This is a genomic window from Thioalkalivibrio sp. ALMg13-2, assembly GCF_000381185.1.
Classification (GTDB): Bacteria; Pseudomonadota; Gammaproteobacteria; order Ectothiorhodospirales; family Ectothiorhodospiraceae; genus Thioalkalivibrio; species Thioalkalivibrio versutus.
This window is the reverse complement of the sequence record NZ_KB906112.1, coordinates 1-83,740: the sequence shown is the minus strand read 5'-3', so window position 1 is coordinate 83,740 and position 83,740 is coordinate 1. Positions and strand designations below refer to the sequence as shown.

The following is an 83,740-nucleotide window of genomic DNA, read 5'->3' as shown; positions in this document are numbered from 1 at the left end:
TGCTGGCGCGTCAGGTCGGTGTTCCGTACATCGTGGTGTTCCTGAACAAGGCCGACATGGTCGATGATCCGGAGCTGCTGGAGCTGGTCGAGATGGAAGTACGCGACCTGCTGTCCTCGTACGATTTCCCGGGTGACGACACCCCGGTCATCACCGGTTCCGCGCTGAAGGCGCTGGAAGGTGACGAGAGCGAAGTAGGCGCCCCGGCGATCTACAAGCTGGTCGAGGCGATGGACACCTGGATTCCGGAGCCGGAGCGTGCCGTGGACGGCGCGTACCTGATGCCGGTGGAAGACGTGTTCTCGATCTCCGGTCGCGGCACCGTGGTGACCGGTCGTATCGAGCGCGGCGTGGTTAAGGTGGGCGAAGAGATCGAGATCGTCGGTATTCGCGACACGCAGAAGACCACCGTCACCGGTGTCGAGATGTTCCGCAAGCTGCTCGATCAGGGCGAAGCGGGCGACAACGTCGGCATTCTGCTGCGCGGCACCAAGCGTGACGACGTCCAGCGTGGTCAGGTGCTGTGCAAGCCGGGTTCGATTACCCCGCACACGCACTTCGAAGCCGAGGTGTACATCCTGGGCAAGGAAGAGGGCGGTCGTCACACGCCGTTCTTCAACGGGTACCGTCCGCAGTTCTACTTCCGCACGACGGACGTGACGGGCTCGGTGGAGCTTCCGGAGGGCACCGAGATGGTGATGCCGGGTGACAACGTGAAGATGACGGTGTCCCTGATCAATCCGATCGCGATGGAAGACGGTCTGCGCTTTGCGATCCGCGAAGGCGGCCGCACTGTGGGCGCCGGCGTCGTCTCCAAGATTATTGAGTGAACCAGATGGCTAACCAGCGCATTCGAATTCGTCTGAAGGCCTTTGATCATCGACTGATCGACCGTTCCGCGGCCGAGATCGTCGAGACTGCGAAGCGGACCGGTGCCCGAGTCAAGGGCCCGATCCCCCTGCCGACCAAGAGCGAGGCGTACACCGTCCTGGTTTCGCCGCACGTCAACAAGGACGCGCGGGACCAGTACGAGCTGCGCACGCACAAGCGACTGATGGATATCCTCGATCCGACCGACAAGACCGTGGATGCCCTGATGAAGCTGGATCTGGCTGCAGGCGTAAATGTTCAGATCAGGCTTAACTAACGTTAAATTTTCTGCCATACTATTGGGCTTTCCGTGGCCCGGCGGAATTTTCGCCGGGCCACGGCTTTAGGGCGCTTGTTAGCGCCGTCTGATACGGAAGGGGTTTTGTAATGGCTCTTGGACTCATCGGTCGCAAGCTCGGCATGTCGCGCGTCTTTACGGACGATGGCGTCTCTGTGCCGGTTACGGTGCTACAGGTGGACAACAATCGCGTGGTCCAGATCAAGCGCACCGAAGGCGACGGCTACAACGCGGTCCAGGTGACGGCGGGTTCGCGCAAGCCGTCCCGGGTAAGCAAGCCGGAGGCTGGGCACTACGCCGCGGCGTCGGTGGAGCCCGGGCGCGGTCTGTGGGAGTTTCGCGTCGACGAGACCGACCTCGAAGGCCTGGCTGCCGGTGATGCAATCACCGTCGACCGGTTCGAGGAGGGGCAGATCGTGGATGTGACCGCTCAGAGCAAGGGCAAGGGTTTCCAGGGTGCCGTGAAGCGTCACAACTTCCGCACCCAGGACGCGACCCATGGCAACTCGCTGGCGCATCGCGCTCCGGGTTCCATTGGTCAGAACCAGAGCCCGGGCCGTGTGTTCAAGGGCAAGAAGATGGCCGGGCACATGGGCGCCGAGCGCAAAACCATCCAGAACCTCAAGGTGGTACGCGTGGACGCTGATCGCAGCCTGGTCCTGGTTCAGGGTGCCGTGCCGGGCGCGCCGAGTACCGACGTGATGATTCGTCCGGCCGTGAAGGCGAAGGGTTAAAACAATGCAAGTTACGACTGCCGATACCGGGGCCAGCGTGGAGCTGTCCGCCACCTGCTTTGAGCGGGATTTCAATGAACCGCTGGTGCATCAGAGCGTCGTCGCTCAGCTGGCCGGCGCCCGCAGCGGGACCCGTGCCCAGAAGACCCGGGCCCAGGTCAGTGGCGGCGGCATCAAGCCGTTCCGCCAGAAAGGGACTGGGCGCGCTCGCGCTGGTACGATTCGCAGCCCGCTGTGGACGGGTGGCGGCAAGGTGTTCGCTGCGCGCACTCAGGATTTCTCGCAGAAGCTGAACAAGAAGATGTACCGCGCCGCTATGGCGTCCATCCTCTCCGAACTGCTGCGGCAGGATCGCCTGAAAGTGGTCGCTGCATTCGCCGTAGAGTCGGGCAAGACCCGTGACGGCATTGCCAAGCTCGGCGAGCTCGGCCTGGAGCGGGGGCTGGTGGTGCTGGCCGAGGATGACGCGATGACCGAACGTGCGTTGAGCAACGTCCCGCACGTGGATGTGATCGATGTGAGCGGTGTCAATCCCGCCAACCTGGTCGGGGCCGATACGGTCGTGATTACGGAAGGCGCCATCCGCAAGCTTGAGGAGTGGCTGGCATGAATTCGCGTCTGATGCAGATTATTCAGGGTCCGGTGGTGTCGGAGAAGTCGACCAACGCCGGCGAAGTGGGGCAATACGTGTTCCGTGTGCTGCCGGGTGCGGACAAGGCCGAGATCAAGGCCGCGATCGAGAAGCTGTTCGAGGTTCGGGTGGAGCACGTGCGCACATTGAACCAGCAGGGCAAGAACAAGCGCTTCGGTCGCATGTTCGGGCGTCGCAACCACTGGAAAAAGGCCTATGTGGCCCTCGCTGAAGGCGAGAGCATCGACATGGGTGAAGGAGAACAGGTCTAGTCATGGCGATTATCAAGACCAATCCGACCTCTGCCGGGCGCCGTCACGCGGTGAAGATCCGCGGCGAGGGTCTGCACAAGGGGGCGCCGCACGCGGCGCTGCTCGAAAAGCAGACTCGCTCGGGCGGCCGCAACAACGCTGGCCGCATTACCACGCGGCACGTCGGTGGTGGCCACAAGCAGCGCTACCGCATCGTTGACTTCAAGCGGAACAAGGACGGCGTGCCAGGCAAGGTCGAGCGGCTGGAGTATGATCCGAACCGCAGCGCTCATTTGGCGTTAGTACTGTACTCTGACGGCGAACGCCGGTACATTGTTGCGCCCCGCGGGCTGAAGCAGGGTGATGCCGTGACGAGCGGCTCGCAGGCCCCGATTCGCGTGGGTAACGCGATGCCGCTGCGCTCCATTCCGGTGGGCACGGTGATTCACTGCATCGAGATGAAGCCGGGGAAGGGAGCGCAGATTGCGCGGTCCGCCGGTGCCTCGGCCCAGGTCGTGGCACGAGAAGGCGCGCACGCGACGATTCGCCTGCGCTCCGGTGAGATGCGCCGCATCCAGTCCGAGTGCCGGGCCACGATCGGCGAAGTCGGTCACAGCGAGCACAGCCTCAAGAAATTCGGGAAGGCCGGTGCCAAACGCTGGATGGGTGTCCGCCCAACCGTGCGTGGCACCGCGATGAACCCGGTCGACCACCCGCATGGTGGTGGTGAAGGTCGCAACTTCGGGCGTCACCCGGTGACCCCGTGGGGCCGCCCGACCAAGGGTTACAAAACCCGCAACAACAAACGTACCGACGGCATGATCGTGCGTCGGCGCAAGAAGTAACGGAGTGCCAGCATGCCGCGTTCACTGAAGAAAGGCCCGTTCGTCGATCATCACCTTCGCAAGAAGGTGGATGAGGCGCTCGAGAAGAACGATCGGCGTCCGATCAAGACCTGGTCGCGCCGCTCGATGATCATCCCGCAGATGGTGGGTCTCACCCTCGCGGTACACAACGGGCGTCAGCATATTCCGGTGCTGGTCAACGAAAACATGGTCGGCCACAAGCTGGGCGAGTTTGCGTTGACGCGGACCTTCAAGGGTCACATCGCCAACAAGAAGTCGCGCTGAGGACGAACGATGGAGACGATTGCAAAACTGCGCTACGCGCGCATCTCGCCGCAGAAGACGCGGCTGGTCGCCGACCAGGTTCGTGGCATGCGGGTGGAAGAGGCTCTGAACGAGTTGACTTTCAGCCCCAAAAAGCCGGCAGCGATTGTAAAAAAGGTGCTGGAGTCCGCGATTGCCAATGCGGAGAACAATGACGGTGCAGACATCGACGAGCTGCGCATCTCGCGCATCCAGATCGACGAAGGCCCGGTTCTCAAGCGCATGCAGGCGCGAGCCAAGGGTCGCGGCAACCGCATCATGAAGCGCACTAGCCACATTGTAGTGGGCGTGAGCGAGAAGGGAGCGAACTAACCATGGGTCAGAAAGTACATCCAACCGGCATCCGGCTGGGCATTTCTCGCCCGTGGTCGGCGACCTGGTACGCGGACGGTCGCGAGTTTGGTGAAACGCTGAACAACGACATCAAGCTGCGCACGTTTCTGCAGAAGAAACTTGCCCACGCGTCGGTCAGCCGAATCACCATCGAGCGTCCCGCCAAGGCCGCGCACATCACGATTCACACGGCACGTCCGGGGATTGTGATTGGCAAGAAGGGCGAGGACATCGAGAAGCTGCGCCGCGAAGTGGCAGCCGAGACGGGCCTGGAGCAGGGCAACGTCAAGATCAATATCGAAGAGGTGCGCAAGCCCGAGATCGAAGCCCAGCTGGTCGCGGAAGGTATCGCCCAGCAGCTTGAACGCCGGATTATGTTCCGTCGTGCGATGAAGCGCGCCGTGGGTAATGCGATGCGCCTGGGTGCCCAGGGCATCAAGGTGCACGTGGCCGGTCGTCTCAATGGCGCCGAGATCGCGCGTTCCGAGTGGTACCGCGAAGGCCGCGTGCCGCTGCACACCCTGCGTGCGGACATCGACTACGGTTTCGCCGAGGCGCGTACGACCTACGGGATCATCGGCGTCAAGGTGTGGATCTTCAAGGGCGAAGTTTTCGGCCTGGAACCGGTCGAAGGGACGCGCGCTGCGGCCAACGCGAGCTAGGACATAGACCATGTTGCAGCCAAAAAGAACCAAATTCCGCAAGCAGTTCAAGGGCCGGAACCGGGGCATGGCCTCCACCGGCGCCAAGGTCAGCTTCGGCGAGTACGGCCTTCAGGCCGTGGAACGCGGTCGCATTACCGCGCGCCAGATCGAGGCGGCGCGGCGTGCGATGGTGCGTCACATCAAGCGTGGCGGGAAGATCTGGATCCGGGTGTTCCCGGACGTCCCGGTCACCAAGAAGCCGCTTGAAGTGCGCATGGGCAAGGGCAAGGGCGGTGTCGAGTACTGGGTCTGCAAGATCCAGCCCGGGCGCGTGCTCTACGAGATGGAAGGTGTGCATGAAGACGTTGCGCGTGAGGCAATGCGTCTGGCCGCCGCCAAGCTCCCGGTCAAGACGGTGTTTACCCGTCGGCAGGTGATGTGATGAAAGCAGAAGAGCTCAGAAAGAAGTCGGACGGCGATCTGGACCAGGAGCTGGAAGCGCTCTACAAGGAACAGTTCGGCCTTCGCATGCAGAAGTCGGTTGGGCAGCTTGCGCGCCCGGATCGTGTCGGCAAGGTGCGGCGCGAGATCGCGCAGATCAAGACGCTGATGAATGAACGTAGAAGGGCAGGTTAAGACAATGACCGAAGAAGGTTCCAGGACTCAGCGTTCCGTCGTCGGGCGCGTGATTAGCGACAAGACGGACAAGACCCGCACGGTTCTTGTCGAGCGTCGCGTCCGTCATCCGCTGTACGGGAAGTTCATTCGTCGCAGCACGAAACTGCACGTCCATGACGAAGAAAATGTATCGCGCATGGGCGATCGGGTTCGTATCCGTGAATGCCGGCCGATTTCCAAGCAGAAGCATCATGCCCTGATCGAAGTGGTCGGGCAGGACGCTCTCTGAATCGGCTGCCAGGAGATAAGTCATGATTCAAATGCAGACCGTGCTCGAGGCCGCCGATAACAGCGGTGCCCGACGCATCCAGTGCATCAAGGTGCTGGGCGGGTCGCACCGCCGGTACGCCCGGGTGGGCGACGTCATCAAGGTGAGCGTCAAGGATGCGATCCCGCGTGGCAAGGTGAAGAAGGGCGATGTCTATGACGCCGTCGTGGTGCGCACGGCCGCGGGCGTGCGCCGTGCGGATGGATCGCTGATCCGCTTCGACCGCAACGCCGCGGTCCTGCTGAACAACCAGCACCAGCCGATCGGCACCCGTATCTTCGGGCCGGTGACGCGTGAACTGCGAGGGGAGAAGTACATGAAGATTATCTCCCTCGCCCCGGAAGTGCTGTGAGGACGTGATGAACAAGATTCGCAAAGGCGACGATGTCGTCGTGATTTCTGGCAAGGACAAGGGTCGCCGGGGCACCATTATCAAGGTCCTCGATGGCAAGGTTCTGGTTCAGAACATCAACATGGTGAAGAAGCATCAGAAGCCGAACCCGCAACAGGGCGTCGGCGGTGGGATCATCGAGAAGGAAATGCCGATCGATGTGTCCAACGTGATGGTCTTCAACCCAGCAACCGACAAGGGTGATCGCGTGTCGTTCAAGACCCTGGAAGACGGCCGTAAGGTGCGGGTCTTCCGCTCGAACGGCGAAGTCGTGGACGCATAACGCGGGACGGACGGTTTTATGGAACGCTTGAGAGAAGAATACGAATCCACGGTGAAGCAGGCCCTGCGCGAGCAGTTCAGCTATGCCAACGTGATGGAAATCCCGCGTGTCACCAAGGTGACCCTGAATATGGGTCTGGGTGATGCCGTCGCGGACAAGAAGGTGATCGAGCACGCGGTCAGCGACATGACGGCCATTGCCGGGCAGAAGCCGGTCGTGACCAAGGCGCGCAAGTCGATCGCCGGGTTCAAGATCCGCGATGACTATCCGATCGGCTGCAAGGTCACCTTGCGCCGGCGGCAGATGTACGAGTTCCTGGATCGCCTGATCAGCGTAGCGCTGCCGCGCGTGCGGGACTTCCGCGGGTTTTCCGCGAAAGCCTTCGATGGGCGTGGCAACTACAGCATGGGCATCAAGGAACAGATCATCTTCCCGGAGATCGATTACGACCGTGTCGACAAATTGCGCGGCATGGACATCACGATTACCACCAGTGCAAGAACGGACGCGGAAGCCAAGGCCCTTTTGGAGGCCTTCCGATTCCCGTTCCGGCAGTAACCGAGGTAGGCGCACATGGCAAAGACATCGATGCTCGAACGCGAGAAAAAGCGCGAGCGACTGGTCAACAAGTACGCGGCCAAGCGGGCCGAACTGAAGGCGATCCTGGTCGACGAGACCAAGTCGTCCGAAGAACGCCTGGCGGCCATGCATGCGCTGCAAAAGCTGCCGCGTGATTCCGCGCGCGTTCGGCAGACGAACCGGTGCGGCGTCACTGGTCGGCCGAAAGGGTATTACCGCCGGTTTGGCCTGGGGCGCAACAAGCTGCGCGAACACGCCATGAAGGGCGAGATTCCGGGCCTGCGCAAGGCGAGCTGGTAAGGAGATTTGAACCGATGATGACCGATCCGATTTCCGACATGCTCACCCGTGTTCGCAACGCCCAGCGTGCGAACAAGGAGCAGGTCGCCATTCCTTTCAGCAAGGCCAAGGAGCGTATCCTTAAGGTCTTCGCCGACGAGGGTTTCGTAGGCGACATCCAGGTCGAGGGTGAAGTTGCCCAGAAGAAACTGGTGGTGAAGCTGAAGTACTTCGAGGGACGGCCGGTCATCGAGACCGTCGAGCGCATCTCGCGTCCGGGCCTGCGGATTTATCGCGGCAAGGACGAGCTGCCGCGAATTAACGCCGGTCTCGGGGTTGCCGTGGTCTCCACGCCACAGGGTGTCATGAGTGACCGCGCTGCCCGGGCCGCAGGCCAGGGCGGCGAAGTCCTCTGCAAGATTTACTGAGGAATCAGCCATGTCGCGCATTGCAAATCTGCCGATCAAGCTGCCGAACGGCGTCTCCGTCGAGCAGTCGGAAAGCGAGATCAAGATCAAGGGTCCGAAGGGCGAGCTACAGCTCACCTGCCCCGAAGCCGTGATCGTTACCGTCGAGGACGGGGTGGTTCGAGTGAAGGCCACGGAGAACGCGAAGAATGTCGCGTTGGCGGGTACTATTCGGGCACTCCTGGGCAATCATGTCCACGGGGTGAGCGAAGGGTTCGTCCGGGCGCTGGAGTTGGTCGGCGTCGGCTATCGCGCCCAAATGCAGGGCGCGAAGCTGAACCTGACGCTCGGGTACTCGCATCCGATCGACTTCGACATTCCGGAAGGCGTGACGGTGGAGACACCGACCCCGACCGAGGTCGTGGTCAAGGGAACGGATCGCCAGAAGGTGGGCCAGGTGGCAGCGAACATTCGCGCCTTCCGCCCGCCGGAGCCCTACAAGGGCAAGGGCGTGAAGTACAAAGACGAGCGCATCGTGCGCAAAGAAGCCAAGAAGAAGTAGGTAGGCACCAGTGGACAAGAAAGAGGCCAGACTTAAGAGGGCGCGGCGCGCACGGTTCAAGATCCGTGAGCTGGGGGTGCATCGTCTCTGTATCCACCGGACGCCGCGCCACATGTACGCGCAGATCATTGCCCCCTCGGGCGACGCGGTGCTTGCCGCGGCGTCGACCGTGGAGAAGGATCTGAAGAATGCCGGGGGTTCCACCGGCAACGCCGAGGCCGCCGCCCGCGTGGGCCAGGCCATCGCGGAGCGTGCGCGCAAAGCAGGGATCGAACAGGTCGCGTTTGACCGCGCGGGTTTTCGTTATCACGGACGGGTGAAGGCACTTGCCGACGCCGCCCGTGAAAGCGGCCTGCAGTTCTAGTCAAACGCGATCGAGCGGAGAGAGAAATGGCACGTAACGATGTAAGCGAAGCGCAGGACGGCCTCCAGGAAAAGCTGATTGGCGTCAACCGCGTTGCGAAGGTGGTCAAGGGCGGCCGGCAGTTCCGGTTTGCCGCACTGACCGTCGTCGGTGATGGCGAGGGACGAGTTGGATACGGGTACGCGAAGGCGCGCGAAGTGCCGGCGGCCATTCAGAAGGCAATGCAGCAGGCGCGCATGGAAATGCGCAATGTGTCGCTGAACGAAGGCACGCTGCACTATGCGGTGAACGGGCATCATGGCGCGGCCAACGTCTACATGCAGCCGGCTTCTGAGGGTACCGGGATCATCGCCGGGGGCGCGATGCGCGCAGTGCTCGAAGTAGCGGGCGTACGTAACGTGCTGGCCAAGTGTGTCGGTTCGCGCAACCCTATCAACGTCGTGCAGGCGACCATCGACGGGCTCACCATGGTGAACTCGCCGGAACGGGTTGCGGCCAAGCGCGGCAAGTCCGTCGACGAAGTGAAGAGCTAAGCCATGAGCAAGCTGAAACTGACACTGGTACGCAGCACCGCCGGCCGTATCGCCACGCACAAGGCGTGCGTGCGTGGACTCGGGCTGCGCAAGACCCACAGCAGCGCGATCATCGAGGCCACGCCCGAAAACATGGGCATGGTCAAGAAGGTCTCGTACCTGCTGAAGGTAGAGGAAGTCTAATCATGCGACTGAATAACATTTCCAGCCCCGACGGTGCCCGCAAGCCGGCGAAGCGCGTCGGTCGGGGGATTGGCTCCGGTCTGGGCAAGACCGGCGGCCGCGGCCACAAGGGCCAGAAGTCTCGCTCGGGTGGTTACACGAAGGTGGGGTTCGAGGGCGGCCAGATGCCGCTGCAGCGTCGCCTGCCCAAGGTGGGCTTCCGCTCCCGCAAGCAACAGTATTCGGCCGAAGTGCGTCTCAGCGAACTGGCCAAGGTCGACGGCGACGTGACCCTGGACACCCTGAAGGCTGCGGGCGTCGTGCGCAGCGATGCGCAGAGCGCCAAGATCTTCGCCTCCGGTGAAGTCTCGAAGGCCTGTGCCGTGAAAGGCGTGGGCGTCACCAAGGGCGCGCGGGCGGCGATCGAAGCCGCTGGCGGGAGCGTTGAGGCCTAAATAATGGCACGTGGAGCGACAGCACGTTCCGGTGGCGGGCTCACCGGTTTTACCGAGTTACGCCAACGCCTGCTGTTCGTTCTGGGTGCCCTGGTGGTGTACCGGATCGGTACATTCATTCCGGTGCCCGGTATTAACCCGGTGGCCGTCTCGCAGTTCTTCGAACAGCAAAGCGGGACCATCCTGGACATGTTCAACATGTTTTCCGGGGGGGCGCTGGAGCGCCTGTCGATCTTTGCGCTAGGGGTGATGCCGTACATCTCGGCCGCCATCATCATGCAGCTTCTGGCCGCGACCGTACCGGCGCTCCAGCAATTGAAGAAAGAGGGCGAACAGGGACGGCGCAAGATTACGCAGTACACGCGCTACGGGACCGTGGCGCTGGCGCTGTTCCAGAGTATCGGGATCGGGATTGCCTTGAATGGTCAGACCATCCAGGGGATGCCGATGGCCCTCAACCCGGGCCCGATCTTTATCTTCACCGTGGTGGTCTCGCTGGTGACGGGGACGCTGTTCCTGATGTGGCTGGGTGAGCAGATTACGGAACGCGGCATTGGCAACGGGATCTCGATCATCATCTTCGCCGGTATCGTCGCAGGGCTTCCGGGCGCGATTGGCGGAACCCTGGAGCTGGCCCGCACCGGAGAACTGGCGGCAGCATTCGTGGTGATTCTGATCGTCCTGGCCCTGGCGGTGACCGCCTTCGTGGTGTTCGTCGAGCGCGGGCAACGCCGAGTGACGATCAATTACGCCAAACGCCAGGTGGGAAGGAAGATGGTCGGTGGCCAGTCCTCGCACCTGCCGCTGAAGCTGAACATGGCCGGGGTGATCCCGCCGATCTTCGCATCGAGTATCATTCTGTTCCCGTCGACGTTGGGGCAGTGGTTCGGCCAGGCTGAAGGGATGGACTGGCTGCGGGAGATCTCGACGACGCTGGCGCCGGGACAGCCGCTGTACGTGATGTTCTATGCGGCTGCGATTATTTTCTTCTGCTTCTTCTATACCGCGCTGGTGTTCAACTCACGCGATACGGCGGAAAATCTGAAGAAGCAGGGCGCCTTCATTCCGGGGATCCGGCCAGGTGTCCAGACCGAAAGATTCATTGACGGGGTCATGACTCGGCTGACGGCGGTTGGGGCGGTGTACATCACCGCAGTGTGCCTGCTGCCGGAGTTCCTGATCCTGTATTGGAACGTGCCCTTCTACTTTGGCGGGACCTCGCTTCTGATCATCGTGATCGTGGTGATGGATTTCATGGCACAGTTGCAGTCGCATCTGGTGTCCCACCAGTACGAAGGCTTGATGAAGAAAGCGAATCTGAAGGGTTTCGGCGGGACCGGGATCCGCTAGACCAGGAGATAGACCATGAAGGTACGTGCATCTGTAAAGCCGATGTGCCGGAACTGCAAAGTCATTCGGCGTAATGGCGTGGTCCGGGTGATCTGTTCCGACGCCCGCCACAAGCAGCGTCAGGGCTGAAGCTTGGCGTAACGCATAATCATTGCTACTATAGCCGGCTTTGCCGGATTTTGATGGAGAAGTTGGATGGCTCGCGTCGCTGGAATCAATATTCCTGACCAGAAGCACACGGTAATCGCGCTGACCGCGATCTATGGCATTGGCCCGACTCGGGCCGGCCTGATCTGCGATGGGGCGGGTGTGCGTCGGGACATCAAGGTGCGGGATCTGACGGATGCCGAAGTGGATGCGCTGCGCGCCCAGATCGACAAGATCCCCGTGGAAGGGGATCTGCGCCGGGAAGTCAGCATGAACATCAAGCGATTGATGGATCTGGGCTGCTACCGTGGCGTGCGCCACCGTCGCGGCCTGCCGCTGCGCGGTCAGCAGACGCAGACGAATGCACGCACCCGAAAGGGCCCGCGTCGCCCGATTCGCAAGTAATCAGACTGGGATCTCAGGTACATGGCACAAGCGCAAACACGGACCAAGAAAAAGGTCCGCAAAAATATCGCCGAGGGCGTGGCTCATGTGTACGCCACGTTCAACAACACGATCATCACGATCACCGACCGGCAGGGGAACACGATAAGCTGGGCCACCTCCGGTGGTTCGGGCTTCCGTGGTTCCCGCAAGTCGACGCCGTTCGCCGCGCAGATCGCGGCCGAGCGCGCCGGGACGACTGCGGCCGAACACGGCGTGAAGAATCTCGACGTGATGGTGCGGGGCCCGGGTCCGGGTCGCGAGTCGGCGGTACGTGCGCTGAACAATGCCGGGTTCAAGATCACGAACATCAGTGATGTAACCCCGATCCCTCACAACGGCTGCCGGCCGCCCAAGAAACGCCGCGTTTAAGGCTGGAGTTGAAGAATGGCTCGTTACATTGGACCGAAATGCAAGTTGAGTCGCCGTGAAGGCGTGGACCTGGGCCTGAAGAGCGGGGTCCGTGCGCTTGAAACAAAGTGCAAGCTCGACAAGCCGCCGGGTCAGCACGGTGAACGCCGTACTCGCCTGTCGGACTACGCCGTGCAGCTGCGCGAGAAGCAGAAGCTTCGCCGCATCTACGGCGTGCTGGAAAAGCAGTTCCGCAACTATTACAAGAAGGCCGCTCAGCGCAAGGGCTCGACGGGTGAGAACCTGCTGAAGCTGCTGGAAGGTCGTCTGGATAACGTGGTGTACCGCATGGGCTTCGGCTCCACCCGCTCCGAAGCGCGCCAGCTGGTTGCGCATCGTGCGATCCAGGTGAACGGGCAGGTGGTCAACATCGCGGCCTACCAGGTGCAGCCGTCCGACGTGGTTACGGTCCGGGAGAAGGCGCGCAAGCAGGTGCGCATCCAGGACTCGATGACGCTGGCCGAGCAGACCGGGTTCCCGAGCTGGATCGAAGTGGACACCAGCAAGTTCGAGGGTACGTTCAAGGCGGTCCCGGATCGTTCGGATCTGCCTGCGGACATCAACGAGTCGCTCGTCGTCGAGCTGTACTCGAAGTAATCGTTTTTCGGCCTGGCGCCAGGAGTCACAATGCAGTCGAACGAACTGGTCAAGAAACAGCAGATCGAGGTCGAGGCCGAGAATCGGAATCAGGCCAAGGTCGCCCTCGAGCCGCTGGAACGCGGCTTCGGCCACACCCTGGGCAATGCCCTGCGACGTGTGTTGCTGTCGTCCATCCCGGGTGCCGCCATTGTCGAGGCCCGGATTGAAGGCGTGCTGCACGAGTACACCACCATCGAAGGGGTACAGGAAGATGTCGTCGACATCCTGCTGAACCTGAAGGGTGTTGCGCTGCGGATGCACAGCCGCGACGAGTCCACGCTGACCCTGAGGAAGAAGGGTCCGAGCGTGGTGACGGCCGGCGACATTCAGGTCGACCATGACGTCGAGGTGGTGAACCCGGAACACGTGATCGCGACGATCACCAAGAACGTGGATCTGGACATCACTCTGACGGCGCGCGCGGGTCGCGGGTACGAACCCGTCAGCACGCGTCGGCAAGCCGAGGGTGGGGATGACACGGGTATTGGTCGACTGTTGCTGGACGCCAGCTTCAGCCCGATTCGCCGCGTGTCCTATCGCGTCGAAAGCGCGCGTCTGGCCCAGCGGACCGATATGGATCGCCTGGTGCTCGAGCTCGAAACCAATGGTGCGATCGCCCCGGATGACGCCGTGCGGCAAGCCGCGACGATCCTCCAGGGCCAGCTGGCGCCGTTCGTGGACTTGCAAGAAGAGTCGGCCGAAGTGGCGGGTGCCGTGGGTGGCGCGATCGACCCGGTGCTGCTGCGTCCGGTGGACGAGCTGGAACTGACGGTGCGTTCGGCCAACTGCCTGAAGGCCGAGAACCTGTACTACATTGGGGATCTCGTCCAGCGCACCGAGGTCGAGCTGCTGCGTGCGCCGAACCTCGGCAAGAAGTCGCTGACTGAAATCAAGGACACGCTGGCGACCCACGGGCTGTCGCTCGGCATGCGTCTCGAGAACTGGCCGCCGCCGGGTCTGCGCGACGACAACGAGTAATCACGGCGCCCCGCGCCCATCGTTTTTTAGAGGAAGCCTCTCATGCGTCATCGTCATTCCGGCCGTCAGCTTGGCCGCAACAGCTCGCACCGCAAGGCCACGTTTCAGGCCATGTCCGTGGCCCTGTTCCGGCACGAACTGATCAAGACCACGCTGCCCAAGGCGAAAGAGCTGCGTCGCGTCGCCGAACCGCTGATCACGCTGGCCAAGGAAGACAGCGTTCACGGCCGTCGGCTGGCGTTTGCCCGTCTTCGTGACAAGGAGATTGTGGGAAAGCTGTTCGCCGAACTGGGTCCGCGCTACCAGGCGCGGCCCGGTGGCTACCTGCGGATCCTGAAGTGCGGCAACCGCGCGGGTGATAATGCCCCGATGGCCTACGTTGAACTCGTGGATCGTCCCGAACTGGATGCCGGAGAAGGCGAAGCCGCCTGAGGGTCCGTCGCCAGAGGAAAGCGCGCTCGCAGGTTGAGCGCTCGGAAAGCCGGCCTTGGGCCGGCTTTCTTGCGTCTGGGTAACGGCGAATTTAGAAAGAGAGAGGGAAGCGCGGTCTGTGGGGACGGTGCGCAGGCGCGCAGCCCGTGGAGATGGAAAGGGCCGCGGGTCGTTAACCGTTGGCGGCGTGAGAAGAGCTTGCGGCGGGGAGCAGCGGTGCAAGGAACTGCCCGGTGTGGCTGTGGGCTGCGGCGGCCACCGCTTCGGGAGTGCCTGCCACGAGGAGTTCACCGCCGCCGCTACCGCCTTCCGGGCCGATATCGATCAGCCAGTCGGCGGTCTTGATGACGTCGAGGTTGTGCTCGATCACGACGATGGTATTGCCATGGTCGCGGAGGCGGTGGAGCACGCGCAGGAGCTGGGCGATATCCTCGAAATGGAGGCCGGTGGTCGGCTCGTCGAGGATGTAGAGCGTACGACCGGTATCGCGCTTGGAGAGCTCCCGGGCGAGCTTGATGCGCTGGGCCTCGCCACCGGAAAGGGTGGTGGCATTCTGCCCCAGCTGGATGTAGGACAGGCCCACCTCCATCAGCATCTCGAGCTTGCGGTGGATCACCGGTACCGGCTGGAAGAAGTCGAGGGCCTCTTCGACGGTCATCTCCAGGACTTCGTGGATATTCTTGCCCTTGTAGCGCACGTCCAGGGTCTCGCGGTTATAGCGTTGGCCCTTGCAGACGTCGCAGGGGACGAAGACGTCCGGCAGGAAGTGCATTTCCACCTTGATCACGCCATCGCCCTGGCAGGCCTCGCAGCGCCCGCCACGGACGTTGAACGAGAAGCGCCCGGGCTTGTAGCCGCGCGAGCGCGCCTCGCCGGTTGCGGCAAACAGTTCGCGTATGGGCGTAAACAGGCCGGTATAGGTGGCCGGGTTGGAGCGCGGGGTACGCCCGATCGGGCTCTGGTCGATGTCGACCACTTTGTCGATCAACTCCATGCCGTCGATGCGGTCGTGATCCTCGATGTGGTGGCGCCCGCCATGGAGGGCGGTGGCGACGGCCGGGTACAGGGTGTTGTTGACCAGGGTGGACTTGCCGGAGCCCGAGACCCCGGTCACGCAGGTGAACAGCCCGGTGGGGAAGGCGAAATCACCGCCCTTCAGGTTGTTGCCACGCGCGCCGATTACGCGGATCTCGCGCTCCGCGTCGGGCGGCGTCCGCTGGTCCGGCACCGGGATGCAGCGGGTGCCGCGCAGGTATGCGCCGGTGAGGGAATCCGGATGATTCGCGACCGCCTCCGGGGTGCCCGACGCCACAATGTGGCCGCCGTGGCGACCCGCGCCGGGGCCGATATCCACGACATAATCGGCTTGTCGGATGGCATCCTCGTCATGCTCCACCACGATGACCGTGTTGCCGAGGTCGCGCAGGTGGCTCAGGGTCTTCAGCAGGCGTGCGTTGTCGCGCTGGTGCAGGCCGATTGATGGCTCGTCGAGGATGTACATCACCCCGACCAGGGCCGAGCCGATCTGCGAGGCCAGGCGGATACGCTGGGCCTCGCCGCCGGAAAGGGTGTCGGCGGAGCGGTCCAGGGTCAGGTAGTCGAGGCCGACATCGTTGAGGAACCCCAGGCGCGCGGAGATCTCGCGCACGATCTTCTCGGCGATCTGGGCGAAGCGTCCCGGCAGGCGGAGGTCGTCGAAAAAGGCCTGCGCGTTGGCCACGCTCATGTGCGTGACCTCGGGCAGGGTCATGTCGCTGACAAAGACGTTGCGTGCGGCCGAGTTGAGGCGCGTGCCGTGGCAGTCGGGGCAGGGCTGTTCCGCCTGGTAGCGGCCCAGTTCCTCGCGCACTGCCGCGGAGTCGGTCTCGCGGTAGCGCCGCTCCAGGTTCGGGATCACACCCTCGAACACGCGTTCGTCGGTGCGCAGTTGGCCGTTGGCGGCCGGGGTCGACAGCTTGACCTTCTCCGTGCCCGAACCATGCAGGACCACCGCACGGACCTCGGCCGGCAATTCCTGCCAGGGGGCCTCCACGTCGAAGTCGTAATGCCGGGCGAGACTGGTCAGCAGGCTGAAGTACCAGGCGTTGCGCCGATCCCAGCCCCGCACGGCCCCGCCACCGAGGCTTAGCTCGGGCTGCGACACGACCCGTTCGGGGTCGAAGAACTGGTGCACACCGAGGCCGTCGCAGGTGGGGCAGGCGCCTGCCGGGTTGTTGAACGAGAACAGCCGGGGCTCCAGCTCGCGCAGGGCATAGCCGCAAATCGGACAGGCGTAGCGCGCCGAGAAGATCATCGGCTCGCGTTCCGGCTCGTCCATCCACGCGATCAGCGCCAGGCCATCGGCCAGTTCGGTGGCGGTTTCGAAGGACTCGGCCAGGCGCTGGCGCAGGTCCTCGCGCACGCGGAAGCGGTCGATCACGATCTCGATGTTGTGCTTGCGCTTGGGGTCCAGCGCCGGCAGGGCGTCGAGGTCGTGGATCTCGCCATTGATACGCGCGCGCAGGTAGCCCTGGGAGCGCATGGCCTCGAGCATCTTGTGGTGTTCGCCCTTGCGGCCGCGGACCACCGGCGACAGCAGCATGACCTTGTCGCCCTCCGGCAGATCGAGTACCTGGTCGACCATCTGCGAGATGGTCTGGGCGGCCAGGGTCTCGCCGTGTTCCGGGCAGCGCGGCTCGCCGGCGCGCGCGAACAGCAGGCGCAGGTAGTCGTAGATCTCGGTGATGGTCCCGACGGTGGACCGCGGGTTGTGCGAGGTACTCTTCTGCTCGATGGAGATCGCCGGCGACAGACCCTCGATCTGGTCGACGTCGGGCTTTTCCATCATCGACAGGAACTGCCGGGCGTAGGTCGACAGGCTCTCCACGTAGCGGCGCTGGCCCTCGGCGAACAGGGTGTCGAAGGCCAGCGAGGATTTGCCCGAACCGGAAACGCCGGTAATCACGATCAGCCGTTCGCGCGGCAGGTCGAGGTCCACGTTCTTCAGGTTATGGGTGCGGGCGCCGCGAATGCTGATGCTGTCCATGGGGCTGGATCGACTCCACTGGGTTACGTCGCGCGGCGCGCTGGCGAAAACACGGATCAGTGTTTCCATTGGGGCGCCGCAAACCATCCATGGTAACACCCGGGCCGCGCTCGCCATGGTTTCCCCGCCGCGCTTGCCGGTAAACTCCCCGGACATGAAGAGCTCTTCTTGCCCGCGTCGGTCGCGGACGCCATGAATCCCCGCGAGCTGCGCGCCACCACTGGGCTGGCGGCGATTTATGGCGTGCGCATGGCCGGCCTGTTCATGGTCCTGCCGGTGTTCATGCTGCATGCCGACCGTATCCCCGGCGCAACCCCGCTGCTGATGGGCCTGGCGCTCGGGATCTACGGACTCACCCAGGCCGTGCTGCAGATCCCGTTCGGTCTCTTGTCGGACCGGGTCGGCCGCAAGCCGCTGATCCTCGCCGGGCTGTTGCTGTTCGTTGCTGGCAGTGTGCTCGCCGCGGTCGCCGAGACCATCCACGGCATCATTCTCGGGCGGGCCCTGCAGGGGTCGGGCGCGGTGGCGGCGGTGGTCCTGGCGTTGACCGCGGATCTGGTTGGCGAGGAGCGGCGCATGCGGGCGCTCGCCGTGATCGGGCTGACCATCGGCCTGACCTTCACCGCAGCGATGGCCCTGGGCCCGGTGGTGGACCAGGCGGCGGGATTGTCCGGGATCTTCGGCCTGTCGGCGCTGCTCGGGCTGGTCGCGATTGTGATCCTGTTCCTTTGGGTGCCAACGCCGGCACGGGCGCGGGCACACCCGGACATGGTGCCGGTCTGGTCGGCACTGCCCCGCGTGCTGCGCGCCCCGGACCTGTTGCGCCTGAACCTCGGCATCTTCGTGCTGCACCTGGTCCTGGCCGCGAACTTTCTGGTTATCCCGGTGCTGCTGGTGGAGACGCTCGGGCTAGCGGGTGCCAGCCACTGGAAGTTCTATGTGCCGGTGCTGCTGGCGGGGTTCGCGCTGATGCTCCCGGGGATCATCTTCGGCGAGCGCCGCCGGCGCGTGCACAGCGTGCTGCGCGGGGCGATCGCCCTGCTGGCCGGGGTGCAGATCCTGCTGGCCCTGCTGGTGCTCGACGGCGGCGGTCTGTGGACGCTGGCGGCGCTGATGGTCCTGTTCTTTGCCGCCTTCAACCTGCTTGAGGCGGGACTGCCGTCGCTGGTTGCGCGCGTGGCGCCGGTCGCCCACAAGGGCACGGCGATGGGCGGCTTTGCCACCGCGCAGTTCCTTGGGATTTTCGCCGGCGGCGTGCTGGGAGGTGTCCTGCTGACACTGGTCGGGCCGGTCGGGGTGTTCCTTGCCGGGGTGCCGTTGCTGCTGGCCTGGTGGTGGATCGCCCGCGGGATGCATCCGCGCTACCGGTCGAACCGGGTGGTCGCGGTACCCGATCACTGGTCCGGTCGTGACGCGGAACTGCTGCGGGCGCTTGCCGCATGGCCCGGCGTGCACGAGGCGGACCTGTCGCCGGATGCCGGTTCCTTGTACCTGAAGGTGGAGCCAGGAGGCCCGGACACCCCCGAGCTGACGGCCTGGTTGGCGCGCAAGCCAGGCGCGTAGAACGCGCGCAATGCCTCCCCGACTGGCCGCGCGAATCTGTCCACATCCCGGACCGGTGCACTGTCGCGGCCGGGGTGGGCTGCTACACTACCGAATCTGTTTCTCCATGCTGGACACAAGGAGGCCCCATGGCCCGCGGCGTCAACAAAGTCATCCTGCTCGGCAACCTCGGGGCCGACCCGGAAAAGCGCGAGACCCCGAACGGGGTTACCGTCACCAATCTGCGTCTGGCGACGTCGGAGCAGTGGACCGACAAGAACTCCGGCGAGAAGCGCGAGAACACCGAATGGCACCGGGTGGTGATGTTCGGGCGCCTGGCGGATATCGCCGCGCAGTACCTGTCCAAGGGCTCGCAGGTCTATGTCGAAGGCAAGATCCAGACCCGCAAATGGCAGGACCAATCCGGTAACGATCGTTACAGCACCGAGGTCGTGGCCAACGAGATGCAGCTGATCGGCGGCCGCGGTGGCAGCGGCGGCGGTGGTGGTTTCGACCAGGACCCGGGTTATGGCGGCGGCAATGCCTACGGCGGCGGTGGCCAGCAAGGCGGCAACCGCAGCAACGCGCCGGCCTCCGGCGGCGGCTTCGATGACGACGACGTCCCGTTTTAACGTCCATATAAGCCACTGTTCACCCACTAGCGAAGTACCGAGAGCATGATCCGCAAGGTCTACATCCAGACGCACGGCTGTCAGATGAACGAGTACGACTCCGATCGCATGCTCGACGCACTGCGTGAGCTGCACGGGGCGGAGCGTACCGATGATCCGGAGCAGGCCGACCTGCTGCTGATGAACACCTGCTCCATTCGCGAGAAGGCGCAGGAGAAGGTCTTCTCGCTACTGGGGCGCTGGCGGCAGATCAAGGAACGCCGGCCGGAGGTGATCATCGGTGTGGGCGGTTGTGTTGCCAGTCAGGAGGGCGATGCCCTGCGCGCCCGGGCCCCGTACGTGGATCTGGTATTCGGCCCGCAGACCCTGCATCGCCTGCCGGCCATGATCCAGTCGGTGCGCCGTGAGCGCGCCCCGGTGGTGGATATTTCCTTCCCCGAGATCGAGAAATTCGACCGCCTGCCGGAGCCGAAGGCCGACGGTCCGAGTGCGTTCGTCTCGGTGATGGAAGGCTGCTCCAAGTACTGCAGCTTCTGCGTGGTGCCCTACACGCGCGGCGACGAGATCAGCCGCCCGTTCGACGACGTGATTGCCGAGGTGGTCGCGCTGGCCGCGCAGGGGGTCAGGGAGATCAACCTGCTGGGGCAGAACGTGAATGCCTACCGCGGGCCAATGGATGACGGCGACACTGCGGACCTGGCCCTGCTGATCCACTATGTTGCGGCGGTCGACGGGATCGAGCGCATCCGCTTCACTACCTCGCACCCGGTGGAGTTTTCCGATTCGCTGATCCAGGCCTTTGCCGACGAACCGAAGCTGGTCAGTCACCTGCACCTGCCGGTGCAAAGCGGCTCCGACCGCATCCTGGCGCAGATGAAACGCGGCCACACGATCCTGGAATACAAGTCCAAGATCCGCCGCCTGCGCGAGGCGCGCCCGGACCTGGATCTCTCCTCGGACTTCATCGTCGGCTTCCCCGGCGAGACCGACGCCGACCACGCCGCGACGATGAAGCTGATCGAGGAGCTGCATTTTGATTTCTCCTTCAGCTTTATCTACAGCGCGCGTCCGGGCACCCCGGCCGCATCGCTGCCGGATGACGTGCCGATGGCGACCAAGAAGGCCCGTCTGGCCGAGTTGCAGGCCCTGATCGAGCAGAACGGCCGCGCGCGAAACGAGTCCATGGTGGGCAACATCGAGCCGGTACTGGTAGAAGGTCCGGCCAAGCGCAACCCCGGCGAACTGGCCGCGCGCACGGCGAACAACCGCATCGTCAACTTCGCCGGGGACCCCGGCCTGATCGGGCAGTTGATCCCGGTCGAGATTACCGAGGCCCTGGCACATTCCCTGCGCGGGCGCACGGTGGAGCGGACAATGCCCGCCGCCGTCGGCGCCTAGGGAAACCGACTCATGGCCAATCGTCTGGATTTCACCCTGGAGCCTGGTGACCAGGAGACGCTCGCGCGGATCTCCGGGCCGCTGGATGCCCACCTGCGCCTGATCGAGTCGCGCCTGGGCGTGGCGGTGCACAATCGCGGGCCGCGCTTCAATCTCACCGGGCCGGGCGGTGCCGTGAAGGCGGCCGGGGCCTTGATCCACGACCTGCACCGGATGGCGCAGGAAGAACCGGTCAGCCTGGAGCAGGTGCATACCGCGCTGCAGACCGCCCATGTTGAGGGGCTGGCGGAGCCCGAGGGCACGGGCGACGATCCCGCGTTGCGGCTCAAACGCGCGGTGATCCGTGGTCGCGGCCCGCGTCAGGCGAAATACCTGTCCGCGATCGCGCGGCACGATCTCAGTTTTGGCATCGGCCCGGCCGGGACCGGCAAGACCTACCTTGCGGTGGCCGCCGCGGTCGCCGCACTGGAGCAGGACCGCGTGCAGCGCCTGGTGCTCGTGCGTCCGGCGGTGGAGGCCGGCGAGCGCCTGGGCTTCTTGCCCGGCGATCTGGCGCAGAAGATCGACCCTTACCTGCGGCCGATGTACGACGCACTGTACGAACTGATGGGCTTCGATCAGACCGCACGCTTGATGGAACGCCAGGTGATCGAAGTCGCGCCGCTGGCCTACATGCGCGGGCGCACCCTGAACGAGGCCTTCATCATCCTCGACGAGGCGCAGAACACCACCCTCGAGCAGATGAAGATGTTCCTGACCCGCATCGGCTTCGGCTCCACTGCGGTGGTCAACGGCGACATCACCCAGGTTGACCTGCCGCGGGGGCAGGGATCGGGCCTCAAGCACGCGATGCAGATCCTGCAGGGCGTGGAGGGGGTGCATATCACCCGTTTCCAGGCCGGTGACGTGGTGCGCCACCCGCTGGTGCAGCGCATCGTCGAGGCCTACGAGGCCCACGACCATGCGTCTGGCAAGCCGGCTGGGGAGTCGGAGCCCGGTTCCGGGCGGGGTGCCGATGGCGCTTGAAATCGCGGTGCAATACGCTGTTCCGCGTGCCGGTCTGCCCGGTCCCACCACCTTGCACCGGGCGGCCCGCGCCGCCTGGCGCGGGGCGGGCGCGGCCACAGTCACTCTGCGCCTGGTGGAGGCCGAGGAGGGACAGTCGCTGAATCACACCTTCCGGGGACGCGACTACGCGACCAATGTGCTGTCATTCCCGGCGCCGGCGCTGCCGCCGGGCTTGCCGCCCGAGGCGAGCGCCTATCTCGGTGATGTCGTCCTGTGCGTGCCGGTGCTGGCGCGCGAGGCGGCGGAACAGGGCAAGACGCTGGCGGCCCATTACCACCACATGGTGGTGCACGGGATGTTGCACCTGCAGGGCATGGATCACCAGACGCCGGACGAGGCCGCGCGGATGGAGGCAATTGAGTCCTCGATCCTGGCCGGGTTAGGCTATCCCAACCCCTACGATGCCGACCCTCCGGCCCGCGTCCTGTCGCCGCATCCTGCCGGAACCGCCCCCGATGCCTGAACCCGAACCCGACGAACAACCGATCTGGCGGCGCTGGCTGATCCGCGCCGGCGAGATCCTGCGCCCGCGCCGCGAGCCGGCGACCCGACACGAGCTGATCGAGTGCCTGCGCGGTGCCCACGCCCGCGAGCTGGTCGATCCCGAGGCCCTGACCATGCTGGAGGGGGTGCTCAACGTCGCGGACATGCAGGTGCGCGACATCATGATCCCGCGCGCGCAGATGGAAGTGGTGCGCCGCGACGCCGGGCTCTCCGAGTTCCTCCCGGACGTGGTCGCTTCCGCGCATTCGCGCCTGCCGGTGGTGGGGGATCACCGCGACGAGGTGGTCGGCGTCCTGCTCGCCAAGGACCTGCTGCGCTTCTTTGGCGAGCCGGACGATGCCGCCTTCGATATGCAGGAGATCCTGCGCCCGGCGGTGTTCGTGCCGGAGAGCAAGCGGCTGAACGTGTTGCTGAAGGAATTTCGCCTGAGCCGCAACCACATGGCGATCGTGGTGGACGAGTATGGCGGCGTGGCCGGCCTGGTGACCATCGAGGACGTTCTGGAGCAGATCGTCGGCGAGATCGAGGACGAGCACGATGTCGAGGACTACCTGACCCAGATCATGCAGCACCCCGGCGGGCGTTACACCATCAAGGCGCTGACCCCGATGGAGGAGTTCAACGCCTACTTCCAGACCGCCTACAGCGAGGACGACTTCGACACCATCGGGGGCCTGGTGCTGTCGCATTTCGGTCATGTCCCGCGTCGTGGCGAACAGATCGTCGTGGATGGTATGCAGTTCCGCGTCCTGCGCGCTGACAACCGGCGCCTGCACCTGCTGGAGATGCGCCTGCCGGAGCCGGACATGCAGGCCGCCACCGGTGAGGGCTCGCAGCCGTTCGATGGTCCGGCCCGGGAGCCGGACGACCGCCACATCCCCTGATCGGCATGCAGACCCTCGTCGAACGCCTGCCGCCCTGGGCCTCCGGGCTCGTTGCCCTGCTGGCCGGGGCGGGTGCAACCCTGGCCTTTGCCCCGGTTGGCTGGTTCCTGGCCGCCCCGTTGGCCCTGGCCGTGTGGTTCGCCCTGTTGTCGGGTGCCCGACCGCGCCGTGCCGCCTGGGCTGGCTATGCCTTCGGCCTCGGATTCTTCGGGATGGGGGTGAGCTGGATCTTCAATAGCCTGTTGGTGTTCGGGCAGGCGCCACTGGTGGTTGCCTCGCTGATTACCGTGCTATTCGTACTGGCCCTGGCGGGCTATCCGGCGTTGCTGGCCGGGTTGGCGGCGCGCTTCCTGCCACTGGGGCGTCCGGCCGGGTTGCTGGCGCTGGCCGGTGGCCTGGTGCTGATGGAGCTGGCGCGTTCCTGGCTGTTCTCCGGCTTTCCCTGGCTGCTGTTCGGCCACACCGTGCTCGACACGCCGCTGCAGCCCTGGCTGCCACTGGTCGGCGAGCTGGGGGCGGGGCTGGTGGTGGCCCTGCTGGCCGTGGCGCTGGTCCTGGTGTTTCTGACCCGGCAGCGCTGGCTGGGCGCGGGCCTGGTGGGGGCCCTGGTGATCGCCTCATTGTCGCTGGGGCTCGCGCGCTGGGTGGAGCCGGGCGGCGAGACGATCTCGGTGGCCATGGTCCAGGGCAACATCGATCAGGCGCGCAAGTGGGATGCCGATGGCATCGAATATTCGCTGGGGGTCTACGAGGAACTGACCCGCGAGGCGGGTGAGGTGGACCTGGTGGTCTGGCCGGAGACCGCGATCCCCGCGTTCTATGTCGAGGTCCAGCAGCCACTCGGGCAGCTCGCCCAGTCGCTGGCGGAGCATGACAGCGAACTGGTGACTGGGGTCTTCGACCATGCGTCGGCCGGACGCCATGTGTACAACTCGGTGGTCAACGTGACCACCGGGGCCGGCTACAACAAGCGCCAGCTGGTCCCCTTCGGCGAGTACATCCCGTTGCGCGGCCAGCTCGACTGGCTGGACCGGTTGCTGGCGATCCCGATGTCCGATCTTTCCCCGGGCACCGGCGACGGGCGCATGCGGGTGGCCGGTCAGACCGCCGGGGTCAGCATCTGCTACGAAGCGGCATATTCGCGCCACATCCGCGCCGCGCTGCCGGAGGCCGGGTTCCTGGTCAACGTCTCCAACGACGCCTGGTTTGGCGACAGCCTCGCCCCGGCCCAGCATCTGCAGATTGCCCGGGTACGGGCGGTGGAGACCGGGCGCCCGATGATCCGGGCAACCAATACCGGCATCTCGGCCCTGATTGATGCCGATGGCCGGATACTCGAGCGTTCGGGGATCTTCACCCGCGAGGTGGTCACGGGCACGCTGCAGCCTCGCCACGGCGTGACGCCGGCAACCGCCACCGGGGCGGGGCCGGCCGTGCTGGCCGCGCTGGTGCTGGTGGTTGCCGGTGCCGCGGTCGGCCGTCGCCGCCGACGCTGACGGGTTATTCGGCCTCGGTCCCGCCGGGGCCGCGACGGAACGTCGTGTTGTGGCAGTTGGAGCACGGCGGGATGCGGCCGACCTTCGTCATGTGCACGGGATGGCCGCATTGCTTGCAGAGCAATTCGCCGGGGCCGGTGATCTCGCCGGTGTGCCACTCGCCCATCACCTGGGCGCGCGCGGTCAGTTCGGTGATCTCGACCCGGGTGCGGTCGGCGATGCGTTCCAGGGCGTTCTTGATGCTGGCCTCGATCAGACCCAGATCGATCTGTAGCCAGCCACGCCAGTCGGAGCTGCGGTTGTCGAGGTAGGCGCCCAGATCCTGCAGGTCGCGGCGCAGGTAATCCATCACCTCGTGAGCCTCTTCGCGGGTCAGGTCACTGGCCTGCTGCACGCGGTCGCGGGCGTTCTCCAGAGCCTCGGTGATCGCCTTGCTGGTCTTGTCCTCCAGCTTTTCGAGATCCTCGGTGACCTCGTTCAGCATGCGGTGGTACGCATCGCTCAGGCGCGATTCGCGCTGCTCATCCTGTTCCTTCCGTTCCTCGCTCATCGGCCTATTATCCTTCGCGGTTGCAGGTCTCGGTTTTCAGGGGCGGCCTGTGACGCCGTCTCCCCAAGGTTCAACGTTAGCACGAGCGCACGCACCCGGAGCAGGGGCGCTCCGGGTGCGTGAATCGGGCCGTGTTTCCTCGGGAGTATCGGAGCCGCTGCCGGGATTGCGGGGGGTCAGGGCATTGGGACCAGATCCCGGTAGGCGTGCCACATGGCAAAGCCCAGCCAGGGGAAGATCACGATCAGGGCCAGCAGGGCGGTCGCCACCGAAACCATGAACAGCGCGGTGATGATCAGGCCCCACAGGATCAGCGTACCCGGGTTGTGACTGAAGGCCTTCAGGCTGACCCCGATCGATTCGATCAGGCTCTTTTGCGGGGCGTCATCGCGGATCCGGTGATCCAGCAGGGCCGGGATCGTGACCAGGCTGAGGGCGAATACCGCGAGGCCGAACACGATGGCGGCCACCACCACCCCGACCAGCGAGATGATGCCGGCACCGCTGCTGAGCATCGCGCCCACCAGGTGGTGCAACTGTCCCATGACCGCGATTTCGCCGATGTTAAGCACCGCGATCCACATCCAGACAAAGCTGGCCCAGATCACGAACAGGATGGCCAGCAGCGCGGCAAAGGCCCAGATCGAGCCACCCATCGGCCCCAGCCAGCCGAGACCGGAACCGCCCGGTTCGCCGCGCTCTTTCTGCAGCGCGAGGTAGTTCACACCGACGGCGAGTACGGGTCCGAGGAGCAGGATGCCGGCCAGAAGCGAGAAGGCCATCCACGGCTGATTCCAGGACAGGCCCAGCAGGATCAGCGCGGCCAGGGTGATCACCAGGCCGTGCACCAGGGCCACTGGCATCTGCCAGAGGTCTCGCCAGCCCTTGCCGAGCCAGGTGCCCAGGTCCTCCGTCGCGACCTCGCGGATGGCCGGGGAATCCGTCTCCGGCGTGTGTTCGGGGACCGTTTCCCCCAAGTCCTCGGGATAGGCGCGCTGCAGCATGGGGACCACGTCTTTCTCTTCACTCATAACCTGCCTCCTGAGAACGTTCGGCCAACCGCTTTCTTTGAATGTAGGTCTTGTGGCAGTCAGGTAGGGGTACTGTTCCCGGCGTTGCGTGACGGATATCACATCGAAGACGTGTGGCGAGGGGTGGCCGGGCGGTTTCCCAGTCGCTTGGAGGGGGTGGGGGCGACTGGTATTCTGCGCAGTTCTTTGTTTCACGCGAACACACAGGGCAGGTGGGCCACATGCAGGAGCAGTATTCCCCGGAGATGATCGAGGCGCAGGTGCAGCGCCAGTGGGAGGAGGCCGACTGCTTCCGGGCGCGCGAGGATGCCGCCGGCGAGCCGTTCTACTGCCTGTCCATGTTCCCGTATCCCTCGGGCAAGCTGCACATGGGCCATGTGCGCAACTACACCATCGGCGACGTGATCGCGCGCTTCCAGCGCATGCAGGGGCGGAGTGTGCTGCAGCCGATGGGCTGGGACGCCTTCGGCCTGCCGGCCGAGAACGCGGCGATGCAGAACCACGTGCCGCCGGCGGCCTGGACGCGGCAGAACATCGAGCAGATGCGCACCCAGCTCAAGCGCCTTGGGTTTGCCTACGACTGGTCGCGCGAGTTCGCCACCTGTGATGCCGATTACTACCGCTGGGAACAGTGGCTGTTCGTGCGCCTGCTGAAGAAAGGCCTGGTCTATCGCAAGAAGGCGACCGTGAACTGGGACCCGGTGGATCAGACCGTGCTTGCCAACGAACAGGTGATCGAGGGCCGAGGCTGGCGCTCCGGGGCGGTCGTCGAGCGCCGCGAGATGCCGCAGTGGTTCCTGCGCATCACCGACTACGCCGACGAGCTGCTGGGGGCCCTGGACGAGCTGGACGGCTGGCCGGACCAGGTGCGCACCATGCAGCGCAACTGGATCGGGCGTTCCGAGGGCGTGGAGCTCGAGTTCGCGGTGGACGGTGGCGAGGCGCTGGCCGTCTACACCACGCGCCCGGATACCCTGTTCGGCGTCTCCTACATGGCGCTGGCGCCGGAGCACCCACGGGTGCAGGCGCTGGCGGAGCAGGACGCCGAGCTGGCCGCGTTCGTCGCCGACTGCGCGCAGGGCGGGGTGGCCGAGGCGGACCTGGCCACGATGGAGAAGAAGGGCCGCGCGCTGGGTTTCACCGCCCGCCACCCGCTGACCGGCGAGGATGTCCCGGTCTGGGTCGCCAACTTCGTGCTGATGGAATACGGCACCGGCGCGGTGATGGCCGTGCCCGCGCATGACGAGCGCGACCACGAGTTCGCGACGAAATATGGCCTGCCGATCCGCCAGGTGATCGCCCCGGCGGATGGCGCCACGGCCGATGTGCAGCAGGCCGCGTTCACCGAGGCCGGCGTGCTGGTGAACTCCGGTGATTTCGACGGCCAGGCATCGGAGGCGGCCAAGGCGGCGATCGCCGAGCACTTGGAGCAGACCGGCATCGGCCGGCGCCGGCGCAACTACCGCCTGCGCGACTGGGGTATCTCGCGCCAGCGCTACTGGGGCTGTCCGATTCCGGTGATCCACTGCGACGCCTGCGGTGCAGTGCCGGTGCCGGAAGAACACCTGCCGGTGCGCTTGCCGGAGGACGTGATCCCCGACGGGGCCGGCTCGCCGCTGGCGCGCATGCCCGAATTCTTCGAGACCCCGTGCCCGGAATGCGGGAAGCCGGCGCGGCGCGAGACCGATACCTTCGACACCTTCTTCGAATCCAGCTGGTACTTCGCCCGCTACGCCGGTGCCGACAACGACACGGCCATGCTGGATGCGCGCGCCGACCACTGGCTGCCGGTGGATCAATACGTCGGCGGCATCGAGCACGCCGTGCTGCACCTGCTGTACGCGCGCTTCTTCCACAAGCTGCTGCGCGACGAGGGCCTGCTGGCCTCCGACGAGCCGTTCACCCGGTTGCTGACCCAGGGCATGGTGATCGCACCGACCTTCTTCCGCGAGCGTGCTGACGGCGGGAAGGACTGGATCAACCCGGCGGACGTCGAACTGGAACGCGCCGAGGACGGTTCGGTGAAGGCCGCGCGCCACCGCGAGGACGGGGCGCCGGTCGTGGTCGGCGGCATGGAGAAGATGTCCAAGTCGAAGAACAACGGCGTGGACCCGCAGGCCCTGATCGAGCGCTTCGGCGCGGATACCGCGCGGCTGTTCACCATGTTCGCGGCCCCGCCGGACCTGTCGCTGGAATGGTCCGACTCCGGCGTGGAGGGCGCGCATCGCTTCATCAAGCGGCTGTGGCGCGCGGTCCACGAGCACGTGGGCGGCGAGTCGCCCGGGGCGCTGGACACGGACGCGCTGGACGATGCTGGGCGCGAGCTGCGGCGCAAGCTGCACGACACCATCGCCAAGGTCACTGACGACATCGGCCGGCGCCAGACCTTCAACACCGCGGTGGCCGCGAACATGGAACTGCTGAACGACCTCGGCAAGTTCCCGCAGGACGCCGCCGGGGCCCCGGCCGTGCGCCAGGAGGCGCTGGAGGGCATCGTGCGCATGCTGGCCCCGATCATCCCGCACGTGACCGAAACGCTGTGGCGGACCCTGGGTCACGACGAGCTGGTGGCCGCCACGCAATGGCCGCAGGTCGACGAGGCCGCACGCCAGGCCGCGCAGGAGACCCTGGCGGTGCAGGTGAACGGCAAGCGCCGTGCCGAGATCGCGGTCCCGTCCGGGGCCGACAAGGACGCGATCGAGACCGTTGCGCGCAACGACGAGAACGTGCAGCGCCATATCGAGGGGCAGGATGTGATCAAGGTGATTGTCGTTCCCGGCCGTCTGGTCAATTTCGTGGTGAAGCCGCAATGAGCGCCCTTTTGCGCGCGGGTCTGGTACTGGTCCTGGTGGCCGCGCTGGCCGCCTGCGGCTTTCAGCTGCGTGGCGGTAGCGAGTGGCCGGAGACACTGAATCCGGTGCAGATCACTGGCATCAATGCGCGCGACTCGCTGTACCGCGAACTGGCCGTGACCCTGGGCTCCTCGGGCGTGGACGTCGTGCGCCAGCGCCCGGAGGGCCAGGGTGCGATCCTGGAGATCCGTTCGGTCAACGATCAGCGCCGCACGCTGTCGGTGACCGAGGCCGCGCGGGTGTCCGAGTACGAACTGGTGCGCACGGTCGACGCGCGCCTGCGCCCGGTGGACGGCGAGGCGGTCGACCTGGGGCCACTGCGCGCCTCGCGCATCTATCTGTTCGATGGCACCGCGGTGCTCAGCCGGGGCGAGCGCGAATCCACCCTGCGCGAGGCGATGGACCGCGACATCGTCAGCCAGCTGCAGCGCCGGATCGCCGCACTGATCGAGCCGGACGGCAGCCTGCGCGAAGCCGCGGAGGACCCGGCCCCGTAATGGCGCTGGATATCGCCCGCCTGGAGCAGGATCTGGCGCGCGGGCTCGCGCCGATCTACCTGTTGCTGGCCGAGGAGCCGTTGCAGGCGATCGAGGCGGCCGATGCGATCCGCGCTGCCGCCCGCGAGCAGGGCTTCCTGGAGCGCACGGTGCTGGACCTGACCGCGCAATCGGACTGGGGCCCGTTCGAGGCCGCGATCCGCGACCGGTCGCTGTTTGCCGAGCGCACGGTGCTGGACGTGCGCCTGGCGACCGGCAAGCCGGGCAAGACCGGTGGCGACCACCTGAAGGCCTACGCCGGCGACCCGCAGGCTGACCTGGTTCTGCTGCTGCAGTTGCCGCGGCCGGATCGCGACATGCGGCGGGCGGCCTGGTTCAAGGCCCTGGAGAACCGTGCGGTGGTGATCCACGCGCGCCCGGTGCCGCCGGCCCAGCTGGGTAGCTGGATCCGTGCGCGGCTGCAGAGGAACGGTCTGCGCATCACCGACCCGGCGCTGGCGTTGCTGGTCGCGCGGGTGGAGGGCAACCTGCTGGCCGCGCGCCAGGAGATCGAGAAGCTGGCGCTGGCCGGCGTGACCGAGATCGACGAGTCCGTGCTGGCGGAGGCCACCACGGATTCCGCGCGCTTCGAGCTGTTTGCCCTGGCCCCGACCGCGCTGCGCGGCGATGTCCGCCACGCCCTGCGCATGCTGGAGGGGCTGCTGGACGAGGGGCAGGCCGAGCCGCTGATCCTGTGGGCGCTGGCGCGCGAGTGCCGGCTGCTGGTGCAGGCGATGGAGCGCAAGGCGGCCGGCGCGCCCGACCGCGAGGCCTTCCAGGGCAGCTTTGGCGACGGCCAGAAGGCCCTGCGCCAGGCAATGTCGCGCCTGGACCTGAGCGCGGCGCGGGGCCTGCTGGGCGAGGCCGCGCGCGTGGATCGGGTCATCAAGGGTCAGGAAAACGGCAATGCCAGGCAGGGGTTGCTAGACTTGGTGGCCCGTATGGCGGGGCGGCCGCTGACCCGACCCGAACCCGCACTGAATTCTCAACGAGTCTGACTGCATGAACGCTGCCGTGAACCCCACTGAATCCACCGCTACCAGCGGCGTGGTCGCCCAGGTCGAGGCGCTCGGCCGCGCTGCGCGCGCCGCATCGCGGCGTATGGCCGAGGCCGAGCCGGGGGCGAAGAACGCCGCACTGCATGCGATCGCCGAGGGCATCGTCGCGCGCCGCGCCGAGCTGAATGAGGCCAACAGCCGTGACCTGGAGGCCGGGCGCGAGCGCGGCCTGGACGCCGCGATGCTGGATCGCCTGGCGCTGACCGATGCCCGCATCGACACCATGATCGAGGGCTGCCGCCAGGTAGCCGGGCTGCCCGACCCGGTGGGCACGATCTCCGATATGGCCTACCAGCCGAGCGGTATCCAGGTCGGCCAGATGCGCGTACCGCTGGGCGTGATCGGGATCATCTACGAGTCGCGGCCGAACGTGACCATCGACGCCGCCGCGCTGTGCCTGAAGTCCGGCAATGCGGCGATCCTGCGTGGCGGCTCCGAGTCGCTGCATTCCAATCAGGCCCTGGCCGCGATTATCCAGGCCGGGCTGGAGCAGGCGGGGTTGCCGCGCGAGGCGGTGCAGGTGGTGCCGACCACCGACCGCGCGGCGGTCGGCGCGCTGCTGCGCATGCCGCAGTACGTCGACGTGATCGTCCCGCGCGGCGGCAAGGGCCTGATCGAGCGCGTCAGCAACGAGTCGCAGATCCCGGTGATCAAGCACCTGGACGGCGTCTGCCACGTGTACGTGGATGGCGGTGCGGATGCCGACAAGGCGCTGGCCGTCGCGGTGAACGCGAAGACCCAGCGCTACGGGACCTGCAACACCATGGAGACGCTGCTGGTGCACGCGGACCAGGCCGAGGCCTTCCTGCCGCGCCTGGCCACGGTCCTGGGCGAGCACCAGGTGAGCCTGCGCGGCTGCGCGCGCACCCGCGCCATCCTCGCCGATAGCGGGGCCGACATCGCGGAAGCCACCGAGGACGACTGGGTGGCCGAATACCTGGGGCCGATTCTCGCGATCCGCGTGGTCGACGACCTCGATATGGCGATCGATCACATCAATACCTATGGCTCGCACCACACCGACAGCATCGTGACCGAGGACTACACCCGCGCCCGGCGTTTCCTGCGCGCGGTGGACTCCAGCTCGGTCATGGTGAATGCCTCCACCCGCTTCGCCGACGGCTTCGAGTACGGCCTGGGCGCGGAGATCGGCATCTCCACCGACAAGTTGCATGCCCGGGGCCCGGTGGGCCTGCACGGGCTGACCACGCTCAAGTACGTGGTGTTCGGCGACGGCCATGTACGTGGCTAAGGGAGACGCGCGATTGAATCAGCGTCTCCCTGGGGCGATCCCCGCGTGATCGGGATCCTCGGCGGCACCTTCGACCCGATCCACTTCGGCCACCTGCGCCCGGCGCTGGAGATCCAGCAGCACCTGGGGCTGGAGCGCGTGCACTTCATCCCCTGCCACGTACCGCCGCATCGTGCGAGCCCCGGAACCGGCAGCGACGACCGCCTGGCGATGGTGGAGCAGGCGATTGCGGACGTACCGGGATTCGTCGCCGACCGTCGCGAGCTGGATCGTCAGGGGCCGTCCTACACCGTGGATACCCTGCTCAGTTTCCGCGAGGAGCTGGGGCCGGACGCGCCGTTGGTGCTGATCATGGGCATGGATGCCTTCGCCGGGCTGCCATCGTGGAACCGCTGGCAGCAGATCTTCGAGTTGGCGCATATCGTGGTCTCGCACCGCCCCGGCAGCCCGGCCTCCCACGATCTGGGCGGCTGGCTGGGGAACGCCGCGACGCACGACCCGGCGGCGCTGCGCAAGGCGCCCGGGGGGCTGGTCTACTTCCAGCCGGTGACCCAGCTCGACATCTCCGCCACCGCCATCCGGGACGAGCTGCAGGCCGGGCGCAGCCCGCGCTTCCTGCTCCCCGGGGCCGTCAATCGCTACATCCAGGACCACGGTCTGTACCGGGCCGGGTCGAACCGCAATCACGGGACATGACCGACACAATGAACAGCGAACAACTCCTGGAGCTGGTGACCACCGCTCTGGACGACATGAAGGCACAGAACATCCGCACCATCGACGTGCGTGGCAAGACCACGCTGACGGATTTCATGGTGATCGCCTCCGGGACCTCGGGGCGTCACGTGCAGTCCACCGCCGAGTCGGTGGCCACCGAGGCCAAGCAGGCCGGTATCCCGCCGTTGGGGGTCGAGGGTCAGGAGAGCCAGGAGTGGGTGCTGGTGGACCTGAACGATGTGATCGTTCACGTGATGCTCCCGGAGACCCGCGACTTCTACAACCTGGAGAAGCTCTGGATGGCGGAGGAGGCCGCGGACACCGAAAAGGCCGCCCCCGAGGACCCCAGCCTGGAGCGGGTCCGGCGCCTGCGGCGCTGAACGCCGAGCGAGGCCTCGCCCGATGCGCCTGGACCTGATCGCGATCGGCAAGCGCATGCCCGACTGGGTGGCGGACGGCTTCGCCGAATACGCCGGGCGCCTGCCGCGCGAGCTGGAGCTGAACCTGCAAGCGCTGGCGGGCCCCTCGGGCGCGAAGTCGATGGACACCACCACGCTCCTGCGCCGCGAGGGCGAGATCCTGCTGAAGGCGATCCCCGAGGGTGCGCGCGTGATCCTGCTGGATGAGCGCGGCAAGGCGGTCGACACCAAGGGCGTGGCGAAGCGCCTGGAGGACTGGCAAGCGGACGGTCGCGACGTCGCGCTGGTGATTGGCGGGGCCGCCGGGCTGGACGAGGCCGTGCGCGCCCGCGCCGAGTGGGCCTGGTCGTTGTCGCCGCTGACCTTCCCGCACATGCTGGTGCGGGTGCTGGTCGCCGAGCAGCTCTACCGCGCCTGGTCGCTGCTCAACAACCACCCCTATCACCGCGCCTGAGTCCCGCATGAGCCTGACGCCGCCGCTGTTGCTCGCCTCCGCCTCGCCGCGTCGGCGGGAACTGCTGGAACAGATCCAGCTTGCCTTCGAGGTGGCGCCGATGGACGTGGACGAGAGCGCGCGGCCCGGCGAGACCCCGGAGGCCCTGGTCGAGCGCCTGGCCGTCGCCAAGGCGGAGGCGGCGCGCGAGCACCTGGCGCCCGGCCAGTGGGTGCTGGCGGCCGACACCGTGGTGGCCATGGACGACGACGCACTGGGCAAGCCCGCAGATTTCGCTGACGCCGCGGCGATGCTCGGGCGGCTGTCCGGGCGCGAGCATCGGGTGGTCTCCGGCATGGCCCTGTGGCGCCCCGGCGAGGCCATGCGCGCCCGTCACGTGACGACCCGGGTAGGCCTGCGCGAGCTGAGCCCGGCCGATATCGAGGCCTACTGGGCGACCGGCGAGCCGCGCGGCAAGGCCGGTGCCTACGCCATCCAGGGCCGCGGCGCCGCCTTTGTCGAGTGGATCGAGGGCTCCTACACCAACGTGGTCGGGTTGCCGTTGTTCGAGCTGGAGGCCTGGCTGCGCGAGATCCCCGACCCGCCGCCGCGTGTCGGATCGGCGTCTCCCGCGGTCGTTACTGGATCTTGTGGTGTTCCAGCGGGTAGCCGCGCTCCTTGAAGAAGCGGTAGCGGCTCCGGCCGGCCTCGCGCCCCGTCTCGTCGCCACCGACGATGTCGGCGACCCGTTCGAAACGCCCACAGTACTCCGGCACCTCGGGGGCGAGGTTGATCAGCACGTCGCAACGATCCGACGGCGCATGCGCCTCGTGCAGGGAGACCGGGACATCCGTGTCGCGCACGTCGGTGCTGTGCGGCAGAAAGGCCGTGTCCTCGAAGGTCCACAACCATTCATCCAGGGTGCGCGTCAGCTCCGGCGAGCCGGTATGGATATGTACTCGATGCCCCTGCCCGCTGGCCTTCTTTGCCAGACGGCAGACGAAGCGCAGGCGTGCCTCCGGGGCCGGGTCCTCGAGCAGGTAGAAGCTGACGTGGGTCATGCCCGCCGGACCGCGATCAGGCCTGGTCGAGCAGGTAGCGCATCAGCATCGGCACCGGGCGCCCGGTCGCGCCCTTTTCCTTGCCGCTCTTCCAGGCCACGCCGGCGATGTCGACATGCGCCCAGGTGTAGTCCTCGGTATAGCGCGAGAGGAAGCAGGCGGCGGTGATGGTGCCGGCCGGGCGCCCGCCGATGTTGGCCATGTCGGCGAAATTGCTCTTCAGCTGTTCCTGGTACTCCGGCCACAGCGGGAGCTGCCAGGCGCGATCCCCGCTCTCCTCGCCGGCGGCCAGCAGGCCCTTGGCCAGACGCTCGTTGTTGCCGAGCACGGCCGCGCCCTGGTGCCCCAGCGCGATGATGCAGGCACCGGTCAGGGTGGCGATGTCGATCACCGCCTTCGGTTTGTAGCGCTCGACCCAGGTCAGGGCGTCGGCCAGGACCAGGCGGCCCTCGGCGTCGGTGTTCAGGATCTCCACCGTCTGCCCGGACAGGGTAGTGATGATATCGCCGGGGCGGGTCGCGCGGCCGTCGGGCATGTTCTCGGCGCTGGTCACCACGCCGATCACATTGATCGGCAGTTCCAGTTCGCAGCAGGCCTCGATCACGCCGAACACGCTGGCCGCGCCACACATGTCGTATTTCATCTCGTCCATCTCGGCACCGGGCTTGAGCGAGATGCCGCCGGTGTCGAAGGTGATGCCCTTGCCGACCAGGACCACCGGGGCGTCGCCCTTGGTGCCGCCGGAGTATTCCATGGCGATCAGGCGCGGCGGGCGCTCGGAGCCCTTGCCTACGGCCAGGATTGCGCCGGCGCCGAGTTTCTCCAGGTCCTTCTCGTCCAGCACCGTGGTCTTCAGCTTCTTGTTCTGCTTCGCCATTTCGCGCGCGGTGTCGGCCAGGCTCTCCGGGTAGCAGACATTCGGCGGGGTATTGCCCAGGTCCTTGGCGCGATTGACGCCGGTGGCGATCGCCGCAGCCTCGCTGCAGGCGCGCTTCGCCGCCTCGGCCTCGTCGCGCTCCACGCTGAGCTGGATCTTCTCCAGCTTCACCGGGGTGGTCTTCTCCTTGCCCTTGAACGGGGTGAAGCGGTAGGCGGCATCCGAGATCGCCGCCACCAGGGTATGCACCGTCCAGGCGATGTCCTTGCCGCGCGGCTGGAAGTCCGCCACCGCGATCACCGCGCTGGTGGCGGGGCGCTCGACCAGGGCGGCCGCCAGGGTCTGCGCGGCCTTGCGTGCGGCGCGGGCATCGAAGTCTTTCTTCGCGCCCAGGCCGATCAGGAGTGCGTTACCCTTGCCTCCACCGGTAGGCAGCAACAGCCGGCTGCCGGCCTCGCCGTCCATCTCGCCGGCCTTCAGCAGGGCGGTGATCTCGCCATCGCGCGCGGCATCCAGGGCGGTGGCGCCCGCGGCCGGCTTGCGCTTGTGGGCGATCCCGGCGGCGCGGATGCCGGCGCGGGGTTTGTCGAGGGTCGAGGTGGTGACGGAGAATTGCATGAATGCCTCCCGAAAATGAGTTCGATCATGGTACCAGCGCCAAGCGGCGCCCGGCCACGCGCCGCGCGGGCCGCGGGGTAATGCGCGCATGATCCTGCGCCGCGCCGAGCGTCTTATCGCCCGCGAGCTGCTGGTCACGCAGACCGCGGTCACCGTCGTGCTGTTGCTGGTGATCATCGGCGGCGTGTTGGGGCGGGTGCTGCGCGATGTCGCCGAGGGCAGTATCCCCGTGGATTTCCTGCCGGGCATGGTCGCCTTCGGCGCGTTCAAGGGCATTGTGTTCCTTTGGCCGGTGGCTCTGTTCCTGGCCTTCATGCTGGTGCTGGGCCGGTTGCAGCGCGACAGCGAGCTGGTGGCGCTGCAGGCCAGCGGCATGTCCTTCGCCGCGTTTTATCGCGCGCTGTTCTGGGTGGCTGCGCCGGCTACGCTGCTGTTGCTGGTGCTGATGACGCTGGTGGTGCCACGCACCGAGGCCCAGATCGATCAACTGCGCGACCTCGCCGAGACACGCTCCGATCTGGTCGGCATCACGCCCGGGCGCTTCCTGCGCTCGCGGGTTGGCGAGCAGGTCTTCTTCGCCGAGCGCTTGAGCGAGGACCGCGAGGCCCTGCTGGAGGTGTTCATCTACCGAGAGGTCGACGGCGAGGCGCAGGTGACCGTAGCCGAGCGCGCGATTCCCGACCCGGGGGCCGAGGGTAGTGGTTTCCTGATCCTCGAGAACGGCTATCGCCATGTCGGCGTGCCCGGCGAGGGCAGCTTCCGCATGCTCGAGTTCGAGCGACTGCGGACCCAGATCACCGAACCGGATGCCGGGGCCGGGCGGCGCTCGCTGAACGCGATGTCGACGCTCCAACTGTGGGCGGAGCGTGATCGGCCGGAACACCGTGCGGAGCTCGAATGGCGCATTGCGATGCCACTGTCCATCCTGGTGCTGACCCTGATTGCACTGCCGCTGGCCCAGGTGCCGCCCCGTTCCGGGCGTTATGCCCGCATCCCGGCGGCCATCGGGGTCTACGTGCTGTACGCGAACTTCCTGATCCTGGGTCAGGGGCAGCTGGCGGATGGCCGTACGCCACTGGCCCTGGGGCTCTGGTGGACGCACGGGCTGATGCTGGTTTTCTGGCTATGGCTGGCCTGGCGCAAGGGCATGCTGGGCCTTGGCCGGGGAGCGGGTGGCGGCCCTCGCCGCGTGGAGCGTGACGAGGTGGCTTCGTGACGACCGTACTGGGTCGCTACATCATGCGTCAGGTCCTGATCGGGACGGCGCTGGCCGTGGTCCTGCTGGTGGCGCTGGATGCGGTCTTCGCGCTGATTGACGAGCTGCGTGACACCGGGCGTGGCAACTATGGCCTGACCGAGGCGCTGCTGTATGTGGCGCTGACCCTGCCGCGGCGGATGTACGACATGCTGCCCCCGGCGGCGCTGCTGGGCGGACTGCTGTGGCTGGGCAATCTGGCTGCCAACAGCGAGCTGACCGCGATGCGGGCCGCCGGGATGACGCTTGGGCGCTTCATCGGCTGGGTGATGCAGGCCGGGCTGGTGGTCGTGGTGGTGATGGTGGTGGTCGGCGAGTTCTTCGCTCCTGCGGCCGAGAGTCGTGCACAGAACCTGAAGGCCAGCGCCTTCGATGAACAGCTGAGTGTGAGCCCCATCGGGCTCTGGGCGCGCGATGGCCAGCGTATGGTGCAGGCGGATGCGGTGCTGCCGGGCAACCGCCTGATCAGCGTGCGCATCATCGAGGTGGATGCGAACCGCGAGCCGCGCGAGATTACGCGTGCGCAGAGCGCGCAGTACGTGGACGGGGCCTGGCGGCTGCAGGGCGTGGAGCGTTCGCGGCTGTCGCTGGAGCGCGTCGAGCCCGAACGCCTGGAGGAGGAGGTCATCGAGCGCCTGATCGCGCCGGAGTACTTCGACATTCTGGTGGTCGAGCCCAGCCAGATGGCGGCGCAGAACCTGGCACGCTACATCGACTACCTGCAGGAAAATCGCCTGGACTCGGCCCCCTACGAGGTCGCGTTCTGGCAGCGACTGACCCTGCCGGCCAGCACCTTCGTGATGCTGCTGCTGGCGATCCCGTTCCTGTTCGGCTCGCAGCGCGAGGGTGGTGCCGGGCGGCGCCTGTTCATCGGTATCGCCATCGGCGTGTCGTTCGCCATCGTGATGCGCGCGATGACCCATTTGGGGCTGGTCTACAACCTGCCGCCGGTGGTTGCGGCGAGCTTGCCGGTGGTGCTGTTCCTGATTTTCGCGCTGGTGGCGCTGCAACGCATGGGACGTCAGACATGAGGGTTTGGCTGCGCGGCGGGTTCCTGATCGTGCTGGCGGCCCTGCTGGCGGCCTGTGGTGGCGCGGGCCCGGGCGACTTCGAGCCACTCCCGCGCCAGGCCACGGTGCTCGCCTTCGGCGACAGCGTGACCCACGGGACCGGGGCGGGTTCGGGCGAGGACTATCCGGCGCGGCTGGCGGCGATCACCGGCTGGACACTCATCAATGACGGGGTGCCGGGCGACCGCGCCAGCAGCGCCCGCGGGCGCCTGGAGCCCAGCCTGCGCGAACACCAGCCGGACCTGGTGCTGATCTGGCTGGGCGGCAACGACTTTCTGCGCCAGCGCGATCCCGCCGCGGTCAAGGAGGATTTGCGCGCCCTGGTGGCAGCGGTGCATGAACACGGGGCCGAGCCATTGCTGCTGGGGGTGCCGCGGGCCTCGGCCCTGGGGGCCGCCACCGGGCGCCTGCGGGACGATCCGATCTATCGCGAACTCGCCCGCGAGGAACAGGTGGCCCTGATCGAGGGCGTGCTCTCCGGCGTGTTGTCCGAGCGCGAGCTGCGCGCCGACCCCGTGCACCCCAACGCCCGTGGTTACCGTCGCATCGCCGACGAGATTGCCGAGGCCCTGGACGACCTCGGCCTCTGGCTCGCCCCCTGAGGGTTGTTCAATTAGCAACGAGCTTCAGCCCATTGCAGGGAACGTTCTCCCAAAGGCAGGCTCCTTCCGCCGCGGTAGGGTGCTGTTGAGCGCAGCGAAACGCACCATTTCCCGCGTTGTGCCCGTTCCTTGATGGGATTCGCTGCGCTCATCCCATCCTACGCCCCTACGATCCGGCGGCTGGTTGAACGTGATCGCTCATCAGGACGGCTTTTGACCTTGCCCGTCTTCGTGTGCTTCGTGGTGAAACAAACAACCGGTCCGAGATCAGCTCTTGCGGTTCTGTTTCCAGCGCGGCTTGGCGAGACCCTGGATGCGTACCAGTTCGGTGCTGGAGAGCCAGTCGTGCAGCATCCAGCGGCGCGGGTGGAACTGCGACAGGCCGAGCGCGAACAGCGCCGCCGCCGTGACCACGGTGATCGCCACGGCGCCGTGCTCGCGCACCGCCCAGATGGCCATCAGGATCACCAGCCACTGGGCGACCGCGACCAGGTAGCGCAGCGTCGCCTGCCAGGCATTGACTGCGTGGCCCCCCTCGATGCGCAGCTGGATGTTCCAGGCCTGCATGCCAAGCGTCTGTCCGGTGCGGGTCCAGAACCAGTAGAAGAAGCCCCAGGCCACGATCAGGTTGAGCACGAAGTGCACACGCGGCGAGTACAGCCCGGTGGTATTGCCGAGGACAACCACCAGCAGGCCAAGGACCATCCAGATCGCCACCAGCAGCAGGGCATCGTAGACGATGGCGGCCAGGCGGCGGAGCAGGCTGGTCGGCTGGCCGTCGACGGACGAGGCGGCGGTTTCGGTCATGGGATTCCCGGATGGTTCTGGATTTGGCCGCAGGCGCGGAGTGGGCGTAGTCTTGCCGTATGGAGCGACGCTTTCAACGTATCCCTCTGGAATTTCCGGCTACCCTGCTCACCGACGGCGGGGACTGCGCGGTTCGCGTGGAGGATATCTCCCTGAAGGGGGTGCTGCTGGAGGGCGCGGATCTTCCGGTCCTGGCCGATGGGGACGAGGTCAGCGTCGATATCCCGCTCAGCGGCGAGGCGCGCATCACCGTCGAGGGCCGCGTGTGCTGGCACGAAGGCCTGTGGCTGGGCGTGGAGATCGAGGCGATGCCGCTCGAATCCGCCTCGCACCTGCGGCGCCTGGTCGAGCTCAACCTGGGTGACGAGGCCCTGCTGGAGCGGGAATTCGCCGCGCTCGTCCAGTCCCCCTGAGCGCGGCCGGCAACCCGGATCACACCTCCGGGAAGATCTCCCGGAACGGCAGCACCTCCACCCAGTCCCCCGCCCGGGCCCCGCTGGACTCGCGGGGCAAAACCACGTAGGCGTTGGCCTCGCTCATCGCACGCAGCTGGTGCGAGCCCTGGCCGCCGGCGGCGCGGACCACCCAGCCGCGGTCGTCAGTCTCGAGTAACGCGCGCTGGAAGTCCTTGCGGCCCGGGGTCTTGTACAGATCCTCCAGCAGGCGGGCGTTCAGGGTCTGCGGCTCGGTCGCGTCGCGCCCGGCCAGCTGCAGCAAGGCCGGGCGTACCAGCAGGGCGAAGGTGGTCATCACCGCCACCGGGTTGCCGGGCAGGCCGAAGAAATGCGCGCGGCCGAACTGTCCGAATGCCAGTGGCCGTCCGGGCTTGATCGCCAGCTTCCAGAAACCGACTTGTCCCGAGGCCTGCAGTACGCGGGTCACGTGATCGGCATCGCCCACCGAGACGCCCCCGGTGGTGATGATCATGTCCGCGTCCGCACCGGCCCGGGTCAGGGCTCGTGAGACCTCCGCCTCGGTGTCGCGGATCACGCCGTAGTCCAGTACCTCCACCGGATAGGCGCTCAGCAGCGCGCGCAGGGTGTGGCGGTTGCTGTCGTGGATTTGTCCCGGGCCCAGCGGTTGATCGACGGGGACCAGTTCGTCCCCGGTCGAGAAGAAGGCCACGCGCGGCCGGCGCAGCACGCTTACCCGGGCGATACCCTGACTGGCCAGGACCCCGATCTCGGCGGCGCCGATGCGCTGCCCGGAAGCATATAGCGGGCTGCCGGCGGCGGTGTCACTGCCCGGTCCACGGATGTTGTGTCCCGTTGTCAGGCCGCCGTTTTGCAGGGTGATCGATTCCCCGTCCCGCTGCACCTGCTCCTGCATGATGACCAGTTCGGCCCCGGCCGGGACGACCGCGCCGGTCAGGATGCGCAGGCACTGGCCGGGCTGCAGCTCGCCATCCCAGGGATGCCCGGCCGCCGATGTGCCCACCAGTGCGAGACAGGCCCCGTCCGTTGCGTCCGCGGCGCGCAGGGCGTAGCCATCCATGGCCGAGACCGCCGCCGGTGGCACGTCGATGCGTGCGTGAATCGGCTGGGCCAGGGTGCGCCCGAGGGCCTCTTCCAGCGTGACCTGTTCGCTCTGGGTGATCGTCCGGCAGGCCTCCAGGATCGCGGCACGGGCCTGTTCCAGGGTCTTGGCGCTGGGGTCGAATTCGTCGCAACCGGGGGCAGCCTCGGGCATGGGATGTCTCCGCTTCAGGGATGGATATTCAGGTAGTCGATGATGAAGGCAGCCACTGCGTCGGGGTCGTTGACCGGCAGCAGTGGGCCGTCGAAGTCCAGGATCGGGGCATCGGTGGCCACCGCGATCACCCCGGCGACCTCGCGGTACAGCGGCGGCTTGCCGACCGACGGGCGGTGCACCTCGATCTTCGGCAGGTCCCACTGCTTGAAGCCCTCGACCAGGATCAGGTCGGAGCGTCGCGGGTCCAGCCGCGCGCACAGCATGTCGAGATCCGGCACGCGGCCGTCGTCGGTCTCCGGCGTCTCCACCATCAGGGCGTAGCGTCGCCCGGAGGCGACCAGCATCTGGTCCGCCCCGGAGTGGCGCAGCTCAAAGCTGTCCTTGCCCGGCTTATCCACGTCGAACTCGTGGTGGGCGTGCTTGATCATTGCCGGGCGCAGGCCACGGGCGCGCAGGGCCGGGATCACGCCCTTGAGCAGGGTGGTCTTGCCGCTGCCGCTCCAGGCGGCGAAGGCGATGCGGGGCAGGGGCGAGGGGATGGTCGGTTGGGTCATGGGCGTCGTTCCCGGGCACTGCGGTTCGGGATCGAGAGTATAGCGATCATGATCAGTCCCTCCCCAGGTCATCCGGTGTGTTGATGTTGGCGAACGCCTGCGGCTGATCGGAGAAATCGACGGGGATTGCCCCCATGTCGCGAAACCAGCGTCCTGCGGCCAGGGACCCGCGCTCCAGGTCGTCCAGCAGGGCCTGCGCCAGGGTCGGGCGCAGCAGCGCGAACAGCGGCTGCAGCCGTTCGCCGTCGTGGGCGACCGCGGCCGGGGCGTGTTCCCGGTCCACGGCCTGTTGCAGGCGTTCGCCGAGATCCCGCGGGCAATGCGGGGCGTCCACCGGGGCGCACAGGAGGTTCTGGCCGGGGAAGGCTGCGAAGGCCGCCGCGATCCCGGCCAGCGGGCCGCGGTAATCCGGGTGCCGATCGCACAGACAGGGAAACCCCAGCGCCCGATAGCGGTCGATATCGGTATTGCTGCTGATGGCCAGCTGTGCGGCCTGGGGCTGCAGGCGCTCGATCGCGTGTTCGATCAGCGGGCGCCCGTGGTACTCGACCCAGCCCTTGTTGCACCCGCCCATGCGGCGGCCCTGGCCGCCGGCCAGGATCACGGCGGTGAGGGTTTCGGGCGGGGTCTGCATTGCCTGCGTTTCCATGCGGGTCTGCGGGTTCGGCGCCGGTCCGGGCTTTGGTTTATCGTGGTGGTGTCGGCTGTCGCGTGTGCGCACGCAGTGTACGACGAATCCATCCTGACGGGAGAGGAAGCCCATGCGGGTTCCATTCGGGCGCAACGCGGGACAGGGCGGATGGCGCCCTTGGCGACATCTGTTGTGGCTGGCCTTGCTGGTGCTCGGTGCGGGCTGGCTGGTCGCGGCGAGTATGGCCGATACCGGGGATCGCCACGGCCTAATGCTGACCGTGGAGGACGCCATCGGCCCGGCCACCGGCGATTACATCCGTCGCGGCATTGAACGCGCGGAGGCGGAAGACGCCGAGATCCTGATCCTGATGCTGGATACCCCCGGCGGACTGGATTCCAGTATGCGCAGCATCATCAAGAACATCCTGCAATCGGACGTGCCGGTGGTGACGTATGTCCACCCGGCCGGCTCGCGCGCGGCCAGTGCCGGGACCTACATGCTCTATGGGTCGCATGTTGCGGCCATGACCCCGGCCACTAATCTGGGGTCGGCCACGCCGGTGCAGATGGGGGGCGGTGGGCTCCCGGGCATGGATCCGCCGGAAGCGGGCGAGGACGCCCGCGACGACGAGGACGCCGACGAGGCCCGTGGCGACGAACGCAGCGACGACGATGCGGACGAGGCGCAAGCGGGCGAAAACGGAGCGCCTGACGGCGAGGTGGAGCCGGCCAGCGAGGAAGAGCTGCTGGAGGACGAGGCGGCCCCGCGGCGTGGCGACGACGCGATGGGGCGGAAGGTGCTGGAGGACGCGGTCTCGTACATCCGCGGTCTGGCCGAGCGTTATGATCGCAACGCCGACTGGGCGGAGGAGACGGTACGCGAGGGTTCCAACCTGACCGCCTCCGCGGCGCTGGAGCAGAACGTCATCGACTTTGTGGCGGACAACCTGGACGACCTGCTCGCCCAGATCGACGGGCATACCGTGCGCATGCACGACGGTGAGCGCACACTCTCCACCGAGGGACTGGAGATCGTGCGCATGGACCCGGACTGGCGCACCCAGTTGCTGTCCGTGATCACCAACCCGAACATTGCCTATATCCTGATGCTGCTGGGGATCTACGGCATCATCTTCGAGCTGGCCAATCCGGGCGCGATCTATCCCGGCGTGATTGGCTCGATCGCGCTGATCCTGGCGTTCTTCGCGCTGCAGGTGATGCCGGTGAACTATGCGGGTCTGGCGCTGATGCTGCTGGGGATGATCTTTATGGTCGCGGAGGCCTTTGTGCCCAGTTTCGGGGCCCTGGGCATAGGAGGAATCGTGGCGTTTACAACCGGTTCGATCATTCTGTGGGACGACCCCAACCTGAATGTGGCCCTGCCGCTGGTGATCGGCACGGCCATCGCCATCGGCATCCTGTCGGTCTGGGTGTTGGGCCGGTTGTTCAAGCTGCGTGGAAAGAAGCCCGCCACCGGTTATGAAGAGATGATCGGCATGGTCGGCGAGGCACGCGAGGACTTTGAACGCAGTGGCCGGGTCTGGGTCCACAGCGAGCAGTGGAACGCGGAGACCTCGGCACCCGTGCGCGAGGGGCAGAAGGTGCGGGTGACCGCCATCGACGGACTCAAGTTGCAGGTCGAACCCGCGACCGAAGAGGACACTCCGGGCACTGCATCGACCGGCTGACCGGCCGGTGCAGTACTCACAACGTAGAAGGAGCAGGACATGAACGATCTCGGTTTCTTTGTCGTTCCGCTAGTCATCCTGATCGCCATCATCGTGATGTCGATCAAGGTGCTGCGCGAGTACGAGCGTGGCGTCATCTTCTTTCTGGGGCGGTTCCAGGCAGTCAAGGGTCCGGGCCTGATCATCGTCATCCCGGGCATCCAGCAGATCGTGCGGATCGACCTGCGCATCATCACCCTCGACGTACCCAGTCAGGACGTGATCTCCCAGGACAACGTGACGGTACGGGTCAACGCGGTGCTGTACTTCCGCGTGGTGGATTCGGCCAAGTCGGTGATCCAGGTGGAAGACTACTACGCCGCGACCAGCCAGCTCGCGCAGACCACATTGCGCTCGGTCCTCGGCAAGCATGATCTCGACGAGATGCTCTCCGAGCGCGACAAGCTGAACAACGACATCCAGGAGATCCTGGACTCGCAGACCGACGCCTGGGGCATCAAGGTCACCAACGTCGAGATCAAGCACGTCGACCTGGACGACTCGATGATCCGCGCGATCGCCCGCCAGGCCGAGGCCGAGCGCGAACGCCGCGCCAAGGTCATCCACGCCGAGGGCGAACTGCAGGCGGCCGAGAAGCTGGTGCAGGCCGCGCAGAAGATGGAAGCGAGCCCGGCCGCGCTGCAGCTGCGCTACCTGCAGACCATGGCCGACATGTCGACCAACGGCACCGCCAACAGCATCTTCTTCCCGCTGCCGCTGGAACTGACCAAGGTGTTCGAGAGCCTGGCCGGAAAATTCCGCGCCGAGACCCCGGGGGCACCGGGCAATCCGGGCAATCCCGGGGGCGGCCAGCCGTAACGCGTGACCAGCGCCGAGACGACCTCGTCGCCCCTCGATCGTTTCCTGGACGAGCTCTGGGCGGTCGAGGGGCTCTCCGATCACACCCTGGCGGCGTACCGCCGCGACCTGGAGGGCCTGGCGCACTGGCTGGAGCCCAGGGGCGTGGACCTGGAGACCGCCGGGGCGCCCGACCTGCTGGGGTACATCAGCGCGCGCATGCAGGCCGGGGCCCGGCCGAAGTCCATTACCCGGGCGCTGTCCAGCATCCGGCGTTTCTATCGCTATCGGGTCTATCAGGGCGAGCGCGAGGATGACCCCAGTGCCGGGATCGAATCGCCCCGCGCCGGACGCCCGTTGCCGGCCAGTCTGTCCGAGGCCCAGGTGGACGCCCTGTTGCAGGCGCCCGATCTCGAGACTGCGGTGGGCCTGCGTGACCGCGCGATGCTGGAGCTGATGTACGCCACTGGCCTGCGCGTGTCGGAACTGGTGGGCCTGGAGCAGTCGGAGGTGAACAGCCGTCAGGGCGTGGTGCGCATCACCGGCAAGGGCGACAAGGAACGCCTGGTGCCGCTGGGCGAGGAGGCGGCGCACTGGCTGGCCCGTTTCCAGCGCGAGGCGCGGCCGGACCTGATGGATGGCCACCCGCCCTGCGAGGCGGTGTTTGTCACCCGCCGCGGGCGCGGGCTGACGCGCCAGGCCTTCTGGTACCGTATCAAGGCTCATGCACGGAGTGCCGGCATCGAATCGCCATTGTCGCCGCATACCCTGCGCCACGCCTTCGCGACCCACCTGCTCGATCACGGGGCGGACCTGCGCGTGGTGCAGATGCTGCTGGGCCACAGCAGCCTCTCGACCACGCAAATCTATACCCACGTCGCACGCGCCCGTCTGCAAAGCCTGCATGCGGAACATCATCCCCGCGGCTGACGTCTATTACGCACTCTTGCCAGCTTTCGCAGGTTCCCCGCGTGGGGGCTGCTAGACTGGCTCTGTTTTCTGTACTGACACGAGAGAATCCATGCTCCTGAAACGCGTTCTTCCCCTTGCCGCGGCCCTGGCCGTGTTCAGCACCCCGGTCATGGCGACCGATGCCATCGAGGAAACCATGGCCCGGGTGATTCCGGATGCCGAGGCCGACAGCATCCGGGAGACCCCGATGGCTGGCATCTACGAGGTGCGCTACGGCACCGATATCCTCTATGTGTCCGGGGACGGCCGCTATCTGATTCAGGGCAACCTGGTCGATCTGGACACCCGCGAGAACCTAACCCAGGCCGCGCTCAGCGGGGTGCGCGCCGACATGTTCGCCGCCATCGGCGACAGCGAGCTGGTGACCTACTCGCCGAACGGTGACACTCGCGGTGTGCTGAACATCTTCACCGACCCGAACTGCCCCTACTGCCGCGAAATCCACCAGGACCTGCCGGAGTATCTGGCGGCTGGCATCAAGGTGCGCTACCTGATGTTCCCGGTCCTCGGTCGCGATTCTCCGGAGATCATGGATCGCATCTGGTGCGCGGATGACCGCGAAGACGCGATGGATCGGGCCAAGGAAGGCGACAAGCTGAACGACATCGACGGCAGCTGCGCCACGCCGCAGGATCAGCACATGGCCATGGGCCAGCAACTTGGGCTGCGCGGCACCCCGGCACTGATCACGGAGAGCGGACAACAGATGTCCGGCTACCAGGAACCGCAGGCGGTGATCGAGCGCATCCTCGGCAGTAACTGATATCCAGGCGCCGGGTCGCGCATTGCGATCCGGCTGCGGGATGGAGATGACATGCTTGAGTATCAGCTGAACGTCGAACGGGTGGACGCGCACGGCAGCCTGGCGCACGCCAAGCAGGCCGAAGTCACCCTGGACACCGACATGGACGGGCGCGACGATGCCCTGAGTCCGCCGGAGCTTTTGCTGGCGTCACTCGGTGCCTGCATGGTGCGCGGCATCCAGCGCGCCCTGCCGATGCTGCGCATGGAGGTGGACAGCATCTCCATCCAGTTGCGCGGCTGGCGCCAGGACGACCCACCGGCCATCGCGAAGATCGAGTATCGCGTCGAGGTCGGCACCGATGCCGATGAGGAAATGGTCGAGCTGCTGCACCGCAACGTGCAGAAGGGCACCATCTACTCCACCCTTGCCGCCGGCACCCAACTCACCGGCGAGGTCGTCGCCAGGCAATAGGTCGTGCAACAGGTGGGAAGCCCCCTGTGGGAGCGAGCTTGCTCGCGAAGCCCCCGCCCGCGCTTGACCTGCACACCGCGGTTCCCGTCGCAGGGGAATCTCGGATCGATGGTGGTTGACCAGCGCCCGATCGCCGAGGGGCTCGGCTCCTGCACGTCGATATCCGGGGATACCGACGTGCAGGAGGCCAGCCTCTGGCCGATGGGGCGTGGTCGAGGCCATAGCCGGTTGGAGGGATGCTGCGCCGGCAACCGGGCCCTGTTCAGTAGAGCAGCGACGCCATCTGCCGTCGATACTGCCCGACCAGCGGGTGGTCATCCCCCAGCACCTTGAACGCGGCCAGCAGGCCCTGCTGGCCGGCCCCATCGTTATAGGCGCGGTGCTGCTTCATGAGTTGCAGGTATAGCCCCAGCGCCTCCTCGGCGCGTCCGGAGAGCATCGCGTAGGCAGCCATCTGCTCCAGCGCCTCGGGGCGCGGGTCGCCTTTCTGCAGTTCTTTGGCCAGCGCCTGCGGGTCGACGCCGGCCGCCGTCTTGGCAAACACCAGGCGGGCGCGCAGGGTCTTGGCCTCTTCCTTCTCGCTTTGATCCAGCGGCAGTTTGGCGAGTTCGGTCTCGGCCGCCTCGGGATCGCCGGACTGGGCCAGGGCGCGCGCCAGCTCGATGCGCAGGTCGCCGTTGTCGGGGTCCTCCTCCAGCGCGGCCTTGAGGGTCGCCAGGGCGCCGTCCACGTCGCCGGTCTTGGCCTGCTCGCGCGCCTGTTCGATCAGCTTGTCGGAGGGCTTCTCCAGGTACTGGTCGATCATCGCGCGGATGTTCGGCTCCGGCTGCACGCCCATGAACTGATCCGCCGGCTTGCCGTGGCGAAAGATCATGACGGTCGGCAGGCTGCGCACACCGTATTGCTGTGCCAGGGCCTGCTGCTCGTCGCTGTTGACCTTGGCCAGGCGGAACTTGCCGGCGTACTGCGTGGCGAGCTGCTGAAGTAGCGGCATCAACTGCTGGCACGGTCCGCACCAGGCGGCCCAGAAATCCACGACCACCGGGCGCTGGTGGGACTCGTCCAGCACCGCTTGCTGGAAGTTTTCCTGCGTGACGTCGAGGATATCGTCGCCGGTTGCGCTTGCGGCTTCTGCCATGGGAACCCTCCTGAAACACTTGAATACGAAATCTGCACAGCATTGTTGGGATCATGGGGGCGATTGCAAGCAGCCCTGATTTGCTACCCTTCGCGCATCCGCGAGTGCGCAATCGACACAGGAACCATCACGTGAGCTATTCCGCATCCGATATCGAGGTCCTCGAGGGGCTGGACCCGGTGCGCAAGCGCCCGGGCATGTACACCGACACGACCCGCCCGAACCACCTGGCGCAGGAGGTGATCGACAACTCGGTGGACGAGGCGATCAGCGGCCACGCCAAGCGCATCGACGTGATCCTGCACAAGGACGACTCGGTCTCGGTCAGCGACGACGGCCGCGGCATGCCGGTGGACCTGCACCCGCGCGAGAAACGCCCCGGGGTCGAGGTGATCCTGTCCACCCTGCACGCGGGCGGAAAGTTTTCGGACAAGAACTATCAGTTCTCCGGCGGCCTGCACGGGGTTGGCGTGTCGGTGGTGAACGCGCTGTCGAAGCGGCTGGAGATCCAGATCAAGCGCGATGGGCGCGAGTACCGCATGGCCTTCGCCGGCGGTTACAAAACGCAGGACCTGGAGGCGGTCGGCGACGTCGGCAAGCGCAATACCGGCACCACGCTGCATTTCTGGCCGGACCCGCAGTACTTCGATTCGCCGCGGTTCTCGGTGCCCCGACTCAAGCACATCCTGCGCGCCAAGGCCGTGCTGTGCCCGGGCCTGACCGTAACCTTCCGTGACGAGACGACTGGCGAGGCCTGCGAATGGTGCTACGCCGCCGGGCTGCGTGACTATCTGGTGGAGGCCCTGGATGGTCTGGAGCGCCTGCCGGAGGAGCCGTTCATGGGTTCGATCGCCGGGGCGACCGAGGCCGCCGACTGGGCCGTGACCTGGCTGCCGGAGGGCGGCGAGGTGGTCAGCGAGAGCTACGTAAACCTGATCCCGACCACCCAGGGCGGTACCCATGTGAACGGCCTGCGCACCGGCCTGACCGAAGCGGTCCGCGAGTTCTGCGAGTTTCGCAGCCTGATTCCGCGCGGCATCAAGCTGGCCCCGGAGGATGTCTGGGAGAGGGTGGCCAGCGTGCTGTCGTTCAAGATGCAGGACCCGCAGTTCGCAGGGCAAACCAAGGAGCGGCTGTCCTCGCGCCAGGCCGCGCCGTTTGTTTCCGGCGTGGTCAAGGACGCCTTCAGCCTGTGGCTGAACCAGCACCCGCAGCAGGGCGAGCGCATCGCGGAACTCTCGATCCAGAACGCACAGAAGCGCCAGCGCGCCGGCCGCAAGGTGGTGCGCAAGAAGATTACCCAGGGCCCGACCCTGCCGGGCAAGCTGGCCGACTGCGCCAGCCAGGACCTCGAACGCACCGAGCTGTTCCTGGTCGAGGGCGACTCGGCTGGCGGCTCCGCCAAGCAGGCGCGCGATCGCGATTTCCAGGCGATCATGCCGCTGCGCGGCAAGATCCTGAATTCCTGGGAGGTGGACCCGGACCAGGTGCTCGGCTCGCAGGAGATCCACGACATCTCCGTGGCCCTGGGCGTGGACCCGGGCCAGGCCAGCCTGGACGGGCTGCGCTACGGCAAGGTCTGCATCCTGGCCGATGCCGACTCCGACGGCGCGCATATCGCCACGCTCTTGTGCGCATTGTTCCTGAAGCACTTCCGGCCGCTGGTGGAGCGGGGGCACGTGTATATCGCCATGCCGCCGCTTTATCGTGTGGACGTCGGCAAGCAGACCTTCTACGCCCTGGACGACGACGAGAAGGCTGGCGTGCTGGAGCGCATCGAGGCAGAAAAACTGAAGGGCAAGATCTCCGTGACCCGTTTCAAGGGGCTGGGCGAGATGAACCCGCTACAGCTGCGCGAGACCACCATGAACCCGGACACCCGGCGTCTGGTGCAGCTCACCCTCGACGCCGCCGACGACACCATGCAGCTGATGGACATGCTGCTCGGCAAGAAACGCGCCGGCGAGCGCCGCGCCTGGCTGGAAGGCAAGGGCCACCTGGCCGACGTCGCCGTCTAGCTAATTCAGAGGCCCTGCCGACGGCCGGAAAGAGCCACGGGTCACGTGAGTGCCGGGTAGTCGGTGTAGCCGTGTTCGTCGCCGCCGTAGAAGGTGGCTTCGTCCCACTCGTTGAGCGGGGCGCCCTGGCGGAAGCGCTCGGGCAGGTCCGGGTTGGCGATGAACGGGCGGCCGAAGGTGACCAGGTCACAGCGTCCGGCAGCGATGCGCTCGCGGGCCTCGTCGGCGCTGTAGGCGCCGTTGCCGATGTAGGTTCGGCTGAAGCGCGCGCGGATGGCGTCGATGATGGATTCCGGGCGGCCGGTTTCGTGATTGCCCTGGAAGGAGTCCTCCACCACCTCGATGTAGGCGATGCCGGTGGCGTCCAGGGCCTCGGCGAAGGCGCTGTAGGTTTCCAGCGGATCATCATCATGCATGCCGTTGAAACTGCCGGTCGGGCTCACGCGGATGCCCACGCGCTCCGGACCCCAGATCTCGATCACCGCGCGCACCACCTCCAGCGGCAGGCGGATGCGGTTCTCCACCGAGCCCCCGTAGGCGTCGGTGCGGTGGTTGCTGCCACTGCGGATGAACTGGTCCAGCAGGTAGCCGTTGGCGGCGTGGATCTGCACGCCGTCGAAGCCCGCCGCCTTGGCATTCTGCGCGCCCTGGCGATACTGCTCCACGATGCCCGGCAACTCGTCGAGCTCCAGTGCGCGCGGCTCCAGTACTTCAACCATGCCGGATTCGGCACTGATGAAGGTATAGGCGCCCTCCGGCTGGATCGCGGAGGGGGCGACCGGCTTCTGACCGTCGGGTTGCAGCTCCGGGCGCGAGATGCGGCCGACGTGCCACAGCTGCGCCTGGATGCGTCCCCCGGCGCCATGCACGGCCTCGGTGACCTTGCGCCAGCCGTCCACCTGCTCCTGCGAGTGGATGCCCGGGGTGAACGCATACCCCTTGCCCTGCGGCGAGACCTGCGTCGCCTCGCTGATGATCAGGCCGGCACCGGCACGCTGCGCGTAGTACTCGGCGTTCAGATCAGTGGGCACGTCGCCTGGCTGCCCGGCGCGCGAGCGCGTCAGCGGGGACATCAGCACCCGGTTCGGCAGCTCCAGCGGGCCCAGGCTGTAGGGGCGAAAAAGCGCGTCATCGTGCTTGGTCATGGGGTCTTCCTTTGGGTTCGTATCGATCCGTGCTGCGAGTCGGACCCGGATCAACCGAACACGTTCCTTTCAGACGGGAGCATTCCGCTGATTCACGGTCGGACACCCGGTTCGGCCGCCTCGATCAGGGCACGGGTGCGCTCGGCGATGTAGTGTGCGGGGCGGGCCAGGGCCTGGTCCAGGGTGATGCTGCCGTCGCACAGGGCGCGGGCGTCGCTCAGGCCGAAGTCGGCGATCTCGGCCTCGTCGCAGGCGATGGCGCCGGCGATCGCCACCACGGGGACCCGCAGTTCCCGGGCGCGGCGCACGACTTCTGCCACCACCTTGCCGTGCGAGGTCTGGCCGTCCAGCTGGCCCTCGCCGGTGATGACCAGATCGGCCTCGCGGATTGCGGCGTCCAGCCCGATCAGTTCGGCCAGGTAGCCCGCGCCCATGCGCGCGCTGCCGCCGAGGACGCAGTCCAGCGCGAACCCGAGCCCACCGGCGGCGCCGGCGCCCGGGGTGTCGGTGGGACGATGGAGGTGCCCGGCGGCATCAATGCAACGGGCCAGGTGCTCCATGTGCCCATCCATCGCCGGGATGTCGGCCGCCTTCAGGCCCTTTTGCGGGCCGAATACCGCCGCCGCGCCATGCGGCCCGGTCAGGGGGTTGTCCACGTCGTTCAGCACGGTGATGTCGATGCGGGCCAGGCGCGGGTCCAGCGCGTCGAAATCGACCCGTACGAGATCGGCCAGGCCCGCCGGGTGGGGCGCAAGCGCGTGCCCCTCGGCATCCAGGAAGCGCACGCCCAGGGCGGCCAGCATGCCCGCGCCGCCGTCCACCGTGCCGCTGCCGCCGAGGCCGATCATCAGGTGTTCGGCGCCGGCGTCCAGGGCCGCCCGCATCAGTTCGCCGACGCCGAAGCTGTGGAGCTGCCAGGGGTCGTGCCGGTCGTCGGGGATTCGGTCCAGCCCGCAGGCGGAGGCGACATCGATCACGGCCCGCTGCTCGCGGTGATCGCAGCCCCAGCCAGCGCTCAGGTGGGCGCCGGTGGGGCCGGTCACATCCGACAGGTGCCAGGCCCAGCCAAGGGTGTGGCTGACCAGCCGCGCCGTCCCCTCGCCGCCATCCGCCATGGGCAGGGAGCGTACCCGGGCATCCGGTCGGGCGGCGTGCACCCCGCGGGCCATGGCGGCGGCCACGTCCTCGGCCTCCAGGCTGCCCTTGTAGCTGTCCGGGCAAACGACGACCCGGAGTCGTTCAGACAAAGATCAGGCCCAGGATGTAGATGGTGATCATCGCGCTGATGCCCTGTAGCAGCGTGGCGGTGGTGAACACCTTGTACGCGGTGGACACCTTCATGCGGCTGAACTGGGTGACCACCCAGAAGAAGCTGTCGTTGGCGTGCGAGACGGTCATCGCACCGGCACCCACGGCCATCACGGCCAGCACCATGCCCATGGTCGAATCCAGCCCCAGCGAGGCCAGCATCGGCGCGATCATGCTGGAGGCGGTGACCAGTGCCACAGTGGACGAGCCCTGGGCGGACTTCAGCGCCGCCGCGATCAGGAACGGCACCAGCAGGCCCAGGCCCAGGCCGCTCAGCAGGTCACCCAACTGGTCGCCGATCGGCGTCTCGCGCAGCACGTTGCCAAACGCGCCCCCGGCCCCGGTGATCAGGATGATCGGGGCCGCCAGCAGGATCGCGTCGACCGTCATCTGGTGGAAGCGGTCCTTGATGCCGGCGCCCTTGATCAGCAGCAGCGCGAAGATCACGCCGATGGCCAGCGCCACGACTGGGGTGCCGAGGAAGATCAGTGCGCTGGCGAATATCCCGGCCTCGGTGTCGCGGGTGGCCAGCAAGGCAACGGAGCCGATGGAGATCAGCACGATGGGTGCCAGGATCGGCATGAACGCGCCCAGCGTGGTCGGGCGGTGCTCCAGCTTGATCTCTTCCCTCTCGACCTCCTGCCCGGTGGCCTCGCTGATCGGGTCCGGTTCCAGCAGCTCTTCGTCATTGGCATGCGCGTAGCGGCTGGCCCACAGCCAGCCCACCGCGGCCGCCACCGCGGAGACGAACAGCCCCACCAGGATCACCAGGCCCAGGGCATCGGCGATGCCGATGTTGCTGGCGGCCGCAATCGGGCCGGGGGTGGGCGGCACGAAGTTGTGCGTGGCGAACAGCCCGGTCGCCAGCGCGACACTCATGGCCACCACCGAGATGCCGGCGGTCTTGGCCAGCGCGTTCTTCAGCGAGTTCAGGATCACGTAGCCGGAGTCGCAGAACACCGGGATGGATACGATGTAGCCGATGATCGAGACCGTGAGGGTAGGGAAGCGGTCGGACAGCGCGCGGATGATCGCCTCCGCCATCACCACGGCCGCTCCGGTGCGGTCGAGGATGACCCCGATGATCGTGCCCAGGGCGATCACGATGCCGATGTAGCCCAGGGTGCTGCCGAAGCCGTCGTTGATGACGCTGATCGCCTCGCGCGGCGCGATACCGCCGATGAGTGCCATTGCGAAGGCGGCGATCAGCAGGGCGAGGAACGGATGTACGCGCAGTTTCGCCGTGGCGAACACCAGCGCGGCGACGACCACAATCAATCCGATAATCAGCATGTCGCGTCCTTTTGCCTTTTTATGAGTATCGATCCGGAGTCTAGACGTCCGTGAGCGGTTCGGTGTCCCGTGATTGGTCTGGGCGCTACAATCCAGACGCCATTTCTTGCCAGGGGATTCCTGCATGCATCGTGTTATCGCGTTTTCGGGGTTGATGGGCGCGAGCCTTGCGCTGGTGATGTCCGCATCGGCCGCGGCCAATCCGTATTCCGGGTTGCAGGAGCGCGAGATCAAGGCACTCTCCGCGCAGGAGACCGAAGATCTCCTGGAAGGGCGCGGCATGGGGATGGCGCTGCCGGCCGAGCTGCACGGCTACCCGGGCCCGCTGCATGTGCTGGAGGTGGCCGCGGAGCTGGGCCTGACGAGCGAACAACGTCGCGAGACCGAGCGGCTGTTCGAGACCATGCGGGAGCAGGCGCGCCAACTGGGCCGGCGCATCGTGGAGCGCGAAAGGGAACTGGACGAGCGCTTCGCGGAGGGCGGGATCTCCAGCGATACCATCGAGACGCTCACGGTCGCGATCGGCGAGCTGCGCGGCCGCCTGCGCCACCTGCACCTGTCCTACCACCTGAAGATGGATGCGTTGCTCAGCGAGGAGCAGAAGGTGCGCTATCGGCAGGCCCGCGGTTATCACGGCGAGGCGGAAGACAGCCCGGGAGATGGCCATCATCACGGCCATCCGGGCCACCACCACTGAATGCCCGTGCCCTTCCCGGCAAGGAACTAATTGCGTGGCACCGCGTTCGACTGAAGAGACGATCGGAGCGCGCATGACGGGAGCCCTGAACCTGGATCTGAACCGGCCGGTGGTCGTGGAGACGGCGGCGCAGCCCTGGAGCGGCAGCCGTGCCGACGGTGTGGTGCGCAAGCCGCTGGAGCGCGAACAGGCGGAAGCGGGCCGCGCCACCAGCATCGTGCAGTTCCAGCCCGGATCCCGCTTCCCGCCACATACGCATGCGCTGGGCGAGGAGATCCTGGTACTGGACGGCGTGTTCTCCGACGAAACCGGTGACTATCCCGCCGGCACCTACCTGCGCAATCCGCCGGGTTCCCGCCACACGCCGCACTCGGATCCCGGCTGCACGCTGTTCGTGAAGCTGGAGCAGTTCGCGCCCGAGGACCGCGAGAAGGTGGTGGTGGATACCCACTCGGCGCCCTTCCAGCCGGGCATCGGCGGCTTGCGCGTCCTGCATCTGCACAGCTTCGGTGCCGAACACACCGCACTGGTGCACTGGCCGGCGGGGGAGCATTTCCAGCCCCACCGGCACTGGGGCGGGGAGGAGATCCTGGTGCTGTCCGGCGAATTCATCGACGAGCACGGGCGCTATCCCGCCGGCACGTGGATCCGCAGCCCGCATTCGAGTCAGCACGACCCCTGGGTGGAGGAGGAGACGCTGATCTACGTGAAGACCGGTCACCTGTGATGCCCTGCGCCCGGGCCTGCGCTTTCACCGGGTAAGGTGACCGAGGGCCGTCCGGGCCGGGTACAGCGACCCCCTTTACACGGGAGCAGGCCGATGCAGCAGCCCGAATCCCAGCAGGACACTGTCCTCGACCCGTATCGTGCCCGCATCCGGGCGGCATACGGGGCCGACGAGGCGGCCGTGTTGCGCGACCTGCGAGCCGCCATCCGGCTGGATGCCGAGGCCCGCGCCCGTATCGCGGCCGAGGGCGCGCGCATCGTCGAGCGGGTGCGCGCCGACACATCGCCGTCGATGCTGGAGAGCTTCCTCGCCGAGTACGGCCTGTCCACCGAGGAGGGTGTCGGTCTGATGTGTCTGGCGGAGGCCCTGCTGCGGGTGCCGGACGCCGAGACCATCGACGAGCTGATCCAGGACAAGATCGAGCCCTCCGACTGGGGCGCCCACCTCGGGCATTCCTCGTCGTCGCTGGTGAATACCTCCACCTGGGCCCTGATGCTGACCGGCAAGGTGCTGAGCGACGACCCGCAGCGCCCGGCCGCCGCACTGCGCGGGCTGATCCGACGGGTCGGCGAGCCGCTGGTGCGTACTGCCGTGGCGCAGTCGATGAAACTGCTGGGGCGCCAGTTCGTGCTCGGCGAGACGATTGCCCAGGGGATGCGCAACGCGCGCGAGATGGAGCGCGAGGGCTACACCTATTCCTACGACATGCTCGGTGAGGCCGCGCGCACCGATGCCGACGCCCGGCGCTATCACGAGGCCTATGCCACGGCCATCGCGGAGATCGCGAAGCAGGCGCAGGGCGACATCCGTTCCAGTCCCGGCGTCTCGGTCAAGCTTTCCGCGCTGCATCCCCGTTACGAGTACACCCACCGCGCGACGGTGATGGCGGAACTCGTGCCGCGGGCGCGGGAACTGGCCCGGCAGGCGGCGCGGGCCGGGATCGGCTTCAACATCGATGCCGAGGAGCAGGATCGCCTGGAGCTGTCGCTGGACGTGATCGAGGCCCTGCTGGCGGATCCGGAGCTGGCCGGCTGGGACGGCTTCGGCGTGGTCGTGCAGGCCTACGGCCGCCGCGCGGCGCCGGTGATCGAGGCGCTTTACGCGCTGGCGGAGCACCTGGACCGGCGGATCATGGTGCGCCTGGTCAAGGGCGCCTACTGGGATACCGAGATCAAGCTGGCGCAGGAGCTGGGCGTGGAACACTTCCCGGTGTTCACGCGCAAGGTGAATACCGATGTCAGCTACATCGCCTGCGCGCAGATGCTGCTGGACCGGCGCGACCGCATCTACCCGCAGTTCGCCACCCACAACGCGCATACCTGTGCGGCGGTGCTGGCCATGGCCGGAGACGATCGCGACGGCTTCGAGTTCCAGCGCCTGAACGGCATGGGCGAGTCGGTCCACGCCATCGTCAAGGCAACGGCCGGCACCCGCTGCCGCATCTATGCCCCGGTGGGCGCGCATCGCGACCTGCTGGCCTATCTCGTGCGCCGCCTGCTGGAAAACGGCGCCAACAGCTCTTTCGTCAATCAGGTGGTGGACAGCGCCATCCCGCCGGCGGAGATCGCCCGCGACCCGCTCGCCGAGCTGGATGCCCTCGGCGACACCATCGCCAACCCGGCGATCCGCGACCCGGCCGATCTCTACCAGCCGCAGCGGCAGAACTCGCGTGGCTACTGCGTTAACGAACCCGCCTCCATCCTGCCGCTGCTTGAGGCGCGCGCGGCCTTCGCGCGGATGCGCTGGCAGGCGGCGCCGATGCTGGCCGCGGGGCACGCGCCACAGGGCGAACCCCGCGCCGCGGTTTCTCCCGCCGATCCCGACGACCTGGTGGGGGCGGTGCGCGAGGCCACGGCGGCGGAGATCGAGCAGGCCCTGCGCGCCGCATTGATGGGGTTTGTCGACTGGTCGGCGCACCCGGTCGCGGCACGGGCGGACCTGCTGCGCGCCATCGCGGAGCGTTACGAGGCGCACGCCCCCGAGCTGATCGCGCTGACCAACCGCGAGGCCGGCAAGACCGTGTGGGACGGCATCGCCGAGGTGCGCGAGGCGGTCGACTTCCTGCGCTACTACGCCTGCGAGGCCGAACGGCTGGAACAGGAGGCGGAGCTGGAGCCGCGCGGGGTGTTCGTTTGCATCAGCCCGTGGAACTTCCCGCTGGCGATCTTCACCGGGCAGGTCGCCGCGGCCCTGGCGATGGGCAATACCCTGCTGGCCAAGCCGGCCGAGCAGACCCCGCTGATCGCCACCCGCGCGGTGGAGCTGATGCGCGAGGCCGGCCTGCCGGAGACCGCCCTGCAGCTGTTGCCGGGTGACGGCCCGTCCGTCGGCGGGCCGCTCACCGCCGATCCGCGCATCAGTGGGGTCTGCTTCACCGGCTCCACCGAGGTGGCGCAGCGGATCCATCGCAGTCTGGCGGACAACGCCGGGCCGGACGCCGTCCTGATCGCCGAGACCGGCGGGTTGAACGCGATGATCGTCGACAGCTCCGCGCTGACCGAACAGGCGGTGCGCGACATCCTTGCCTCCGCCTTCCAGTCCGCCGGGCAGCGCTGCTCGGCGCTGCGCATGCTCTACGTACAGGACGAGGCCCATGACCGGTTGCTGGAGATGCTGCAGGGCGCGATGGACGCGCTGACCATCGGCGATCCCTGGCGACTGGCGACCGACGTCTCGCCGGTGATCGATGCCGAGGCACAGGCGGATATCCGCGACTACCTGAAGGCGCAGGAGGAGCAGGGGCGGCTGGTGAAGGCGCTGCCGGTGCCGGAGACCGGACGCTTTGTCGCCCCCTCGATCGTCCGGCTCCCGGGGATCGAGGCCCTGGAGCGCGAGGTCTTCGGCCCCGTGCTGCACGTCGCGCGCTTTCGCGCGCGGGACCTGGACGCCGTGGTGGAGGCCATCAATGCCCGCGGCTACGGCCTGACCTTCGGCCTGCATACCCGCATCGACGATCGCGTGCAGCAGGTGGTCGAGCGCCTGCGCGTGGGCAACCAGTACGTGAACCGCAACCAGATCGGCGCCATCGTCGGCTCCCAGCCGTTCGGCGGCGAGGGGCTCTCCGGCACCGGCCCGAAGGCGGGCGGGCCGCTGTACCTGGCCCGTTTCGGGCGCCGCCCGCCAGTCGCCGCGGATCACTCCGCGGCGCCGGATGTGGACGCCCCCGGGGTTACCCGGGATACCCTGCAGCGGGCCCTGGACGCGCTGGATGCCGGTGACTGGGCCGCGCGCACCGACCGGATGGAGGTGCTGCGCAAGGCGCTGCCGGAGCGCACGGGGCTGCTGCGCCAGGCCCTGGCGGAGACCGCGGCGTTCGACACGAGTCCGCAGACGCTGCCGGGGCCGACCGGCGAGAGTAATCGCCTGCGTCTCTATCCCCGCGGTCCGGTGCTGTGCCTGGGGCCGAGTGCGGAGGTTGCACTGGCGCAGGCGGTGCAGGCGCTGGGGGCGGGGTGTCCGGTGGTCATGGTGGCCCCGGGTGCCGAACGCGCCGCGCGGGCGCTGCAAAAGGCCGACGTCCCGCTGCGGGGGATCGACGGCGTCGTCGATCCGGAAACGCTGACTCTACTCGACGGTCTGGTGGCGGTCGCCGCGGTCGGTAGCAGCGAGTGGACCCGCCAGTTGCGCAAGGCGCTGGCACTGCGCGACGGGCCCATCATTGCACTGGAGACCGCCCTGATCGCGCCGGAGCGCTATGTGGTGGAGCGCCACCTGTGCATCGACACCACCGCCGCCGGCGGCAACGCCAGTCTGCTCGCGGCCGCTGACTGATGCCGGCCACGTTGTGCGGTGGTGGCGCCGGTCCGGCCTGGGCGCGTTACCGGCGTTTCTTGCGGCGTTTCTGGCCCACCTTCACGCGCTGGAGCGCGCCCTGCAGTTCACCGTGCGCCTCCTTCGGGATGGAGGACGAGCTGCGCAGGCGCAGCCCCTTGCCGGTGCGAACCGCAGTCAGGCGCCCGTTCTCGACGCCGTAGCGCCGGACAATGTCGCGGGCCGCATGTTCGAAGTGCATCGGCGGGTCGCCGCGCCGCACCCGCAGTTTCCCGTCCGCAATCTCCAGGCTGAAGATGATGCTCGCCTGCCAGATCAGCAAGGCGCCCGCCACCAGCAGCAACACAATCATCAACAGCAGCGTGATCAGCATGGCGTCCTCTCCGGTGGTGCCCCGACCTGCATGAGTCTGGGTCAGGGCGTAATGAATCCGTCGCGCCGATCGTAGCACTCGAACACGCGGTTGCGTCTCGCGCGGCCGGACCGATGGGCGCGTGCGGTGCTGGATGGCCAAAGGTCGCGCAGGGTTTAAACGTGCAGCATGCACATGGAGTGCTATTATGTGCTTAATGCGGTTTGTCTGGAGGTGAGCCATGAGCACTGCAGAGCTTCTGGCCCCGGAACGTTCCGAGGTCCTGCGCGAGGCGCTAGTCAATGCCGGCAAGGCCCTGGGCCTGACCCAGGCGGAGCTGGGCGAGGTAGTCGGGCGCGGCCGCACGGATATCAGTCGGGGCAACATCGAGCCGGCCAGCAAGCCGGGTGAGCTGGCGCTGTTGCTGATTCGCTGCTATCGCGCGCTCTATGTCCTCACCGGCGGGGATGTCGGTGCGATGAAACACTGGATGCAGACGCACAACCACCACACCGGAGGGGTGCCCGCCGAGCAGATCCGCACGGTTCAGGGTTTGGTGGGCGTTCTGGAATATCTCGACGCGATCCGCGGCAAGCTATGAGGGCAACCTGACATGCCGGACTGGGATGCCCTGGTCGAAGCGGCGCCGCGTGTCACGCTGAGAGGGGAGGTCCTGCGCCTGGTCGAGAGCCAGGAACAGGTTGCCACCAACCGGATTGTCAGCTCGCTTGACCGCCAGGCCGTTCTGGAAGAGATGCTGGAGGCCACCAAGCCGCCCCGGCGTCTGGGTACGGAACGGCTGCACTACCTGCTGGCGACGCCGTTTCGCTATCCGCCGCTGCGTCACGGATCGCGCTTCGGTCGTCGCCACGAGCCCAGCCTGTTCTACGGCGCCCTGCGCGAGCGCACGGTCCTCGCCGAGGCGGCCTACTACCGGTTTGTGTTCTGGCATGGCATGGCGACCCCGCCACCGCGCAAGCTCGATACCCAGCACACCCTGTTCGCCGCACGCTACCAGAGCCCTAATGGCTTGCAGCTCCATCAGCCCCCGTTCGCTGAACACGCGGACCTGTTGCGTCACCCCGCCGCCTATCAGGCCACCCAGGCCCTGGGCGCCGCGCTGCGCGAGGCCGGCATTGACCTGTTCGAATACCCCTCCGCACGCGATCACGAGGCCGGCCTGAACCTCGGGCTCTTCAACGCACGCCCGTTTACCCGCAACAAGCCCACACGCCAGGATCCCTGGCTGTGCCAGCTCACCGCCGACCACGTCCGCTTCCTCAAGCCCCGCGACGGCGCCCTGCACGACTTTCCCCTGACCCAGTTCCGCTACCAGGGCCGGCTGCCGCTACCCGCCTGACAGCCGTACCCACACCGGCCATTGCGAGGCCTCGCAGAGGCCGTGGCAATCGGTCGGACCCGCCCACAGGGCCTCGATGCTCTCGATGGCGTATGCCTGGCAGGAAAATGTCAGAAGTAGTCGTCTTCGCGCTGACGGCGAAACGCGAGGAGGGTGACCCTTTCGGCATCGTCAATTTCGAACAGGGCCACGTAGCCCAAACGGCCAAAAGGGATCAGGAGCTCTCGGATGCGGGGATGGGCGGGGTCCAGCGTACGGCAGCTCAGCGGGAAAGTTTCCAGTAGCGATACGGCCTGCCCAATGGCCGTGCGGGCGCGGTTTGCGGCTGTCGGATCCTGTTCTGCCAGGAATGCGACAAGCCGCATCAGGTCGTCGCGCGCCTGCGCCGTAACGCGGACCGAGTAACTCATCCTTGAGCCTCCGGTTGACGGGCTATTTCGTGCTCAACATCTGGTCGAGCTCGTCCAGGACCGATTGCGCCGGATAGTACACACCCGTCTCCTGGGCGTTACGCGCCGATTCCAGCCCGCGCTCCAGAAATTGGGCGTGCGCCTGGCGGCGGTGAATCTCGTGACGCACGGCATCCTCGATAAACGCCGATAGCGTTTCTTCCTCGCCCAGGGCCTGCTCGACCTGGTGGCGAAACGCATCACTGACCCGCAGGGCGGGTAACGTCGCATTCTTCATGGCCCGTCTCCGGCTCAACCTCCCGGTACTGTATCGCATATGCGATACAGTACCCAGCCGCACTTATTCCGAACCCTTTGACGGTTCAGATAGGCTCTTCCCGGCCGGGGCGTTTGAGGTGTTCAGCCACCAGATGGTGAATAGCAGCATGGCGGTGATGATCGGGTACTTTGCGAGCGTTATGCCCGTGGACGGCATGGCAAGAGACGCCGGAATGCCCGCGACCAGCCCCATCTTGATAGCCAGTGGCACCTTGCCGAAAGGCCGGTTCATCATGAACGCGCCCGCATAGAGGGCGATCCAGCCCCACAATCCTGCGAGCGCGGCGAACAGGCTTCTCGCTTCAAAGAGGAACCGGGTCCTCGTGAATTCCTCTTCGCTCAGGCCCTGTTCCCGCGCAAAGCGCTGCGACGCTTCGTCGAAGAATTGGTTGAGTCCTTCATCCGGCGCGAGATAGCCGCTGGCCAGCCAGAAAACCCGGGCCAGGAACCAGACAAAAATCACGCTGGAGACGGCCAGCGCCACGAGCGTGGTGGCCTTGAGCACCATTCTCACGATTTTCACCATCCCCTCCCCTTGAATGCACGCAGTCCGTTACGCATGGACCCGCGGAACACAAATAGGGTGCGGACCAGGTACGGCATCAGGACCGGGATGTAGAACACGAGCGTCATCTTGAGCCATCGAGGTGCCCCGTCGGGCACATGCCAGATTCCCAGGAAAAGCACCGAAAACGGGGCCAGTAATGCCAGGCCCGCGTAGAACGCCCGTGTACCCAGGCGAGCGCGGCTACGCGAGCCAAGGATTATCAGCGCGAAGAGAGTCGCGTAAATAAAAAGAAAAGACAGCCACCATGTGAGAAGAGCCAGGCTGTACATGGACCATTATTCCCCGTCGTAGGGCGCGTTTCGGGTATTCGGAAGCGCGGTATGCATCTGGATCCAGGGAACGCCGAGCCGGCCTGGATATTCCTCCAGCAGCAGCTGGTCCCCCTCGCGTACCGAGCGGTAGAGCGCACCACCGACCTGCACCCCCATCCGCGACTGAGGACCGTCCCAGCCAGCCACGCGCAGGTACCGGCGCGTGCCACCCCGCCCGCGCCGGACGGTCTTTTCCTGTAAACCCACCACGTACTGGTTTGGTGCCGCATGATCAAGCGCCATATTCACTTCTCGCAGCAGGCCGTAGCTGGTCATCAGGGCACCGAGGTACCCCACCAGGACCAGTTCGAGCAGGACAAGATGCGTTCGTGAAGTCCGTCCGAGCAGCACGATGGTCAGCGCCATCAGCGAGCCGATTACGATCGCGGCGACGGGGAGCGCAAGCGACAGGAGGCCAGCCATGCTGGCGGGCGCCGGCAGGGGCGAGAGCATGATCGGTGTCAACAGAACGAGTCCGCCGAACAGCAGGGCCGTGCTGGCACCCGTGAAAAGCGCCGCTTTCCATGCAAATGGCTCCCTGCGACCGCGCACTGCGGCAGGAATCTCCGCCTCCAGCGCCTCGGAGATGTCGCGCAACAGGGGGACGAGTGCCCGGGCGAGCAGGATCGGTCGCGGCTCCTTGCGCCACCTCGACGATTTAACCTCCACCCAGATCCGTTGGCGTCGAACGCGGATCTGACGAAACCGTACGTTCTGCCTTTCGCATTCATCGAGGAGGCGCAGCATCCGCGCCTGGGTCGTGGCGCAGCCCTTGAGTGCGCGGCAGATGCTTCGCTGCTCCGTGACCTGGTAAAAGGCCCGGTCGAATGAGCGGTTCCCTGTGCGGCAGGCCACGGAGAGACCGATCGCCGTAAAGGGGTAGTCCCACCAGCGCCGGGCCTTGACGCGCATTTCGATATCCGGCGCCCGGTCAAAGCCGATGCGTTGCAAGGGGGCGCGTCGACTTCCGGTTTCTTGCTCACTGTAAAGCGCACCCTCGGGTGGATCCCCCATCCGTTTGCCCGTGTACGGGTTGATGAGCGTAAGGGCTTCCAGTTTCCAACGGTCTTCCATTCGGGCGCGATAGCCAATGACCGCCATTCCGATCATCGTGACCAACCCGGCCAACATCCACATATGCACATCCCCTGTGGCAGCGTGTGACAGCGAACCCGTCGGGTCCTACTCGGTGTCACTCTGGGGTGAGCGGCCCGGCCGCCACTCGGCCTGCATCGCAAACAGTTCGATCAGAGCCTGGGCATTCGGATCGTCACAGCCGTGTTCGTCGATGCGCTGCCCCACCTGGGACTGGATGTCTTCCTGGCCACGCAGCAGGGTGGCCGCGATCTGTTCTCCCGTCGCTTCGGGGTGCTGGTCCTCCAGCGCCATGACGGATTGCAGGTAGATCATTTGCTGGTTGGCCAGAAACGCGACCATCTGGTCGTCATCGATATCGTCACAGCGGGCCGCGGCTGTACTGGATGCGATGAACTGACTCAGGATGTTCAGGATCTCGGGCCGCTCGTCGGCGCTTGCCGGGCTGGCGAGGCCGAATATCAGCAGGAATAGCCCGGCCGTGGCGGCGAGAAGCCGGCGAGGTGGCGGGCGGGTAACGGGGCATGGGGCGGCAGGGCGCACATGCCCCGCGCGGACAGAACTAGAGAATCCTTTCTTCATCGTTTCCCTCCCTGGAAACATCGCGAGCCCATTGATCGGTCGCGCCCACAATCTAGCTGCTGTTTCCCGACCTGTCATCCCTCGTCCTTCTACGGGGCACCACGTCATTGCGAGGCGTCGTAGAGGCCGTGGCAATCGGTCGGAGCGTGCTGGGTCGCCGGTCGGTCGCAATGCCGGGGCAGAAGGCCCGACCTGATCCGGCGCCCTTGATCCCGGCATCCGTGCAGGCACTCGGTGTGCCACGGGGTTTGCTACGCTTCGGCCCTTGTCGGACAGGAGAGATCAGATGACGGTTGCAGCGCTCACGGAACAGTTTCCGCATCCCGAAGTGCGGTTTCGCCAGCAGGATGCGCTGGTGATGGTCGATATCGAGAACGCGCACGGCAGCGCGACGATCACGACCTTTGGCGCGACACTGCTGAGCTATCGCCCGAAGGGTGGTGCCGATGTGCTGTGGGTGAGCGATACCGCGTTGTACGACGGCAAGAAACCGGTGCGCGGCGGGGTCCCCGTCTGCTGGCCATGGTTCGGCCCGTACGATCCGGCCGCGCTGGGCCCCGACCCGAGCGACGAACACAAGAAGGGGCACGGGATCGCGCGCTATGCGTTCTGGGATGTCGAGTCCGTGGAATCGGTCGGCGATGCCACGCACGTCGTGTTCGTGCTGACCCCGGACGACGACATCCGCAAGGCCTGGCCGCTGGAGTTCTCGCTGCGCCTGCACGTCACCCTGGGCGAGGCCCTGGAGATGACGCTGGAGGGCGAGAACCGCAGCAATCGCGAGTGGCGTGTGTCGGAGGCCTTCCACACCTACTTCGGCGTGGGCGAGGCCGAGGGCCTGGTAGTGCGCGGGCTGGACGCGACCACGCGGATTGACAAGCTGGCGGACGGCGAACGCGGGACGCAGTCCGGCGACGTCGCCATGACGACGCCGATGGAGCAGGTGTTCGTCGGCCACCCGGGCACGCTCGTGATCGAGGATCGGGGCAACGCGCGCGAGATCGTCATCGAACGCGAGAACAGCGCCAGCAGCGTGCTCTGGAACCCCGGCCCGGAAGGTGTCCAGTCGTTCGCGGACATGCCCGACGACCAGTACCGCAAGACGGTCTGCGTCGAAGTCGCCAACGCCCTCGACGACGCCTACCCGCTTGCTGCGGGCGCAACCCACGCCATGAGCATGCGGCTCTCCGTGCGCTGAGCGAGCCGTCGGGCAACGCCCCGGCGTGGCCGCCAGCCTCGCCGGCCCGGAGCGCAGAGCCGGGATCTTCGGGCTGGAGAGGCGGCGGAGATCCCGGCTCACCGCGTTGCGGTGTCCGGGATGACGCAGGGGGGGCGCGGAATGGGGACGGTCCCAACCCTTTGCCCTGTCTCGACCTGTCACGCCTGATCCTGGTATCCGCGCTGACTACGCCAGCTCCGGAAGCGGTGCGCCTTGGCTACAGCGTGTGCCCGGTGAGTCGTCGGTAGATGGCGAAGCCGGCCTCGCGGTCACGGCAGCGCAGGATGGCGGCGCGGCCCGGGGTGGAGGGATCGGGCTGCAGGTTCACGCCGGCCGCCTCGGCGGCCCGGAAGTCGTCATCGCGCAGGTCGGCCTCGCCGAACACCGAGATCACGAAGCCACCGGGGATGGGCGGGGGCGGGGTGAACGCCTCGCCGTCGGCCAGCGCGACCCAGGCTGGAATGAACTCCGGGCCGTAGAAGTCGAAGAAGCCGTTGGAGCCGCGCAGGTGGGCCTCGATCGGCCGGCCGCCGATCAGTTCGATGTTGCAGAGGCCGCTGTAGCCGGCCAGGTTGCGGCGTACCCAGTCGGCGATCCAGGGCTCGATCTCGGGCGCGGCGGCGCCGATCTCCCAGTAGATCGGGCGGGCGGCGTCCTTCGCCTCCGAACCGCGGGTGTGGGCAAACCAGCGGGCCGCGCCGTTCTCCACCAGGCAGTCGGTGCTGGTGTGGGTACCTTGCAGGCGCTGGCACCAGAAGCTGCCGGGCTCTGCCGGCACGTCGCCGGCCGGCATGGTGCGTGCGTTCAGCCCCATGCCGGCCAGGTTGGTGATCGGCTTGACGAACACCTCGGCGTCCGCCGCGATGCCGAGGTCCGTGGGTGCCACGCCGCAGGGCGCGGCAGTCAGTCCGGCATCCAGGGCCAGATGCAGTTTGTCATAGACATGCCGGTGGTCCGGATTGAGCCGCCAGGCGGCGGCGTCGGACACGGCCACCTCCCGGCACGGCTCGGGCCGGAAGAGATGCTCGCGTTCGGGGAGGACACCGACAAACGGCACTACCCGGCCTCCGCTTGGCGTTTTGCGTGGCCCGCCGCCAGGCGCTCCACTTCGCACAGTAGCGACTTGAACGCGGGAAACCCGCTGATCGGGTCCAGCGAGCGGTCGTCGGTGAGCTCGTTCACGTTGGCGTGGTTCCAGCCGTGCTGGCAGTGCGCCACGCCGGGCTTGATGCGGTCCGTGACCTTGGCCACGAACGCCACGCGCCCACGTGGCGAGCGCACTTCTACCGTGTCGCCGTTGACGATCCCGCGCGCGGCGGCATCCATCGGGTGCAGCTCCACCAGCGGCTCCGGCATCGCCCGGCGCATGCGCTCCAGCTGCTGGTGCTGGGAGTGGGTGGCGTGCTTGTGGCGGGCGCCGCTGGTCAGCACCAGCGGATAGTCGCGGGCGAGCTCCGGCGTGGAAACCGGGCTCTCCGCCGGTTCACGGTAGACCGGCAGGCCGTCGTGCCCGGCCGCGCGCAGTTCCGCGGCGTCGAACTCCACCTTGCCGCTGACCGTGCGAAACCCGTCGATCCGGTACTGGCGGTCGCCTTCCTCGAAGCCGTGCGCAAGCATGTCGTCCAGTGCCCTGGCGAACACGGTGACGCCGTCCGGGTCGTTATAGACCTGTTCGCGGATGGTCTCCGGTATGCCCTCGGCGGCCTCGGCCCAGCTGGCCTCCAGGTCGCCGTTCCAGAACTGCTCTCCCATGCCCAGGCGCACGCCCAGCTCCAGGAACACCTCGCCATCCGGGCGCGCCTCGCCGCGCGGGGCAACGGCGGCGTGGCGGTAGCGCAGCTCGCCGCGGAAGTTGCAGCCGGGGTAGGCGATCAGCGCCGCGCGCTCCAGGCTGGTGGCGGCCGGCAGCACGATGTCCGCCATGCGCGTGGCCGGGTTGTGGAAGAAGTCGGAGGCGGCGAAGAAATCCAGGGCGCCCAGCGCCTGTTCCATGCGCTTCGAGTTCGGCCACATCGCGGTGTTGATGCCCATCGCCAGCAGGGCGCGGACCGGCTGTGGCTGCCCCTCGAGGATGGCATCCGGCAGCAGCATGCTCTGTGCCGCCGGCCAGTGGGCCGTCCACACCGGGAAGGTCTCGTCGCCGATGCGCGGCGGCAGATTTTCCTTGCAGTGGTCGAACAGGTCGATCGGCTTCGGCGTGACCTTGTCGTTGAAGAAGCGGTTGCCGCCCTCGCGGTCGATATTACCGGTCACCGCGGCCAGCAGGATCACCGCGCGGTGGTTCTGGAAGCCATTGCTGTGCTGCACGGTGGCGGTGGGCGAGAGCATGATCTGCGCCGGCGCGTTGGCGGCATAGAGCTCGGCGGCGCGGCGCAGATCGGCCGCGTCGATGCCGCAGATCTGTGCGACACGCTCCGGCGGGAATTCGGCCACGTAGTCGCGGAAGGCCTGCACGCCGCTACCCCATTCGTCGAGGAAGGCCTGATCCTGCCAGCCGTTTTCGAAGATCAGGTAATGCATGCCCAGCGCCAGCGCGCCATCGGTACCCGGGCGGATCTGCAGGTGCACCTCGGCCTGCTCCGCCAGCGGGGTCACCCGCGGGTCGACCACCACGGTCGCGCAGCCCGGGCGGGCCTCAGCCAGGGGGTGCTGGTGGAACGGCGGGATGGAACCGCGCGGGTTGGTGGACCACACCAGCAGGCAGCGGGTGGCATCCGAGGCGACGGTGGAGGAGGTCTTGATCTTGGTGCCGAAGGTCACCTCCTCCGCCACCTTGGTGGAGGAGAAGCAGCAGCCACTCTCGGTCAGGTAGTTGGGCGAGCCGAAGGCATGTGCCAGGCGCTGGAGCTGCGGCCGGGCCTCCTTGGTATAGCCGGCGAAGAAGGCCGCCGCCGGGGCCCCGTGTTCCTCGCGGGTGGCGCGCAGGCGCTCAGCGATGGTGTCCAGTGCCTCGTCCCAGGAGATGCGCTCGAACTGGCCGCTGCCGCGCGGGCCCGTTCGCCGCAGCGGGTACAGCAGGCGCTCCGGATGGTTGCGCCGGTCGAGCTGGACGTAGCAGCGCGGGCAATCGGGGCCGTCAATGGCGACCGGCTCGCCGACGGCGTCCAGGGTGACGTCGATGGCGCAGTTGGCATCGCACTCGTAACAGGTACTTTTCACGGTCGCCATCGGACGGTCTACCTTGTTCAGCGGTCGTTCCTGATTGCTGCGCGGGCATTATGCCGGGAGCCTTCGGTCCGCCACGAACAACGCCTGGAACCGCGGGGGCACCTCTTTTTCACTCGTGGCCTGGGTGCCGATTAGCTTGGTTGGGGGTAAGGCAACACCTGGCACGGTCACTCGCGACAAAACACATCCCGTCATCCGGGCCAGAGCGCAGCGCAGAGCCGGGATCTCCGGGTTGAAGAGCCCCGGCGAGGAGGTCCTGGCTCACCGCTTTCGCTTTGCGGTGTCCGGGGATGACCGGGTGTGGGGGCGGAACGGTATCGGTCCCCAACCGTTTGCCTCTCTCGATGCGCGTTTACGGACTTGCGTGCTGGCGGGTCTGCCTTGCGCGTCTCAGGTCGGTTGTCTGCGGGCCGCGCGGAGGGCACGGCAGATCCAGCCTTCCGGGGTATCTTCGCCGGTCAGCAGGTAGCGCAGGGCGTGGGGGTCGCGCAGGGTGTGCGAGATGGTGAGGGCGCTCGCGAAGCGGCCGCAGAACAGCAGGTGGTCGCCGGGTTGCAGGGGCGTGTTGTCGTCGGGCGCGAGGATATCCTCGCCTCCGGCTTCGCGCCGTAGTAGCAGCACAATGCAGGCGTGTCGCTGGCGCACGGGATGGTCGGCGCGCAGCAACTGGCCCAGGGTCACCGGCTCCTGCTCCAGATGGGCAAGGAGGGCCGGGGCTGTCCCCTCATCCAGTTGCTCGGTCCAGATGGCCGGCACACGGTCGCCGACCACGGCCGTGATGGAGCTGACTCGCTCGTTCGCCCAGTCGGTTGTCTGGTTGCGACTCAGTTCCAGGAAGCGCGGCAGGAGCGGCGAGGTCAGATGGGCCAGGATCGCCTCGGCGATCACCCGGTCGTGGCGCATCACCAGCGGCAGGTCGGCCGCCGCGAACAGGAGCGAATCGCACTCGCGGTTCTGGCGTCCGACCATGAACAGCTCCGGGTTCAGCTCGCGCGCGGTCATCACGATGGACAGGTTGTAGTCGTCGCGGCCGGTTCCGGCCACGATCCCGGAGGCGCTCTCGATGCCGGCCTCGTGCAGGGTGTCCGCCTCGGTGCCGCGGCCCTTGATGCAGTCGGGCGGACAGTCCGCGCCCTCGGGGTCCGTTTCCACCAGGGTTACCTCCACGCCCTCCTGGATCAGCCCGGCATGCACGGCCTTGCCGAAGCGCCCGAAGCCGCACAGGATCCAGCGCCCGCAGGGCGGGTCGATCGGCATCGGCAGCGGGCTCCCGGGGATGCTCCCAAGCCACTCGTGCAACAGGTGATGCGCGGGGGAATGCAGCGCGAGGGCGAGGCGCTGGCCGAAGATGTCGAATGGGTTGATGACCTGGTCAGTCCCGAACGAGGCCATGTTCTTCTCTGTGTCGTGGCTCTCGGCACGGCAGATCACGGGGCGCTCCGGGTTGAGGAGTTTGGCGGCAATGGCGATCCGCAGGTTCACCGCATCGTCGCTGGTCAGCGCCACCACACCCTGGCAGTGAGGGTTGAGGAGCCCGGCATCGAGCAGGCGATTGGCGATGCTGGCATCCGCGCACAGACCGGGGATCTGCAGCGGGTAATCCTCCAGAACCAGCTCGTTGATGCGATCCGGGTTCTGGTCGATCACCACGGCAAAGCCATTGCGCCCGAGCAGGGAACGCACCACCAGGGCCCCGGTGTCGCCATAACCGCACACGATATGGAACGGTCGCTGCAGCTTGCGGATCGTGCGGTCGAACGCATGCTGGCTGACGGCCAGGCGGAAGGCCGGGTCCTGGATCAGTGCGAGGATCTTGCCGATCGCATACAGCCAGGCCACCACCGACAGGTAAACGGCAACCACCGTCCACATCCTCTGCGCCTCGGTGAAGGCGTGGGGGATCTCGCCGAAGCCGATGGTGGTGGCCATGTAGGTCACGAAGTAGAACGCATGGAAGAAATCCATGCGCCAGGGCTCCCCCTGATCGTCCACGCCGGGTATCAGCACCAGGCCGAGAACGGAGATCGCGTAGGCCGCCGTCAGCGCAAGCAGGGGTGCCCGCATGCGCCGCAGGAACAGGAACAGCACCTTGTTGATCGTGGGCCCCACGGTTTGTGGTGTCTGTAGCGCTCGTGGCCGCCGTCAGCGGCGCAGCGCCACCGTATCCGCGATCAGCAGCAGCACGGAGATCAGGTTGGCCACCATGGCTCCGCCCGCCAGGGAGACGATGCTGGCCATGAACATCGCATCCATGCCCCCGGCATGCACGTGGCTGGCATAGGCCCAAACCGCCGCGGCCGCAATCAACTGCAGCACCGCGACCAGCGAACTGGCCAGCAGCAACGCCCCGGTCTGCGTCCGGTCCCCCAGCTTCAGGGCTGTCGCGATGACGTTTACCACGATGGCTGCGAACAGCTCGTACACATTGTGGTGCGCCGGATCATCGATCTCGCCGAGAAAGAACCCGAAGTTCAGCGTGAACGCCAGGATGATGAAAAAGCCGAAGATCACCTTCTCCAGGTTCATGCGCATGCTCCTTGTCGTTCGAGGTAACGGCTCCTGCCCGGCGCCGCGACACGGGCCCCGTCTTCATCCGCCCGCAGCATGGAGCATGGCCCAACAAGCCCCGGATGGCGAGGGCAGGGCGCGGATCTCCCCACGTGCCGAAACGCCAGGGCAACGTCATTGCGAGGCCTCGCAGAGGCCGTGGCAATCGGTTGAAGCGCCACGGATGCGGACCGCTCGTGATCGGGCAGGGTCAAAAGGCAAGATCTTCCGCCCAAGTGTCCTATCTTTCCTATACTCAAAAAGCGCCCGGAGGCCGTGAGGTCACGTCCGTCGATCGCGTCGCGCCATGAGGGGGTCGGATGGCGTGGCCGGCGCGTAGCGTGGGAATCTGCACCGCGGGCGGTATGGTCGCGGCATTCGCTCAGGGTCTCACGCGGTGTTTACTGGCTATAAGAGGATCGACCCATGTCACGTTCGTTTTCTTTTGTTGTTGTATCGGCTGCGTGGATGTTGAGCGCGTTGGTTCTTTCCGGCTGTGGGGAAGCCCCCCTGGACGAGGCCGTTGACGACGGATACGACCTCGATCATTCCGAGGCGATTGCCAGCGGCGGTGACCTGATCGAAGGACGCTATCGCATCCGGGGCGATAACGGGGAGATCGTGCTGGACGCGGACACCGCCCTCGAATGGCAACGGTGCAGCCTGGGTCAAAGCTGGGAAGGCGATACCTGCACGGGGAATGCAACCCGCTACAATCTCGATAGAGCTCAGACCGCGGTACAAGATTTGAATGATGGGGGTGGCTACGGGGGGCATACCGACTGGCGGGTTCCCAGTCTCGAAGAACTCAGAACCTTGGTGTATTGCTCTAGCGGTCAACCGGCGCATTTCAAGAATGACAATGACGCTTGCTCGGATCCTACTGGTGAACCAACCATCGTAAGTGATGTGTTTCCGAATACGCCCGCTTTGAGTTTCTGGTCGGCGTCGACCACTGAGGGCGACCCGAGCAAGGTATGGTTCGTCGATTTCGGCAATGGCTCTGCCACTGACTTCGACCGAGGCGGCCGGCTTCGCGTTCGCCTTGTGCGGGGAGGACAGTGATTCCGGCCCTGTAGTCGCGGCTGTCTCCCCTCGCAGGCAGTCCCAGTCTTTTGGGGGCAATCGTGGGAAGCACTTTTGATCAACCACAGGCCCCGCGGGGCCGCTAATCCCAGAGGTGGCCCCAGCGTTCCCACCAGTCGCGGGCGAGGGCCCGGTTGGCCGCGTTCTCGCGTTCGTCGAGGACGGTCCCCAGGCGGATGTACTCGCCGCCAGTTTGCGAGGTCACCGCCGGGTCCTGCGAAGCCAGCATCAGGGCGTACAGCGCCAGTTTCAGTTCCCACGGGTCATCGGAATCGAGGTAGGGCACGAGATGCGGGACCGCCGGCGCACCGATCCGGCCGAGCGCCTCGGCCGCGGTGTACCAGGTACGCGGATGCTCCTCGCCCCCGTAGGTCTCGGTGAACGCGCGATCCGACAGGCGTTCGAGGTAGTAGTGGATCTCGTCCCGGAGGCTGGCGAAGCCCTCCGCGGGTCCGTCTGCCGCGGCGGCGGGCTGCTCCTGCGGCGCGGCCCCCGTGGCGACGGGTGGCTCCGCCGATGGCGGCCCGCCGACACAGCCAGCAAGCAACATTCCGCCGGCCAGCCATGCGGTCAGCCACCAGGCAGAAGAGGGGCAAAACGGCAGGGGGTTGTCTTTCAAATGCCTTCCGATCCACGTATTGCCGCGGGTTTATCCGCACTCAATTTTCGGGGTCCCGTCTCCGGTAATGAGTCCCTTGCCGGGAGCCGGCCCCGCCTTGGCCCATCGGTACGGTCACTCTACGGTAACCGGCCACGTATGCGACGTCTTGTCCCGCGGGCCGCGGGTGGTCTTCAGGTGCAAGACCGGTGCAGGCCTGGGGCGCGCTGCGCCAAGGGGATCCCTCGAAGAGTGATCATCGCTTCGGGGGTTCGCAAAAGGCGAGGCCCCCTGTAGCAGGGGGCCTCGCGCAGCCGTTAAAGCAGGATGGCTAGCAGGATGAGGACGGGAATCGGGATGCCCAGAAACCAAAGCAGTATGAATTTCATCTTGATCTACCTCGCTGATTGGCAGCAATCTGTACGGTTCAATAGTGGACGCTGTCGCGCTGCCGACCGCCGATCGTGGCGGCGAAGCTGGCGCTGAACGCCCCGATCAGCAGTCCCAGGAACGTCCACAGAGAAAGTTTCGCCATCGCGCTTCGGGCCTCATCGGCCACCTGTCGCGCCTGCATTTCCAGTTCCTCCATCTGCGCCTGGACTTCGCGGATTCGGTTCTCCGCCTGGGACTGGCTGACGCCGGTGTTCTGCGCGATCAGTTGCGCCAGATACGCCCTGTCGCCATCCGACATATCGTCCCACCCGCGGGCGAGAATACGTACCGCCTCGGTGCGCATGGCGGTTCTGTCGGAGTCGGTTGCGCCGGCGTCGGGAGCCGCCCTGGCACGCTCTGGGCGAAACAAGATATCCGCGAAATAGTCGAGCGGGCCGGTGGCGTCTCCTTCGGTCTGCCCATTAGCGCCTGCCATCATGGCAGCGCCGCCAGTCGTAGCCGCCGCCCCGACAGCCGAAGCACCGGCCTGGGCGGTGCTGCCGATGATCGCCGTGGAGGCGGAAACGAGCAAAGCCGCCGTGACGACCACGCTAAGCGCCCAGACGAGGAAGCCGTGTGCGGTATCCCGGAAGAATACTTCGTCGGTATGCAGATCGGTCCACTGGGTGCGCAGTCGGCCGGCCAGATAGCCGCCCATGGCGCCGGCGATGATGTGCACGAGTATCAGCCAGATGATGCTTGCGAACCCGATGCCCTCGGCCGACACGCCCTCTCCGGCCCACGGCGAGACCGCCGAGAATCCCAGGCCCGTGCCCAGGAGCAGAAAACTGAGCGATAGCGCCGTAGCGACCACGGCGCCTGCGATCACCGCGCCCCAGGAAACGCCGGAGCGCCGTGCCTCGTTACCGATGTCCGTGGTGAATGGGTCATGCATTCCCGATGTGGCGGAACGCCCCGCCAGAGTGGGCTCGACAGATGCCATGGCGACTTTCCTTCGTGACAAGTGGATGAGACTGCATGCTGCGGTGCAGTCGCTCCGGGGTTCTGTGCGTTGCCACACCTTGGCGTCCCGGCTCCTTTCCATCTGCTCGAGTTTCCGCGCCGTTTCAGGTTTTCACGGCGCGGGTCGCGAGGCGCGGGGCCATGCCCGCAAATGCCCGCAGCGGTAAGACCGCTCGATCCCCGGCGCTGCCAGGCAACCCCCTGTAGGCGCCCCGGCCTCCGGGCGATTGCGGTATCCACAGCACGCCATCGGTCAGAGGGCGGACCGCCTGAACAAACCGTGTCATTGCGGGGCCTCGCAGAGGCCGCGGCAAACGGTTGAAGTACCAAGGGGGTGGGCGAATTACGGTGGAGCGGGGACCAGGGAGCAAGACCTGCCCCGAATTGCCGAAACCCCGTCATTGCGGGGCCCCGCAGGGGCCGCGGCAATCGGTTGACGTGCCACGGGTGGGGGCCGCTCGTGGTGGTGGAGCAGGGGCATGGGCAAGACCTGCCCCGGAATTGACTCGGGGCTATTTCTCGCCGATGCCAAGGCCGCTATCGACACCGGTCACGGGCACGATGCGGCCGTTCGGGTCAAGGAAGAGGTCGCTGGTGAATGCGCTTTCCCCGTCCTCGGTCGGCATCTCGGCCAGTTGGGTGTCGAGGGTATCGGCGGGGTGCCCGTAGAGCCGCTGGACTCCGCGCAGATCGCCGGGCTGCAGGTCGGCGAAGTCCTCGGTGTACCTGAATCCCATCACCTGCCCGGATGGCCCGGGATGGTCCAGGCCGATGGCGTGACCGATCTCGTGAGTCAGCGTATAGCGGATGTCGTACACATCCTTGTTGCCGTCGAATCCGACCTTCCACTCGTGAGCAGGATTCAGACACACCAGCGACTGTTCGATGGTGCGCACATCCACTTCCGCATCGGGCGAGTAGGAAACGTTGGAGAAATCGTCCGAATCGGGTGCGTAGGCTACGTTGGCGAATGCCCGTCCACGCGGCTGCCCCTGGGCACCGAGGATGATATCCGCCTCCCGGGTATCGCTTACCTTGTGGAATGACAGACCGGCCGCGCGCTCCCAAACCCGAAACGCCGCCGCGGCCTCGCGATCCAGCGTCTCCATGGAGAGGACTTCGCCCAGAAGCTCGTCAATCGGTGCGAGATCGCGGCAGTTGTGCGCATCATCGAACCGTAGCGCCTCCCCGGCAAAGGCATAGCTGATGCTGGCCCCCACCCCTAACTGCTGGTCTCCCCACTTCACCTTGTAGCCATCCAGCTTGAGCAGCCGATACCCACCGTCGTCGGCAAGGGCCGGCAGCGGGAGTGCCAAGGGCAGAAAGCCGGCCATTACCAAGGCCAGCGCGGGAAGGTGTGCATGCGTGACTGATCGCACCGCAGTCTCTCCTGGTCGGGCCCCGTCAAGAGCGCCTTCAGGGCGCGCGAGGCTCCCGCGCAGCGTAACATAACGGACGACTAACGCTTATGTGTGACATCGAACCGACGAAGCAGTCGGTCACACCCAGAGTCCGAACGGGGCGTCCTGCGGTCAGCGCACCGTACTCGGCTCAATCTGCGGCGTGGACCCGCGCAGGCGAGGGTGGGGCGCGTATCCAAAGCCGAACCAATAACCCCGCAGTGCCGTGTGATTGCGGGCCTCGAAGACGCCGTGGCAATCGGTTGCAGCCCCACGAATTCGGGGCGCTGGAGGGGAGCAGGCGCATAACCGAAGCCCTACGGGGTCAAACCTTGCCCTTTGCCCGCGCCTACGGCCCGTGCCGGAAAGCCAGACTGGATTGGAGAGACACGTTTGATGAATCGATCGTGGCCCGTGCTGGGCCTTTGCATCTCCCTGGTTTTCGCCGGCGCAGCCTGGGCGGACACCACGGAGCTGGACGGCGACTGGGCCTGTCCTGCCGTAATGCAACTGGCCGCCATTGGCTCGAGCCAACTGAATCTGCAGCTCGATACGCGCTCCCGTCTGCATCCGGACGGGCGGTACAAGAGCGAGGGCGATGCCGTGGCCCAGTTCGGCCTGTGGCCGCTCACGCTGATCGCGACCAGCGAGGGGCAGTGGCAGCGCGAGGAGCAGCAGCTCACGCTCACCGTGGAAGCCCTGGACCTGTCGCCCGGCTCCCCATCAGGTGTCGAACTCCAGCGCCAGCTGATCCGGCAGATCACTACGCGGCTACCGGAACTCCCGCATACGGAGGTCACGCGGATCGTCGCCGAATCGCCCACGCGCCTCGTGGTCGAGCACGCGTCCGGCGAACAGTACACCTGCCAACGCCTGTGAGCCCTCGCGCGGGCGCAGACCGAGATCTGCCCCGTCTACGCCTTTCCTGATTAAGCACGAGAGTCAGCCAGTCACGGGGATCCTCCGCGGACGACGATGGCCCGTCGCAGGTCGCTTTAGTCCGGGCCTTTTGGGAATCTCACTCTCCCCGGGGCCCTTGCCCCTGCACTGTCATCCCGGCCGGAGCGAAGCGGAGAGCCGGGATCTCCCCCGTCGGGACAACCCCAGCAGCCACCGAGATCCCGGATAACCGCTACGCGGTTTCCGGGATGACGAAAAAGAAGGCGCGTGGAGCCGCTAGGCGCGTACCGTTGCGCTCCAGGGCCACCTTCGGCCACCGGGTGCTGGACACACCCGAGCCCGCACGGTCCTTGGACCAGGCTGACCCTCGTGGAGAATCAGTGTTTCCTTAAGACGGGGCAACGGGCAAGGTCGGAAAATCCGAAGCTGGACCCCCGGGCCGTCCGGTCGTCAGGCGGAGCTCTTCGAGGTGTCGTTTGCCTTCTGGTAGGCGCGCAGTCCCCCGGCGATGGACTGGACATTGGTATAGCCCAGATCCACCAGCTGGGCCGCCGCCAATGCCCCGCGGTTGCCACCATTGCAGAAACAGACCATGGGCGCGTCCTTGTCTGGTGCGACTCCCTCGATCTGACGCGTGATGGAATCCAGCGCTACATTGCGGGCGCTCGGCAGGCTGCCTTTCTGGTACTCCCCGGGTTCGCGCACATCGATGGCCACCGCACCGGATGCCAGGCTGGCGTCTACCTGTTGCGGGTCGATCTCGTTGATGCGAGCGCGCGCGGCTTGCGCCCGACGGAGAAACTCTTCGTCGTGATGATCCATAATGATTTTCCTTTCGGCGATGGTTTTTCGCGCGGTCAGTGCTGAGAACAGCCCATCCTCGCCGCGTCGCGAATTAGGTACGGGGCACAAGACAAAGTTCGACCGCGTTCTTGCCCGTGGACAGGAGGTGATCACGATGGGTTTGAGCCAGTGGTGGCCGTTCGGCCGCGTGCCGGAAATGAGCCCCGAGGAACTGGCGCAGGCGATGGAGAATGCCCAGGTGCAAGTGCTGGATGTGCGCACCGGTGTCGAGCATCGTCGGAGTCGTATCCCGGGCGCGCGTCACCTCCCGATCACGCAGTTTTCCAGGGGACGCCTGGCGGACCTGGAACTCGATCCCGATCGTCCCGTGGTGGCCATCTGCCTCAGTGCACACCGCAGCATCCCTGCCGTGCGCAAGCTGCGGGCCCGCGGCTACGAGGCCCGCCAGCTTCGCGGCGGCATGCTCGCCTGGTGGCGGGCAGGACTGCCATGCGAGCGGGGAGGTGAAGGCGTCGGTGGATAAGACCTGCGACCGTTACGCGGGCCCGGCAAGCCCAGAAACGGGGCGGCCATCCCCCTCGGCCGCATGCTCTCGGAGTGCAAGGGCGCCGTTTCCGGCCCAGGGCCCAGCGTGCGAGCCCTTGGAGCGGCCGTTGCGCTCAGGCGCGCCGAGTAAACGCAGTTCGCGGCTTGCGTCCGTCCCCGGCCGGCCGGCCGGTATCTCAGTCGTCGTCCTTGTCCTGCTTGCTGCCCGGAGTGATGGCACGTCCCACCGCTCCGGCGGTCTTGCCGGTCGCCTTTGCGGCGCCGGTGGTGACGCTGACGGCGGCGCTTCCCGTGGCACCGGCGACCTTCACGGCCGTGCAGCCCGTGGTCAGCGGCAGGATGATGGCGAGCAGCAGGAGCGGGCGGGTGTAGGCAATCATCGGCTAGAGACTTCGTTGATGTCTGGGGTCAAGGGTACGCCCGTCATGTCTGTGAGGCCATGGCATGTCCAAAAGGGAGCACCGAAATGGAGGATGTTCGGCGCCATCGTGGCCCCGGGCTGGCGGTCACGAACCAGCCCTCCACAGAACCCGCAGGAGCGCCGCTGGTCTGAAGGCCGAGCCCCTGTGGAGACTTGCGATGTCCCGTTTTGCGCCCTTGTTCGCTTCCCTGTTGCTGGTGCTGCCGATGGCCTGCGCAACCGCCACGGAGCCCGATACCGAGGCCTTGTTCCAGCACGAACTGGGCCGGTTGCACGCGTCCGAGATGGTCAGCCTACAGGAGCGCTTTCAGGGCCATCCGCTGCTGATCATCAATACCGCCAGCCATTGTGGTTACACCGACCAGTTCGGTGGGCTGGAACAGTTGCACCAGGACTACCGGGACCAGGGGCTGAAGGTGGTGGGCTTCCCCTCCCACGACTTCAATCAGGAGGCCGACGACGAGGCCGAGACCGCCCGGGTGTGCTTCGAGAACTTCGGCGTCACCTTCGACATGTTCAGGCCGATCGGTGTGCGCGGCGCGGACGCCCACCCGATCTTTCGCGAACTGGCGCGCCAGGCCGCCGCCCCGCGCTGGAACTTCTACAAGTACGTGGTGGACCGAGAGGGGCGGGTGGTCGCGCACTTCCCCAGCCAGGCTGGCCCCGGGTCCCCCGAGCTGCGCCGAGCGATCGAGAGCATCTTGTAGCCCATCGGGCTGTAGAGCCTCTCGCGGAAATATAGCGGGAAGCTATCGCGGTCATGTTTAATATCAACTGGAACTAATGGTTCGTGGGGCCTAGCTTCAAGGGCAGGTGGACAGTGAAGCCCACCCTGGCCGAAGGTGGCCCTGGGTCGGAACGGCTTGCGGTCCCTGAGGAAAGCCATCGATGACACATGGATGACGGCTTCCGAAACACGAACCAGCTGAACGCAGCAAAAAATGGAGAACGATATGGGTGAGCATCAGAACATGGGCAAATGCCCGGTCATGCACGGCGGCGAGACCTCCGCCGGCCACTCGGTTATGGACTGGTGGCCGGAGGCGCTGAATCTGGACATCCTCCATCAGCATGACCGCAAGACCAACCCGATGGGCGAGGACTTCGACTACCGGGAAGAGGTCAAGAAGCTCGACTTCGACGCCCTGAAGAAGGATATGCACGCGCTGATGACCGAGAGCCAGGCGTGGTGGCCGGCCGACTGGGGCCATTACGGCGGGCTGATGATCCGCATGTCCTGGCACGCGGCCGGCACCTACCGTATTGCCGATGGCCGCGGTGGCGGCGGCACCGGCAACCAGCGTTTCGCGCCGATCAACAGCTGGCCGGACAACGTCAGCCTGGACAAGGCGCGCCGCCTGCTGTGGCCGATCAAGAAGAAATACGGCAACAAGGTCAGCTGGGCGGATCTGATGATCCTGGCCGGTACCGTGGCCTACGAGAACATGGGTCTGAAGACCTTCGGCTTCTCCTTCGGGCGCGAGGATATCTGGCATCCCGAGAAGGACACCTACTGGGGTGCAGAGAAGGAATGGCTGGCACCCTCCGACGAGCGCTACGGCGACGTCGACAAGCCCGACACCATGGAGAACCCCCTGGCGGCCGTCCAGATGGGCCTGATCTATGTGAACCCGGAAGGGGTCAACGGCAAGCCCGACCCCCTCAAGACCGGCGAGCAGGTCCGCGAGACCTTCGCCCGCATGGCCATGAACGATGAAGAGACCGCGGCGCTGACCGCCGGCGGCCACACCGTGGGCAAGTGCCACGGCAATGGCGATGCCGGTGCGCTGGGTCCGGATCCCGAAGGGGCCGATGTCGAGGAACAGGGCTTCGGCTGGAAGAATCCCAACATGCAGGGCAAAGCCGCCAACGCCGTCTCCTCGGGCATCGAGGGTGCCTGGACCACCCATCCGACGAAGTTCGACATGGGGTACTTCGACCTGCTGTTCGGCCATGAGTGGGAGCTGAAGAAGAGCCCCGCCGGCGCCTGGCAGTGGGAGCCGATCGAGATGAAGGAGGAGGACAAGCCGGTGGATGCCAGCGATCCCTCCATCCGCCACAACCCGATCATGACCGACGCCGACATGGCGATGAAGATGGATCCGAAGTACCGGGCCATCTGCGAGAAGTTCATGGCGGATCCCGCGTACTTCCAGGACTGCTTCGCCCGCGCCTGGTTCAAGCTGACCCACCGTGACCTGGGCCCCAAGACCCGCTACATCGGTCCGGAAGCGCCGCAGGAAGACCTGATCTGGCAGGACCCGGTGCCGGCCGGCAACACCGACTACTGCGTCGAGGCGACCAAGAAGAAGATCGCCGAGAGTGGCCTCAGCATTGCCGAGATGGTCAGCACGGCCTGGGACAGCGCCCGCACCTTCCGCGGCTCCGACATGCGCGGCGGCGCCAACGGTGCCCATATCCGCCTGGCCCCGCAGAAGGATTGGGAGGGCAACGAGCCGCAGCGCCTGGACCGGGTGCTCAAGGTCTACGAGCAGCTCTCCGCCGAGACCGGCGCCAGCGTGGCCGACCTGATCGTGCTGGGTGGCAGCGTGGGCATCGAGCAGGCCGCCCGGGCGGCCGGATACGATGTCCTGGTGCCGTTCAATCCGGGGCGTGGCGATGCCAGCGCCGAGATGGTCGACGCCGACTCCTTCGCGCCGCTGGAGCCGCTGGCGGATGGCTTCCGCAACTGGCTGAAGAAGGACTACGTGGTCAAGCCGGAGGAGATGCTGCTCGATCGTGCCCAGCTGATGGGTCTGACCGCGCCGGAGATGACCGTGCTGATCGGCGGGATGCGCGTACTCGGCACCAACCATGGCGGCAGCGAGCATGGCGTATTCACCGGCCGTGAAGGCCAGTTGACCAACGACTTCTTCGTTAACCTGACCGACATGGCCAACGCCTGGAAGTCTGCGGACAACGGCATCTACGAGGTCCGTGACCGCAAGAGCGACCAGGTGAAGTGGACCGCCAGCCGCATTGACCTGGTGTTCGGCTCCAACTCGATCCTGCGCAGCTACGCCGAGGTGTACGCCCAGGATGACAACGAGGAGAAGTTCGTGAAGGACTTCGTCAGGGCCTGGACCAAGGTGATGAACGCCGACCGCTTCGATCTGGAGCAGTACCAGCAGTAAGCGCGGCCTGAACCGGGCGGTTTGCCCGGCATGCAGACCAGGACGCCCGGGACCATCCCGGGCGTTTTTTTGTGTCTTGGGTTCGGCTCCCGCGACCGCCGGAGGGCAACCGCCCGCGCCTGATCCTCCAGGCCTGGCTGGCCCCTGCGAGCCCGCGCCCACTCGGCCTCCGAGTGGTAAACGTCGTCCGGCCTTCACCCAACGCCTGTTTCGACGCTCAGGTCGGGCCGTCCAGCACCTTCAACGAGCCCTTCCAACCCGGACAAGCTCGTCAAGCCAATCGGTTGCCGCAGTCCGGCCTCGGCAGTTCGGTAGCTAGCCGTAACGCCCGTCGACGCGCGGTTTGACCAGCATCGGGGCATAAACCCAGAGAAACCCGGCGAAGGCCGCGATCCACAGGAGTTGCGAGGCGCTCATCCAGCTGGCGGTCAAGGCCGGCCAGAGCAGGGGGCCGGCCACCCGTACCAGCGCCCCGATGGCCAGCAAGCCGAAGAGCAGCCCGAGGACCCGCGGAGGGTCAAACACGTTGCGTCCGGTATGGCCCAGGGCGACGCGCGTCATCATCCCCAGGGTCATCATGCCGATACCCCCGTAGGTGAAGGCGTGCAGCGCGGCCATCGGGTTAAGGGGCGTGAATTCGGCCACGGCCCGCAGGGCAAAGCCGATCACGATCCAGCCATAGGCCATCATCAGCACCCAGAGCAGTGGCTTGCGCCACAGCGCCGGCGTATGCCAGCCCGCCCAGCGCATGCCATGCGCCACGGCCAGCCCAGCCGCCAGCCCCGCCGCGACCGGTGCCCATGGCAGGAACACCTCCACCAGCCAGAAGGCGAGCAACAGCACCAGGGCGAGGCGGTCCAGCCAGTCCCGGTTCACCGGCGTAAAGGCACCATCCAGCCCGCGCTCGATAAAGAACGGGATGACCCGGCGCCCCATCATCAGGATCAGCGACAGCACCAGGTAGACCCCGGAGTAGAGCCCCAGGCGTTGGCCGCCATCGAGCAGATCGAAGGCGCCCAGGTAGAACAGGCCGTTGCTCGCCCCCAGCAGCGCGATCTTGCCGATCACGGCGAGCTGGGCCCATTGGCGCGTCTGCCATACCGGGCGGGCCAGGGCGGCCAGTAGCCACAGGGTAAAGCCGAGATCGAACAGCGCCATGGCCACCAGCCCGGGGTCCCCGAACAACGCCGCCACCCGGCCGCCGAGCCAGAGCCCGGCCAGCACCAGCAGCGCGGGCCCGTGGGTTGTCTGTACCCCGGTCCAGTTGCGCACGGCCGTGAGCAGGAACCCGGCGACGACCGCCATGGCGTAGCCGAAGATCAGGGTATGGCCGTGCCAGGCGAAGGGCCCGCCAAAGGCGGCCGTGGGCAGCGCCGCCATGTCGAATTGGTAGAGCCAGGTCCACAGACCGACGACCAGCACGGCGTACAGCCCTGCCAGCAAGAAGAACGGGCGAAAGCCCAGATGGCTCAGGGCAAACCGATACGGTCCCGGCTCTTCGATATTCAGCTTCAACAGCGCCCCCTTGGCCCCGCGGGGCTGGTACCCGCCATCTCTACGCGAACTGTCGCCTTCCCGTAAATTCGGTCCATTGAAAACTGGAGGTCTCCGGGCACACTAGAGCCAAAGGAGGCCGAGATGCGCAAGAGTCGGTTTACGGAGAGTCAGATTGTTCAGACGCTGAAGCAGGTCGAAGGCGGCCGGAAGGTGAAGGACGTCTGTCGGGAGATCGGGGTCTCTGAGGCGACCTACTACCAGTGGAAGTCGAAGTACGGTGGCATGGAGGCTGCGGACGTCCGACGGCTGAAGGAGCTGGAGGACGAGAACAACCGGCTCAAACGGATGTATGCCGAGCTGG

96 protein-coding genes are annotated in these 83,740 nt (G+C 66.6%); 66 read left to right on the top strand and 30 right to left on the bottom strand.

Annotated elements, in window-relative coordinates; translation table 11 throughout:
- The 29 genes from F618_RS0109730 to rplQ form a co-directional block, all read left to right on the top strand.
- A partial coding sequence (locus tag F618_RS0109730; protein ID WP_019568442.1) for an elongation factor Tu occupies positions 1 to 830 on the top strand: 830 nt, incomplete at its 5' end.
- Positions 831 to 835: 5 nt separating this feature from the next.
- A complete protein-coding gene (rpsJ, locus tag F618_RS0109725) occupies positions 836 to 1,147 on the top strand; it encodes a 30S ribosomal protein S10 (RefSeq protein WP_017941070.1) in 312 nt (103 codons plus the stop codon).
- Between the two features lie 110 nt (positions 1,148 to 1,257).
- Positions 1,258 to 1,902, top strand: coding sequence for a 50S ribosomal protein L3 (gene rplC / locus F618_RS0109720; RefSeq protein WP_018146460.1), 645 nt, complete (start codon positions 1,258 to 1,260; stop codon positions 1,900 to 1,902).
- A 4-nt stretch (positions 1,903 to 1,906) separates the two neighbouring features.
- Positions 1,907 to 2,512, top strand: a complete 606-nt coding sequence (gene rplD, locus F618_RS0109715; RefSeq protein WP_018168211.1) for a 50S ribosomal protein L4 — start codon at positions 1,907 to 1,909, stop codon at positions 2,510 to 2,512.
- Positions 2,509 to 2,805 (top strand): 50S ribosomal protein L23, encoded by a 297-nt coding sequence (gene rplW, locus F618_RS0109710; protein WP_019568441.1) that lies wholly within the window; start codon positions 2,509 to 2,511, stop codon positions 2,803 to 2,805. The genes rplD and rplW overlap by 4 nt, the downstream gene beginning before the upstream one ends.
- A gap of 2 nt (positions 2,806 to 2,807) precedes the next feature.
- Positions 2,808 to 3,629, top strand: coding sequence for a 50S ribosomal protein L2 (rplB, locus tag F618_RS0109705; RefSeq protein ID WP_019568440.1), 822 nt, complete (start codon positions 2,808 to 2,810; stop codon positions 3,627 to 3,629).
- A gap of 12 nt (positions 3,630 to 3,641) precedes the next feature.
- A complete protein-coding gene (gene rpsS, locus F618_RS0109700) occupies positions 3,642 to 3,914 on the top strand; it encodes a 30S ribosomal protein S19 (RefSeq protein ID WP_018146456.1) in 273 nt (90 codons plus the stop codon).
- Positions 3,915 to 3,923: 9 nt separating this feature from the next.
- On the top strand, positions 3,924 to 4,265 hold the full coding sequence (rplV, locus tag F618_RS0109695; RefSeq protein ID WP_018146455.1) for a 50S ribosomal protein L22: 342 nt from the start codon (positions 3,924 to 3,926) through the stop codon (positions 4,263 to 4,265).
- Positions 4,266 to 4,267: 2 nt separating this feature from the next.
- Positions 4,268 to 4,948, top strand: coding sequence for a 30S ribosomal protein S3 (rpsC, locus tag F618_RS0109690; protein ID WP_018146454.1), 681 nt, complete (start codon positions 4,268 to 4,270; stop codon positions 4,946 to 4,948).
- A gap of 10 nt (positions 4,949 to 4,958) precedes the next feature.
- A complete protein-coding gene (rplP, locus tag F618_RS0109685) occupies positions 4,959 to 5,372 on the top strand; it encodes a 50S ribosomal protein L16 (protein WP_017941078.1) in 414 nt (137 codons plus the stop codon).
- Positions 5,372 to 5,566, top strand: a complete 195-nt coding sequence (gene rpmC / locus F618_RS0109680; RefSeq protein WP_018168209.1) for a 50S ribosomal protein L29 — start codon at positions 5,372 to 5,374, stop codon at positions 5,564 to 5,566. The genes rplP and rpmC overlap by 1 nt, the downstream gene beginning before the upstream one ends.
- Before the next feature lie 4 nt (positions 5,567 to 5,570).
- A complete protein-coding gene (gene rpsQ / locus F618_RS0109675) occupies positions 5,571 to 5,837 on the top strand; it encodes a 30S ribosomal protein S17 (protein WP_018146452.1) in 267 nt (88 codons plus the stop codon).
- Between the two features lie 22 nt (positions 5,838 to 5,859).
- Positions 5,860 to 6,228 carry a 50S ribosomal protein L14 gene (gene rplN / locus F618_RS0109670; protein WP_018146451.1) on the top strand — a complete coding sequence of 123 codons (369 nt, stop codon included), beginning with the start codon at positions 5,860 to 5,862 and terminating at the stop codon, positions 6,226 to 6,228.
- Positions 6,229 to 6,235: 7 nt separating this feature from the next.
- Positions 6,236 to 6,550 (top strand): 50S ribosomal protein L24, encoded by a 315-nt coding sequence (gene rplX, locus F618_RS0109665; protein ID WP_018146450.1) that lies wholly within the window; start codon positions 6,236 to 6,238, stop codon positions 6,548 to 6,550.
- Between the two features lie 18 nt (positions 6,551 to 6,568).
- On the top strand, positions 6,569 to 7,108 hold the full coding sequence (gene rplE / locus F618_RS0109660) for a 50S ribosomal protein L5 (RefSeq protein WP_018146449.1): 540 nt from the start codon (positions 6,569 to 6,571) through the stop codon (positions 7,106 to 7,108).
- A gap of 15 nt (positions 7,109 to 7,123) precedes the next feature.
- Complete coding sequence (gene rpsN, locus F618_RS0109655) at positions 7,124 to 7,429, top strand: 30S ribosomal protein S14 (RefSeq protein ID WP_019563614.1); 306 nt, start codon at positions 7,124 to 7,126, stop codon at positions 7,427 to 7,429.
- A 14-nt stretch (positions 7,430 to 7,443) separates the two neighbouring features.
- A complete protein-coding gene (gene rpsH, locus F618_RS0109650) occupies positions 7,444 to 7,836 on the top strand; it encodes a 30S ribosomal protein S8 (protein ID WP_018146447.1) in 393 nt (130 codons plus the stop codon).
- Between the two features lie 10 nt (positions 7,837 to 7,846).
- On the top strand, positions 7,847 to 8,377 hold the full coding sequence (rplF, locus tag F618_RS0109645) for a 50S ribosomal protein L6 (RefSeq protein WP_018168207.1): 531 nt from the start codon (positions 7,847 to 7,849) through the stop codon (positions 8,375 to 8,377).
- A 10-nt stretch (positions 8,378 to 8,387) separates the two neighbouring features.
- Positions 8,388 to 8,741 carry a 50S ribosomal protein L18 gene (gene rplR, locus F618_RS0109640; RefSeq protein ID WP_018168206.1) on the top strand — a complete coding sequence of 118 codons (354 nt, stop codon included), beginning with the start codon at positions 8,388 to 8,390 and terminating at the stop codon, positions 8,739 to 8,741.
- A gap of 26 nt (positions 8,742 to 8,767) precedes the next feature.
- Positions 8,768 to 9,274, top strand: a complete 507-nt coding sequence (gene rpsE / locus F618_RS0109635) for a 30S ribosomal protein S5 (protein ID WP_018146444.1) — start codon at positions 8,768 to 8,770, stop codon at positions 9,272 to 9,274.
- Between the two features lie 3 nt (positions 9,275 to 9,277).
- On the top strand, positions 9,278 to 9,457 hold the full coding sequence (gene rpmD / locus F618_RS0109630; protein WP_018168205.1) for a 50S ribosomal protein L30: 180 nt from the start codon (positions 9,278 to 9,280) through the stop codon (positions 9,455 to 9,457).
- A gap of 2 nt (positions 9,458 to 9,459) precedes the next feature.
- Positions 9,460 to 9,891 (top strand): 50S ribosomal protein L15, encoded by a 432-nt coding sequence (gene rplO, locus F618_RS0109625; protein ID WP_018146442.1) that lies wholly within the window; start codon positions 9,460 to 9,462, stop codon positions 9,889 to 9,891.
- Between the two features lie 3 nt (positions 9,892 to 9,894).
- Positions 9,895 to 11,241 (top strand): preprotein translocase subunit SecY, encoded by a 1,347-nt coding sequence (gene secY / locus F618_RS0109620; protein ID WP_018146441.1) that lies wholly within the window; start codon positions 9,895 to 9,897, stop codon positions 11,239 to 11,241.
- Between the two features lie 15 nt (positions 11,242 to 11,256).
- Entirely contained in the window at positions 11,257 to 11,370 is a 114-nt protein-coding gene (gene rpmJ, locus F618_RS15535; RefSeq protein WP_077277041.1) for a 50S ribosomal protein L36, read from the top strand.
- 66 nt (positions 11,371 to 11,436) lie between these two features.
- A complete protein-coding gene (rpsM, locus tag F618_RS0109615; RefSeq protein ID WP_018139891.1) occupies positions 11,437 to 11,793 on the top strand; it encodes a 30S ribosomal protein S13 in 357 nt (118 codons plus the stop codon).
- 21 nt (positions 11,794 to 11,814) lie between these two features.
- Positions 11,815 to 12,204 carry a 30S ribosomal protein S11 gene (gene rpsK, locus F618_RS0109610; protein ID WP_017941093.1) on the top strand — a complete coding sequence of 130 codons (390 nt, stop codon included), beginning with the start codon at positions 11,815 to 11,817 and terminating at the stop codon, positions 12,202 to 12,204.
- A 15-nt stretch (positions 12,205 to 12,219) separates the two neighbouring features.
- Positions 12,220 to 12,840, top strand: coding sequence for a 30S ribosomal protein S4 (gene rpsD, locus F618_RS0109605; RefSeq protein ID WP_019568439.1), 621 nt, complete (start codon positions 12,220 to 12,222; stop codon positions 12,838 to 12,840).
- Between the two features lie 30 nt (positions 12,841 to 12,870).
- A complete protein-coding gene (gene rpoA / locus F618_RS0109600; RefSeq protein ID WP_018168204.1) occupies positions 12,871 to 13,860 on the top strand; it encodes a DNA-directed RNA polymerase subunit alpha in 990 nt (329 codons plus the stop codon).
- A 42-nt stretch (positions 13,861 to 13,902) separates the two neighbouring features.
- Positions 13,903 to 14,292 (top strand): 50S ribosomal protein L17, encoded by a 390-nt coding sequence (gene rplQ / locus F618_RS0109595; RefSeq protein ID WP_018146438.1) that lies wholly within the window; start codon positions 13,903 to 13,905, stop codon positions 14,290 to 14,292.
- A gap of 172 nt (positions 14,293 to 14,464) precedes the next feature.
- Here the strand turns inward: rplQ and uvrA are convergent, their stop codons facing one another.
- Positions 14,465 to 17,317, bottom strand: a complete 2,853-nt coding sequence (gene uvrA, locus F618_RS0109590) for an excinuclease ABC subunit UvrA (protein ID WP_019568438.1) — start codon at positions 17,315 to 17,317, stop codon at positions 14,465 to 14,467.
- 192 nt (positions 17,318 to 17,509) lie between these two features.
- Between uvrA and F618_RS0109585 the strand changes: the two genes are divergently transcribed.
- From F618_RS0109585 to lnt, 7 genes are all read left to right on the top strand, one after another.
- Positions 17,510 to 18,880 (top strand): MFS transporter, encoded by a 1,371-nt coding sequence (locus tag F618_RS0109585; protein WP_019568437.1) that lies wholly within the window; start codon positions 17,510 to 17,512, stop codon positions 18,878 to 18,880.
- Between the two features lie 128 nt (positions 18,881 to 19,008).
- On the top strand, positions 19,009 to 19,491 hold the full coding sequence (gene ssb, locus F618_RS0109580) for a single-stranded DNA-binding protein (protein WP_019568436.1): 483 nt from the start codon (positions 19,009 to 19,011) through the stop codon (positions 19,489 to 19,491).
- A gap of 45 nt (positions 19,492 to 19,536) precedes the next feature.
- On the top strand, positions 19,537 to 20,889 hold the full coding sequence (gene miaB / locus F618_RS14825) for a tRNA (N6-isopentenyl adenosine(37)-C2)-methylthiotransferase MiaB (RefSeq protein WP_018168201.1): 1,353 nt from the start codon (positions 19,537 to 19,539) through the stop codon (positions 20,887 to 20,889).
- A gap of 12 nt (positions 20,890 to 20,901) precedes the next feature.
- Positions 20,902 to 21,915 (top strand): PhoH family protein, encoded by a 1,014-nt coding sequence (locus F618_RS0109570; protein ID WP_018146433.1) that lies wholly within the window; start codon positions 20,902 to 20,904, stop codon positions 21,913 to 21,915.
- Positions 21,905 to 22,420, top strand: a complete 516-nt coding sequence (gene ybeY, locus F618_RS0109565) for an rRNA maturation RNase YbeY (RefSeq protein WP_018168199.1) — start codon at positions 21,905 to 21,907, stop codon at positions 22,418 to 22,420. The genes F618_RS0109570 and ybeY overlap by 11 nt, the downstream gene beginning before the upstream one ends.
- Entirely contained in the window at positions 22,413 to 23,345 is a 933-nt protein-coding gene (locus tag F618_RS0109560) for an HlyC/CorC family transporter (RefSeq protein WP_018176983.1), read from the top strand. Before ybeY ends, F618_RS0109560 begins: the two co-directional genes overlap by 8 nt.
- A 5-nt stretch (positions 23,346 to 23,350) precedes the next feature.
- Positions 23,351 to 24,841 carry an apolipoprotein N-acyltransferase gene (lnt, locus tag F618_RS0109555; protein ID WP_019568435.1) on the top strand — a complete coding sequence of 497 codons (1,491 nt, stop codon included), beginning with the start codon at positions 23,351 to 23,353 and terminating at the stop codon, positions 24,839 to 24,841.
- A 4-nt stretch (positions 24,842 to 24,845) separates the two neighbouring features.
- On the opposite strand, the gene F618_RS0109550 is transcribed toward lnt, so the two are convergent.
- Both F618_RS0109550 and F618_RS0109545 read right to left on the bottom strand, forming a co-directional pair.
- On the bottom strand, positions 24,846 to 25,391 hold the full coding sequence (locus F618_RS0109550; protein ID WP_019568434.1) for a zinc ribbon-containing protein: 546 nt from the start codon (positions 25,389 to 25,391) through the stop codon (positions 24,846 to 24,848).
- A 176-nt stretch (positions 25,392 to 25,567) separates the two neighbouring features.
- Positions 25,568 to 26,422 carry a DUF2189 domain-containing protein gene (locus tag F618_RS0109545; protein WP_019568433.1) on the bottom strand — a complete coding sequence of 285 codons (855 nt, stop codon included), beginning with the start codon at positions 26,420 to 26,422 and terminating at the stop codon, positions 25,568 to 25,570.
- A gap of 221 nt (positions 26,423 to 26,643) precedes the next feature.
- Between F618_RS0109545 and leuS the strand changes: the two genes are divergently transcribed.
- From leuS to F618_RS0109505, 8 genes are read left to right on the top strand one after another with little or no spacing between them, the layout of a single operon-like run.
- The gene (gene leuS, locus F618_RS0109540) at positions 26,644 to 29,235 is read left to right on the top strand and encodes a leucine--tRNA ligase (protein ID WP_019568432.1); all 2,592 of its coding nucleotides are present in this window, start codon (positions 26,644 to 26,646) and stop codon (positions 29,233 to 29,235) included.
- Complete coding sequence (gene lptE / locus F618_RS0109535; RefSeq protein WP_026287982.1) at positions 29,232 to 29,771, top strand: LPS assembly lipoprotein LptE; 540 nt, start codon at positions 29,232 to 29,234, stop codon at positions 29,769 to 29,771. Before leuS ends, lptE begins: the two co-directional genes overlap by 4 nt.
- Positions 29,771 to 30,808 carry a DNA polymerase III subunit delta gene (gene holA / locus F618_RS0109530; protein ID WP_019568431.1) on the top strand — a complete coding sequence of 346 codons (1,038 nt, stop codon included), beginning with the start codon at positions 29,771 to 29,773 and terminating at the stop codon, positions 30,806 to 30,808. Before lptE ends, holA begins: the two co-directional genes overlap by 1 nt.
- A 4-nt stretch (positions 30,809 to 30,812) precedes the next feature.
- The gene (locus tag F618_RS0109525; RefSeq protein ID WP_019568430.1) at positions 30,813 to 32,120 is read left to right on the top strand and encodes a glutamate-5-semialdehyde dehydrogenase; all 1,308 of its coding nucleotides are present in this window, start codon (positions 30,813 to 30,815) and stop codon (positions 32,118 to 32,120) included.
- Between the two features lie 45 nt (positions 32,121 to 32,165).
- Positions 32,166 to 32,816, top strand: a complete 651-nt coding sequence (nadD, locus tag F618_RS0109520) for a nicotinate-nucleotide adenylyltransferase (RefSeq protein WP_018168190.1) — start codon at positions 32,166 to 32,168, stop codon at positions 32,814 to 32,816.
- Between the two features lie 8 nt (positions 32,817 to 32,824).
- Positions 32,825 to 33,217, top strand: coding sequence for a ribosome silencing factor (rsfS, locus tag F618_RS0109515; RefSeq protein ID WP_018146421.1), 393 nt, complete (start codon positions 32,825 to 32,827; stop codon positions 33,215 to 33,217).
- A 22-nt stretch (positions 33,218 to 33,239) separates the two neighbouring features.
- Positions 33,240 to 33,710, top strand: a complete 471-nt coding sequence (gene rlmH, locus F618_RS0109510; RefSeq protein ID WP_018938786.1) for a 23S rRNA (pseudouridine(1915)-N(3))-methyltransferase RlmH — start codon at positions 33,240 to 33,242, stop codon at positions 33,708 to 33,710.
- 7 nt (positions 33,711 to 33,717) lie between these two features.
- Positions 33,718 to 34,371, top strand: a complete 654-nt coding sequence (locus F618_RS0109505) for a nucleoside triphosphate pyrophosphatase (protein WP_019568429.1) — start codon at positions 33,718 to 33,720, stop codon at positions 34,369 to 34,371.
- On the opposite strand, the gene F618_RS0109500 is transcribed toward F618_RS0109505, so the two are convergent.
- Both F618_RS0109500 and F618_RS0109495 read right to left on the bottom strand, forming a co-directional pair.
- Positions 34,328 to 34,750, bottom strand: a complete 423-nt coding sequence (locus tag F618_RS0109500; protein WP_018938788.1) for a DNA polymerase III subunit chi — start codon at positions 34,748 to 34,750, stop codon at positions 34,328 to 34,330. The two genes, F618_RS0109505 and F618_RS0109500, sit on opposite strands and share 44 nt — an antisense overlap.
- 16 nt (positions 34,751 to 34,766) lie before the next feature.
- Positions 34,767 to 36,245: a leucyl aminopeptidase gene (locus F618_RS0109495; RefSeq protein ID WP_019568428.1), complete on the bottom strand. Its 1,479-nt coding sequence runs from the start codon at positions 36,243 to 36,245 to the stop codon at positions 34,767 to 34,769.
- Between the two features lie 88 nt (positions 36,246 to 36,333).
- On the opposite strand from F618_RS0109495, the gene lptF reads away from it, so the two are divergent.
- The 3 genes from lptF to F618_RS0109480 are packed head-to-tail and all read left to right on the top strand — an operon-like array spanning position 36,334 to position 39,172.
- On the top strand, positions 36,334 to 37,461 hold the full coding sequence (lptF, locus tag F618_RS0109490; RefSeq protein ID WP_019568427.1) for an LPS export ABC transporter permease LptF: 1,128 nt from the start codon (positions 36,334 to 36,336) through the stop codon (positions 37,459 to 37,461).
- A complete protein-coding gene (gene lptG / locus F618_RS0109485; RefSeq protein ID WP_018938791.1) occupies positions 37,458 to 38,531 on the top strand; it encodes an LPS export ABC transporter permease LptG in 1,074 nt (357 codons plus the stop codon). The genes lptF and lptG overlap by 4 nt, the downstream gene beginning before the upstream one ends.
- A complete protein-coding gene (locus F618_RS0109480; protein ID WP_018938792.1) occupies positions 38,528 to 39,172 on the top strand; it encodes a GDSL-type esterase/lipase family protein in 645 nt (214 codons plus the stop codon). The genes lptG and F618_RS0109480 overlap by 4 nt, the downstream gene beginning before the upstream one ends.
- Before the next feature lie 267 nt (positions 39,173 to 39,439).
- On the opposite strand, the gene F618_RS0109475 is transcribed toward F618_RS0109480, so the two are convergent.
- On the bottom strand, positions 39,440 to 39,979 hold the full coding sequence (locus tag F618_RS0109475; protein WP_019568426.1) for an RDD family protein: 540 nt from the start codon (positions 39,977 to 39,979) through the stop codon (positions 39,440 to 39,442).
- Positions 39,980 to 40,038: 59 nt separating this feature from the next.
- Here F618_RS0109475 and F618_RS0109470 point away from each other — a divergent pair, with 59 nt between their 5' ends.
- The gene (locus F618_RS0109470; RefSeq protein ID WP_018168181.1) at positions 40,039 to 40,392 is read left to right on the top strand and encodes a PilZ domain-containing protein; all 354 of its coding nucleotides are present in this window, start codon (positions 40,039 to 40,041) and stop codon (positions 40,390 to 40,392) included.
- A gap of 19 nt (positions 40,393 to 40,411) precedes the next feature.
- Here the strand turns inward: F618_RS0109470 and glp are convergent, their stop codons facing one another.
- From glp to mobA, 3 genes are read right to left on the bottom strand one after another with little or no spacing between them, the layout of a single operon-like run.
- Positions 40,412 to 41,668 (bottom strand): gephyrin-like molybdotransferase Glp, encoded by a 1,257-nt coding sequence (gene glp, locus F618_RS0109465; protein WP_018168180.1) that lies wholly within the window; start codon positions 41,666 to 41,668, stop codon positions 40,412 to 40,414.
- Between the two features lie 14 nt (positions 41,669 to 41,682).
- On the bottom strand, positions 41,683 to 42,225 hold the full coding sequence (gene mobB, locus F618_RS0109460) for a molybdopterin-guanine dinucleotide biosynthesis protein B (RefSeq protein WP_019568425.1): 543 nt from the start codon (positions 42,223 to 42,225) through the stop codon (positions 41,683 to 41,685).
- A 52-nt stretch (positions 42,226 to 42,277) separates the two neighbouring features.
- The gene (mobA, locus tag F618_RS0109455) at positions 42,278 to 42,859 is read right to left on the bottom strand and encodes a molybdenum cofactor guanylyltransferase MobA (protein ID WP_018168178.1); all 582 of its coding nucleotides are present in this window, start codon (positions 42,857 to 42,859) and stop codon (positions 42,278 to 42,280) included.
- A gap of 127 nt (positions 42,860 to 42,986) precedes the next feature.
- Here mobA and F618_RS0109450 point away from each other — a divergent pair, with 127 nt between their 5' ends.
- From F618_RS0109450 to F618_RS0109430, 5 genes are all read left to right on the top strand, one after another.
- Positions 42,987 to 44,546 carry a nodulation protein NfeD gene (locus tag F618_RS0109450; RefSeq protein ID WP_026331209.1) on the top strand — a complete coding sequence of 520 codons (1,560 nt, stop codon included), beginning with the start codon at positions 42,987 to 42,989 and terminating at the stop codon, positions 44,544 to 44,546.
- A 39-nt stretch (positions 44,547 to 44,585) separates the two neighbouring features.
- Entirely contained in the window at positions 44,586 to 45,404 is an 819-nt protein-coding gene (locus tag F618_RS0109445) for a slipin family protein (RefSeq protein WP_018168176.1), read from the top strand.
- A gap of 3 nt (positions 45,405 to 45,407) precedes the next feature.
- Positions 45,408 to 46,313, top strand: coding sequence for a site-specific tyrosine recombinase XerD (gene xerD, locus F618_RS0109440; RefSeq protein WP_018168175.1), 906 nt, complete (start codon positions 45,408 to 45,410; stop codon positions 46,311 to 46,313).
- Positions 46,314 to 46,404: 91 nt separating this feature from the next.
- Positions 46,405 to 47,118: a DsbC family protein gene (locus F618_RS0109435; protein WP_018168174.1), complete on the top strand. Its 714-nt coding sequence runs from the start codon at positions 46,405 to 46,407 to the stop codon at positions 47,116 to 47,118.
- A 51-nt stretch (positions 47,119 to 47,169) separates the two neighbouring features.
- The gene (locus F618_RS0109430) at positions 47,170 to 47,571 is read left to right on the top strand and encodes an OsmC family protein (protein WP_018168173.1); all 402 of its coding nucleotides are present in this window, start codon (positions 47,170 to 47,172) and stop codon (positions 47,569 to 47,571) included.
- Positions 47,572 to 47,833: 262 nt separating this feature from the next.
- Here the strand turns inward: F618_RS0109430 and trxA are convergent, their stop codons facing one another.
- A complete protein-coding gene (trxA, locus tag F618_RS0109425; RefSeq protein WP_019568423.1) occupies positions 47,834 to 48,709 on the bottom strand; it encodes a thioredoxin in 876 nt (291 codons plus the stop codon).
- 131 nt (positions 48,710 to 48,840) lie between these two features.
- Between trxA and parE the strand changes: the two genes are divergently transcribed.
- Entirely contained in the window at positions 48,841 to 50,727 is a 1,887-nt protein-coding gene (gene parE, locus F618_RS0109420) for a DNA topoisomerase IV subunit B (RefSeq protein WP_019568422.1), read from the top strand.
- A 41-nt stretch (positions 50,728 to 50,768) separates the two neighbouring features.
- On the opposite strand, the gene F618_RS0109415 is transcribed toward parE, so the two are convergent.
- The 3 genes from F618_RS0109415 to F618_RS0109405 all read right to left on the bottom strand — a co-directional run bounded on the left by F618_RS0109415 (position 50,769) and on the right by F618_RS0109405 (position 54,473).
- The gene (locus F618_RS0109415; protein ID WP_019568421.1) at positions 50,769 to 51,872 is read right to left on the bottom strand and encodes an alkene reductase; all 1,104 of its coding nucleotides are present in this window, start codon (positions 51,870 to 51,872) and stop codon (positions 50,769 to 50,771) included.
- A gap of 92 nt (positions 51,873 to 51,964) precedes the next feature.
- Entirely contained in the window at positions 51,965 to 53,119 is a 1,155-nt protein-coding gene (locus tag F618_RS0109410) for a glycerate kinase (protein ID WP_081620879.1), read from the bottom strand.
- A complete protein-coding gene (locus F618_RS0109405; RefSeq protein WP_018938810.1) occupies positions 53,112 to 54,473 on the bottom strand; it encodes a GntP family permease in 1,362 nt (453 codons plus the stop codon). Before F618_RS0109405 ends, F618_RS0109410 begins: the two co-directional genes overlap by 8 nt.
- A gap of 124 nt (positions 54,474 to 54,597) precedes the next feature.
- Between F618_RS0109405 and F618_RS0109400 the strand changes: the two genes are divergently transcribed.
- The 3 genes from F618_RS0109400 to putA all read left to right on the top strand — a co-directional run bounded on the left by F618_RS0109400 (position 54,598) and on the right by putA (position 59,668).
- Complete coding sequence (locus F618_RS0109400; RefSeq protein WP_019568419.1) at positions 54,598 to 55,170, top strand: Spy/CpxP family protein refolding chaperone; 573 nt, start codon at positions 54,598 to 54,600, stop codon at positions 55,168 to 55,170.
- A gap of 73 nt (positions 55,171 to 55,243) precedes the next feature.
- Positions 55,244 to 55,897, top strand: coding sequence for a cupin domain-containing protein (locus tag F618_RS0109395; protein WP_026331208.1), 654 nt, complete (start codon positions 55,244 to 55,246; stop codon positions 55,895 to 55,897).
- A gap of 93 nt (positions 55,898 to 55,990) precedes the next feature.
- The gene (putA, locus tag F618_RS0109390; protein WP_019568417.1) at positions 55,991 to 59,668 is read left to right on the top strand and encodes a bifunctional proline dehydrogenase/L-glutamate gamma-semialdehyde dehydrogenase PutA; all 3,678 of its coding nucleotides are present in this window, start codon (positions 55,991 to 55,993) and stop codon (positions 59,666 to 59,668) included.
- A 46-nt stretch (positions 59,669 to 59,714) separates the two neighbouring features.
- Here putA and F618_RS0109385 read toward each other — a convergent pair whose 3' ends face one another.
- A complete protein-coding gene (locus tag F618_RS0109385; protein ID WP_019568416.1) occupies positions 59,715 to 60,041 on the bottom strand; it encodes a DUF3634 family protein in 327 nt (108 codons plus the stop codon).
- Positions 60,042 to 60,261: 220 nt separating this feature from the next.
- Between F618_RS0109385 and F618_RS0109380 the strand changes: the two genes are divergently transcribed.
- Both F618_RS0109380 and F618_RS0109375 read left to right on the top strand, forming a co-directional pair.
- Entirely contained in the window at positions 60,262 to 60,621 is a 360-nt protein-coding gene (locus F618_RS0109380; protein ID WP_018168043.1) for an MbcA/ParS/Xre antitoxin family protein, read from the top strand.
- Positions 60,622 to 60,633: 12 nt separating this feature from the next.
- A complete protein-coding gene (locus F618_RS0109375; protein ID WP_019568415.1) occupies positions 60,634 to 61,380 on the top strand; it encodes an RES family NAD+ phosphorylase in 747 nt (248 codons plus the stop codon).
- Between the two features lie 110 nt (positions 61,381 to 61,490).
- Here the strand turns inward: F618_RS0109375 and F618_RS0109370 are convergent, their stop codons facing one another.
- From F618_RS0109370 to F618_RS0109345, 6 genes are all read right to left on the bottom strand, one after another.
- Positions 61,491 to 61,790, bottom strand: coding sequence for a type II toxin-antitoxin system RelE/ParE family toxin (locus tag F618_RS0109370; protein ID WP_019563664.1), 300 nt, complete (start codon positions 61,788 to 61,790; stop codon positions 61,491 to 61,493).
- A gap of 22 nt (positions 61,791 to 61,812) precedes the next feature.
- A complete protein-coding gene (locus tag F618_RS0109365) occupies positions 61,813 to 62,067 on the bottom strand; it encodes a YlcI/YnfO family protein (RefSeq protein WP_019563665.1) in 255 nt (84 codons plus the stop codon).
- Positions 62,068 to 62,130: 63 nt separating this feature from the next.
- Positions 62,131 to 62,634: a hypothetical protein gene (locus tag F618_RS0109360; protein WP_018938818.1), complete on the bottom strand. Its 504-nt coding sequence runs from the start codon at positions 62,632 to 62,634 to the stop codon at positions 62,131 to 62,133.
- Positions 62,628 to 62,945 (bottom strand): hypothetical protein, encoded by a 318-nt coding sequence (locus F618_RS0109355; RefSeq protein ID WP_018938819.1) that lies wholly within the window; start codon positions 62,943 to 62,945, stop codon positions 62,628 to 62,630. The genes F618_RS0109360 and F618_RS0109355 overlap by 7 nt, the downstream gene beginning before the upstream one ends.
- 6 nt (positions 62,946 to 62,951) lie before the next feature.
- Positions 62,952 to 64,124, bottom strand: a complete 1,173-nt coding sequence (locus F618_RS0109350) for a hypothetical protein (RefSeq protein WP_018938820.1) — start codon at positions 64,122 to 64,124, stop codon at positions 62,952 to 62,954.
- Between the two features lie 45 nt (positions 64,125 to 64,169).
- A complete protein-coding gene (locus tag F618_RS0109345; RefSeq protein WP_019568414.1) occupies positions 64,170 to 64,625 on the bottom strand; it encodes a hypothetical protein in 456 nt (151 codons plus the stop codon).
- Between the two features lie 325 nt (positions 64,626 to 64,950).
- Here F618_RS0109345 and F618_RS0109340 point away from each other — a divergent pair, with 325 nt between their 5' ends.
- A complete protein-coding gene (locus F618_RS0109340; protein ID WP_019568413.1) occupies positions 64,951 to 65,862 on the top strand; it encodes a D-hexose-6-phosphate mutarotase in 912 nt (303 codons plus the stop codon).
- A gap of 238 nt (positions 65,863 to 66,100) precedes the next feature.
- Here F618_RS0109340 and F618_RS0109335 read toward each other — a convergent pair whose 3' ends face one another.
- The 4 genes from F618_RS0109335 to F618_RS0109320 all read right to left on the bottom strand — a co-directional run bounded on the left by F618_RS0109335 (position 66,101) and on the right by F618_RS0109320 (position 71,577).
- Positions 66,101 to 66,940 (bottom strand): hypothetical protein, encoded by an 840-nt coding sequence (locus F618_RS0109335; RefSeq protein ID WP_019568412.1) that lies wholly within the window; start codon positions 66,938 to 66,940, stop codon positions 66,101 to 66,103.
- Positions 66,940 to 69,051 (bottom strand): molybdopterin-dependent oxidoreductase, encoded by a 2,112-nt coding sequence (locus F618_RS0109330; RefSeq protein ID WP_019563670.1) that lies wholly within the window; start codon positions 69,049 to 69,051, stop codon positions 66,940 to 66,942. The genes F618_RS0109335 and F618_RS0109330 overlap by 1 nt, the downstream gene beginning before the upstream one ends.
- Positions 69,052 to 69,441: 390 nt before the next feature.
- Complete coding sequence (locus tag F618_RS0109325) at positions 69,442 to 71,160, bottom strand: TrkA family potassium uptake protein (protein WP_019568411.1); 1,719 nt, start codon at positions 71,158 to 71,160, stop codon at positions 69,442 to 69,444.
- A gap of 33 nt (positions 71,161 to 71,193) precedes the next feature.
- Positions 71,194 to 71,577, bottom strand: a complete 384-nt coding sequence (locus tag F618_RS0109320) for a DUF6394 family protein (RefSeq protein WP_018146378.1) — start codon at positions 71,575 to 71,577, stop codon at positions 71,194 to 71,196.
- 447 nt (positions 71,578 to 72,024) lie between these two features.
- Here F618_RS0109320 and F618_RS14820 point away from each other — a divergent pair, with 447 nt between their 5' ends.
- A complete protein-coding gene (locus F618_RS14820) occupies positions 72,025 to 72,663 on the top strand; it encodes a DUF1566 domain-containing protein (RefSeq protein ID WP_019568410.1) in 639 nt (212 codons plus the stop codon).
- A gap of 103 nt (positions 72,664 to 72,766) precedes the next feature.
- On the opposite strand, the gene F618_RS0109310 is transcribed toward F618_RS14820, so the two are convergent.
- The 3 genes from F618_RS0109310 to F618_RS0109300 all read right to left on the bottom strand — a co-directional run bounded on the left by F618_RS0109310 (position 72,767) and on the right by F618_RS0109300 (position 76,011).
- Positions 72,767 to 73,234 carry a HEAT repeat domain-containing protein gene (locus F618_RS0109310; RefSeq protein WP_019568409.1) on the bottom strand — a complete coding sequence of 156 codons (468 nt, stop codon included), beginning with the start codon at positions 73,232 to 73,234 and terminating at the stop codon, positions 72,767 to 72,769.
- A 475-nt stretch (positions 73,235 to 73,709) separates the two neighbouring features.
- The gene (locus F618_RS0109305) at positions 73,710 to 74,657 is read right to left on the bottom strand and encodes a hypothetical protein (protein ID WP_019568408.1); all 948 of its coding nucleotides are present in this window, start codon (positions 74,655 to 74,657) and stop codon (positions 73,710 to 73,712) included.
- A 532-nt stretch (positions 74,658 to 75,189) separates the two neighbouring features.
- Entirely contained in the window at positions 75,190 to 76,011 is an 822-nt protein-coding gene (locus F618_RS0109300; protein WP_019568407.1) for a matrixin family metalloprotease, read from the bottom strand.
- Between the two features lie 462 nt (positions 76,012 to 76,473).
- On the opposite strand from F618_RS0109300, the gene F618_RS0109295 reads away from it, so the two are divergent.
- Positions 76,474 to 76,956 (top strand): hypothetical protein, encoded by a 483-nt coding sequence (locus F618_RS0109295; RefSeq protein WP_019568406.1) that lies wholly within the window; start codon positions 76,474 to 76,476, stop codon positions 76,954 to 76,956.
- 471 nt (positions 76,957 to 77,427) lie between these two features.
- Here the strand turns inward: F618_RS0109295 and F618_RS0109290 are convergent, their stop codons facing one another.
- Positions 77,428 to 77,799: a rhodanese-like domain-containing protein gene (locus F618_RS0109290; RefSeq protein WP_019568405.1), complete on the bottom strand. Its 372-nt coding sequence runs from the start codon at positions 77,797 to 77,799 to the stop codon at positions 77,428 to 77,430.
- 136 nt (positions 77,800 to 77,935) lie between these two features.
- On the opposite strand from F618_RS0109290, the gene F618_RS0109285 reads away from it, so the two are divergent.
- Entirely contained in the window at positions 77,936 to 78,304 is a 369-nt protein-coding gene (locus tag F618_RS0109285) for a rhodanese-like domain-containing protein (RefSeq protein WP_019568404.1), read from the top strand.
- 199 nt (positions 78,305 to 78,503) lie between these two features.
- On the opposite strand, the gene F618_RS0109280 is transcribed toward F618_RS0109285, so the two are convergent.
- Positions 78,504 to 78,707 carry a hypothetical protein gene (locus tag F618_RS0109280; protein ID WP_018168030.1) on the bottom strand — a complete coding sequence of 68 codons (204 nt, stop codon included), beginning with the start codon at positions 78,705 to 78,707 and terminating at the stop codon, positions 78,504 to 78,506.
- A 199-nt stretch (positions 78,708 to 78,906) separates the two neighbouring features.
- Here F618_RS0109280 and F618_RS0109275 point away from each other — a divergent pair, with 199 nt between their 5' ends.
- Both F618_RS0109275 and katG read left to right on the top strand, forming a co-directional pair.
- Positions 78,907 to 79,455 (top strand): glutathione peroxidase, encoded by a 549-nt coding sequence (locus F618_RS0109275; RefSeq protein WP_019568403.1) that lies wholly within the window; start codon positions 78,907 to 78,909, stop codon positions 79,453 to 79,455.
- A 234-nt stretch (positions 79,456 to 79,689) separates the two neighbouring features.
- Positions 79,690 to 81,882, top strand: a complete 2,193-nt coding sequence (katG, locus tag F618_RS0109270) for a catalase/peroxidase HPI (RefSeq protein ID WP_019568402.1) — start codon at positions 79,690 to 79,692, stop codon at positions 81,880 to 81,882.
- A gap of 315 nt (positions 81,883 to 82,197) precedes the next feature.
- On the opposite strand, the gene F618_RS0109265 is transcribed toward katG, so the two are convergent.
- The gene (locus F618_RS0109265) at positions 82,198 to 83,397 is read right to left on the bottom strand and encodes an NnrS family protein (protein ID WP_019568401.1); all 1,200 of its coding nucleotides are present in this window, start codon (positions 83,395 to 83,397) and stop codon (positions 82,198 to 82,200) included.
- A 123-nt stretch (positions 83,398 to 83,520) separates the two neighbouring features.
- On the opposite strand from F618_RS0109265, the gene F618_RS0109260 reads away from it, so the two are divergent.
- Positions 83,521 to 83,740: transposase (locus F618_RS0109260; protein ID WP_019568201.1), on the top strand; the 220-nt coding region annotated here is incomplete at its 3' end.

What these genes read in the sequence shown, in the direction of transcription:
- rplV (WP_018146455.1), top strand. Translation starts at nt 3,924, where the DNA reads ATGGAGACGATTGCAAAACTGCGCTACGCGCGCATCTCGCCGCAGAAG.
- rpsM (WP_018139891.1), top strand. Translation starts at nt 11,437, where the DNA reads ATGGCTCGCGTCGCTGGAATCAATATTCCTGACCAGAAGCACACGGTA.
- F618_RS0109445 (WP_018168176.1), top strand. Translation starts at nt 44,586, where the DNA reads ATGAACGATCTCGGTTTCTTTGTCGTTCCGCTAGTCATCCTGATCGCC.
- secY (WP_018146441.1), top strand. Translation starts at nt 9,895, where the DNA reads ATGGCACGTGGAGCGACAGCACGTTCCGGTGGCGGGCTCACCGGTTTT.
- F618_RS0109290 (WP_019568405.1), bottom strand. Translation starts at nt 77,799, where the DNA reads ATGGATCATCACGACGAAGAGTTTCTCCGTCGGGCGCAAGCCGCGCGC.
- miaB (WP_018168201.1), top strand. Translation starts at nt 19,537, where the DNA reads ATGATCCGCAAGGTCTACATCCAGACGCACGGCTGTCAGATGAACGAG.
- rpsC (WP_018146454.1), top strand. Translation starts at nt 4,268, where the DNA reads ATGGGTCAGAAAGTACATCCAACCGGCATCCGGCTGGGCATTTCTCGC.
- glp (WP_018168180.1), bottom strand. Translation starts at nt 41,668, where the DNA reads ATGCCCGAGGCTGCCCCCGGTTGCGACGAATTCGACCCCAGCGCCAAG.
- rpmC (WP_018168209.1), top strand. Translation starts at nt 5,372, where the DNA reads ATGAAAGCAGAAGAGCTCAGAAAGAAGTCGGACGGCGATCTGGACCAG.
- F618_RS14820 (WP_019568410.1), top strand. Translation starts at nt 72,025, where the DNA reads ATGTCACGTTCGTTTTCTTTTGTTGTTGTATCGGCTGCGTGGATGTTG.
- F618_RS0109430 (WP_018168173.1), top strand. Translation starts at nt 47,170, where the DNA reads ATGCTTGAGTATCAGCTGAACGTCGAACGGGTGGACGCGCACGGCAGC.
- rplB (WP_019568440.1), top strand. Translation starts at nt 2,808, where the DNA reads ATGGCGATTATCAAGACCAATCCGACCTCTGCCGGGCGCCGTCACGCG.
- F618_RS0109400 (WP_019568419.1), top strand. Translation starts at nt 54,598, where the DNA reads ATGCATCGTGTTATCGCGTTTTCGGGGTTGATGGGCGCGAGCCTTGCG.
- F618_RS0109355 (WP_018938819.1), bottom strand. Translation starts at nt 62,945, where the DNA reads ATGTACAGCCTGGCTCTTCTCACATGGTGGCTGTCTTTTCTTTTTATT.
- F618_RS0109570 (WP_018146433.1), top strand. Translation starts at nt 20,902, where the DNA reads ATGGCCAATCGTCTGGATTTCACCCTGGAGCCTGGTGACCAGGAGACG.
- F618_RS0109305 (WP_019568408.1), bottom strand. Translation starts at nt 74,657, where the DNA reads ATGGCATCTGTCGAGCCCACTCTGGCGGGGCGTTCCGCCACATCGGGA.
- F618_RS0109370 (WP_019563664.1), bottom strand. Translation starts at nt 61,790, where the DNA reads ATGAGTTACTCGGTCCGCGTTACGGCGCAGGCGCGCGACGACCTGATG.
- F618_RS0109415 (WP_019568421.1), bottom strand. Translation starts at nt 51,872, where the DNA reads ATGACCAAGCACGATGACGCGCTTTTTCGCCCCTACAGCCTGGGCCCG.
- rpmD (WP_018168205.1), top strand. Translation starts at nt 9,278, where the DNA reads ATGAGCAAGCTGAAACTGACACTGGTACGCAGCACCGCCGGCCGTATC.
- rplW (WP_019568441.1), top strand. Translation starts at nt 2,509, where the DNA reads ATGAATTCGCGTCTGATGCAGATTATTCAGGGTCCGGTGGTGTCGGAG.
- rplQ (WP_018146438.1), top strand. Translation starts at nt 13,903, where the DNA reads ATGCGTCATCGTCATTCCGGCCGTCAGCTTGGCCGCAACAGCTCGCAC.
- rplO (WP_018146442.1), top strand. Translation starts at nt 9,460, where the DNA reads ATGCGACTGAATAACATTTCCAGCCCCGACGGTGCCCGCAAGCCGGCG.
- F618_RS0109475 (WP_019568426.1), bottom strand. Translation starts at nt 39,979, where the DNA reads ATGACCGAAACCGCCGCCTCGTCCGTCGACGGCCAGCCGACCAGCCTG.
- F618_RS0109505 (WP_019568429.1), top strand. Translation starts at nt 33,718, where the DNA reads ATGAGCCTGACGCCGCCGCTGTTGCTCGCCTCCGCCTCGCCGCGTCGG.
- rplP (WP_017941078.1), top strand. Translation starts at nt 4,959, where the DNA reads ATGTTGCAGCCAAAAAGAACCAAATTCCGCAAGCAGTTCAAGGGCCGG.
- katG (WP_019568402.1), top strand. Translation starts at nt 79,690, where the DNA reads ATGGAGAACGATATGGGTGAGCATCAGAACATGGGCAAATGCCCGGTC.
- rsfS (WP_018146421.1), top strand. Translation starts at nt 32,825, where the DNA reads ATGAACAGCGAACAACTCCTGGAGCTGGTGACCACCGCTCTGGACGAC.
- F618_RS0109380 (WP_018168043.1), top strand. Translation starts at nt 60,262, where the DNA reads ATGAGCACTGCAGAGCTTCTGGCCCCGGAACGTTCCGAGGTCCTGCGC.
- F618_RS0109285 (WP_019568404.1), top strand. Translation starts at nt 77,936, where the DNA reads ATGGGTTTGAGCCAGTGGTGGCCGTTCGGCCGCGTGCCGGAAATGAGC.
- F618_RS0109295 (WP_019568406.1), top strand. Translation starts at nt 76,474, where the DNA reads ATGAATCGATCGTGGCCCGTGCTGGGCCTTTGCATCTCCCTGGTTTTC.
- rpsE (WP_018146444.1), top strand. Translation starts at nt 8,768, where the DNA reads ATGGCACGTAACGATGTAAGCGAAGCGCAGGACGGCCTCCAGGAAAAG.
- F618_RS0109395 (WP_026331208.1), top strand. Translation starts at nt 55,244, where the DNA reads ATGACGGGAGCCCTGAACCTGGATCTGAACCGGCCGGTGGTCGTGGAG.
- F618_RS0109545 (WP_019568433.1), bottom strand. Translation starts at nt 26,422, where the DNA reads ATGAGTGAAGAGAAAGACGTGGTCCCCATGCTGCAGCGCGCCTATCCC.
- rpsH (WP_018146447.1), top strand. Translation starts at nt 7,444, where the DNA reads ATGATGACCGATCCGATTTCCGACATGCTCACCCGTGTTCGCAACGCC.
- lnt (WP_019568435.1), top strand. Translation starts at nt 23,351, where the DNA reads ATGCAGACCCTCGTCGAACGCCTGCCGCCCTGGGCCTCCGGGCTCGTT.
- F618_RS0109365 (WP_019563665.1), bottom strand. Translation starts at nt 62,067, where the DNA reads ATGAAGAATGCGACGTTACCCGCCCTGCGGGTCAGTGATGCGTTTCGC.
- ybeY (WP_018168199.1), top strand. Translation starts at nt 21,905, where the DNA reads ATGGCGCTTGAAATCGCGGTGCAATACGCTGTTCCGCGTGCCGGTCTG.
- F618_RS0109360 (WP_018938818.1), bottom strand. Translation starts at nt 62,634, where the DNA reads ATGGTGAAAATCGTGAGAATGGTGCTCAAGGCCACCACGCTCGTGGCG.
- ssb (WP_019568436.1), top strand. Translation starts at nt 19,009, where the DNA reads ATGGCCCGCGGCGTCAACAAAGTCATCCTGCTCGGCAACCTCGGGGCC.
- F618_RS0109550 (WP_019568434.1), bottom strand. Translation starts at nt 25,391, where the DNA reads ATGAGCGAGGAACGGAAGGAACAGGATGAGCAGCGCGAATCGCGCCTG.
- mobB (WP_019568425.1), bottom strand. Translation starts at nt 42,225, where the DNA reads ATGACCCAACCGACCATCCCCTCGCCCCTGCCCCGCATCGCCTTCGCC.
- leuS (WP_019568432.1), top strand. Translation starts at nt 26,644, where the DNA reads ATGCAGGAGCAGTATTCCCCGGAGATGATCGAGGCGCAGGTGCAGCGC.
- F618_RS0109435 (WP_018168174.1), top strand. Translation starts at nt 46,405, where the DNA reads ATGCTCCTGAAACGCGTTCTTCCCCTTGCCGCGGCCCTGGCCGTGTTC.
- holA (WP_019568431.1), top strand. Translation starts at nt 29,771, where the DNA reads ATGGCGCTGGATATCGCCCGCCTGGAGCAGGATCTGGCGCGCGGGCTC.
- rplD (WP_018168211.1), top strand. Translation starts at nt 1,907, where the DNA reads ATGCAAGTTACGACTGCCGATACCGGGGCCAGCGTGGAGCTGTCCGCC.
- F618_RS0109330 (WP_019563670.1), bottom strand. Translation starts at nt 69,051, where the DNA reads ATGGCGACCGTGAAAAGTACCTGTTACGAGTGCGATGCCAACTGCGCC.
- F618_RS0109385 (WP_019568416.1), bottom strand. Translation starts at nt 60,041, where the DNA reads ATGCTGATCACGCTGCTGTTGATGATTGTGTTGCTGCTGGTGGCGGGC.
- mobA (WP_018168178.1), bottom strand. Translation starts at nt 42,859, where the DNA reads ATGCAGACCCCGCCCGAAACCCTCACCGCCGTGATCCTGGCCGGCGGC.
- F618_RS0109280 (WP_018168030.1), bottom strand. Translation starts at nt 78,707, where the DNA reads ATGATTGCCTACACCCGCCCGCTCCTGCTGCTCGCCATCATCCTGCCG.
- rlmH (WP_018938786.1), top strand. Translation starts at nt 33,240, where the DNA reads ATGCGCCTGGACCTGATCGCGATCGGCAAGCGCATGCCCGACTGGGTG.
- trxA (WP_019568423.1), bottom strand. Translation starts at nt 48,709, where the DNA reads ATGGCAGAAGCCGCAAGCGCAACCGGCGACGATATCCTCGACGTCACG.
- F618_RS0109470 (WP_018168181.1), top strand. Translation starts at nt 40,039, where the DNA reads ATGGAGCGACGCTTTCAACGTATCCCTCTGGAATTTCCGGCTACCCTG.
- lptF (WP_019568427.1), top strand. Translation starts at nt 36,334, where the DNA reads ATGATCCTGCGCCGCGCCGAGCGTCTTATCGCCCGCGAGCTGCTGGTC.
- F618_RS0109500 (WP_018938788.1), bottom strand. Translation starts at nt 34,750, where the DNA reads ATGACCCACGTCAGCTTCTACCTGCTCGAGGACCCGGCCCCGGAGGCA.
- F618_RS0109275 (WP_019568403.1), top strand. Translation starts at nt 78,907, where the DNA reads ATGTCCCGTTTTGCGCCCTTGTTCGCTTCCCTGTTGCTGGTGCTGCCG.
- F618_RS0109320 (WP_018146378.1), bottom strand. Translation starts at nt 71,577, where the DNA reads ATGAACCTGGAGAAGGTGATCTTCGGCTTTTTCATCATCCTGGCGTTC.
- F618_RS0109340 (WP_019568413.1), top strand. Translation starts at nt 64,951, where the DNA reads ATGACGGTTGCAGCGCTCACGGAACAGTTTCCGCATCCCGAAGTGCGG.
- rpmJ (WP_077277041.1), top strand. Translation starts at nt 11,257, where the DNA reads ATGAAGGTACGTGCATCTGTAAAGCCGATGTGCCGGAACTGCAAAGTC.
- F618_RS0109450 (WP_026331209.1), top strand. Translation starts at nt 42,987, where the DNA reads ATGCGGGTTCCATTCGGGCGCAACGCGGGACAGGGCGGATGGCGCCCT.
- F618_RS0109300 (WP_019568407.1), bottom strand. Translation starts at nt 76,011, where the DNA reads ATGGCCGGCTTTCTGCCCTTGGCACTCCCGCTGCCGGCCCTTGCCGAC.
- rplC (WP_018146460.1), top strand. Translation starts at nt 1,258, where the DNA reads ATGGCTCTTGGACTCATCGGTCGCAAGCTCGGCATGTCGCGCGTCTTT.
- rplF (WP_018168207.1), top strand. Translation starts at nt 7,847, where the DNA reads ATGTCGCGCATTGCAAATCTGCCGATCAAGCTGCCGAACGGCGTCTCC.
- rpsD (WP_019568439.1), top strand. Translation starts at nt 12,220, where the DNA reads ATGGCTCGTTACATTGGACCGAAATGCAAGTTGAGTCGCCGTGAAGGC.
- F618_RS0109375 (WP_019568415.1), top strand. Translation starts at nt 60,634, where the DNA reads ATGCCGGACTGGGATGCCCTGGTCGAAGCGGCGCCGCGTGTCACGCTG.
- F618_RS0109525 (WP_019568430.1), top strand. Translation starts at nt 30,813, where the DNA reads ATGAACGCTGCCGTGAACCCCACTGAATCCACCGCTACCAGCGGCGTG.
- rpsN (WP_019563614.1), top strand. Translation starts at nt 7,124, where the DNA reads ATGGCAAAGACATCGATGCTCGAACGCGAGAAAAAGCGCGAGCGACTG.
- rplN (WP_018146451.1), top strand. Translation starts at nt 5,860, where the DNA reads ATGATTCAAATGCAGACCGTGCTCGAGGCCGCCGATAACAGCGGTGCC.
- F618_RS0109560 (WP_018176983.1), top strand. Translation starts at nt 22,413, where the DNA reads ATGCCTGAACCCGAACCCGACGAACAACCGATCTGGCGGCGCTGGCTG.
- rplX (WP_018146450.1), top strand. Translation starts at nt 6,236, where the DNA reads ATGAACAAGATTCGCAAAGGCGACGATGTCGTCGTGATTTCTGGCAAG.
- F618_RS0109350 (WP_018938820.1), bottom strand. Translation starts at nt 64,124, where the DNA reads ATGTGGATGTTGGCCGGGTTGGTCACGATGATCGGAATGGCGGTCATT.
- uvrA (WP_019568438.1), bottom strand. Translation starts at nt 17,317, where the DNA reads ATGGACAGCATCAGCATTCGCGGCGCCCGCACCCATAACCTGAAGAAC.
- putA (WP_019568417.1), top strand. Translation starts at nt 55,991, where the DNA reads ATGCAGCAGCCCGAATCCCAGCAGGACACTGTCCTCGACCCGTATCGT.
- F618_RS0109495 (WP_019568428.1), bottom strand. Translation starts at nt 36,245, where the DNA reads ATGCAATTCTCCGTCACCACCTCGACCCTCGACAAACCCCGCGCCGGC.
- lptE (WP_026287982.1), top strand. Translation starts at nt 29,232, where the DNA reads ATGAGCGCCCTTTTGCGCGCGGGTCTGGTACTGGTCCTGGTGGCCGCG.
- rpsQ (WP_018146452.1), top strand. Translation starts at nt 5,571, where the DNA reads ATGACCGAAGAAGGTTCCAGGACTCAGCGTTCCGTCGTCGGGCGCGTG.
- rpsS (WP_018146456.1), top strand. Translation starts at nt 3,642, where the DNA reads ATGCCGCGTTCACTGAAGAAAGGCCCGTTCGTCGATCATCACCTTCGC.
- rpoA (WP_018168204.1), top strand. Translation starts at nt 12,871, where the DNA reads ATGCAGTCGAACGAACTGGTCAAGAAACAGCAGATCGAGGTCGAGGCC.
- F618_RS0109480 (WP_018938792.1), top strand. Translation starts at nt 38,528, where the DNA reads ATGAGGGTTTGGCTGCGCGGCGGGTTCCTGATCGTGCTGGCGGCCCTG.
- F618_RS0109585 (WP_019568437.1), top strand. Translation starts at nt 17,510, where the DNA reads ATGAATCCCCGCGAGCTGCGCGCCACCACTGGGCTGGCGGCGATTTAT.
- rpsJ (WP_017941070.1), top strand. Translation starts at nt 836, where the DNA reads ATGGCTAACCAGCGCATTCGAATTCGTCTGAAGGCCTTTGATCATCGA.
- rplE (WP_018146449.1), top strand. Translation starts at nt 6,569, where the DNA reads ATGGAACGCTTGAGAGAAGAATACGAATCCACGGTGAAGCAGGCCCTG.
- rpsK (WP_017941093.1), top strand. Translation starts at nt 11,815, where the DNA reads ATGGCACAAGCGCAAACACGGACCAAGAAAAAGGTCCGCAAAAATATC.
- F618_RS0109405 (WP_018938810.1), bottom strand. Translation starts at nt 54,473, where the DNA reads ATGCTGATTATCGGATTGATTGTGGTCGTCGCCGCGCTGGTGTTCGCC.
- F618_RS0109310 (WP_019568409.1), bottom strand. Translation starts at nt 73,234, where the DNA reads ATGTTGCTTGCTGGCTGTGTCGGCGGGCCGCCATCGGCGGAGCCACCC.